The sequence below is a fragment of the Actinoplanes sp. NPDC049548 genome, assembly GCF_040676695.1.
Lineage (GTDB): Bacteria > Actinomycetota > Actinomycetes > Mycobacteriales > Micromonosporaceae > Actinoplanes.
The window spans coordinates 1-115,343 of record NZ_JBFAPM010000017.1 but is presented as its reverse complement, the minus strand read 5'-3'; the positions used below and the strand labels follow the sequence as shown (position 1 = coordinate 115,343).

91 protein-coding genes and 1 tRNA gene (1 of these 92 running past the window's edge) are annotated in these 115,343 nt (G+C 71.7%); 44 read left to right on the top strand and 48 right to left on the bottom strand.

Annotation, left to right across the window (positions count from 1 at the left end):
* A protein-coding gene (locus AB0J80_RS28375; RefSeq protein WP_364710770.1) for a diguanylate cyclase crosses the window boundary here: on the bottom strand, positions 1 to 2,333 show its start. It extends 2,545 nt beyond the left edge of the window; only the first 2,333 of its 4,878 coding nucleotides appear in the window; its start codon is at positions 2,331 to 2,333; its stop codon lies beyond the left edge, outside the window.
* Between the two features lie 104 nt (positions 2,334 to 2,437).
* Positions 2,438 to 3,805, bottom strand: a complete 1,368-nt coding sequence (locus AB0J80_RS28370; RefSeq protein ID WP_364710767.1) for a M14 family zinc carboxypeptidase — start codon at positions 3,803 to 3,805, stop codon at positions 2,438 to 2,440.
* A gap of 185 nt (positions 3,806 to 3,990) precedes the next feature.
* On the opposite strand from AB0J80_RS28370, the gene AB0J80_RS28365 reads away from it, so the two are divergent.
* A complete protein-coding gene (locus AB0J80_RS28365; protein ID WP_364710764.1) occupies positions 3,991 to 4,581 on the top strand; it encodes a hypothetical protein in 591 nt (196 codons plus the stop codon).
* Positions 4,582 to 4,635: 54 nt separating this feature from the next.
* Here the strand turns inward: AB0J80_RS28365 and AB0J80_RS28360 are convergent, their stop codons facing one another.
* Positions 4,636 to 6,087, bottom strand: coding sequence for an aromatic acid exporter family protein (locus AB0J80_RS28360; RefSeq protein WP_364710762.1), 1,452 nt, complete (start codon positions 6,085 to 6,087; stop codon positions 4,636 to 4,638).
* A gap of 112 nt (positions 6,088 to 6,199) precedes the next feature.
* Here AB0J80_RS28360 and AB0J80_RS28355 point away from each other — a divergent pair, with 112 nt between their 5' ends.
* Positions 6,200 to 7,435 (top strand): hypothetical protein, encoded by a 1,236-nt coding sequence (locus AB0J80_RS28355; RefSeq protein WP_364710759.1) that lies wholly within the window; start codon positions 6,200 to 6,202, stop codon positions 7,433 to 7,435.
* A 545-nt stretch (positions 7,436 to 7,980) separates the two neighbouring features.
* Complete coding sequence (acpA, locus tag AB0J80_RS28350) at positions 7,981 to 9,624, top strand: acid phosphatase (RefSeq protein WP_364710756.1); 1,644 nt, start codon at positions 7,981 to 7,983, stop codon at positions 9,622 to 9,624.
* Positions 9,625 to 9,650: 26 nt separating this feature from the next.
* Here acpA and AB0J80_RS28345 read toward each other — a convergent pair whose 3' ends face one another.
* Genes AB0J80_RS28345 through AB0J80_RS28335 form a run of 3 tightly spaced genes read right to left on the bottom strand, consistent with a single transcriptional unit; the run spans position 9,651 to position 11,775 of the window.
* The gene (locus tag AB0J80_RS28345; RefSeq protein ID WP_364710753.1) at positions 9,651 to 11,096 is read right to left on the bottom strand and encodes an alpha/beta hydrolase; all 1,446 of its coding nucleotides are present in this window, start codon (positions 11,094 to 11,096) and stop codon (positions 9,651 to 9,653) included.
* A gap of 26 nt (positions 11,097 to 11,122) precedes the next feature.
* Entirely contained in the window at positions 11,123 to 11,347 is a 225-nt protein-coding gene (locus AB0J80_RS28340; protein ID WP_364710751.1) for a helix-turn-helix transcriptional regulator, read from the bottom strand.
* Positions 11,347 to 11,775, bottom strand: a complete 429-nt coding sequence (locus AB0J80_RS28335) for a hypothetical protein (protein ID WP_364710749.1) — start codon at positions 11,773 to 11,775, stop codon at positions 11,347 to 11,349. Before AB0J80_RS28335 ends, AB0J80_RS28340 begins: the two co-directional genes overlap by 1 nt.
* Positions 11,776 to 11,960: 185 nt before the next feature.
* On the opposite strand from AB0J80_RS28335, the gene AB0J80_RS28330 reads away from it, so the two are divergent.
* Both AB0J80_RS28330 and AB0J80_RS28325 read left to right on the top strand, forming a co-directional pair.
* Positions 11,961 to 12,482: an SET domain-containing protein-lysine N-methyltransferase gene (locus AB0J80_RS28330; protein WP_364710747.1), complete on the top strand. Its 522-nt coding sequence runs from the start codon at positions 11,961 to 11,963 to the stop codon at positions 12,480 to 12,482.
* Positions 12,483 to 12,490: 8 nt separating this feature from the next.
* Positions 12,491 to 16,474 carry an amino acid adenylation domain-containing protein gene (locus AB0J80_RS28325; protein ID WP_364710745.1) on the top strand — a complete coding sequence of 1,328 codons (3,984 nt, stop codon included), beginning with the start codon at positions 12,491 to 12,493 and terminating at the stop codon, positions 16,472 to 16,474.
* Here the strand turns inward: AB0J80_RS28325 and AB0J80_RS28320 are convergent.
* The 4 genes from AB0J80_RS28320 to AB0J80_RS28305 all read right to left on the bottom strand — a co-directional run bounded on the left by AB0J80_RS28320 (position 16,471) and on the right by AB0J80_RS28305 (position 21,142).
* Complete coding sequence (locus AB0J80_RS28320; RefSeq protein ID WP_364710743.1) at positions 16,471 to 18,693, bottom strand: GGDEF and EAL domain-containing protein; 2,223 nt, start codon at positions 18,691 to 18,693, stop codon at positions 16,471 to 16,473. The two genes, AB0J80_RS28325 and AB0J80_RS28320, sit on opposite strands and share 4 nt — an antisense overlap.
* 83 nt (positions 18,694 to 18,776) lie before the next feature.
* Positions 18,777 to 19,178 (bottom strand): peptidase inhibitor family I36 protein, encoded by a 402-nt coding sequence (locus AB0J80_RS28315; RefSeq protein WP_364710740.1) that lies wholly within the window; start codon positions 19,176 to 19,178, stop codon positions 18,777 to 18,779.
* A gap of 143 nt (positions 19,179 to 19,321) precedes the next feature.
* A complete protein-coding gene (locus tag AB0J80_RS28310) occupies positions 19,322 to 19,825 on the bottom strand; it encodes a hypothetical protein (protein WP_364710738.1) in 504 nt (167 codons plus the stop codon).
* A gap of 126 nt (positions 19,826 to 19,951) precedes the next feature.
* Entirely contained in the window at positions 19,952 to 21,142 is a 1,191-nt protein-coding gene (locus AB0J80_RS28305; RefSeq protein WP_364710736.1) for an aldose epimerase family protein, read from the bottom strand.
* A gap of 186 nt (positions 21,143 to 21,328) precedes the next feature.
* On the opposite strand from AB0J80_RS28305, the gene AB0J80_RS28300 reads away from it, so the two are divergent.
* The 3 genes from AB0J80_RS28300 to AB0J80_RS28290 are packed head-to-tail and all read left to right on the top strand — an operon-like array spanning position 21,329 to position 23,799.
* Positions 21,329 to 21,736 (top strand): YbjQ family protein, encoded by a 408-nt coding sequence (locus tag AB0J80_RS28300; protein WP_364710735.1) that lies wholly within the window; start codon positions 21,329 to 21,331, stop codon positions 21,734 to 21,736.
* Between the two features lie 57 nt (positions 21,737 to 21,793).
* Positions 21,794 to 23,224, top strand: a complete 1,431-nt coding sequence (locus AB0J80_RS28295; RefSeq protein ID WP_364710734.1) for an FAD-dependent monooxygenase — start codon at positions 21,794 to 21,796, stop codon at positions 23,222 to 23,224.
* Positions 23,221 to 23,799, top strand: a complete 579-nt coding sequence (locus AB0J80_RS28290) for a TetR family transcriptional regulator (RefSeq protein WP_364710733.1) — start codon at positions 23,221 to 23,223, stop codon at positions 23,797 to 23,799. Before AB0J80_RS28295 ends, AB0J80_RS28290 begins: the two co-directional genes overlap by 4 nt.
* Here AB0J80_RS28290 and AB0J80_RS28285 read toward each other — a convergent pair.
* Entirely contained in the window at positions 23,786 to 24,526 is a 741-nt protein-coding gene (locus AB0J80_RS28285) for an SDR family oxidoreductase (protein ID WP_364710731.1), read from the bottom strand. The genes AB0J80_RS28290 and AB0J80_RS28285 overlap by 14 nt on opposite strands.
* A gap of 103 nt (positions 24,527 to 24,629) precedes the next feature.
* On the opposite strand from AB0J80_RS28285, the gene AB0J80_RS28280 reads away from it, so the two are divergent.
* Together AB0J80_RS28280 and AB0J80_RS28275 are read left to right on the top strand one after the other, a co-directional pair.
* The gene (locus tag AB0J80_RS28280) at positions 24,630 to 25,481 is read left to right on the top strand and encodes a helix-turn-helix transcriptional regulator (RefSeq protein WP_364710729.1); all 852 of its coding nucleotides are present in this window, start codon (positions 24,630 to 24,632) and stop codon (positions 25,479 to 25,481) included.
* Positions 25,482 to 25,526: 45 nt separating this feature from the next.
* The gene (locus AB0J80_RS28275; RefSeq protein WP_364710726.1) at positions 25,527 to 26,582 is read left to right on the top strand and encodes an LPXTG cell wall anchor domain-containing protein; all 1,056 of its coding nucleotides are present in this window, start codon (positions 25,527 to 25,529) and stop codon (positions 26,580 to 26,582) included.
* Between the two features lie 2 nt (positions 26,583 to 26,584).
* Here the strand turns inward: AB0J80_RS28275 and AB0J80_RS28270 are convergent, their stop codons facing one another.
* A complete protein-coding gene (locus AB0J80_RS28270) occupies positions 26,585 to 27,202 on the bottom strand; it encodes a hypothetical protein (RefSeq protein ID WP_364710723.1) in 618 nt (205 codons plus the stop codon).
* A 140-nt stretch (positions 27,203 to 27,342) separates the two neighbouring features.
* Here AB0J80_RS28270 and AB0J80_RS28265 point away from each other — a divergent pair, with 140 nt between their 5' ends.
* Positions 27,343 to 28,578, top strand: a complete 1,236-nt coding sequence (locus AB0J80_RS28265; protein ID WP_364710721.1) for an endonuclease — start codon at positions 27,343 to 27,345, stop codon at positions 28,576 to 28,578.
* Here the strand turns inward: AB0J80_RS28265 and AB0J80_RS28260 are convergent.
* Complete coding sequence (locus AB0J80_RS28260) at positions 28,476 to 28,910, bottom strand: MarR family transcriptional regulator (protein ID WP_364710719.1); 435 nt, start codon at positions 28,908 to 28,910, stop codon at positions 28,476 to 28,478. The genes AB0J80_RS28265 and AB0J80_RS28260 overlap by 103 nt on opposite strands.
* An 87-nt stretch (positions 28,911 to 28,997) precedes the next feature.
* Here AB0J80_RS28260 and AB0J80_RS28255 point away from each other — a divergent pair, with 87 nt between their 5' ends.
* Both AB0J80_RS28255 and AB0J80_RS28250 read left to right on the top strand, forming a co-directional pair.
* Positions 28,998 to 29,666: an NAD(P)H-dependent oxidoreductase gene (locus AB0J80_RS28255; RefSeq protein WP_364710717.1), complete on the top strand. Its 669-nt coding sequence runs from the start codon at positions 28,998 to 29,000 to the stop codon at positions 29,664 to 29,666.
* Positions 29,667 to 29,739: 73 nt separating this feature from the next.
* Positions 29,740 to 33,273: a ricin-type beta-trefoil lectin domain protein gene (locus AB0J80_RS28250; protein WP_364710714.1), complete on the top strand. Its 3,534-nt coding sequence runs from the start codon at positions 29,740 to 29,742 to the stop codon at positions 33,271 to 33,273.
* Between the two features lie 786 nt (positions 33,274 to 34,059).
* On the opposite strand, the gene AB0J80_RS28245 is transcribed toward AB0J80_RS28250, so the two are convergent.
* Together AB0J80_RS28245 and AB0J80_RS28240 are read right to left on the bottom strand one after the other, a co-directional pair.
* A complete protein-coding gene (locus tag AB0J80_RS28245) occupies positions 34,060 to 34,344 on the bottom strand; it encodes a hypothetical protein (RefSeq protein WP_364710713.1) in 285 nt (94 codons plus the stop codon).
* 464 nt (positions 34,345 to 34,808) lie between these two features.
* The gene (locus AB0J80_RS28240) at positions 34,809 to 35,954 is read right to left on the bottom strand and encodes a beta-1,3-glucanase family protein (protein ID WP_364710710.1); all 1,146 of its coding nucleotides are present in this window, start codon (positions 35,952 to 35,954) and stop codon (positions 34,809 to 34,811) included.
* A gap of 168 nt (positions 35,955 to 36,122) precedes the next feature.
* Between AB0J80_RS28240 and AB0J80_RS28235 the strand changes: the two genes are divergently transcribed.
* The gene (locus AB0J80_RS28235) at positions 36,123 to 37,766 is read left to right on the top strand and encodes a hypothetical protein (RefSeq protein WP_364710708.1); all 1,644 of its coding nucleotides are present in this window, start codon (positions 36,123 to 36,125) and stop codon (positions 37,764 to 37,766) included.
* A 22-nt stretch (positions 37,767 to 37,788) separates the two neighbouring features.
* Here AB0J80_RS28235 and AB0J80_RS28230 read toward each other — a convergent pair whose 3' ends face one another.
* From AB0J80_RS28230 to AB0J80_RS28210, 5 genes are all read right to left on the bottom strand, one after another.
* Positions 37,789 to 39,138, bottom strand: coding sequence for an AfsR/SARP family transcriptional regulator (locus AB0J80_RS28230; RefSeq protein ID WP_364710705.1), 1,350 nt, complete (start codon positions 39,136 to 39,138; stop codon positions 37,789 to 37,791).
* 63 nt (positions 39,139 to 39,201) lie between these two features.
* Positions 39,202 to 39,855: a response regulator transcription factor gene (locus AB0J80_RS28225; protein ID WP_364710702.1), complete on the bottom strand. Its 654-nt coding sequence runs from the start codon at positions 39,853 to 39,855 to the stop codon at positions 39,202 to 39,204.
* Positions 39,852 to 41,000, bottom strand: coding sequence for a histidine kinase (locus AB0J80_RS28220; RefSeq protein WP_364710700.1), 1,149 nt, complete (start codon positions 40,998 to 41,000; stop codon positions 39,852 to 39,854). Before AB0J80_RS28220 ends, AB0J80_RS28225 begins: the two co-directional genes overlap by 4 nt.
* Positions 41,001 to 43,580, bottom strand: a complete 2,580-nt coding sequence (locus tag AB0J80_RS28215; RefSeq protein WP_364710698.1) for an FtsX-like permease family protein — start codon at positions 43,578 to 43,580, stop codon at positions 41,001 to 41,003. It abuts the gene before it with no gap.
* A complete protein-coding gene (locus AB0J80_RS28210) occupies positions 43,568 to 44,341 on the bottom strand; it encodes an ABC transporter ATP-binding protein (RefSeq protein WP_364710695.1) in 774 nt (257 codons plus the stop codon). The genes AB0J80_RS28215 and AB0J80_RS28210 overlap by 13 nt, the downstream gene beginning before the upstream one ends.
* 408 nt (positions 44,342 to 44,749) lie before the next feature.
* Between AB0J80_RS28210 and AB0J80_RS28205 the strand changes: the two genes are divergently transcribed.
* Both AB0J80_RS28205 and AB0J80_RS28200 read left to right on the top strand, forming a co-directional pair.
* On the top strand, positions 44,750 to 45,088 hold the full coding sequence (locus AB0J80_RS28205; protein ID WP_364710693.1) for a hypothetical protein: 339 nt from the start codon (positions 44,750 to 44,752) through the stop codon (positions 45,086 to 45,088).
* A gap of 101 nt (positions 45,089 to 45,189) precedes the next feature.
* Positions 45,190 to 46,572: a family 43 glycosylhydrolase gene (locus AB0J80_RS28200; protein WP_364710691.1), complete on the top strand. Its 1,383-nt coding sequence runs from the start codon at positions 45,190 to 45,192 to the stop codon at positions 46,570 to 46,572.
* Positions 46,573 to 46,746: 174 nt separating this feature from the next.
* On the opposite strand, the gene AB0J80_RS28195 is transcribed toward AB0J80_RS28200, so the two are convergent.
* The 4 genes from AB0J80_RS28195 to AB0J80_RS28180 form a co-directional block, all read right to left on the bottom strand.
* Positions 46,747 to 47,331, bottom strand: a complete 585-nt coding sequence (locus AB0J80_RS28195; protein WP_364710689.1) for a hypothetical protein — start codon at positions 47,329 to 47,331, stop codon at positions 46,747 to 46,749.
* 67 nt (positions 47,332 to 47,398) lie between these two features.
* Positions 47,399 to 47,788: a hypothetical protein gene (locus AB0J80_RS28190; protein ID WP_364710686.1), complete on the bottom strand. Its 390-nt coding sequence runs from the start codon at positions 47,786 to 47,788 to the stop codon at positions 47,399 to 47,401.
* Between the two features lie 27 nt (positions 47,789 to 47,815).
* The gene (locus AB0J80_RS28185; protein WP_364710683.1) at positions 47,816 to 49,483 is read right to left on the bottom strand and encodes a sodium:solute symporter family protein; all 1,668 of its coding nucleotides are present in this window, start codon (positions 49,481 to 49,483) and stop codon (positions 47,816 to 47,818) included.
* A 265-nt stretch (positions 49,484 to 49,748) separates the two neighbouring features.
* Positions 49,749 to 50,747, bottom strand: coding sequence for a sugar-binding transcriptional regulator (locus tag AB0J80_RS28180; RefSeq protein WP_364710681.1), 999 nt, complete (start codon positions 50,745 to 50,747; stop codon positions 49,749 to 49,751).
* Positions 50,748 to 50,844: 97 nt separating this feature from the next.
* Between AB0J80_RS28180 and AB0J80_RS28175 the strand changes: the two genes are divergently transcribed.
* The 8 genes from AB0J80_RS28175 to AB0J80_RS28140 are packed head-to-tail and all read left to right on the top strand — an operon-like array spanning position 50,845 to position 59,468.
* Entirely contained in the window at positions 50,845 to 52,341 is a 1,497-nt protein-coding gene (locus AB0J80_RS28175) for an FGGY family carbohydrate kinase (protein WP_364710679.1), read from the top strand.
* The gene (locus AB0J80_RS28170) at positions 52,338 to 53,132 is read left to right on the top strand and encodes a glucose 1-dehydrogenase (RefSeq protein ID WP_364710677.1); all 795 of its coding nucleotides are present in this window, start codon (positions 52,338 to 52,340) and stop codon (positions 53,130 to 53,132) included. Before AB0J80_RS28175 ends, AB0J80_RS28170 begins: the two co-directional genes overlap by 4 nt.
* Positions 53,133 to 53,183: 51 nt before the next feature.
* The gene (locus tag AB0J80_RS28165; RefSeq protein WP_364710674.1) at positions 53,184 to 54,182 is read left to right on the top strand and encodes an ABC transporter permease; all 999 of its coding nucleotides are present in this window, start codon (positions 53,184 to 53,186) and stop codon (positions 54,180 to 54,182) included.
* Positions 54,183 to 54,226: 44 nt separating this feature from the next.
* On the top strand, positions 54,227 to 55,195 hold the full coding sequence (locus AB0J80_RS28160) for a substrate-binding domain-containing protein (protein ID WP_364710672.1): 969 nt from the start codon (positions 54,227 to 54,229) through the stop codon (positions 55,193 to 55,195).
* Positions 55,196 to 55,223: 28 nt separating this feature from the next.
* Positions 55,224 to 56,723, top strand: coding sequence for a sugar ABC transporter ATP-binding protein (locus tag AB0J80_RS28155; protein ID WP_364710670.1), 1,500 nt, complete (start codon positions 55,224 to 55,226; stop codon positions 56,721 to 56,723).
* Positions 56,724 to 56,769: 46 nt separating this feature from the next.
* Positions 56,770 to 57,537 carry an SDR family oxidoreductase gene (locus AB0J80_RS28150; protein ID WP_364710668.1) on the top strand — a complete coding sequence of 256 codons (768 nt, stop codon included), beginning with the start codon at positions 56,770 to 56,772 and terminating at the stop codon, positions 57,535 to 57,537.
* 48 nt (positions 57,538 to 57,585) lie between these two features.
* Complete coding sequence (locus tag AB0J80_RS28145) at positions 57,586 to 58,488, top strand: transketolase (RefSeq protein WP_364710665.1); 903 nt, start codon at positions 57,586 to 57,588, stop codon at positions 58,486 to 58,488.
* A gap of 11 nt (positions 58,489 to 58,499) precedes the next feature.
* Positions 58,500 to 59,468 carry a transketolase C-terminal domain-containing protein gene (locus AB0J80_RS28140; RefSeq protein WP_364710662.1) on the top strand — a complete coding sequence of 323 codons (969 nt, stop codon included), beginning with the start codon at positions 58,500 to 58,502 and terminating at the stop codon, positions 59,466 to 59,468.
* A gap of 178 nt (positions 59,469 to 59,646) precedes the next feature.
* Here the strand turns inward: AB0J80_RS28140 and AB0J80_RS28135 are convergent, their stop codons facing one another.
* From AB0J80_RS28135 to AB0J80_RS28095, 9 genes are all read right to left on the bottom strand, one after another.
* Entirely contained in the window at positions 59,647 to 59,850 is a 204-nt protein-coding gene (locus AB0J80_RS28135; RefSeq protein WP_184995226.1) for a cold-shock protein, read from the bottom strand.
* A 209-nt stretch (positions 59,851 to 60,059) separates the two neighbouring features.
* Positions 60,060 to 62,231 (bottom strand): glycoside hydrolase family 15 protein, encoded by a 2,172-nt coding sequence (locus tag AB0J80_RS28130; RefSeq protein ID WP_364710659.1) that lies wholly within the window; start codon positions 62,229 to 62,231, stop codon positions 60,060 to 60,062.
* Between the two features lie 35 nt (positions 62,232 to 62,266).
* Positions 62,267 to 63,307 (bottom strand): alcohol dehydrogenase catalytic domain-containing protein, encoded by a 1,041-nt coding sequence (locus AB0J80_RS28125; protein ID WP_364710656.1) that lies wholly within the window; start codon positions 63,305 to 63,307, stop codon positions 62,267 to 62,269.
* Positions 63,295 to 64,134, bottom strand: coding sequence for a formyltransferase family protein (locus tag AB0J80_RS28120; protein ID WP_364710653.1), 840 nt, complete (start codon positions 64,132 to 64,134; stop codon positions 63,295 to 63,297). The genes AB0J80_RS28125 and AB0J80_RS28120 overlap by 13 nt, the downstream gene beginning before the upstream one ends.
* A complete protein-coding gene (locus AB0J80_RS28115) occupies positions 64,131 to 65,108 on the bottom strand; it encodes a hypothetical protein (protein WP_364710650.1) in 978 nt (325 codons plus the stop codon). Before AB0J80_RS28115 ends, AB0J80_RS28120 begins: the two co-directional genes overlap by 4 nt.
* Positions 65,109 to 65,349: 241 nt before the next feature.
* Positions 65,350 to 65,901 (bottom strand): GNAT family protein, encoded by a 552-nt coding sequence (locus AB0J80_RS28110; protein ID WP_364710648.1) that lies wholly within the window; start codon positions 65,899 to 65,901, stop codon positions 65,350 to 65,352.
* Positions 65,902 to 66,005: 104 nt separating this feature from the next.
* Complete coding sequence (locus AB0J80_RS28105; RefSeq protein ID WP_364710645.1) at positions 66,006 to 67,877, bottom strand: RiPP maturation radical SAM C-methyltransferase; 1,872 nt, start codon at positions 67,875 to 67,877, stop codon at positions 66,006 to 66,008.
* Positions 67,878 to 67,932: 55 nt separating this feature from the next.
* Entirely contained in the window at positions 67,933 to 68,208 is a 276-nt protein-coding gene (locus AB0J80_RS28100) for a hypothetical protein (protein ID WP_364710643.1), read from the bottom strand.
* Positions 68,209 to 68,293: 85 nt separating this feature from the next.
* On the bottom strand, positions 68,294 to 71,200 hold the full coding sequence (locus tag AB0J80_RS28095; protein ID WP_364710640.1) for a BTAD domain-containing putative transcriptional regulator: 2,907 nt from the start codon (positions 71,198 to 71,200) through the stop codon (positions 68,294 to 68,296).
* 317 nt (positions 71,201 to 71,517) lie between these two features.
* Between AB0J80_RS28095 and AB0J80_RS28090 the strand changes: the two genes are divergently transcribed.
* The 6 genes from AB0J80_RS28090 (at position 71,518) to AB0J80_RS28065 (ending at position 81,309) form a co-directional block, all read left to right on the top strand.
* On the top strand, positions 71,518 to 73,785 hold the full coding sequence (locus AB0J80_RS28090; protein ID WP_364710638.1) for a histidine kinase: 2,268 nt from the start codon (positions 71,518 to 71,520) through the stop codon (positions 73,783 to 73,785).
* On the top strand, positions 73,782 to 74,489 hold the full coding sequence (locus tag AB0J80_RS28085; protein WP_364710636.1) for a response regulator transcription factor: 708 nt from the start codon (positions 73,782 to 73,784) through the stop codon (positions 74,487 to 74,489). The genes AB0J80_RS28090 and AB0J80_RS28085 overlap by 4 nt, the downstream gene beginning before the upstream one ends.
* A complete protein-coding gene (locus tag AB0J80_RS28080; protein ID WP_364710634.1) occupies positions 74,486 to 79,021 on the top strand; it encodes an alpha/beta-hydrolase family protein in 4,536 nt (1,511 codons plus the stop codon). The genes AB0J80_RS28085 and AB0J80_RS28080 overlap by 4 nt, the downstream gene beginning before the upstream one ends.
* Before the next feature lie 95 nt (positions 79,022 to 79,116).
* Entirely contained in the window at positions 79,117 to 79,407 is a 291-nt protein-coding gene (locus AB0J80_RS28075; protein ID WP_364710632.1) for a hypothetical protein, read from the top strand.
* Between the two features lie 309 nt (positions 79,408 to 79,716).
* Positions 79,717 to 80,367, top strand: coding sequence for a sigma-70 family RNA polymerase sigma factor (locus AB0J80_RS28070; protein ID WP_364710630.1), 651 nt, complete (start codon positions 79,717 to 79,719; stop codon positions 80,365 to 80,367).
* A 102-nt stretch (positions 80,368 to 80,469) separates the two neighbouring features.
* Positions 80,470 to 81,309, top strand: a complete 840-nt coding sequence (locus AB0J80_RS28065) for an SGNH/GDSL hydrolase family protein (protein ID WP_364710628.1) — start codon at positions 80,470 to 80,472, stop codon at positions 81,307 to 81,309.
* On the opposite strand, the gene AB0J80_RS28060 is transcribed toward AB0J80_RS28065, so the two are convergent.
* The 4 genes from AB0J80_RS28060 to AB0J80_RS28045 form a co-directional block, all read right to left on the bottom strand.
* Complete coding sequence (locus tag AB0J80_RS28060) at positions 81,285 to 82,895, bottom strand: phosphodiester glycosidase family protein (protein ID WP_364710626.1); 1,611 nt, start codon at positions 82,893 to 82,895, stop codon at positions 81,285 to 81,287. The genes AB0J80_RS28065 and AB0J80_RS28060 overlap by 25 nt on opposite strands.
* Positions 82,896 to 82,970: 75 nt before the next feature.
* Positions 82,971 to 84,518 (bottom strand): helicase HerA-like domain-containing protein, encoded by a 1,548-nt coding sequence (locus tag AB0J80_RS28055; protein ID WP_364710624.1) that lies wholly within the window; start codon positions 84,516 to 84,518, stop codon positions 82,971 to 82,973.
* A gap of 179 nt (positions 84,519 to 84,697) precedes the next feature.
* Positions 84,698 to 85,441: a DUF72 domain-containing protein gene (locus AB0J80_RS28050; RefSeq protein WP_364710622.1), complete on the bottom strand. Its 744-nt coding sequence runs from the start codon at positions 85,439 to 85,441 to the stop codon at positions 84,698 to 84,700.
* Positions 85,442 to 85,472: 31 nt separating this feature from the next.
* Entirely contained in the window at positions 85,473 to 86,399 is a 927-nt protein-coding gene (locus AB0J80_RS28045) for an aminoglycoside phosphotransferase family protein (protein ID WP_364710621.1), read from the bottom strand.
* 127 nt (positions 86,400 to 86,526) lie between these two features.
* Here AB0J80_RS28045 and AB0J80_RS28040 point away from each other — a divergent pair, with 127 nt between their 5' ends.
* A complete protein-coding gene (locus AB0J80_RS28040) occupies positions 86,527 to 88,614 on the top strand; it encodes a BTAD domain-containing putative transcriptional regulator (protein WP_364710619.1) in 2,088 nt (695 codons plus the stop codon).
* Here the strand turns inward: AB0J80_RS28040 and AB0J80_RS28035 are convergent.
* Together AB0J80_RS28035 and AB0J80_RS28030 are read right to left on the bottom strand one after the other, a co-directional pair.
* Positions 88,589 to 89,065 carry a calcium-binding protein gene (locus AB0J80_RS28035; RefSeq protein WP_364710617.1) on the bottom strand — a complete coding sequence of 159 codons (477 nt, stop codon included), beginning with the start codon at positions 89,063 to 89,065 and terminating at the stop codon, positions 88,589 to 88,591. The two genes, AB0J80_RS28040 and AB0J80_RS28035, sit on opposite strands and share 26 nt — an antisense overlap.
* 71 nt (positions 89,066 to 89,136) lie before the next feature.
* Complete coding sequence (locus tag AB0J80_RS28030; protein WP_364710615.1) at positions 89,137 to 89,961, bottom strand: hypothetical protein; 825 nt, start codon at positions 89,959 to 89,961, stop codon at positions 89,137 to 89,139.
* Between the two features lie 276 nt (positions 89,962 to 90,237).
* Between AB0J80_RS28030 and AB0J80_RS28025 the strand changes: the two genes are divergently transcribed.
* Positions 90,238 to 90,987 (top strand): ATP-binding protein, encoded by a 750-nt coding sequence (locus tag AB0J80_RS28025; RefSeq protein WP_364710613.1) that lies wholly within the window; start codon positions 90,238 to 90,240, stop codon positions 90,985 to 90,987.
* Here AB0J80_RS28025 and AB0J80_RS28020 read toward each other — a convergent pair.
* Entirely contained in the window at positions 90,954 to 91,490 is a 537-nt protein-coding gene (locus AB0J80_RS28020; RefSeq protein ID WP_364710611.1) for a DUF488 domain-containing protein, read from the bottom strand. The genes AB0J80_RS28025 and AB0J80_RS28020 overlap by 34 nt on opposite strands.
* Positions 91,491 to 91,634: 144 nt before the next feature.
* Here AB0J80_RS28020 and AB0J80_RS28015 point away from each other — a divergent pair, with 144 nt between their 5' ends.
* Complete coding sequence (locus tag AB0J80_RS28015) at positions 91,635 to 93,119, top strand: hypothetical protein (RefSeq protein WP_364710609.1); 1,485 nt, start codon at positions 91,635 to 91,637, stop codon at positions 93,117 to 93,119.
* Between the two features lie 110 nt (positions 93,120 to 93,229).
* Positions 93,230 to 94,555 (top strand): ABC transporter substrate-binding protein, encoded by a 1,326-nt coding sequence (locus AB0J80_RS28010; RefSeq protein WP_364710606.1) that lies wholly within the window; start codon positions 93,230 to 93,232, stop codon positions 94,553 to 94,555.
* Positions 94,556 to 94,622: 67 nt separating this feature from the next.
* On the opposite strand, the gene AB0J80_RS28005 is transcribed toward AB0J80_RS28010, so the two are convergent.
* Both AB0J80_RS28005 and AB0J80_RS28000 read right to left on the bottom strand, forming a co-directional pair.
* Positions 94,623 to 96,833, bottom strand: a complete 2,211-nt coding sequence (locus tag AB0J80_RS28005; protein ID WP_364710604.1) for a ricin-type beta-trefoil lectin domain protein — start codon at positions 96,831 to 96,833, stop codon at positions 94,623 to 94,625.
* Positions 96,834 to 97,013: 180 nt separating this feature from the next.
* Entirely contained in the window at positions 97,014 to 98,843 is a 1,830-nt protein-coding gene (locus AB0J80_RS28000) for an arabinofuranosidase catalytic domain-containing protein (protein WP_364710602.1), read from the bottom strand.
* A gap of 186 nt (positions 98,844 to 99,029) precedes the next feature.
* Here AB0J80_RS28000 and AB0J80_RS27995 point away from each other — a divergent pair, with 186 nt between their 5' ends.
* Together AB0J80_RS27995 and AB0J80_RS27990 are read left to right on the top strand one after the other, a co-directional pair.
* Positions 99,030 to 99,269, top strand: a complete 240-nt coding sequence (locus tag AB0J80_RS27995; RefSeq protein ID WP_364710601.1) for a hypothetical protein — start codon at positions 99,030 to 99,032, stop codon at positions 99,267 to 99,269.
* Positions 99,270 to 99,296: 27 nt separating this feature from the next.
* Entirely contained in the window at positions 99,297 to 100,427 is a 1,131-nt protein-coding gene (locus tag AB0J80_RS27990; RefSeq protein ID WP_364710598.1) for an SPFH domain-containing protein, read from the top strand.
* A gap of 36 nt (positions 100,428 to 100,463) precedes the next feature.
* Here the strand turns inward: AB0J80_RS27990 and AB0J80_RS27985 are convergent, their stop codons facing one another.
* On the bottom strand, positions 100,464 to 100,856 hold the full coding sequence (locus AB0J80_RS27985) for a hypothetical protein (RefSeq protein WP_364710596.1): 393 nt from the start codon (positions 100,854 to 100,856) through the stop codon (positions 100,464 to 100,466).
* 304 nt (positions 100,857 to 101,160) lie between these two features.
* On the opposite strand from AB0J80_RS27985, the gene AB0J80_RS27980 reads away from it, so the two are divergent.
* Positions 101,161 to 103,059, top strand: coding sequence for a glycoside hydrolase family 3 N-terminal domain-containing protein (locus AB0J80_RS27980; RefSeq protein ID WP_364710593.1), 1,899 nt, complete (start codon positions 101,161 to 101,163; stop codon positions 103,057 to 103,059).
* A complete protein-coding gene (locus AB0J80_RS27975; RefSeq protein WP_364710591.1) occupies positions 103,056 to 104,327 on the top strand; it encodes a ricin-type beta-trefoil lectin domain protein in 1,272 nt (423 codons plus the stop codon). The genes AB0J80_RS27980 and AB0J80_RS27975 overlap by 4 nt, the downstream gene beginning before the upstream one ends.
* A gap of 95 nt (positions 104,328 to 104,422) precedes the next feature.
* Here the strand turns inward: AB0J80_RS27975 and AB0J80_RS27970 are convergent, their stop codons facing one another.
* The 3 genes from AB0J80_RS27970 to AB0J80_RS27960 form a co-directional block, all read right to left on the bottom strand.
* On the bottom strand, positions 104,423 to 105,472 hold the full coding sequence (locus AB0J80_RS27970; protein ID WP_364710588.1) for an ABC transporter ATP-binding protein: 1,050 nt from the start codon (positions 105,470 to 105,472) through the stop codon (positions 104,423 to 104,425).
* Positions 105,469 to 106,962: an iron ABC transporter permease gene (locus AB0J80_RS27965; protein WP_364710585.1), complete on the bottom strand. Its 1,494-nt coding sequence runs from the start codon at positions 106,960 to 106,962 to the stop codon at positions 105,469 to 105,471. The genes AB0J80_RS27970 and AB0J80_RS27965 overlap by 4 nt, the downstream gene beginning before the upstream one ends.
* Before the next feature lie 65 nt (positions 106,963 to 107,027).
* The gene (locus tag AB0J80_RS27960; protein WP_364710584.1) at positions 107,028 to 108,032 is read right to left on the bottom strand and encodes an iron ABC transporter substrate-binding protein; all 1,005 of its coding nucleotides are present in this window, start codon (positions 108,030 to 108,032) and stop codon (positions 107,028 to 107,030) included.
* Between the two features lie 173 nt (positions 108,033 to 108,205).
* Here AB0J80_RS27960 and AB0J80_RS27955 point away from each other — a divergent pair, with 173 nt between their 5' ends.
* The 6 genes from AB0J80_RS27955 to AB0J80_RS27930 all read left to right on the top strand — a co-directional run bounded on the left by AB0J80_RS27955 (position 108,206) and on the right by AB0J80_RS27930 (position 114,725).
* The gene (locus tag AB0J80_RS27955; protein WP_364710582.1) at positions 108,206 to 110,764 is read left to right on the top strand and encodes an AMP-binding protein; all 2,559 of its coding nucleotides are present in this window, start codon (positions 108,206 to 108,208) and stop codon (positions 110,762 to 110,764) included.
* A complete protein-coding gene (locus tag AB0J80_RS27950; RefSeq protein WP_364710580.1) occupies positions 110,724 to 111,047 on the top strand; it encodes a hypothetical protein in 324 nt (107 codons plus the stop codon). Before AB0J80_RS27955 ends, AB0J80_RS27950 begins: the two co-directional genes overlap by 41 nt.
* Positions 111,048 to 111,104: 57 nt before the next feature.
* Positions 111,105 to 111,234, top strand: a tRNA-OTHER gene (locus AB0J80_RS27945).
* A gap of 1 nt (position 111,235) precedes the next feature.
* Positions 111,236 to 113,368 carry a hypothetical protein gene (locus AB0J80_RS27940; protein WP_364710577.1) on the top strand — a complete coding sequence of 711 codons (2,133 nt, stop codon included), beginning with the start codon at positions 111,236 to 111,238 and terminating at the stop codon, positions 113,366 to 113,368.
* Between the two features lie 233 nt (positions 113,369 to 113,601).
* Positions 113,602 to 114,066: a response regulator gene (locus tag AB0J80_RS27935; RefSeq protein WP_364710575.1), complete on the top strand. Its 465-nt coding sequence runs from the start codon at positions 113,602 to 113,604 to the stop codon at positions 114,064 to 114,066.
* A 20-nt stretch (positions 114,067 to 114,086) separates the two neighbouring features.
* Positions 114,087 to 114,725, top strand: coding sequence for a hypothetical protein (locus AB0J80_RS27930; RefSeq protein ID WP_364710574.1), 639 nt, complete (start codon positions 114,087 to 114,089; stop codon positions 114,723 to 114,725).
* A gap of 53 nt (positions 114,726 to 114,778) precedes the next feature.
* Here AB0J80_RS27930 and aroH read toward each other — a convergent pair whose 3' ends face one another.
* Together aroH and AB0J80_RS27920 are read right to left on the bottom strand one after the other, a co-directional pair.
* On the bottom strand, positions 114,779 to 115,135 hold the full coding sequence (gene aroH, locus AB0J80_RS27925) for a chorismate mutase (protein WP_364710571.1): 357 nt from the start codon (positions 115,133 to 115,135) through the stop codon (positions 114,779 to 114,781).
* 10 nt (positions 115,136 to 115,145) lie between these two features.
* A partial coding sequence (locus AB0J80_RS27920) for a hypothetical protein (protein ID WP_364710568.1) occupies positions 115,146 to 115,343 on the bottom strand: 198 nt, incomplete at its 5' end.

Genomic DNA, 115,343 nt, shown 5'->3' with positions numbered 1-115,343 from the left:
AGGAGGCTCAGGCTGTACAGCACGGCGTGCCGCTGACGGTCCAGCTCGGTCAGGACCGGGTCGTCGGCCGGCACTCCCAACTGCGCCCAGACCTGCACGGCGGTGTCCAGATACCGGCGCGCCAGCTGGTGGCTGCTGACCCGCCGCGCCGCCTGGCCGGCGCGTTCCAGCAGTACGGCCACGCGGCGCAGCTCCTCGGCGTCCTCCACCGCCTCCAGGCCGTCCACGTAGTGCTCGGCCGCCTCGGTCTCGTACCCGGGCTCGGCGGCCAGCCGGCGCGCGATCCTCAGATGCAGGCCGGTCCGGTCCTGCGGCGGGATGGTCGTGTAGGCGGCCTGGTAGACGCGGTCGTGCGGGAAACGCAACGTGTGCTGCTCGGGCTCGTCCTGCAGGCTGCCGTCGGACTCGACCACCAGCAGGCCGTCCTCGAGCGGCGCGGCGAGCCGTTCCCGGACCGCCGCAAACGGCAGGCCCGAGGCCACGGCGAGCGAGCCGAGGCGCGTCTCGCCGCCCAGGCAGGCGAGCGTCCGCACGAGCTCCCGCGCCTCGGCCGGCAGCTCGGTCAGCCGGGCGGTGAGCAGGTCGACCACGTCACCGCGGCCGAGCTGGCCGGCGAGGGCGTCGGGGTCCCACCGCCATCCGCCCTCGCCGAGCCGGAGTGCACCGCTGCGGCGCAGGCTGTTGACCAGCTCCACGGTGTCGTACGGGTTGCCACCGGTCCACCCCGCGATCGCCGCGGCCAGCTCGGCGGCGCCCGCGTCCGGCAGGCGCAGCATGTCGGCCAGCAGCCGGCTCTGGTCGGACGGCGGTAGGTTCTCCAGCTGCACCACCGGCGGCATGGCGCCCAGGCGCTCCCAGCGTTCCAGCGCCGCCGCCAGCGGGTGGGTCGGCGGCACCTCCTGCGTACGGTACGCACCGACCAGCAGCAGCCCCCGCAGGCCCGAGTCGGTCGCCAGGGTGTCGAGCACCGCGAGCGTGGTGGAGTCGGCCCACTGCAGGTCGTCCACGACGAGGACGACCGGGCGTTCCGGGGACACGACCGCCCGCAGCAGGCCCAGCAGCGCCTGACGCAGCCGCGTCGCGGCGGTGACCGGGTCCTCCTCCGGGGTCGCGGCACCGCCGCCGAGCAGCGGTTCGAACTCGGGCAGCGCCGCGGCGACGAGGGCCGTGTTGGGCCCCAGCTGATGCAGCAGTCGTTCGCGGGTCTCGCTCAGCACCTGCTGCGGTTCGGCCAGCAGCAGCCGCCCGATCCCGCTCAGCGCCTGCACCAGCCCACCGCTGCCGGCGTCGGAGCGGAACTGTTCGCACTTGCCGGCCACGTACCATCCGCCGTGGGTCGCCACCACGGTCCGCAGCTCGTTGACCAGCGCGGACTTGCCGACACCCGGTGCGCCGGCGATCACGACGGTCCGGACGTCCCCGGTCTGCGCGCCGTCGAAGGCCGTACGCAGGACGCCGACCTCAGCGTCCCGCCCCACCAGGCGGGTCGGCGCGGACAGCCGGAGCGGGAAGTCCCACTCGCCGAGCGGGAACACGGCGTCCGGGGCGGCCAGCACGCGGCCGAGGTCCCGCACCAGCCCTTCGGCGCTCTGGTAGCGGCGGTCCGGGTCCTTCTCCAGCAGGCGGTCGATGATCTGCGAGAAGGCGAGGGGTACGGCCGGGTTCCGCTCGACCAGCGGCGTGGGCCTGCACACCAGCAGGTCGTGCAGGTAGGCCAGATGGTCGTCCTGGACGAAGGGCGGCCGTCCCGCGGCGGCGTGGTAGAGCACCGCGCCGAGGGCGTACAGGTCCGCCCGGTGGTCCACGGCCAGGCCGGTGCGCCCGGTCTGTTCCGGCGCCAGGTACGCGAGGGTGCCCGCGATGCGGTCGTGGTGCACGAAGCTCAGGCGGTCGCCGGCCGCCGTGGTCGCCCATTCGAAGTCGAGCAGCACAGGCCGCTCCTGCGCGCCGAGCAGCAGGACGTTGGCCGGGCTGATGTCCTTGTGGATGACACCCCGCTGGTGCACCGCGGCGATGACCCCGGCCAGGGCGTGCGCCAGGGACAGCAAGGCGGTGGTCTCCAGCGGCCCGGCGGCCACCTTCGCGGACAGCGGTACGCCGCCGGCGTCGACCATGGCGACGATTCCGGGATATGTCTCGCCGAACAGCGCCGGTACCCCGTCGACGTCCGACAGCCGGCGCAGCATCTCGATCTCGTTGCGGACGCGGTCGTCCCGGGCGGCCCCGAGCGGCTCCTTGCACACGACCGCGCCGGCGCCGTCCGGCAGCGGCACCCGGCGGACCCGGCTGCGCTCGGTCTCGTAGATCACGTCGCCGAGGCGGGGATTCAGCACCGTACCAGCACACCAGGTTTTCGGTGGTCACGGAGCGGGTCTCGGAAGGTCGCAGAATTCCGGCGTCGATCGGCCTGCGACCGATGACGCCGGGACGCTGCGTCTCAGTGACCGGTCGGGTAGGGACGGGCCGCCGCGTTCGCCAAGGTGATGAAGGCCGGCAGGTTGAGGCTCCAGAAGGACGACATGCAGGAGTAGCGCGGGAAGAAGCCGCTGCATCCGGAGCTGTCGGGACCCACCTCGATGGTGTAGCCGGGGACGCCGCGCGTGCCGTAGATCCAGTCGTCGGTCGCCCCGGGCGCGAAGTAGTTCAGGCCGCCGTCACCGTGTACGACGTCGTAGTGGTTGGACCGGCTCATGGCCGTGGCGATCGTCCGGAGGTCGTCGTTGTTCGGCGCGAGCGAGTTGGTCCAGCCGTACGGATAGATGTCGAGCTCGGCGAAGCTGTGCAGGGTGAGGAACGTGCCGGTGGTGTCGGTGGTCGCGGGCGAGAAGTCGGCGGCGGGCTTGGTGTCGCGGTAGATGCCCGCGAGGAAGTTCTGGATGCCCTGCGTCTCCGGCTCGCTGGCCGCGCTCGTGCCCGGGTAGGTCTCGCTGCACTTGGTGCCCTGGTTGACGTCCCAGTGGTAGCTCGAGTTGCGGTTGAGGTCGACGCCCCGGCCGGTGCCGGAGCATCCGTTGTCGTGGGCGTTCTTGCGCTGGGAGACGGGCCGGGTCGAGTTCGACGAGACGATGTCGACGCCGTCCGGGTTGGCGATCGGGATGACCCACAGCTCGGTGGTGTCCATCAGGCGCGTCACGTCGGCGTTGCTGCCGTAGTTGTTCACCAGGTAGTCGATCCACATGTACGCCAGCTCGCCGGTCGCCAGCTCACGGGCGTGCATCTGGGCCATCAGGGTGAACTTCGGCTTCCCGCCGCTGCTGCCGGTCGCGCAGTCCCCCGTCCTGATCTTGGTGATGCACAGGGCCTGGAGGTCGTGGCCGCCCCTGTTCTGGGTCTTCAGCCACGACTGACCGATGGTGCGCAGGACGACGAGGTCGGGATGGGCCGTGGCGACCTGCTGGTTGTGCGCCTCGTGCCCGGCGCTGGTGTGGTAGCCGCCGTAGTACGTACCGGCCGCCGCCCGGAACGAGGCCGCCACCGGCTGGTGGAGCGGGCCGGCGTAGCGGACGGTCAGGCCCCGGTGCCGCAGACGCTGGGCGTCCGCGGCGGTCGCCAGCACCGGTACGCCGTGACTCAGCGGCCCCTCCAGCACGTCGTAACCGCGCCGGGTGAGGTCGGCGGCGAGGCCGGCAGCGGTGGTCGACGGCGACGTGACGTCGTAGTAGGCCGGTTCGGCCGGGCCCGGGGCGGCTGCGGCGGCACTGCCGGGCATCGCCGGCCCGGCGCCGAGCAGGGGTAGCAGGACGGCCGCCGCGACGGCGAGCAAGCTGCGGAGCCGCGACCGGCGCGAGAGCGGGAACCTGGTCATCCGTACCTCGATCATGCGGGCCCGGCAGCACCGTGCACCGGACGTTGGGTATCCACCCTGATCGATATGGCCGCCGTGGTCAACAGATCCCGATCGCGGATCTGGCACGACCGTCCCGTATCGCCCCGGAGATCATCACCCTCTCTTCTGCTGACGCATCCATTGTCCCGAGGAGGTCATCTTCCATGCGTTCATCCGGCAAAGGACTGCTCGGCCTCGCCGTCGCGGCCGTCGCCCTGCTCTCGGCGTTGATCGTCCCACCCACCGCCGCGTTCGCCGCGTCCGGCGACGTCGTCGCACCCATGCAGGAACGGCCACCCGCCCCCGGCACCCCCAAGCTGGGACTCCCGTCCGCCGGCGGCGCCGTAACGGGTACGCCGACCAGCCGGCTCTGCAGCGGCCACGGCGTCGAGTACGGCGACTGGGTCAACGCCGACCCTGCCACCCGCAGCATCGTCCGGGCCCAGCTGCGGGACTGCCAGCCGGTGACGACGTGTACCGGCGACATCTGCACGATCACCTATGACGCCGGCTGGTCGATGCATCTGTTCGGCGCATGCTCGCCCACCCCCTGCGACTGGGGCTGGTCGGCGGGCCGGTTCAGACTGTCCAACGGCCAGATCCCGGCCACCTACGACCAGGGATTCGCCAAGCGCTACGTGTGGGCCGCGATGTCGCAGTATCGGCCGGGTCAGCTGTGGATCGCCGTCCGGACCGACTTCACCGACCCCGCCCGCCCCGACTACGAGTCCCAGGACTGGTTCGTCCGGGCCTGACCGAGCTCGGCCGTGCACGCGGACCCGCGTGCACGGCCCCGACGGGCCTTTCGTTCAGTCGGTCTTCTGCTCCGCCTCCCCGGCGGTGGTCACCGAGTCCTCAGCGAGCATCTCCGCCGCCGTCGCGGCGGCGGCCGCGGCGGCCGCGGCGGCCTCCCGGGCCTTGGCGTCGGCGGGCTTGCGGCCGGGCGCACGAGGGTCGGGGGCGGCCAGGTTCGCCGCGGCCTCCGCCGCCGCCTCGGCGGCGACGTCCATGACCCGGCGGGCGACCTGCCGCTGCCGCTGGGCCATCCGGGGCAGCGTCTCGTCGGCGGCGACGTCGATCACGCGCCGCACCGCCTGGCGGGTTCCCTCACCGATGGGCGGTGGTCGCCACTGGGCGGAAGCAGGACGTACGGAGGACTCGATCTCGACGCGCAACCGGTCGACGGCGGCGAGCAGGGCACCGTGCTGTTGCCACGCTGCGGCGTCGGTGTGCGGATCGACCAGCAGCAGCCGCCCCAGCGCCTCCCGCCGGCGGTGCAGCTCGACGAGGTGCTCACCCACCCGGGCCCGAGCGTCGTCCACCGGTCCGATGCCGCCGGCGACCTCGGCCACGGCGCACAACGCGTCGGCGCCACTGTCCAGCACGGCGGCGAGGGCGAGACGCACGTCCGGCGCGTACGCCTGCTCGGCCTTCTCCGGAGGCAGGTAGAAGGTCCGGTCGAAGATCTCCCGGCACAGCGTGCGCAGCACGATGGAGCAGTACTCCACCCCGGTGAGTGCCGTGCGCAGGCGCGGCTGCGCGGCACGCACCTCGGCGCCGCGCGGGTTCAGCACCGCGCTCTGCTCGGCCCGGGCCAGCGACCGGTCGGCCGCCGGAACCTGCGCGGCCAGGGTGCGGGCCGCGGCCAGCCAGCGTTCGGCGGCCGTCCGCGACCATTCCCCCCTCAGATCGGTGGCAAGCCCGCGGAGGAACTCCGCCTGCCGCGAGATCACACCACCGATCGCCTCACCGGCGGTCTGCACGTGCACCGGCGGGACGATGGCGAAGTTCACGGCCACGCCGGTCGCGGCGCCGATCAGCGTCTCGTAGACCCGGCCGGCGGCGGCCCCGGGAGCGGCCGCTCCCCCGACGGCGAGGATCAGCATCGCGCTGATCGGCACCTCCAGGGTGTGCGGTCCCAGGCGCAGGAGCTGACCGAGGACGAGCGACACCGCGACCACCGCGCCGAGGCTCCACCAGGACAGGCCCACGAAGATCGCCAGGGCCATCGCGATCAGGACGCCGGCCAGCACGCTGAGGATGCGCTGAAAACCCTGGGCGACGGTCTCGTAGACGGTGAGCTGGACCACCAGGATCGCGGTCAGCGGTGCGAGTATCGGCGCGTCGGCGGTGTGCAGACCCTCGGCGATCAGATAGGACAGCACCGCGGCGAGGACCACCTTGGCGGTCCGCAGGCCGGGGATCCGGCCCCATCGGGCGACCGTGGCGGTCACCGGGCGCAGGTACGCGGGCAGCCGCATCGCTCCTCCTCGGGGGTGAGCAGTCAGCGCTACCGCTTCATTGTTCAACGGATCGCGGTGGACGTATTCACACATGTGGATTCAGCCGGCGCTTTCGGGTAGGTGTGTCCTCATGCGCGGAGGATCATTGGCCACCGGGATGATGGCCCTGGTGGCGAGCCTGTGGCCGGTCGCTGTCCCGGCCGAGGCCGCCGGGCCGCCGATGGACGACGGCACTGTCGCCTCGGCGACGGCCGCCTACCGGGCGGCGTACCCGCAGATGTCCGAGTCCGCGGCCCGGACGGCGTTCGACCAGCAGCTGCCCCGCAAGCAGGTGTACCGGGCTGCCGAGGACACGGGCGCGTTCGGCGGCAGCTGGTTCGACGCACCGAGCGGTGTCCTGCACGTGGCGGTCACCGCGGCGAGCGCGGCGCCGTCCGTCGAGCGGGTCGCGGACCGCCTCGGCGTAAGCCTGCGCGTACACCTCGTGACGCGCAGCCACGCCGCCCTGCAGCGGCAGGCCGAGGCTGTGCGTACCGGCGGCGACGCGCTGAGCCGTGCGGCCGCCGGCCACGTGGGCATCGACGTCGCGGCCAACCAGGTGGTGGTGGCGGTGCCACGGACCGCCCGGGCGTCCCTGGGCGCGGTGCCGGCCGGGGTACGGATCGTCGACGCCACGACGCGCGCGAGTGACCCGGACTCCGCCTGCACGTCGCGCCTGACCTGCGATGCGTCGCTCCGGGCGGGAACGATGCTGCGGCACTACGGCCTGCCGATCTGTTCGGCGGGCTTCACCGCGCGCACGCCGGGCAACCAGCGGTACGTCTACACCGCCGGACACTGCGACATCGGCCCCGGACGCTGGAGCACCGGCGCCCGGTGGATCGGCCCGATGACGAGCTCCGTACGCCGGGGCCCGGTCGACGCCGGGATCATCCGGGTCGACAACCCCTCCTATGCCGACGACCGAGGCGGCGAGATCTACTTCGAGAACGCCGACCACACGGTCGCACTGAATGATGCGGCACCCACGATGGCGTACCTGCAGCAGGGTGACGTGGTGTGCCTGGCCGCCAACGCCGCCCAGGTGAACGGCCCGAACCTGTGCGGCGTCATCGGCAGCGTCAGCGACCCGGCGGAGTCCGGCATGGTCAGGGTGGACGGCGTGGACGCCTGCACGGGAGACAGCGGCGGCGGCTGGTACTGGCTCGCGTCCACCACGTACCGGGTCGCGTACGGCCTGCACAGCGACAGCGAGCCCGGCTGCCACGGTGACAGCGGTGGCTCCCGTTCCTGGTTCAGCCCGATCCCGGAGGTGGCCGCCGTCTGGGGACTGACCATCGAGACCCGCATGGCGTTGACGCGATAGGCGGCGGCCGCCAACGTCGCATGAGGACCTGCCACACCAGCATCGAAAGGCAAAGGAACTCACGCGGACGATCGCGTTCCTGACGGCGGCAGTCGCAGTGATCGGGCTGGCGGCATCGCCGGCCCGCGCGTCAACCGACCACGGGGTCGACATCAGAGGGACGGCCGTGTGTGACGCAGAGGCCAAGGAATGGCAGGTCACGTGGACGGTCACCAACCGGTCCGACGTGGCGGGCACCATCGGGAACGTCCGCACCGATCCGGCGGACCGTCCGGTGGGCGGCCTGTGGGGCCGCCGCGTCCAGCCCGGCGAGACGGTCACCGGCGACCAGCGCCTGCTGTGGTGGCAGTACACCGGACATCTCACCTTCGACGTCAACTGGGATGACGAAGTCGTGACCTACAACCACAACTGGCCCATCTACATTCACAGCTACTGCGGTCCGCCCGGCTCGCGGCATTCGGCAGTGGGTGCCACGAGCGACAAGGTCCACCGGGCTGGTCACCGCGATACGTTGCGGGCAGTCGACGGCGACTGGAGTGGACATGAGACGTGTCAGCGCGGTGCTCGGTGCGATCCTTCTCGTTCTGGCGGCGGCTGTCGCCCCGGCCGAGGCCTCCCACGGCCGGGGCGGCGGCCCGCTCGGCCCCTTCACGAACCTCGTGGTCATCTACCAGGAGAACCACAGCTTCGACAACCTGTACGCGGGCTGGGGACGCGTCGGTGCCCAGTGGGTCGACGGGCGCGGCGCACCCGGGTACGCCCGCCGCAGCGCCCAGGTCCGTCAGGACGGCACCGCCTACCGATGCCTCTACCAGAACGACCCCAGCCTCGCGACGCCACCGCTCGACGCCGCCTGCGGCACCGACACGGCGAGCAACGGGTTCTCGTACGCGAGCCACTTCGCGAACCGGCCGTTCTCCATCAACGACTACCTCACCCCGGAGAGTCGAACCTGTCCCGGTGGCACCCCCGGCGGCTGCACCCGTGACCTGGTGCATCGGTTCTACCAGGAGCAGTACCAGCTCGACGGTGGGCGGATGGACCGCTACAGCACGGGCAGTGACGCGACCGGGCTCACCCAGGGCTACTACGACACCCGCCAGCTGCCCGTCTACCAGTACCTGCACGGCGCCGGAGCGCCCCACTACGTGGTCGCGGACCGCTTCTTCCAGGCGGCGTTCGGCGGGTCGTTCCTCAACCACCAGTACCTCGTGGCCGCCCAGGCTCCGCCGTGGCCGGGTGCGCCCGCCACCGCCCACTCCGTCGTCGACGCCGAGGGCTTCCCGAACCCGAACCCGCCCGCCGCCGGCACCGGCGTCCGGGCGTACCCCCTGCACAGCAGCGACCCGGCGCTGAACGACGGACCCGTCACGCAGGCCTGCCCCGGCCGTTCCGGCTTCGCGTGCGGTGACTACGCGGTGAACACCGTGCAGCCGTCCAGCCCGCCCTCCGCGGGCGGCGCGAACACGCTGCCGCTGGTCAACAACGTCGACCCGGGGGCGCCGAACTACCGTCGCACGATCGGCGACGAGCTGTCCGAGCGGAACGTCAGCTGGGCCTGGTACGCCGGCGGATGGAACGACGCGGCCGCCGGGCATCCCGGCCCGCTGTTCCAGTACCACCACCAGCCCTTCAACTACTTCGCCCGGTACGCGCCCGGGTACGTCGACCCGCGCACCGGCGAGCACCCCCGTGACCACCTCCAGGACGAGACCGCGTTCTTCGCCGCCGCCCGTCAGGGCCGGCTACCGGCGGTCAGCTTCGTCAAGCCGTACGGGGCGGAGAACGAGCATCCCGGCTACGCCAGCACCGACAACGGCGAGCGGCACCTCGTCGACCTGCTGAACGCTGTCATGAACGGTCCGCAGGCCGCCCGGACGCTGGTCGTGGTGACCTACGACGAGTTCGGCGGCCAGTGGGACCACGTCGTCCCACCCGGTCAGGGCCGGCGCGCCACGCCCGGCCCGTCCGACGAGTACGGGCCCGGCACCCGCATCCCCGCCCTGCTGATCTCCCGGTCGCTGCGCCGGTCCGGGGTCGACCACACGCCCTACGACACGACCTCGATCCTGCGGACCATCGAGCAGCAGTACGGCCTGGCGCCCCTCGACACCCGCTTCGGCCGCGACGCCCGCGTCCACGACCTGGGACCCGCGCTCCGCATCGGTGGGCTGGGGCGCCACTGAGCCCCCGCCCAGCCGATGCGTAACCGTCAACACCGCTGGTCGTGGGCGGGCAGGAGCCCGTCGGTGAGGAACACGACGGCGTGACGGTCGGCGCACGAGCCGTTACCGAGCACACCGTGGCCGCCCGCATCGACGGTGATCTGCACGGCTCCCGGGCCGAGGGCGCGACGCATGCCGCCGGTGGACGGGCTGGCCGGGTCGCGCAGGTTCTGGACGATCAGCGTGTTGCGGGGGCCGCCCGGGGTGACGCGCACGGCAGGTTCGACCGGTGGGCGGTGCCAGAACGCACACGGCCAGATGTTGGCGGGCATCCCGTCGGTGGCCGGCCACCGCCGCCGGTCGTCGCGGACCGCATCGCGGTAGCGCCGCACGTCCCGGGGCCACGTCACGTCGCCGCAGACGACGCCGTAGAGCGCGGCCGTGGCATTGTCCGCGGGAACAGCGGGATCCACGGTCTCCGGTGGAGCCGGGGGCAGGGCCGAAGGATCGAGCCACTGCCGGACGGTGGGAAGCCAATCGTCGTGGTACAGCGCGCGGAAGGTCTCGGCGCGCACCACCGCACCGGTGACCACGACGCCGTCCGCGCGAGTCACGGGTTCACGGTCGAGTCCCGCGGCCACACGGAGGTAGCGGCGGCGGACGGCGGCGGGTGTGGCGCCGAGCCCGAGGTCGGCGTGGCGGGCGGCGGCCCAGGCGGTGAGGTCGTCGAGCCGACGGTCGGCGGCTCGGCTCATGGTGCGGTACTGGTCGTACCAGACCCGGGCGGGGTCGATTGCGCTGTCGAGAACCATCCGGTCGACGCGGTTCCCGAAGAGCTGGCGATAGACGGCACCGAGGTAGGTGCCGTAGGACCATCCGAGGTAGGAGATGCGCCGCTCGCCGAGGGCGGCACGGATACGGTCCATGTCGCGGGCCGTGTTCGCCGTGGTGACGTGGGGCATCTGCGGGCCGCCATGGCGTGCGCAGGCGGCAGCGGTGGTGCGGGCGTAGGCGACGTTGCGGGCGATCGAGCCGTCGGGGCCGGGGTACGGATAAATGAGATCGTCGCTGGGAAGCGCGCTGCCGCCGCAGGTGACCGGGGTGCTGTGTCCGACGCCGCGCGGGTCGAACCCGATGAGGTCGTAGCGGTCCAGGAGCTGTGGGGGCAACTGGTGGGCGAGCGCCGCGGGCAGAAGCAGCCCGGCTTGCCCGGGGCCGCCAGGGTTGGTTATCAGCACGCCACGCCGCAGCTGCGGGTTGCCGGCGGGGAGGCGGGAGATGGTGAGGGTGGTCTGCCGGCCGTGGGGGCGGCTGTAATCCGTCGGTACCCGCAACGTCGCGCAGCGCAGCTCCGCCGGAGCCGCCGGCGACGGGCAGCTGCCCCATCGCAGGGCGGTCGACGGCGGCCCGGTGGGCCGAGCGGCGCTCGACGGGGACGCGGAGACGGGGGCGAGCAGGACGGTGGCGGTCAGAAGAGCGACAAGGGGTCGCACGAGTCTCTCCGTTCGAGGGTGCCGGATCAGTCGGTGTCGTCGAGGTAGAACAGCTCGTCGACCCGGGTGTGCAGGGCGCGAGCCAGCTTGAGGGCGAGCACGGTGGACGGGATGAACTTGCCGGTCTCGACGGTGTTGATGGTCTTGCGGGTGACCCCGACCAGCTCGGCGAGCTGCTCCTGGGTGAGGTCGTGGCGCGCCCGCTCGACCCGGATGTGGTTGCGCAGCGGATGCGCGGGTTCAGCGGCCATCAGGCATCCCGGTTCAGCCACCACCGGGTGGCTCCGTAGACGGTGAGTGCGGCGGCGACGGTCAGCTTGGCCTGCGCCACTGAGGGCACGGAGACGTGGAAGAAGAAGGGCAGCTGCACGGCGAGTGTGCCCAGCAGAGCGGCGGTGCTTGAGCGCAGGTGGGTCTCCCGGGTGCGCTCGTCCTCCACCACCGCACGCAGGCTGCGCAGACGCAGCCACGCCGCACCGGCCACCGCCAGCGCGAGCACGGCGACGCATACCGCGACGCCGTTGACGACGTCGAGCGGCAGGGGCCATGCCCCGCCCCGGATGTCCTGGACGGCACCGATGACCAGGGTCACCGCCCCGGCCGTGCCCCACAGGAACACCGCGGTGTCGAACACCCGGTGTGCGCGACGCCTCGGATCCATCACCATCGCTGCGAACATGCCCTGCCCACCCCTTCGCAAAGGAACCTTGACTACTCTTGAAGTAACCCAGAGGTTACACAGGTCGCCAAGCCCCGTCAATGGATGCCGGTGGCGTGCGTCACCTCGATCACGCTCGGATTGAACCGCCGGTGAGCTGCGCACCGTATGACGGCACACGGTTCCCTGGGCGGAAGAAGGCTTCCATGACGGTCGACAGCATCCACGCCATCACCCCCATCGCCGACGAGTTCGTCGCGGTGGTGCGCACCCACGGTGAGTACCGGCTCGTGCTGGACACCCATGTGTGTGCCGGAGCCCGGTTGTTCACCATCAGAGGCGACGTGACCCGCACGCCGACCCGGTACTCCCTGCAGGTGGGCCGGGACACCCACATCGACATGCCGGACGGCTACGACCCCGAGCAGGTCCTGGACCGCTTCTTCTGGCGCTTCACCAACCACAGCTGCGAGCCGAACGCGGTGGTACGCGGCCGCGAGTTCGTCGCCCTCCACTGCATCGAACCGTGGAGCCAGATCACGTTCAACTACAACACCACCGAGTTCGACATGGCGGAGCCCTTCGACTGCCGCTGCGGCTCGCCGCAGTGCGAGGGCGTGATCCGGGGTTACCGCTGGCTGTCCCCCGAAGCCAGGCAACGGGTCGCGCCGCTGCTCGCCGACCATCTCCGAGGCGACCGGTCGCCCGTCGACGCGGCCGAGGTCTGACAGTGTCGGTGACCGCATCGCCTCGGGCGCCCGTCGGCGAACGCCCCGCGGCGCTGCACGACTTCTTCGCTCGAGCGGCCCGCCGCTTCCCCGACGCGATAGCCGTCGACGTGCCGCCGGCGCCCGGGCGTCCGCACCGGCGCCGGCTGACCTACGCGGAGCTCGACCAGGAGTCGGCCGTGGTGGCGAGCGTCATGTGCGGCCTGACGTGGCGCGGTATCGCGATGATCCTGCTGCCGCGGACGACCGACCGGTTGTACGTCGCGCAGCTCGGCGTCCTCAAGGCCGGCTGGGCGTACGTGTGCGTGGACCCGTCCTTCCCCGACGGCCAGCTGGCGCAGATCCTGGCCGATTCGGCCGCCACCGTGCTGCTCACCGACGCGGAAGGCGCCCGCCGGGCGGCCGACGTGGGCTACCTCGGTGCGACCGTCCGGATGGACCAGCCCCTCGCGTTCGCCGGCAGCGTGCCGCCGATCGAGCCCGAGCCGGACGACCTGGCGTACCTGATCTACACCTCCGGCACCACGGGACGGCCGAAGGGGGTGATGATCCCCCACCGGGCGATCAGCAACCTGGTGGAGGGGGACATCGCCGAGTTCGGGCTCGGACCCGGCGACCGGGTGGCGCAGGGTTCGTCGCCCGCCTACGACTCCTCCGTGGAGGAGGTGTGGCTGGCGCTGTCCGCCGGCGGCACCGTCGTCGTCCTCGACGAGCAGACCGCGCGGCTGGGGCCCGATCTGGTCGGCTGGCTGCGTACCGAACGCATCACCGTGCTGTGCCCACCGCCCACCCTGCTGCGCGCGACCGGCTGCAGCGATCCGGGTCGCGAGCTTCCCGAGCTGCGCTTGCTGTACGTCGGCGGCGAGGCGCTGCCGGAGGACGTCGCCGAGCGGTGGGCCCCGGGGCGCCGCATGGTGAACGGTTACGGGCCGACCGAGTGCACGGTGACCTGCGTCCGCGAGGACATCGTGCCGGGCCGGCCGGTGGCGATCGGACGCCCGGTGCCGGGGACCGTCGCCTACGTCCTCGACGAGCAGCTGCAACCGGTGCCGCCGGGGGAAGGCGGCGAACTGTGCATGGGCGGGGCCGGGCTGGCGCTGGGCTATCGCAACCAGCCCGACGAGACCCGCGCCAAGTTCGTCGAGCACCCCACGTTCGGCCGGCTCTACCGGACCGGCGACCTGGTGTCGGCGGCGCCCGACGGCACGCTCTTCTACCACGGGCGCATCGACACCCAGGTGAAGCTGCGCGGCTACCGGGTCGAGCTGGAGGCGATCGAGGCGTGCCTGGTGCGCTGTCCCGGCGTCCGCGAGGCCGCCTGCCGGGTCGAGGGCACCGGCGCCGGCGAGGCCCTCACCGCCCACGTGGTTCCGGCCGATCCGGCGTCCCTACCCGATCCGGACGACCTGAAGGCCCGCTTGCAGGCCGCGCTGCCGGCGTACATGGTGCCGTCGTTCTTCGCCCTGGCTCACGAGCTGCCCCGGAGTGCGGGCGGCAAGCTGAGACGCGACGACCTGCCGCCGGTGGTCGCCGCCGCGGGGCCGCGGACGCCGGTGGCCGCGACCGATGCGCCGGCCGATCCCGTCCAGCGGACGATCGTGACGGCGTTGCACGAGGTGCTCGGCTCCCCCTCGGTCGACCCGGAGGCCGACTTCTTCGACGATCTCGGCGGCAGCTCGCTGCAGGCCGCCATGCTCGTGTCCGCACTGCGAAGCCATCCGGTCACCGCCGGGCTGACCGTGCGAGACGTGTACGAGTGCCGCACGGTGGCGGCGCTGGCCCGGCGTACGGGTGCGGGCGTGGCCGACCCCGCACCGGTAGCCGCACCGGTCGACCGGCCGCTGCCCCGCCGGGCGCTCGCCACCACCCTGCAGTGCGGCTGGCTGCTGATCGAGCTGATGATCGCGGCGCCGCTGGCGTACTGGGGTGTGATGGTCGCGGGGCCGTGGTTGGCCGGCCGGGTGGGGCTGGCGCTGATGCCGGTTCTGCTCGCCCTCGCCGGGGCGGTGCTGAGGCCGCTGACGGCTCCGGTGTCCGTGGCGGTGGCGGTCACCGCGAAACGCCTGCTCGTCGGGCGGTTCCGGCCGGGTCGGTGGCCGGCCTGGGGCGGCATGTACGTGCGGCTGTGGATCCTGCAGCACCTCACCCGCTTCGTTCCGTGGAACACGCTGGCCGGCACCGAGTTCCAGAACGCGGCGCTGCGCCGGCTGGGCGCCCAGATCGGCCGGCGCGTGCACATCTCCCGCGGCGTCGACGTCCACCGTGGTGGCTGGGACCTGCTGCGCATCGGTGACGACGTGAGCGTCGGGCCGGACGCCGCCCTGCGCCTGGTCGACCTGTCCGACGGCCAGGTGGTCGTCGGGCCGGTGGTTCTGGAGGACGGCGCGACCCTGGAGGTACGGGCCGGGATGGACCCTGGCAGCCGGATGCAGAGGGGCGCGGTGCTGCGCGAGCTGTCCTCGCTGCGGTCGGGCGACTCCGCCGGGCCCGCGGAGGTGTGGGACGGCGTCCCGGCCCGCCCGGTGGGCGTTGCGGCGCCGCCGCCGGCTCTGACCGACCGCGGCAGGCAGCTCTCGCCGTACTGGCACGCGGTCGCCACCGTCCTGTGCCGCTCCCTGGTGACGCTGCTGCTCGAGCTGCCGTTCATGGTGGTCGCCATCAAGCTGATCACCACGTGGGACCTCACGTACGAACGCGTCCTGGCGATCAGCGCCCACCCGCTCGCCAACCTGGGGTTCCTCGTCGGCGTGGCCGCGTTGAGCTGTTTGGCCCTGGTCGTGTCGGTGTGCCTGGAGGCCCTGGCCGTCCGCGCGCTGGGTCCCGTCCGGGAGGGAGTGATCAGCCGCTGGGGCCTGGCCTACCTGCGCGTGATGCTCAAGACGGAGCTGGTCACCTCGGCCGGCGACTGGCTCAGCGGGGGCCTGTTCTGGCCGGTGTGGCTGCGCTGGGCCGGGATGAGCGTGGGCCGCGGCTGCGAGATCAGCACGATCACCAACGTCGTGCCCGAGCTGGTCAAGATCGGAGCCGGCACGTTCTTCGCGGACGGCATCTACCTGGGCGGCCCCCGGGTCCGGTACGGCACCGTGGCCCTGGCGGAGCTCCGGCTCGGGCGCAACACGTTCCTGGGCAACCACGCCGTGGTCCCGGCCGGGCAGCGGCTGCCACCCGACATCCTCGTGGGCGTGTGCACGGTCGCCGACGCCGCGACGATCGGCCGGGGCACGTCGTGGTTCGGGCACCCGGCGTTCGAGCTGCCCCGCCGGGAGGTCGTCGAGCTCGACCGCTCGCTCACCCACGACCCGCCCCGGATCCGGGTCGTCAACCGGATGTTCTGGGAATGGCTTCGCTTCGCGCTGCCCGTCGTGCCGCTCGCCGCGCTGGTGTCCTGGCTCGCCGCCGTGCAGGCGGCGGCCGGCGGCCTCGGCCCGGAGGCGCTCGTGCTGGTCGCCCTGCCGGCGATCACCGTGGCCGTGGAGGTCGCCCTCGCCCTCCTCGTGCTCGGCCTGAAGTGGGCGCTGCTCGGCCGGGTGCGGCCGGGCGTGCACGCCCTCTGGTCATGCTGGAGCAGCCGGTGGGACTTCCTCTACGTGGCCTGGGGGTTCATCGCCGGACCGGTGTTGTCGGCGCTCGAGGGCACCACGTTGCTGCAGGGCTACCTGCGCGCCATGGGCATGCGCATCGGCCGCGGCGTCCTGCTCGGCGACGGGTTCGCGCAGGTGGTCGACCCTGACATGCTCGAGATCCAGGACGGCGCGACCGTCAACGCCATGTTCCAGGCGCACACGTTCGAGGACCGGGTCCTCAAGATCGACCGTGTCCGGGTCGGCCGGCACGCGACCCTCGCGGATGCCACGGTGCCGCTCTACGGAGCCGACATCGGCGCCGGAGCCTACGTGGCGGCGCACAGCGTGGTGATGAAGCGGGAACGCCTCCTCCCCGGCCTGCGGTACGAGGGCGTGCCCACCACGGCCGGCCCTGTCGACGCGGGTTAGCTGCCGGCGAAGGCGGGGCGGCCGCGCTGCCGCAGGTATTCGCGGAGGTCGGCGATGGGCGCGGGCCGGGCGAAGTGGTATCCCTGGGCGAGGTTGCAGTCGAGGGCCCGCAGACGCTCGGCCTGGGCCGCCGTCTCGACCGCCTCGGCGATCGTGACGAGGTCGAGGCTGTGGCTGAGCTCCACGATCGCGCGGACGAAGGCGGTCTCGCGGGGACCGCCGTCGTCGATCTGCTGGGCCGTGAAGGACCCGTCCATCTTGAGGATGTCGACCGGCAGCTCCCTGAGGTACGCCAGCGACGAGTAGCCGGTGCCGAAGTCGTCGATGGCGATGCGCACCCGGTGCTCGCGCAGTTCCTGGAGCTGTGCCGTGACCGTGGCGGCGTCCGTGACGGAGGTGACCAGGACGGTCTCGGTGATCTCGACGATCAGGGCCTCCCCGGGCACCGAGCAGCTGGTCAGCAGGGTCAGCAGGCGTGAGGCGAACAGCGGGTCCCGAAGCTGGTGGGCGGAGACGTTGACGGTGATGGGGATCCGGTGTTGCGGCCACAACTCGCGCAGGTCGGAGCACACCTGGCGGAGGACCCAGTCGCCGATGGCGGTGATGGCGCCGCTCTGTTCGGCCAGCGGGATGAAATCGGCCGGGGACACGCGGGTGCCGTCGGGGCGGGTCCAGCGCAACAGCGCCTCCGCGGCCGCCACGTCGCCCGTGGCCAGCTCGACGATCGGCTGGTAGTGCACCTCGAAGCCGCCGTTCTCGATGGCGTCGTGCATCTGGGCCACGAGCTCGGTGTTGGCCAGCCGTTCCGCATGCAGGGCGGGGTCGAAGACCGAGACCTGGTCGCCGCCACGCGTACGCGCCACCCGGAGCGCCAGGTCGGCGTCGCGCAGGGCCGCGGAGCCCTGCCGCCCGGCCGGTACGGCGACCGCCCCGATGCTGGCGGTGAAACGGCGGGCGGTCAGACCCCGCACCCGGTACGGGCGCCGCACGGCGGCCAGGATGCGGTGAGCCAGGTCGCTCCCGTCAAGGTCGTCTCCCGCGTCGGCGAACACGGCGAACTCGTCGGCGCCCAGCCGGACGACGGTGGCGTTGCTGGGCACCTCCGCGCGGATCCGGTCGCCGGTCTCCACCAGGAGGGCGTCGCCGCAATGATGGCCGAAGGTGTCGTTGAAATCCCGGAAACCGTCGAGGTCGGCGAGCAGGAGCACCCGGTCGTGGCGACTCGCCCGCTCCAGATGGTCCTGCAGCATCACCCGGCTGCCGAGGCCGGTCAGCGGGTCGAGCTGGGTGCGACGGTTGAGCAACCCGGCCAGCTGCGACAGCCGGACGATCAGGAGCACGGACATCGCGGTGCCGAGGATCTCCAGCACGATCAGCCGGGGCGACCGGCTTCCGGGCAGGGAGGAGAGACTGACGACGCTGAGCGCGCTGACACCCGCGGTCAGTGACACGTAGGTCGTCAGTCGCCGCCACGACGCCGGTGACGGGTTACCGGGCACGCTCCCCGTGCTGCGCGCCATCGAGGGGTGCAGGGCCGCGCCACCGATGAGCAGGTACGAGCCCAGCCACCCGAGCGCGGTGAGCGTGTCACGGCTCTCTCCGGCCGTCAGCAGCGCGTAGTAGGTGGTGTCGGTGACCACCAGGAGTCCGGCCGCGGCGACCATGAGCCGGTAGGCGGGCGTGCGTACCCGGGAGATCACCACCACCCTGACGCTCAGCACCAGGATCAGCAGGTCCATGCAGACGTAGCTCAGATAGCTGCCCAGGCGCAGACCGGTGAAGCGGCCGTCGAACAGCATCGGGGCGACCACCAGGGTCCACAGCACGGCGCTGCCGCCGAGCGCCACGATCCCCGCGTCCACCACACCGCTGCGCTGCTCGGCGGGGCGCACCCACCGGTACACGCTCGACGCGATCAGCACCAGCGTGGCCGCGTAGCAGGCGTCACCGAACGAGGGGAACCGGGGAACACCGGACGGGTCCATCACCAGGGCCCAGCCGACGTTCGCGAGCAGCGACATGGCGACCGCACCGGCCAGCAGCCACCAGGGCGCCGGCCAGACCGGCCGGTGCCGGCGAACCCCCGCTACCACGGCCACGACGACCGAGGCCGCTACTGCCATGTACACCCAGACCCGTACGCCCGGAGGCAGGATCGCGCCGCCGCCGAGCGCCACGGCGCCGGTGGTGAGATACCAGCGGTGGAGCCCACCGCGCACCCGGTGGGCAGAAGCTCGGTCGCGCGAGGGCACGTAGTCCCGATCGGCACGCCCGGGCAGGACATGAGTTCCTCAGACGACGATCACCAGGTCCGCACGCTGCTGACCACGTCGTTCGCGTTGACGGACACGCCGTTCTGCGGGTTGTACAGCTGCTCGTTGCTCAGGTTGCCGCCGTGGGCGTTCGGGTGCACGGTCGCGTACGCACCCTGGTATCCCGCGTGTTCCCAGATCTGGAAGTCGGCGTTCGTGTTGTTCCGGTACGAGGTGGCCGCGTCGTGGAACGGCGGGTCCAGCAGCGCCTGTTCCATGCCCACGGCGTACATGATGATGCTGCCCTGGTAATCGGCATCGGTCCACAGACAGAAGAAGCCCGACGGGCAGGCGTTCTCGTCGGCCGAGGCGACGCCGGGAACGGCGGCCACCGCCGCGGCCAGGGCGGCGATACCGGCGAGGGCGGCCATCTTCTTCCGAGCGTGTCGCATAGCGCATCTCCTTGACGAGTCGGGTGTCAGCTCCAACGCGTCGAGGATTGCGGCCGTTCAGCGGGCGGGCACCGGTGGACCTTCGGCGCACCGACGTTTCCCGATCGCACCGCCGTCACGACGGTGCGATCGGGAGGCGGCGATCAGCAGTGCTTCAGGTGCGGGCGGATGGCGGCGGGAACGACGCCGTCGCAGTACTCGGCGGTGCCGCCACCGATCGCCTTCCAGGCTCCGTCCTCGTAGTGGAAGACCACCCGGGCGTCGTCGGCCTTCTCCGGATGGGTCAGGCCGAGCGCGTAGCCCTTGTAGCAGGTGATGCTGGTCAGGGTCTCGGTGGGCATGAGAGCCTCGGCCACCTTGCTGGTCCGGAAGGCCCGCAGCAGCGTCTTCTCCGAGGCCGGGCATCCCTTGTTCGCGACCGGCTCGGCCGTGGAGGACCGCTTGCTGGTGACCGGCGCGGCGGAGGAGGGCGGGGCTTCAACGGTCGGGCTGGTGCTGGCCGGGGCGCCGCTCGCCGACGTCGTGGCCGTCGGCGCCGGTGTGGCGGAGGTGGCGGGCGCGGCCTTGGTGGCGTCGTTGCTCGAGCAGGCCCCGACGGCGAGAACGGCTGCGGCGGCGGCGAGGACGAGCGGCGTACGGGTGTTCACGTATTTCTCCTTGCACGATGACTTTGGCATCCCGACCCGTGATGCGCGGATGCCAGTCAGCATTGCCGATCGCCCGCCGCGGGAGATCACGGAAACGTGCCAACACCGCCCGCCCCGAGTTGCGACCTACCTCGTGGTGCCGAACTGGTAGACGGTGGTCGAGCGGTAGACCTGCCCCGGGCGCAGGACGGTCGACGGGAAGTTCGCGTGGTTCGGCGAGTCCGGGAAGTGCTGGGTCTCGAGCGCCAGGCCGTCGCCCTGGCGGTAGGAGCGGCCACCGGTGCCGTAGAGGGTGCCGTCCAGGAAGTTGCCGCCGTAGAACTGGATGCCCGGCTCGGTCGTGGAGACGCTCAGCGTGCGGCCGCTCGCCGGGTCGGACAGCCGTGCGGCGGATTCCAGCCTCCTGTACGTGGTGTCGCGGCGGTCGAGGACCCAGTTGTGGTCGTAGCCGCGCCCGTACCGGATCTGCGGGAAGGCGCTCCGGTTGCGGGCGCCGACCGCCGTGGGCCGGGTGAAGTCCATCGGCGTGCCGGCCACCGGGTCGATCGCGCCGGTCGGGATCAGCGTCGCGTCGACCGGTGTGTACCTGGAGGCGTGGAGCAGCAGCCGGTGGTCGTCGATCGTGCCGGTGCCCTCGCCGCCGAGGTTCCAGTACGCGTGGTTCGTGAGGTTCACGACCGTCGCCCGGTCCGTGGTGGCCTGATAGTCGATCCGGATGCCCTGGTGGCGGGTGATCGTGTACGTCACCGTGGTGCGCAGCGTGCCCGGATAGCCCTCTTCGCCGTCGCGGCTGACGTAGGTGAGCCGCAGTCCGACGCTGTCCCCGCCGGTCACCGGGGCGGCGTTCCACACCCGCTTGTCGAAGCCCGCGTTGCCGCCGTGCAGCGAGTTCGGCGGGTCGTTGATCGGCAGCTGGTAGGTCCGCCCGTCCAGGCTGAAGCGGCCGTTCGCGATCCGGTTGCCGTAGCGGCCGATCAGGGCTCCGAAGTAGGCCGGGTTCTTCGACGTCACGTACCCGTCGAGGGTGGCGAAGCCCAGGGTGACGTTGGCGGTGCGGCCGTGCCGGTCGGGCACCTCGACGGTCTGCAGGATGCCGCCGTAGGTCAGGATCCGCACCCGGAGCCTGCCGTTGGTAAGCGTGTAGCGGTCGACGGCCCGGCCGCTGACGCTGCCGAACGCCTCCTTGGTGATGGTGGGCCTGCCGCCAGCCTGTGACGACGAGGCGCCGGCGAGTCCCAGGCCCGCCCCGAGAAGCAGCACCATTCCGGCGCGTGCGAGCGCTCTGATGGCGCGGTCGGCACTGTGGATCGGCGTCATGTCTCCCTCGTTCCCTGTGTGTGCAGCGAGCGCGGTCCGGACCACGGGTACGTCGCCGACCATAAGCCGTCAGATAGATCGAAGCCAATACCGAAGTTAACGCACACATTGCGTGTTTCGCGGCTACAGACGAACACTTTGTTATCGCTAACATGACGCCCTTGTCATGATCGCTACCATCGGCGCGTGTTGATCGTGAGTTCTGACGACCTGCCCGGCTACCGGATCGACGCGGTGCTCGGGGAGGTGTTCGGCGTCACCGTGCGGGCCCAGACCTGGGGCGCCGGGATGGCCGCGGGCATCCGGGCGCTCGGCGGGGGCGAGGTGCCGGAGATGACCCAGCTGATGGTGCAGAGCCGCAACGAGGCCATGGGCCGGATGGTCTGGCAGGCCCGGCAGCGCGGCGCCAACGCCATCGTCGCGTACCGGTTCGACAACGGCGAGATCGGTCAGGCGTGGAGCGAGGTCTGCGCGTACGGCACCGCCGTCTGGGTCACTCCCCTCTCCGAGCATGCGAAGAGCCAGTACGAGGCGATGACCCGGGCCGGCGGCCTGCCGCACCAGCTGCCGACGAACCCGGCTGGACCCGGCTGAGGATCGAAGTTATGTTAGTCGCTAACAACTGTTAGTCGCTAACACCTGGAGGCGGCGATGCCGGTCCTCATCGTCGGCGCGGGGCCCACCGGCCTGGTAATCACCTGCGGCCTGTTGGAGGCGGGCGTACCGGTCCGGCTCATCGACGCCGCGCCCGGCCCGGCCACCACCTCTCGGGCGCTCGGCCTGCAGCCCCGCGGCGTCGAGGTGCTCGACCGTCTCGGCGCGCTCGCGGACCTGCCCGAACGCGGCCTGCCGATGCGCGCGGTGGTGATCCACGTCGACGGCGTGGAGATCACCCGGCTGCGGGTCGGCGGGCGGACGAAGCTGGTGACCCGGCCCGGCATGGTGATGTCGCAGGCCGAGATCGAGGGCGCGCTGCGCCGCAGGCTGGCCGAGCTCGGCGGCCGGGTCGAATGGGACACCCCCCTGACCGACCTGCCCGCGACCGGCTGGGTGGTCGGCTGCGACGGCGCGCACAGCCGGGTCCGCAAGGCCGCCGGCATCGGCTTCCCCGGCGTACCTCTGATCGAGCGGTTCATCGTCGCCGACCTGCACGCCGACCTGCCGCTGCCGCGCGACGCGGTGAGCACCTGGCTGGCGGGCGACCGGATGTTCGCCCTCTTCCCGCTGCCCGGCGGCGACCTGTGGCGGGTCCTCACCCCGGAGCCGGACGGCACCACGGAGGACAGGGACCCCGCGGCGCTGGTGACCGCCCTGTTGCCGGAGCGGACCGGCCTCCCCGCCGCCGCGATCACCCGCTTCACCTGGACGTCCCGCTTCCGCATCCACCGCCGGCTCGCCGACACCTACCGGTCGGGACGGGTGCTGCTGGCCGGCGACGCCGCGCACATCCACAGCCCGATGGGCGGCCAGGGCATGAACACCGGGATGGGTGACGCCGAGAACCTGGCGTGGAAGCTCGCGCTGGTCGAACGGGGACGTGCCGGCGAGGCGCTGCTGGACACGTACGAGGCGGAGCGCCGGCCGATCGCCGCCGAGGTGCTCGGCAACACCAGCTCGATGACCCGGGTGATGCTGGGCCGGACCCGTCCCGAGCGGCTGTTCCGCGATCATGTGGTGGTGCCGCTGATGAACCGCCCGTTCGTGCAGCGCCTCATCACCGAGGCCTCCTCGCAACTGCTCGTCTCCTACCGACGAGGACCGCTCGGGTCGGCGTACCCCCGGATCGGCCGTCGCCCCCACGACGGTGACCGGATCGCCGACCTGGCGTGCACCCGCCCCGACGGGTCGCAGACCCGGCTGCACGCCGAGCTGCAGGGCCGGTGGGCGGTGCTGACAACCGACGACCGCGCTGCCCGCGTCGCCCGGCAGCACCTGGGTGACACCGCCGTCGTCACGCTGCACTGCAAAGACCTGAACCAGACCCATCTGGTACGCCCGGACGGGCACCTCGCGTGCCGTGGCAGCGCCGACCGCCTCGACACCTGGCTCACCCGGGCCCTGACCACCGGAGCCGCGGCATGACCGGACTGCGCGAACGCAAGAAGGCGGAGACCCGGCGGCGCATCCAGCAGCACGCCTTGCATCTCTTCAGGACCAAGGGGTACGAGGCCACGACGGTCGAGGAGATCGCGGCCGCCGCCGGCGTCTCGCACATGACGTTCTTCCGGTACTTCCCGAGCAAGCACGCGGTCGTGGAGAACGACGACTACGACCCGGTGATCGCCGAGCTCATCCGGTCCCGGCCGGCCTCCGAGGACCCGCTCACCGCGATCCGTCGCGCCCTCGCCGGCGCCCTGCGAGCGATGCCGGACGCCGAACTGGCGACCGTCCTGGCCCGCGCACGGCTCATCCTCGGCGAACCGGCACTGAGAGCCCGGCAGATCGAGTCGCAGCGCACGACCCGCGAGCTGTTCGCGGCGGCGATCGCCGACCGGGGCGACGCGCCACCGGCGTTCGAGCGTCAGGTCCTGGCCGCCGCCGCGCTCAGCACGCTCGCCGTGGCGATCGACGAATGGGCGGCGCACGACGGCGCCGAGAACCTGGCCGACCTCGTCGACCGCGCCTTCGCGGCGCTGTCTGCGGTCAGGCCTGGTTGACGGGGAGCACCACCAGCCGGCTCAGGTTCACGTGTCGCGGCCGGCTCGTCACATAGGCGATGAGGTCCGCCACGTCCTCGGCCGACAGTGCGTCGATGACCTCGAACATGGCGGCCAGCTGCCGGGAGAGCGCGGCGTTGTCGAGGTGCTCGCCGAGCTCGGTGCGGGTGAGGCCGGGCTCGATCGCGGTCACCCGGACCCGCTGCGGCCCGAACTCGGTGCGCACCGACTCCGACAGCATGCTCAGGGCCGCCTTGGTGGCGCTGTAGACCGCGTAGTCGGGAAACGCCAGATGGGCGCCGATGGACGAGACGTTCACCAGGTCCGCCGGGCGCCCCTGCGCGGCCGCGCCGAGCAGCCCCGGACCGAAGGCGCGCATGACGTGCAGGGCGCCGGTGAGGTTGGTGTCGATCATGCGAGCCCACTCGTCGGTACGGCCGGCGCCGATCGGGTTGGGCAGCATGACGCCGGCCGCGTTGACCACGATGTCGGCCGGGCCGAACGCGTCGTGGACGGCCGCGGCGGCGGCATCGACGGCGGCGGGGTCGGTGACGTCGGTGATGATCGCCAGTCCCCTGCCGTCCAGCTGCCGGGCCAGCTCGGTGAGACGGTGCCCACGCCGGCCCAGCAGGGCGACGCGGGCACCGTCGGCGGCGAGACGACGGGCGGTGGCGGCTCCGATTCCGCTGGCGGCTCCGGTGACCACGGCGATGCGGGATTCACTCATGCCCCGACTGTCCGCACCGTGCGGCGCGATACCCAGGGTCACGGTTTACCGTGGGTCCGGCAGGACCAGGCTGGGGCGGACCGCATGCGGCACACTGAGGCGCATGGACATCGGCGAGTTCCTGCGCTCCCGGCGCGCCCGCGTGTCGCCGGCCCAGCTGGGACTGGTCAGCCATGGCCGGCGCCGGGTGCCCGGCCTGCGCCGCGAAGAGCTCGCCCAGGCCGCCGGGGTGAGCGTCGACTACTACGTACGGCTGGAGCAGGGCCGTGGCCGGGCGGTCTCCGACGCCGTGCTCGACGCGATCAGTCGCGTCCTGCGCCTCGACGACGCCGAACGTGAGCACCTGCGCAACCTGGCACGGCCGGCCCCGGCGTCGAAGCGTCCCGAACCCCGGCCCGTGCGCCCGGGTTTGCAACGCCTGCTGGACGCCATGACCGACGTGCCCGCCTTCGTGCTCGGCCGCCGGATGGACATCGTCGCGTGGAACGTTCTGGCCGACGCCCTCTACGGCATCTCCGAGTGGCCGGCTTCCGAGCGCAACGCCGCCCGCCACGCGTTCCTCTCCCCCACCGGCCGCGCCTTCTATCCGGACTTCGAGACCGTCGCCGCCGAGACGGTCGCCTACCTGCGCCTGGACGCCGGCCGGCACCCCGGGGACAAGCGGCTGGCCACGCTGATCGGCGAGCTGTCGATCAGGGACGAGACCTTCCGCCGGCTCTGGACCTCCCACGACGTGCGGGAGAAGACGTACGGCGCCAAGCGCATCCACCACCCCGTCGTCGGCGATCTCGACCTCACCTACGAGACGCTGCAACCTCCCGGCGAGCCCGGCCTGCTGCTCGTGACGTACACCTGCGAACCGGGCTCACCCACCCAGGACCGTCTCCGCCTGCTGGCCAGCTGGACCGCGACAGTCCCACCGACCAGCGCCGCGCCGGACCGGGTCGAAAAGTAGGAGAGTCTGCGCTACCGTCCGTCCATCTCGCACGGAGGAGCGGACATGGCGAACTGGTTCCGGCGCGGCATGGCAGCAGCGGGCGCCGCGGTGGCAGGTGTCCTGGTCCTCGCGGGCCCGGCAGCGGCCGCCCCGCCTCCGGCGCAGGTCGACGAGCGGCTGCTCCTCTACAACCACGAGGGCCAGGCGCCCGTCGCGCCCGGGGGCAGCGTCACGTTCGTCATGACGGCGGCCGGCATCCCGGAGCATGTGCCGCAGCACCGCACCGTCGTGCTGGAGCTTCCGGAGGGCGTCACCTTCCGCGCCGCCGACAACGAGCACGCCGCAGGGCCCTGCGTACCGGACGCCACCAGGCGCAAGGTCACCTGCACGACCCAGGACCCGGTCGACGAGGCGCCGGCGACCAACGCCGCCTGGTGGGTCACCACCGACTTCGCCGACGATCTGCCGCTCGGCGAGTACGTCACCGCCAAGGCCACGTTGAGCACGGAGCTCCGGGATCCGGACCCGTCCAACAATGTGTCCTCGACCGAGGTGTTCGTCACGACGAGCGGGAACATGTCCGTCACGATCAGCGCCCCGCCCGGGCCGTGGCCGGTGGGCTCGTCGTTCGACGCGACGTTCCGCGTGCACAACGACGGCCCGTACCGCTCCCCCGCGGACATGCGCACGGTGGTCGGCCCGGACAGCTTGAGCTACACAGGCTGGCCGAAAAACTGCCTTGGCGACCCCGGCGCCATGTACTGCACGACCCCGGTCGTCGAGGCCGGGGAGACGTACAGCTTCACGGTTCGGTTCAAGGTCACCGAGTTCGAGGAGGACCCGATCCTGCTGGGCCCGGAGATCTACCCGACCGCCCCCGACACGAACCCCGCCGACAACAAGGCGACGTACCGGGCGGACATCATCAAGGCGCCGACGTCCCCGTCGCCCTCGGCCACGCCGTCACCGACGCCGACCGACCACGGCGGCGCCGCCGGCGGCGAGGAGCCCACCTTGCCGATCACCGGTGCACCGGCCGGCCCGCTCGCCCTGACCGGGCTGGGCCTGCTCGTCGCGGGTGCGGGCGCCGTGGTCGTGTCGCGTCGTCGGCGCGTCTGAGGTCAGGCGACGAAGCGGGCGCCGCGACGGCGGGCGGCCAGCAGGCCCGCCACACCGGCACCGAGCACGAGCAGGCCCAGACCACCGATCCACCCGGCCGTCGGGCCGGTGACCGGCAGCCGCCTCCGGCCGCCGACGACGCGGACCTCGCTGGTGCCGGTGACCGGGCCGACCCCCTCGGCGGAGAACGTGATGGTCACCGTCCCGGTGTCGCCGGCCTCGGCGGTCTTTGCGGCTCTCACCACTACGGGCAGGTACTGCTCGATCGTCTCCCCCTCGAACGAGAGCTCCCGCGGATCGGAGCAGACGACCCGGGTCCTGGACGGCCTGACACAGTCGCCGCCGCCCTGCCCGCTCGGCGCGATCCGGACCCCGGCGACCCCGCTGAGGTCGTAGGTGACCTTCGCACCCGTCAGCTTTCTCGGGCCCGCCGTGGACCAGACGTTCGGGCCCAGCAGATCGACTGCGGTGCCGCCCACGGGCACCTCGATGTCCGGGAAGGCGACCGAGATCGGGCCGGAGTGCTGGACGCCTCCGGCTCGGGCCGGGCCCGCCACGGTGACGAGGACGCCGGCCACGGCCAGCACGGCCGTCAGGCGGCGCGCGTACGGGTGCTGCATCGCCCGGGTCTCCCTACCGACAGTGAATCAGGCTGACGCAGCGTAACCACTGTCGCCGGGGTCCCCGCGTCTGACACGCGAGCCCATATGACGAAGTCGGTATGGGGCCGAGGGCCGGTCGTTCTTCCATACTGCGTCACATGACCGGAGTCGCGTCACACCGGCGGGCCGCAGCGCTCACGATGCCGGCCCTGCTGGGACTGCTCGCCCTGGTCCTCCCGCTGTTCCGCGGCCCCGCCGGGATGCAGCCCACGGCCGCGACCACCATGACCGTCGCGCAGGCGATCAGCAGCCAGAGCGGCACCGGAACCGTCCGCGGCTACATCGTCGGGCAGCCGACCGCGTCGAGCACGGTCCTCTTCGGCGACTTCACCGCCGACACCGCCCTGGCGATCGCCGACAGCGCCGGGGAGCGCAGCACGAGCAGGATGCTGTACGTCCAGATCACCAGTGGCTACCGGGCGACGTTCGGGCTGCAGAGCAACCCGGGCCGGATCGGAGCCCTGCTCACCGTGACCGGCTCGCTCACGGCGTACTTCTCCCACCCCGGCCTCAAGTCGCCCACCGCGATGACCGGCCCCGCCGGCGACGACGCCTACTACGCGGCGGCCGCCGGCAAGTCCGGTGCAAGCCTGAAGAGCGCACTGCACGGGATCATCTCGAGCGGGGTGACCACCCTGTCCTACGACGCGGTGTGGAACGCGCTAAAGGTCACCGACCAGGACCCGGCGAACCCGTCCAACGTGATCCTGGTGTACTCGGGAACCAGCCGCTCGAAGTCCCTCAACGGCGGCGACCCGGGCGACTGGAACCGCGAGCACGTCTGGGCCAAGTCCCACGGCGACTTCGGCACCGGCAACGGCCCCGGCACGGACCTGCACCACCTGCGCCCCGAGGACGTCCACGTCAACAGCGAACGCGACAACAAGGACTTCGACGCCGGCGGCACCGCGGTCCAGGACGCCCCGGGCAACAGAACGGACGCCGACTCCTGGGAGCCCCGGGCCGCGGTCAAGGGCGACGTCGCCCGGATGATCTTCTACATGGCGGTCCGCTACGAGGGCGGCGACGGCCATCCCGACCTCGAGGTCGACGACGCCACCGGCGGCGGCACGGCACCCCGGCTCGGCCGCGTCTCAGTCTTGCTGCAGTGGAACGCGCAGGATCCGCCGGACGCCTTCGAGAAGAAGCGCAACGAGACGATCTACAGCACCTACCAGCACAACCGGAACCCGTTCATCGACCACCCGGAGTGGGCCGCGTCGGTCTTCGGTCAGGACACGTTCGCCAGGACCTTCTCCAGCGCCCTGGCGACGGTGGCGGACTCGGCGGCGGTCATGCGGGAGGTGAAGTGGCGGCGGATGCCGTCGAGGTAGACGGGGGCGGCCGCGCGCAGGCGGGTGCGGCCGGCATCGGTGATCGTCGCGAAGGCCGACCGCCGGTCATCGGGGTTCGCCTCCCGGGCGACCAGGCCGGCCGCCACCAGCTGGTCGACCACGCGGCTCACCCGGGTGCGGCTGACCACCGCCCGCTGCCCCAGCTCCCCCATGCTGAGCCGGCGGCCGGGCGCCGAGTTCAGCTCCAGCAGGACGTCGTACCAGGTCAAGGGTAGTCCACAGGTCGACTGCAGCTCCCGGTCGAGCTGCGGGACCACCGCGGCGTGGACGCGCAGCAACGCCGCCCAGGCGGCCACATCGGTGTCACTCATCACCCGACCCTACGCCACTCTTGTGCGTGCGCACGCATCGAGGGAACAATGTGCGTGCGCACGCATATGAGTTGAAGGAGACCCGCCATGAGCAAGCTGCTGCACATCTCCGCGTCGCCCCGCGGACCGCGCTCCGAATCACTCGCCATCGCCACCACGTTCCTCGACACGGTGCGCGACACGGACCCCGGCCTGGCGATCGAGGAGTACGACCTGTGGGACGGCACCCTGCCCGCGTTCGGGCCCGACGCCGCGGCCGCCAAGATGGCCGTCTTCGCCGGCGAGGAGCCGCAGGGTGCCGCCGCCCGGGCGTGGACCGCCGCCATCGAGACGTTCCGCCGCTTCGACGCCGCCGACCGCTACCTGTTCAGCGTCCCGATGTGGAACGCCGGTATCCCGTACATCCTCAAGCAGTTCATCGACGTCGTGAGCCAGCCCGGCATGGTGTTCGGGTTCGACCCCGCCACCGGCTACACCGGGCTGCTGCGCGGCAAACGGGCAGCCGTCATCTACACCAGCGCGGTGTACGGGCCGGGCCGCGGCCCCGGCTTCGGCTCCGACTTCCAGGCGCCCTACCTCGAGGACTGGCTGCGCTGGGCCGGCGTCGACGACATCCACACCGTCCACTTCCGCCCGAACCTCGCGACCGCCGACGCCGACGAGGGCCGCCGGCTGGCCCACTCCCGGGCACGGGATCTCGCGAAGACCTTCGCGACGGCTGGCCCGAAAATTTTGCACGCCACCCGGCCGGCCTAGTAAAGATTGTTTACATCGATCGACGACGGTGATTGGATGGCGCCATCACACCAGCCGGCTTGCGAGGTGGCCCATGCTTTCGCGGATTCTCCCCCTGCGGTTCCTCGCGGCAGCGGCCGGTCTCATGACGGCGGCGGCGGGTGTCGCCGTCGCTCCCGCACCCGCCGCGGCGGCCGCTGCGGCGGCGGTCACCGACGGCAACGCCCGGTTCCAGGTCCTCACGCCCACCCTGATCCGCACCGAGTACGCCGGCGACGGCAGCTTCGTCGATGCGACCACCTTCAATGTGCTGAACCGGTCCTTCACGCCGCCGGCGTACACGACCTCGGTCACCGCCGACGGCTACCGGGAGATCCGCACGAGCGCGCTGACCCTGCGGTACAGGCAGAACAGCGGCCCGTTCACCGCCGCCAACCTCAGCGTGACGATCGCATCGACCGGCGCCACCGCGCGACCGTCGTTCCCGTCCTACTGCCCGGCGTCGGCCGCCTGCGAGGGCGAGAACGCCTTGATGACCGGCAACGTGACCCCCGGGTACGACCACCGCTCCTACACCGGCACGGGATTCGCGGCAGGCTTCGAGACCACCGGCAGCGGCCTGCAGTACGACGTCGACGTGCCCAGCGCCGGCACCTGGCGGCTCGCCGTCCGCTACGCCAACGCCGTCGGCTCCGACAACCAGTCGGTGACCCGGTCGCTGACCGCCCACGTCAACGGCGGTACGGGCGCGCGGTTCAGCCTGCCGCCGACCGGCTCCTGGGACACGTGGGCGACCGCGTCGGTCACCGCGAACCTGCGCGCCGGGTCCAACGCGATCTCGATCGTCCAGGACGCCGGCGACTCGGGCCGCGTCAACATCGACAGCATCGCCGTCACACCGGCGTCGGCCACGACGTACCCGGGTCCGGTGAGTACCTTGCGCACGACCGGCTACGGCGCCGGCCCGGACAGCCAGCTGGGCGGCTGGTACCGGTCGCTCGACAACCTCCCCGACGGCCTCCCGGACGCGAGCGCGCTGCACCCCGGCGTGCTCAACCGCGGCGGCTGGTATCTGCTGGACGACACCCGGACCGCCCTGCTGAGCGCGAGCCACACGGTCGGCGACCGGCCCGGCCACGGCGCCCAGCCCTACCAGGACGGCTACTTCTTCGGGTACGGGCAGGACTACAAGCGCGCCCTGAGCGACCTCAACGCGCTGACCGGCGGCGCGAACCTGCTGCCGCAGTCCGCGTACGGGGTGTGGTACTCCCGGTTCTGGGGCTACAGCACCGCCGACTACCAGAACACCCTGCTGCTCGCCTTCCGGAACAATTTCACCCCGATCGACTGGCTGGTCGTGGACACCGACTGGAAGAAGCCGGTGCAGTGGGACGGATGGAACTGGAACACCGACCTGTTCCCCGACCCGCAGGGCTTCCTGACCTGGACCAAGGCCATGAACCTCGACGTCAGCCTCAACATCCATCCGGAGATCGACGCCTCCGACCCGAAGTTCCCGGCGGCGAACGCCTCGGCCGGTGGCCTGCCGGTGCAGAGCGACGGCAGGACCCACTACTTCGACTGGTCGAACCCGGCGCACCTGGCGACCTACCAGAATTTGCACGCACCGTTCGAGCAGCAGGGCGTACGCGCCTGGTGGCTGGACTACTGCGGTGGCTGCGGCTCGTCGATCGCCTCGAACCCGCACGTCGCACCGGACAACCTCATCAACCAGGCGTACGCCGACCACGACACCGCGCGGGGCCTGCGGGGCTTCGCCTTCAGCCGGATCGGCGGCACCGAGCACGGCACGCTCGACGCCACCAACTTCGCCGTCGGACCCTGGTCGGAACGGCGCAACACGCTGGCCTTCACCGGCGACACCTACTCCACCTGGGACACCCTCGCGTACGAGGTGAGGTTCACCGCCGGGGAGGCCGCTGCCGGGCTGTCCAACGTCACCCACGACATCGGCGGCTTCCACGGCAACCACCTCAGCGACGACATGTACGCGCGGTGGGTCCAGTTCGCCACCTTCCAGCCGGTCGACCGGTTGCACTCCGACCACGGCGACCGGCTGCCGTGGAACTACCCCGGTGCGGCTCAGGACAGCGCCCAGAAGTTCCTTCGGCTGCGCGAGGCGCTGGTGCCGTACACGTACACGATGGCCCGGCAGGCGAACCAGACCGGCCTGCCCATCGTGCGGCCCATGTACCTCGAGTATCCCGCCCAGGAGGCGGCCTACAGCGCCTCCGGCGAGTACATGTACGGCGACAGCCTGCTGGTCGCCCCGATCACCTCGCCGAACGACAGCACCGGGACCGGCTCCGCCTCCGTGTGGGTGCCGCCGGGCAGCTGGACCGACTACTTCACCGGCACCACGTACACCGGGCCCGCGACCGTCACGATCACCGCACCGCTCTCCCGCATGCCGGTGCTGGTCAAGTCCGGCGGCCTCGTGCCGGCCCGCACCGACTACGTGCACAGCCAGAAGGACCGCGTCGCCGACAAGCTCACGGTCACCGTGGGCGCCGGGGCGAACGGCTCCTTCGCGCTGTACTCCGACGCCGGCGAGGGCAACGGCTACCAGTCCGGCGCCTTCACCACCAGCCCGCTCTCCTGGGCGGACGCGTCACGTACCTTCACCATCGGCGCCACCACCGGCAGCTACCCCGGCGCCCCCGCCTCACGGGCCTACACGCTGCGAGTCACCAACAGCGGCGCGCCGTCCGCCGTCCTCGTCGACGGCGTCCAGGTCCCCGAGACCGCGTGGGCCTACAACCGCAACAGCCGCACGGTCACCGTCACCACCGCAAGCCTGCCGGCCGCGTCCGCGCACACGGTGGTGCTGAGCGGCTCGGCCACGGACAACCCCACCGCCGGGGAGACCCTCGGCGTCGGCGGGCTCTGCCTCGACGTCCGCGGCGGAGTCGCCGCCGACGGGCAGCCGCTCCAGGTCTACACCTGCAACCACAGCGCCGCGCAGCAGGTGACCTACGCCGCGGACAACACCGTACGGATGCTGGACCGCTGCCTCACCGCCGACGGCACGGGCAACCATGCTTTGGTCTCCACCGCCGCTTGCACCGGCGCAGGCGGGCAGAGCTGGACCCGCCGGGCCGACGGCACGCTGCTCAACCCGGCGTCCGGGCGTTGCCTGGACGTGCCCGACTCGAACCGCACACCGGGGGCCGTCCAACTGCAGCTCTACGACTGTCTCGGTACGGACGGCCAGCACTGGCAGCTGCCGCCCGGCCCGGTCACCGGCCCCGGCGGGCTCTGCCTCGACATCGTCGACGCGGACCCATCGTCGGTCAGCGCGGCGCAGCTCTTCACCTGCAACCGCACGGACGCTCAGCGCTGGTCGACGCCGGGTGACGGCACGGTCCGGGCGTTCGGCAAGTGCCTCGACGTCCGCAACGCCGGCACGGCCAACGGCACACCGGTCCAGCTGTTCGACTGCAACGGCAGCGGGGCGCAGCAATGGACGAGCCGCGGGGACGGCAGCTTGTTCCATCCACAGTCGGGCCGCTGCCTGGACGATCCGGGTAACAAGCAGCAGGCCGGCGACCGGCTGCAGATCTACGACTGCAGCGCCGGGGCCGCCCAGCGTTTCCGCCTCGGGTGATGGTGCGGCCGGCCCGCCGCGCATGCCACCAGTGGCCTGGTCGCCTGCCGGGGAGTGCGGGCACCAGTTGTCCGTCACCGTGCTGAGCCTGCGCGCCCCCGAAGCCCCGGCACCCTTTGGACGACGACAGGCCAGACGACAGCTCCGGTGGAGGAGGTAGCGGCTGATCACGCCGTCTGTCGGCGGCCGGCCGGCGCCTGTCCGGCTGGCCCCCCGAAAGCGCTCGGCACTCAATACACACGCTGCATCCCGGCTTGCAGGGCGTCGCCAGTCAGGTATCGGGAAAGCAACGTGTCGGCCGGTGGCCCCAGTAGCTCTGCAAGCTCCACGACCGGTCGCCCGAACGAGTCGAACGCAGCCCACACTACATCCGCAGCGGGAACCGATCTGTCCGCTCGGTGTGCCATGTGTCCCAGCGGCCACCATCGTGGTTTTCAGGACTCGAGCGCACGGCAGCGACGGCGCGAGGCGATCAGCCAGAATCATGCTACGGTGATTTCGTTGCAGTTTTGATTCCGTAGACGTTATCGGCGCCTGATGGGTCCAAACCCGGGTCAGGCGCTTTTTGATGTTTCCCTGTCCGTGCACGCGCCGCCGATCGAGACGGTCATGAACGGCGCACCGAGCACTTTCCGCACCCGATCCGAGGAGATGTGTGCGACCGGAACCGTGAAATGATTCGAGGGGCCGACGGTGTCATGGGAACCGGACCCGACGTCACCCGGAGCGCCAAGGGGCCGCAGGCCGCGAACGCTCGTCTGCTCTGACTCGTGGCGGGCCGCCGCTTCAGCGGGCCACGGCCCGGCCGGCACGATTTCGCTCGGCGGCCGTCTCCTGCACGGGAACCTGCGGCATCGGCGCCAGCTCCCGCCAAGCGGCGCCCCGACCGCGCCATGCATCCGCCACGATCGCCGCGGACCCACTGCTCGGGCACTCTTGCACCCGATAGCGCCCCGCCGGGCCGCCGATCTGCACCAGGACGTCCCATTGAAGGCCGTCGCTGCGAATATACACATCACGCCGGGATCGCGCTGTACTGCTGCCGTTCCACCAGTGCCGTTGGACGATCATCCGGCAACCGTACAGCCCTGCAGCACCGTATTCGTCCCCCGCGGGTCACAATCTGAGCCGAAGACAACGAGGATCTTGAATGACGCCGAGCTATGAGCACACCGACCTGTTCCTTACGCCGTTCGGGCCACCCGCTGCTCGAGACGACCGCGGACCGGACCCGGTCATCGAGGCGGGCGCCGCAACAATGCGCCGCCTACGCGACCCCTTCGCCGTCCAGGCGGTACGGGTAGCCAGGTCCACAGCCGCCCTTCATGCGGTCTAGGAGGCCCAGCCTTCGCCCGCGTTACGGACGAGCCGCCGGAGCGGGGCGAAGCAACGGCGCTCCCAGGTCATGATCCCTCCTGCCGGACCCGGCAGGCCGACGGCACGCTGCTCGATCCGCACCCGGGCGTTGCCTCGGACGTGCCCGTTCCGACCGCACCGGGGGCCCTGCAGGTACCGCCCGGCGGCGGTCGGTCGGGTCAGGCGAACGGCGTCAGGTTCACGGTGAACCTCGTCGGGGCGGCGTCCTGGATGAACGACGCGAAGTCCACCACGTCGTCGAAGGCGAAGCCGTAGATCCGGCCGTCCACCACGTTCTCGTGCAGGACGCGGCTGTAGTGGTTGGTCACGGCCTCCTGGTAGAAGCTCCCCGCGTCCGCGGTGGGTTGATCAGCACTGTCCAGCAGCGTAGAGCGGTTGAACGCCGCGCCGAGCACCGCCGCCACCGGCCCGGTGATGCCGTCGTTCGGGGCGGCCAGCTTGCCGTCGCAGAACAGGATGTCGCGGGTGCTCGGCCGGGCCATCGCGGCGGCGCCACGGTCGAAGACGAGGCTGTCGCCCTGCACCCGGCCGGTGAACGTTCCCGCGTTGGTGGAGATGCGCAGGTCGGTGCCGGAGTACTTGGCGTACACCTGGTCGACGTACGAGTCGTAGAAGTCGGCCGGGAACGTGCCCGCCTCGAGTCCGTGGCCCGGGGCGATGACCCGCAGGTCGTCGACGATCAACGGGGCGAACGCCGGCTCCTTCGCCATCGCGGCGAAGATGGCCGCGCGGGCGCCGGGCTTGAAGGTGCCGACGGTCTGTGTCTTCGCCCCGGTGAGGGTGATCTCGGCCGGGACGCTGAACATGTCGACGCTGGTGGTGTTGCAGAACATGCCGGCGTCGTTGAACGTGAACTCGACGACGTCGTAGAGGACCCCGAAGCTGGGGTCGCTCTCCACCCAGCCGGCCGGGTGCTGCAGCGCGGCGTTCCCGGCGCCGTCGGTGACGACCTTGAACTTCAGCTTCTCGCCGAGGGAGAAGTACACCCGGCCGGACATGTGCGGCAGCGAGATGGTGGCGGTGAGCGGCACCGACAGATCGGCGAAGCCGTCCGCGCCGTTGAGCGAGGCGGCCGCGGCCTGGAAGCCGGACTCGTTGACGAAGCCCTGCTGACCGGTGTCGAGGTTGGTGCCGACGACGTACACGTTGATGTCACCGTCGGCGAACTTGCCGGTGTTGTTGGTGACGGTCATCGGCAGCACGGTGGCGGCGTTCGCGCGCACGAGCGAGATCAGGGGAACGGCGGCGACGGTCGCGAACGCGCCGCCGAGCAGGGCTCGGCGGCTGATGGAACGACGGTGCATGGAAAACACCTCTTCGAGCGGGGGGCGGGGATGTGAAAGCGCTCTCAGGCACGGGTACGAAGCCCCGGCCGTAACCGGTTCATCACAGGCTCAAGGCTTTTTCATGCCGTTCTTCAGCGCCTCTCCAGCGCCGCCGCGACCGTGGAGGCCTGGCATGAGGAGGTTTCCATGACACTGCCGCACCGCCCGGTCGCCTCGGCCGCGGCTCTGTTGCTCGCATCCACCGCCGCCCTGACCGTCGCCGCCCCACCGGGTGCCGCAGCGGCGGACGCCGGGGTAGTCCTGCGCCCCGACGGCGACGTCGTCCGGGAATGGACAAGCGGTACGCCGGGACCGGCGTGGTCCGCGCTCGACGACGCCGTCCTGCAGCCGGCGTCCGTGTCCGCCGCCGACTACATCTACGCGAGCGGCGCCGGCCGGCGGACCGAGGTCACGCTCGCCACCACTTCCCTCTCCGGCGGTACGGCGTCGGTCACCGGCTGGTTCTACGCCAACACCGGGAGCACCACCCAGCTGAAGGCCGAGATCGTGACGGCGAGCCGGACGCTGGCGAGCACCACGGTGACCGCCGGCGGAGGGTTCACCTGGCGCTCGGTGAGCGCGGCCGGTATCGCCCAGGCCGACCTGGACGACCTGCGGCTGCGGTTCACCACCGTGGGAGGTGGGGACAGCAACGTCCGGGCCGCGTACGCCGCCGCGACCGTGACGTCGTCGTGCACCCCGGCCTGGGGATCGTTCGGCCCGGGCGCCTGGCCGCCGGCCTGCTGGCGGCCGTTCGAGGCGAGCAGCCCCTTCAACACCCGCATCCCGGCGAACCCGCGGCCCATCGGCGGCAGTTCGCAGCGCTCCGACGCGATCAGGGCGCGCATCCTCGGTGACATCTCCGCCCGTGACTACCCCGGACACATCAGCGCGGACCCGCGCGGCCTCGGCGGCGAGCCCACCTACTACTCGCAGCCCGGCGACCCGGCGTACGTGATCGACTGTCTGTCGTACGGCGGCAGCTGCACGATCGACGGCATGAGCGTGCGCATCCCGGCGCAGGCCGCTCCGGAGGGCGGCTGGTCGGCACCGGCCGGCGCGGACCGGCACCTCACCGTGGTCGACCAGAGCACCGGATGGTCGTACGACATGTGGCAGGTACGCGGCAGCGGCCTGCCCGCGCCCGGCGGCGCCCTGCAGATCTCCTTCGGTGGCCGGTCGCGCGTGGTCGGCGAGTGCTCCCCCGGCGTGCCGGCCGACGGCACCAACTGCGAGCCCAGCGGCGTCGGGCACGCCACGGCCGCGCACTTCGCCGGGCTGGCCGGCCGCGTGCGCGCCGAGGAGCTCCAGGCCGGCCGGATCGACCACGCGCTGAACATCGTGATCGACTGCGACAACGGAAGCTTCGTCTACCCGGCCCGCGGCAAGGGCCAGACCTGCGCGAACACCGTGGACGCCCCGCCGATGGGCGCGCTGCTCCAGCTCGACATGACGGCGCAGCAGATCGACGCGCTGCCGGTGCAGCCCTGGAAGAAGGTGTTCCTGCGCGCCATGGCCGAGTACGGCATGTACTTCGGCGACACCGGCTCGCAGAACCTCTTCTCCATCGAGGCCGAGTCGGGCAACCAGTACACCGCGTTCGGCCGGCCGGACCCCTGGCTCGCCTACGGGCAGGTGAACTGGGAGCCGTACACCGCCGGCGGCGAGACCTCGTACGTGGGGAAGCTCTACAACCGCCCCGGCGACCCCGATCCCACCCTCGACTGGACCTCGGCGGTGTGGAGCCACCTGCGCGTGCTCGACCCGTGCGTGGCCCAGCGAACCTGCTGAGACCCCGGCGCCGGCGGCCGGTTCAGTCGTTCAGCACGATGACGTGCAGCGGCAGGACCGACTGCCGGCGCTCGGGCATCCGGATCACAGTGAGCAGCGCCCATCGCCCGGCATGCGTCCGCAGGCACATCTCGGCGCCGGCGGACAGCCCCGCCAGCCGGACATTGCCACCGCCCTGCCGGGGCAGCCCGCGGCAGACCTCCGGCGGATCACCGCGGTTGACCGCGTGGACGGCGTTGAAGGCGTTGGTGTTGGTCAGGTCGACGCCGGAGATCTGGTCGTGCGGGGCGCCGGGGCTGGTCCTGTACAGGTCGAGGTGGTCGTAGTCCGGCGAGCGCGGGTTGTTGGTGGCATGCCAGTCGCTCGGCTTGCCGGCGGGGATGTCGAGGTCGTAGCCGATGCCCGGCCGCACGGCCACGTCGAACTCCGAGAAGATCCCGCCGGCGGGCGCTGCCTGAGGCGCCTTGCCGCGGCTCACGCTCAGTGCTACGACAACCGCGACCAACAGTACGGCCACAGCAGCCATCCGCCCCCACGAGCGCCCGCGCACCCGTTCCCGTGGCACCACGCGGTGGGTCACCGGCGACCCCGGCACGGCGGGTGACCCGCCGCCGAGCTCGAGCTCCGGGTCCTGCCGCAGGATCCGCTGCTCCAGCCGATGCAGCTCCGGCCCGGGCTCGACGCCCAGCTCCCCGACCAGGCGGGCCCGGGCGGCACGATAGACCCCGAGCGCGTCGGCCTGCCGGCGTGACCGGTAGAGGGCGAGCATCAGCTGCGCCACCGGCTCCTCCCGCCACGGGTTGGCCACCACCAGGCGCTCGAGCTCCCCCACCACCTCGGCATGCCGGCCGAGCGCCAGATCCGCGTTGATCCGCAGCTCGGTGGCCACCAGCCGGCACTCCTCCAGCCGGGCCGCCTCCCGCTCCGCATCGTCGCCGGCCACGTTGCCGTACGCGGGCCCCCGCCACCATCCGAGAGCGGCGTGCAGCAGATCCGCGGCCTTGTCGTACTCGTGGGCCTCCAGGGCCGCGCGACCCCTGCGTACCGCCTCCTCGAACCGGCGGCTGTCCGGCTGGTCCGGCGGCAGGTCCAGCACGTACCCGCCCGGCACCGAGCGCAGCACGCGCGGCTTGGCCCCGGGGCTGCGATCCGGTTCCAGCAGCCGGCGCAGCTGGGACACGTACGTCTGCAAGGTGTTCGCGGCGCTCACCGGTGGCCCGTCGGGCCATACCTCGGCGCTGAGCGCCTCCGGGGTCACCATCTGCCCACAGTGCACGACGAGGTACGCGAGCACGGTGCGCACCTTGGCGGCGGGGACGGTGTCCTGTCCTCCGTGCCGGACGGTCAGCGGTCCGAGTACGAGGATCTCCACGCCACCACCCTGCCACCGATCGCCGCTCGTCGATCCGAAGCGATGACTTTCGGACAGCCGGTATCACGGGTCCTGCGCGATGCCCGCACTGTAGGCGAGCAGGCCGGCCTGGGTGCGGTTGGCGCAGCCGAGCTTGGTCAGCATCCGGGAGACGTAGCTGCGGACGGTGGCCTCGCTGAGGAACAGCCGCCGGGCTATCTGCGCGTTGGACAGCCCCGCGCCGATGCAGGCGAGCACCTCGATCTCGCGTTCGGTCAGGTCGGCGAGCGCCGCGAGCGCGCGGTCGCGAGCAGCGGCGCGGTCGGCCGACGCCGAGACGAGCCGCTGGGTGGCCGCCGGGGACAGCACCGTGTGGCCGTCGGCGGCGACCCGGACGAGCGCCGTGAGGTCCTCCGGTGCGGTGTCCTTGAGCAGGAACCCGGCCGCGCCGGCGCGCATGGCCCGCAGCACGTACTGGTCGAGGTCGAAGGTGGTGAGGACGAGAACCTTCGGGGCGTACGGCAGCGTGACGATCTGCTCCAGCGCGGTCAGGCCGTCGACTCCCGGCATGTGCAGGTCCATGAGGACGACGTCGGGGCGGTGCCGCATGACGGACTCGACCGCCTCGGCACCGTCGTAGGCCTCGGCGATGACATCCAGGTCGCCGGCCGCGCCGAGGATGGTCCGCAGGTGGGCGCAGACCATGCGTTCGTCGTCGACGACGACGATCCGGATCATCGGGTGGCTCCCGGGTTCGCCGGGACCGCGGGCAGGTCGGCGACGACCTCGAACCCGCCGTCCGGGTCGGGGCCGGCCCGGAACTCCCCGCCGAGCAGTTCGACGCGGGTGCGCAGCCCGGCGAGGCCGGTCCCGGGGCCGTCTCGGCGGATGTCCGGGTTCGGGACGGCCCGGGTGTTGCGTACGGCCACCCGGACCCGCCCGTCGCCGTGCCGGACCTCGACGCACACGCGTGCGCCGGGGGCGTGCTTGTGCACGTTGGTCAGCGCCTCCTGGGCCACTCGGTGCGCGGCGCGGGCGATGACCGGGGAGACTGCCGCGGCCGCGCCGACGACGTGCGCCTCGACCGGCACGCCGGCCGCCCGTGAGGTCGCCACCAGGTCTGACATGTCGGGAACGACCGGCACGGCGGCCGGCGCCGTACCGATCTGGTCCTCGGCGCGCAGGACCCCCACCAGGTCGCGCAGCTCCTCGAGGGTCTGGCAACCGGCCCGGCGCAGCTCCTCGGCGATGCGGCGCACGGACTCGTCGGCGGTGCTGGTGCGCAGCGCGCCGGCCTGCAGGACCATGAGGCTGACCCGGTGGGTGATCAGATCGTGCATCTCCCCGGCGATGCGAGTGCGCTCCTCCGCCCGTGCCCGCTCGGCGAGGGTCTCCTGTTCCCTGCGGGCCTGCATGGCGAGCTCACGGGCGTGCCGGTGCCGGGCACCCACGTAGGTACCGAGCATTCCCGCCGCGACCACCATGGACGCCAGCCCGGCCACCTCGCCGACGTCCGGGAGGTAGTCCCAGGGCTGGGCGAAGGCCACGGCGAGGCCCGTGATCACCACCCAGGCCCGGCGGCGGCCGGCGACGTACGCGCCGGCCGAGTACGCCGCGACCAGCGCCGCCACCGTCGGGCTGAGCAAAGTCAGCACGCCCACCCCGGCGGCGGAGGCGAACGGCGCCAGCCGGCGCGCCGCCAGGGCGAACGCGGCGAGGGCGTGCAGCGACTGGATCAGCCCGAGCGGCCACGACGAGCGGTCGACGAGGCCGGCGACCCCGCCCTTGCCCATCTGGAGCTCGTACAGCGTCGCGACGCCGAGGGCGAGCGCGATGTCGAACGCCGCCGGTCCCCAGGCGGGCCGCCAGCCGATGGTGAGCATCTAGTCGGCCGCCACCGCGCGCAGGACGTCCAGCCGGGCCGCGCGCCGGGCCGGCAGCACGGCGGCGAGCCGGCCGACGACGACCGAGCCGAGCACCACGGCGAGGATCGTCGTCCACGGCACGGTCAACGTGTCCACCCCTTCCGCGGCGAGTACCCGTTGTGCGGCGACGCCCCAGCTGAGCCCGAGAACGAGACCGAGAGTCGCACCGTACCCGGCTATCGCGGTGGACTCGAGCCGGACCAGTCTCCGGACCTGGGCCCGGGTCGCGCCGACGGCGCGGAGCAGACCGAGCTCCCGGATGCGTTCGACGACCGACAGGGCGAGGGTGTTGACCACTCCGAGGACGGCGATGACGATCGTCAGAGCCAGCAGGCCGTAGACCAGCAGCAGCAGGCCGTTGATCTGCTCGCCGGCCAGGGCCTTGTACTCGGCCGGGCCGCGCACCCGCAGCTGGGGGTAACGGGCCACGGCGTGCCGGATCTCCTCGGCCACCACGCGCGGCTCGGCGCCCTTCTCGAGGCTCACCCGCAGCGTGTCGTCCGGGGTCCCGGGTGCCAGCCGGTCCAGCGTGCCGACGCCGACGGTGGGCCTGCTGCCGTGCCGGCTGGTGTCGCCGACCTTCTCCTTGCGCCGGCCCTGCGCCGGGTTGCGGTCCTCGGCCAGGATCGCCCCGACGGTCAGCTGCGCCGTGCGCCCGGCCGAGGTCGTCAGCGTCACCACGCTCCCGATCGTCACACCATGCTCCTTCGCGTAGTCCGAGCCCACCGCGATCCGCCCCGGCGCCAGGGCGTCGGCGGCGGCCCCCCGTTCGTAGCGCACCGGCGCCATCGCGCCGGCGTCCGGCTCGATGCCCAGCATCCAGGTGTGTTCGGTGTGACCGCCCGCGCTCACGGCGACGTCGGCGACCTTCGTCCGGGTGACCCGGGCGACGCCGGGCACCCGGCGGACGACGCCGGCGACCTCCGGGGCCAGGGGTGGATCCTCCATCGCGGTGGTGCTGACGACGTAGTCGGCGCCGAGTGTGGCGTCGATGCGCCGCTGCACCGAGGTGTCCATGGAGGACGCCAGCACCGCGACGGCACCGACCACCGCGATCCCGATCATCAACGCCGCCGCCGTGGCGCCGGTACGCCGGGGGTTGCGCAGGGTGTTGCTGCGGCTGAGCCGGCCCACGGCGCCGAACAAGCGCGGGTACGCCGCGGTGACGGCGGGGATGAGCAGGCGAGCCAGGACCGGGCCCGAGACGACGAACGCGAGCAGGCCGGTCACGACGGCGACCGTCAGCGCCACGCCGCTGCCCGCGCCGGCCGCCACCGCACTGGCGATCGCGCCCACCGCGAGCAGCAGGGCGCCGATGGCCGTACGGCGGCGGGATGTCCCTGCGGACGGCGCCCCGGCCACCCGCAGGGCGGCGACGGGTGCGATCCGCGCGGCCCGCCGGGCCGGCAGGTACGCCGACCACAGTGTCACCAGCACGCCCAGCCCGTACGCGGTGACCGGGGTGTGCGGGCGCAGCACCAGGGACATCGCGCTGGCGCCCGAACCCAAGCCGTCGACGGCAGCCATCAGGCCGAGGGCGAGCCCGCTGCCGGCCAGCAGTCCGAACGTTGCGCCGACGACACCGAGCATCAGCGCCTCGACCAGCACGGACCGGCCGACCTGGCGCCGGTCGGCGCCCAGCGCGCGCAGCAGCCCCACCTCACGGGTCCTGGCCGCGACCAGCATCGAGAACGTGTTGAAGATGAGGAACGTGCTCACCAGGAGCGCGACGCCGGCGAAGGCCACCATCACCCCGCCGAGAAAGGCCACGAGCTCGCCCAGCTCGTCGGCGGCGGCCTTGGCGGCTTCGGCCCGGGTCTGCGCCCGGAACCCGGCGCCGAGTGCGGCTTCCACCCGCTGTTCGAGCACCGGGTGGCTCACGCCGGCCGCGGCGTCGATCTCCACCGCGGTGAACACGTCCCGCGAGCCGAGCAGCCTGGCCTGCGCCGTGCCGGTGTCGAAGAAGATGAGCGTCGCGTCCGGGGTGACGCCGGGCAGCGCGGCGACGCCGGCCACGGTCACCGGGAACGACCCGCCCGCGGTCACGACCCGCAGCGGATCGCCGAGGCGGACCCGGCTCGCCGCGGCGGCGCCCGCGTCGATGACCGCCTCGCCCGGCCCGCGCGGCTCGTGGCCCGCGGTGAGCCGGACCGGGTGCCGGCCGGTCGGCAGCCAGTTCAGGCCGAGGAACGAGGGGTCGGACGTGGCACCGACCGTCGCGTCGTGCCCGTCCAGCACGACGACGCGCGGCGAGCGGATGACCCCCCGCGCGTCGGCGACACCGGGGACGGCGCGGACCTTCGCCACAGTGCCGGCCGGAACCGTGTCGCTGTCGTCGGGGTCCTCGTCCGCGGGCGGCCTGGCGGTGACGGTCACGTCCGCCGCCGTCGCCGCGGTCATCCGGTCCAGCGCGTCGGTGACGGTGTCGGTGACCATCAGCGTGCCGGTGAGGAACGCCACGGACAGCGCCACGGCCAGCACCGACATCACCAGCCGGCCGCGGTGGGCGAACAGCCCGCGCAGGGTCACCCGCCGCATGTCCGCCTCCCGGCCAGCCGTCGCATCATCGCCAGGACGTCGTCGGCGGTGGGGCGCTGCCGGCGGTCGGCGACCCGGCCGTCGGCGAGGAAGAGCACCTCGTCGGCGTACGCGGCCGCGCTCGGATCGTGCGTGACGAGCACGACGGTCTGCCCCATCCCGTCGACGCTGCGGCGCAGCAGGCCGAGCACCTCCGCACCCGCCTGCGAGTCCAGGTTGCCGGTGGGCTCGTCGGCGAACACGATGTCCGGCCTGCCGGCCAGCGCCCGGGCGCACGCCACCCGCTGCTGCTGCCCGCCGGACAGCTCGCCCGGCCGATGGGACAGCCGGTCGCCCAGTCCTACGGTGTCGATGACGGCGTCCAGCCACTCGCGGTCCAGCCGGCGCCCGGCCAGATCGGCCGGCAGGGTGATGTTCTCCAGGGCCGTCAGGGTCGGCAGCAGGTTGAACGCCTGGAACACGAACCCGATCCGGTCCCGGCGCAGGCGGGTCAGGCCCTTGTCGTCGAGCGCCGTGATGTCGACGTCGCCGAGCCACACCCGGCCGTCGCTCACCGCGTCGAGCCCGGCCAGGCAGTGCAGCAATGTCGACTTTCCTGATCCGGACGGCCCCATGACGGCGGTGAGCCGGTTGCGCGCGATCGCCACGTCGACGCCGTCGAGGGCGATCACCCGGGACTGCCCGGCGCCGTACGCCTTCGTCAGATTCTCGGCCCGGGCGGCGAACGCGCCCGCTACGCCGGTGGTGATGGGGGTTGTCATGCCGACCAGCGTGGACGCCGGAGCACCGCGGCAGACAGCGGACAACGCTGCGAGCCGGATCAACAAAAGTTGTCTCTGCGTGTCGTCCCGGAAGGTCACCCCCCGCCCTGATCATCGACGGCCGTGATTGCTATACATACGAACCCGGCCTCTGACAGCGTTGTCGTCCACGTCGGTCGCCCTCCGAAGCGGAAAGGGAAGCGCACGATGGCGCAGACGCACGCCACCGGCAGGCGACCGGGACCATCGCGCGGGCCGGGATGGCGGCGGGCCGTTCGCCACAGCGTTCTCGCCGTCGTGCTGCTGAGCCTTACCTGCGCTCTGATCGTTCACCATCGACGAGCCACGGCAACGAGGATGGTGCTCGAAGCGTCACCGCCGCCGGCAGCGGCACTGCAGGATCAGGGGGTGGAGCAATGCCGCCTCTACCGCCGGCAGGTCGAACGGAACCCGGCGCGGATGCCGGGCCCGGGGCTGGTGACCGACGACACCGCATACGAAGCGGAGCAGACGGCCTTCGCCCACAGTCGTTTCGCGGACCTGCGGCGGTCCGGAACGACGTACGCGCGCTTCAACGCCGAGATGCGACCGAACGGCCGGCGGCTCAGCCCGTACGACAAGGCTTCACCCATCGACTACCGCCGCGCTCTAGACGAGGTCGCGTGGGCGTGCCGGATGCACGGTGTCGCCTTCGGACGGCGCGCCGGCGCCCGGACCCTTGCCGGGGACCCGCGCCACCACGACTGATCACCGGCCTCCAAGAGACGACAATTTACGAACATCACTTGACAGAAAACCAAGGGAAACGGCCATGATGTAACACCTTTGTCGACCCGTGTGGAGACCCCATGACTCCGTCCCGTGCCCGGCGCGGCTCCCTGCGCCTGGCGACCGCCGTTACCGCCACCCTGGCCCTGGTCGCCGGCCTGCTCACCGCCACGGCCACGCCGTCGGCCGCCGTCGTGTCCGGGCCCGTCATCGATCAGAACTTCGCCGACCCGGACGTCATGAAGGTCGGTCGCACCTACTACGCGTACGCCACCAACAGCGACGGCCGGAACATCAAGTGGGCCACCTCCACCGACCTGGTCACCTGGACCGTGCAGCCCAGCGACGCGCTACCGGCGCTGGGCGCCTGGGCCGACCCGACGTGGTCGTTCCCGCCCGGCGGGCCCGGTGACCACGGCGTCTGGGCACCGGAGGTGTTCGCCACCGGGCCGCGGAGCTTCGTCATGTGGTACACGGCGCATGACCGGGCCTCCGGCAAGCAGTGCATCGGCGCCGCCACCGCCACCGCACCCGGCGGGCCGTTCACCCCCCGGGACACGACGCTGGTCTGCACGCCCGAGACGGGCGGCGTGATCGACGCGTCCTCGTTCGCCGAGAACGGGCGCCGGTACATGCTGTGGAAGAACGACGGCAACTGCTGCGCCCAGGACACCTGGCTGCACCTCCAGCAGGTCACCGCCGACGGGCTGCGCCGGACCGGGGCCGAGACCGAACTGGTCAAGCAGAACAAGCCGTTCGAGGGCAACCTCGTCGAGGCGCCCACGCTGTGGAAGCACGGCGGCTCATACGTGCTGTTCTACTCCGCGAACTTCTTCGGCAACGGCAGCTACATCAGCAGCTACGCGACGTCGAAGAACCTGCGAGGGCCGTACACGAAGGCGTCCGTGCCGCTGATGACCACCGACGCCTTCGCCGGCACGGTCCGCGGACCCGGTGGCCAGGACGTGGTGGTCGGGCCGGACGGCAGGGACCGCATCGTCTTCCACGGCTGGAACTCCGCCTTCACCTACCGGGCGATGTACTCGCAGCGGCTCGACTGGCAGGGCAGCCGCCCCATCGTGGAGGGTGCCAAGGTCCGCTACGAGGCCGAGGACGCGGCTTTCACCCGGGCCAACGCCCGGTACGCGGCGGGCGGCGCCAGCAACGGTGTCGTCGTCGGTGGCATCGACTTCGACGACAGCCGGGTCACCTTCACCGTCTACGTGCCCCGCGCCGGCAGCTACCGGCTCTACACCCGCTATGCCAACGGATCGGATGCGGGCGCCGCCAGCCACACCCTGTCGGTCAACGGCACCGCCGCCGGCACCGTGGACTACCCCGTCACCGGCTGGGACAACTGGCAGACCAGCGAGCGGACCGTGACCCTCGCCGCGGGGAACAACACCCTCGCGTACGGCAAGGGCGCGAACTTCGCCGAGCTCGACGCGATCGACATCGCCTGACCGGTTCCGCACGCGCAGCCGTGGGTACCGCCCGGAGTCCGGGCGGTACCCGCCGCTTGCCTGAACCTCGCGCCGGACGCCGCCGCTGAGGGTGAGGCTGGTCGTGGGCGAGGACGTGATCCCGGAGGTGTCGATGTTCCGGTAGGTGCCTTGCGGCTGCCACCGGTACGCGCATCAGTCGCCGGGAGAACCTCCGGGCGCGGCATCAGCGCGACGGCTCACCCCTGCCATGATCGCGCGGGCGGCGGCCCTGTCCACGAGAGCGAGGACTTCGTCACGGGTACGGCCGGGCTGGTCGTTCCACCGCGTCAGGTCCCGTACCCGGACCAGGCGGAGCTCCCGGGGAGCCGCCCAGCCGGCGACCCCGGCACCGCCGAGACCCCGGGACTCCTGCCAGGCGTCCCAGAGGTAGTCCAGCGCCGGGCCTGCCTGCGCGAAGTGGTCACCCGGTCCGCGAAGCCGGGCGGCGTGGACCACCGCGCCGACCAGGCAGGCGGCAGGGGCACCGCCGAAGCCGTCCGGCGGGTGGGACGACCAGGCGCCGAGGTGGACGGGCCCGGGCCGACGCGCGAACCAATGGCCCTGGACCCAGCCCTGCGCGATCACTGCGCGGGCGTCCTCCAGCACCCGGTACGCCTCGTACGGGCGGCCCTGCCACGGCCGCGCGGCCGGCTCCGGCCGCGGGAGGGCGCGGATCCGGCCCAGCAGGGATCGCCGTACACCCGGCGTGGTGAGCCGTTCGTCAATCGTCTGTGTCATCCCTGCTCCCGTACCTCATTGCCCCTCCTCCGCACGGCAGCGGCATGCATGCCGTGCCTGGGAACGGTCAGTGTCCGCTCGGCCGGCGCCGGCGCGGCGGAGGCGGCGGGTCGGTGCCGGGTTCGCCGGGGTGCTCGGGGACGGCTTCGAGGCCGTGATGGCGCAGCTGTTCGGGCAGGTCCTCTTCGGTGACTTCGTGACTGTGCAACAGCTGCGGTGGCTTGAGCAGCAGCCAGCCGACGAAGACGACTCCCATGGCGAGCATGAGCGGCCCGAGGATCAGCGCGAGGTTGAGTCCGGCGGACTTGGCGATGTCAGCATCGTCGGCGGTCAGCCCGACGCCGGTGACGATCAATCCGAAGATCAGGAACAGGGCCCCGGTGAAGGAACGGATGTCGAACAGCTTCGCCAAGAAGTCGGTGCCCTGCTCGCCCGCCTTCTCTTCCGGAGACGTCATGGCGGGAACCTCCTGTGGTCGAGCGGGTCAGAACGCGTACACGGCGGCGTAGAGCCCCGCGTTGAGGACGAGTACTCCGACCCCGAGAGCGACCGGAGATCGATACCATGCACGGGCGGCCGTGTCGGAGGCGTCGCGGATCTCCATTCCGTAGACCAGGCCGTGCAGTTCCTCGTCGGTCTTGCGCGGCTCTCGCAGCGAGGCCAGCACCATCGCGACGGCACCGGCGGTGAAGGCCGCGATCGAGCCCCACATCGTCTCGTGCAGATCACTGCGGAACTGCAACACGTCGAACTTGTAGAGCGCGTACACGACAATGGCGGTGACCGTTCCGGCCAGGATGCCCCAGAAGCCGGCGCTCCTGGTCGCCCGCCGCCAGAACATGCCGATGATGAACGCGCAGAACAGCGGGACGTTGAAAAACGAGAACAGCGTCTGCAGATAGTTGGAGATGTTGCTGAATCCGGAGGCGATCAGCGCGGTGAGAACGGCGATACCGACCCCGCCGACGGTCACCCAACGGCCCACCACGAGGTAGTAGTGGTCGGGGCGGCCCGGCCGGATGTAGTCCTGCCAGAGGTCATAGGTGAACACCGCGTTGAAGCTCGACACATTCGCGGCCATGCCGGCCATGAACGCGGCCAGCAGACCCGTCACCGCGACCCCGAGCACACCCGGCGGCAGGTACTTGTCCATCAGGGCGGGGATGGCGTCGTTGTATTCCAGGCCGCTGCCGGCGGTGCCGATCCCGGGCAGCAGAACGAGGGCCGCCATGCCCGGCAGAATGGTGATCAGGGGCACCAACGACTTGGGATAGGCGCCGATGATCGGGGTGAGCCGGGCGGAGTTGCCGTCCTTGGCGGCCATCGCGCGCTGAACCTCGGCGAAGTTCGTCGTCCAGTATCCGAACGACAGGCAGAAGGCCAGGCCGAGGATGATGCCGATCCAGTCGCCCACGGGGTTCGACCCGCCCACGCCCGTACCCGTCCACGGCTCCACGAACGCCTTGCCGTGCTCCGCGCCCAGCTTGCCGAACAGGTCGCTGAGGCCGCCGGTCTCCTTGATCGCGATGATCGTCAGTGGGACCATGCCGATGAGCACGACGAAGAACTGCATCACCTCGTTGTAGATCGCGCTGGTCAGTCCGCCGAGAAGGATGTAGGAAAGCACGAAGGCCGCGGACAGGATGATGGCGAAGATGAGCGGTATGCCGAGCAGCGCCTCCAGCACGATCGACAACGCGTAGAGGTTCACGCCGGCGATCAGCATGCTTCCCACCACGAAGGTGATCGCGTTGATCAGGTGGGCCTTCGGATCGAACCGCAACCGCAGGTACTCGGGGACGCTGCGCACCTTGGAGCCGTAGTAGAAGGGCATCATGACGATGCCCAGGAACACCATGGCGGGAATGGCGCCGATCCAGAAGTAGTGCACCATCGACGCGCCGTACTGGGCGCCGCTGGCCGACTGCCCCAGGAGCTCGACCGCGCCGATGTTGGCCGAGATGAAGCCGATCCCGGTGACCCACGCGGGCAACGACCGGCCGGAGAGGAAGAAGTCGAGCGACGACCTGACCGCGCGCTTGAGCGCGAATCCGATGCCCAGGACGAACGAGAAATAGATCACCATGAGCACCAGATCGACCGGGCTCAGGTCCAGGCTCAGGGCACCGCCGCCGTCCGCCGCGAGAAACATGTTCGGCCCCTTCCCGAACGAGCATGGGAGAGAAATGTGCAAGCTCCCCCGCGGCCACCGTCCAGGTGTCACGAAAGAGGTGCCCGGCAGCATCGGTCGTCGAGTTCACTCGCGTTGCCGTCAGCGTTGGTCACGCATACTGCCGACGAGCCGACCCCCGGCCATGGCATCGGTGCTCGTCGATTGTCAACCGCCAGTGAACGCCGGTCGACCGACGTCGTCAAGGGCCGCTGCGCCATGCGACGGTGAGCAATGTGGCGCCGGATCATGGAGCAGGCAGCGGGCGGTCCTGGAGCAGATGGCCGGCCGTTTCGAGATCGGTGACGAGCGTGTTGATCCAGCCGCCCTTGATGGCCGCGGCGATGGCGTCGAACTTCGCGCTCCCGCCGGCCACGCCGATGCGGCGGGGAACGACCTTCAGATCGTCGGGGTCGATGCCGAACACCCTGTCGTTGAACGGCGACCTGATCAGCTTGCCGTCGCGGTCGAAGAACCGGTAGCAGACATCACCCACGGCGCCGAGCTCGTGCAGCTTCTGCTGGTGCTCGGGCCCGATGGCGTTGCCGCTCTGCTGCAGCAGCGGTGACGGCTGGACGCTTCCGATGCCGACGATCGCCACCGACAGCCGCTTCCAGGCCGTGCGCACCCCGGTCACGGCGGGGTCGTCGAACAGGGCCCGGCGCACCGACGGGCTCTGCACCAGGCCGGGCGTGGGCAGAAACAGCGGTCTCGCGCCGGTGAGGGTGGCGAAGCGATCCAGCAGGCGGGTGGCGTTGACCTGCACGTGGGCGTCGCCGACACCGCCGACGAGCTGGGTCACGACCTCGACCGCCAGCCCGGTCTTCGGTCGCATGGCCTCCACCGTGGCCAGCAGCGTCGCGCTCCAGGAGGAGATGCCCACGGCGTCGCCGCTGGTCAAGGTCTCCACGAGGTACGGCGCGGCGGCCGCGCCCAGCACCTGCATGACCTCACCCGAGCGACCGGCGTCCACCACGACCGAATCGAGTAACCCGTACCTTCTCTCCAGTTCCTGCTCGATGTCCGTATAGACACCATCAGGCAACGTCACCACGGTGCGCACGATGCCGACGTCCGCCGCCTGGCGCAGCAGCCGCGACACCCGCGACTGCGAAAGATTCAGGTCGGCGGCGATCTGCGGCTGCTTGATGCCCTGCTCGTGGTACATGCGGGCGATCTTCGCGAGCAGACGGAGCTGATCGACCCCGAGGTCCGCCACGCCCGGCCGGACCGGATCCACTCCCATGATCCCAGTGTTGCATAGATATTCAACGTTTGACAGCCGATTCACCCGCGAGGGAGTGTCCCGGGTAGCTATTCAGCATCCGAATGGAGATGCAGAGATGCCATCCGAGCCCGTCGCAAGCGGTGACGTCGTTCTCGCCATCGACCAGGGAACGAGCGCCACCAAGGCGGTCGTCGTGACCGGACAAGGCGAGATCAGCCACCGCACGACCGTGCCGATCCACCAGAGCCACCCGCAGCCGGGCTGGGCCGAACAGGACCCGATCGAGATCTGGCAGTCCGTGCAGCGGGCCGTCGCCGACGTGCTCGCCGAGGCACAACCGCGCCGCGTCGTCGCCGTCGGCTTCAGCACCCAGCGCGAGTCCACACTGTTGTGGGACCGCCGCACCGGCGAACCCCTCGGCCCGGTGCTCGGCTGGCAGGACACCCGCGGCGCCCACCTGTGTGCACGGCTTCGCGGCGCCGGCCACGCCGACCGCATCCGCGACCTCACCGGACTGCCGCTGGACGCGATGTTCTCGGCGTCCAAGGCCGCGGCCCTTCTCGACCGGTACGACCCGGACCGCTCGCGCAGCGTCCAGGGCGACCTGTGCCTCGGCACCATCGACTCCTGGCTGCTGTGGAGGCTGGGCGGGCGGCACCTCATCGAGACCGGCAACGCCGCGCGCACCCAGCTTCTCGACATCTCGAGCTGCCGGTGGGATTCGTGGCTGCTCGACCTCTTCGACGTGCCGCTGCAGACGCTGCCGGAGGTGACGCCCTCCACCGGACCGTTCGGCACCTGCGGTGACCTGCACCCGAGCCTGCGGGAGGTGCCGGTCACCGGCGTCCTCGGCGACTCCCACGCCGCCCTGTTCGCGCACGCCGGGTGGACCGGCGGCCGGGTCAAGGTGACGTACGGAACCGGGTCCTCGGTCATGGGCGTCGCCACCGGTGCCGAGAAGTCCGGTGGGGTGGCCCGCACCATCGCCTGGCAGCTCGGCGAGCCGACCTACGCCCTGGAGGGCAACATCCGGTCGAGCGGCGCGACGCTCGTCTGGCTCGCGCGCCTGCTGAGCTCGACGCCCGCCGAGCTCGCCGCGGCTGCCGCGCCGGACAGCCAAGGCGTCTTCATCGTCCCGGCGTTCACCGGCCTCGGCGCTCCCTGGTGGGACGACGGGGCCCGGGCGATGCTCGCCGGGCTGACCGACAGCACGGGTCCCGCCCAGCTGGCCCGCGCGGCGCTCGAGTCCATCGCATTCCAGATCGAGGACGTCGTGGCGGCCGTCGAGCAGGCGGGCGGGCCGGTCCGGATCATCCTCGCCGACGGCGGCCCCTCGGCCAACAGCACGCTGATGCAGCTCCAGGCCGACACCTCCGGCCGGCGCGTCCGCACCTCGTCGGCGGCCGAGCTGTCGGCACTCGGCGCCGCCCACGTCGCCGGCCTCGGTGCCGGCCTGTGGTCGATCGCCGATCTCGATCGCCTCAGCCGGGCCGGCGCGGAGTACGAGCCGGCCGCGACGGAACCCGCGCGGCAGCAGCGCCTCGACGGCTGGCACGCCGCCGTCGCCGCCGCGCGCGACCTTCCCCTACGAGCCTCAAGGAGCGCAGCATGACTTCGCCTCGCCGGATGACGAACAAGGTCGTGGCCGTCACCGGAGCAGGTCGCGGCATCGGCCGCGGCATCGCCGAACGCTTCGCGCGCGAAGGTGCGGCCGTCGTCCTGGCCGACCGGGAGGAGAGTGTGCGGGAGACCGCGGCCGAGGTCGCCTCGGCGTCCGGCTCCCCGACGCTCGGGGTGACCTGCGACGTCACCCGGGAGACCGATGTCCGCGCGTTCGTCGACGCGGTCGAGGCCCGGTTCGAGCGCCTCGACGTACTGATCAACAACGCCGGCACCATCACGATCGCGCCGCTGGACGACCTGACCCTGGACGCCTGGAACCGCGTCCTCGCGGTCAACACCACCGGTGTGTTCCTGTGCACCAAGGCCGCGGTGCCGCTCATCCGCCGGACCAGCACCGCCGGGCGCATCCTCAACGCGGCCTCCGGCCAGGCACGGCAGGGCTTCATCTACACGCCGCACTACGCCGCCAGCAAGTTCGGGGTCATCGGCCTCACCCAGAGCATCGCCAAGGAGCTCGCGCCGGCGGGGATCACGGTCAACGCGTACTGCCCGGGGATCGTCGGCAGCGACATGTGGGCGTACAACGACCGCGAATGGGGGCGCCTGCTCGGCGACTACCAGCCCGGCGAGCTGATGGCGAAGTGGATCGAGGACATCCCGCTGGGCCGGGCCGGCACCAATGACGACGTCGCGAACCTGCTGCTGTTCCTCGCCTCCGACGAGGCGGGCTACATCACCGGCCAGGCCGTGAACGTCGACGGCGGGATGTTCATGAACTGACCCGCCCATCCCGTCCCGGGCACCACTCCCCTCCCCACCCCAGGAGCAACCATGAGTACGACCGTCGCGGCCGCCCCCGAGGCGCAGCCGAGCAGCTCTCAGGTCAGAGACCGCCTCCGCCGGATCGGCAGCGGGACCGGCGGACCGTTCATCGGTCTTCTCGTCCTGTGCCTCGCCCTGTTCATCGCCACCCCGTTCTTCCTGACCGTCAACAACCTGCTCAACGTCCTCGACCAGGTCACGATCCTCGGGATCCTGGCCGTCGGCATGACCCTCGTCATCGTCACCGGAGGCATCGACCTGTCGGTGGGATCGGTCCTCGCGCTGTCCACGATGATCCTCGGCTGGACCTCCCACAACGGAGGCTGGCCGCTGTGGCTCAGCATGGTCGCCGCCGTCGTCGTCGGCGGGCTGTGCGGGCTCGCCAGCGGCCTCGGCATCACCCTCACGAAGCTGCCGCCGTTCATCGCCACACTCGCCATGCTCTCGATCGCCCGCGGCCTGGCGAACGTCATCACCGACGGCCAGCAGATCGTCGGCTATCCCGACTGGTTCACCGCGCTCTCCACCCAGCGTTACTTCGGCTTCCTTACGGTCACGACGCTCGTGCTGGCGCTCCTGCTGGCCGCCGGCTGGGCGTTCCTGCGCTACCGGCCCGGTGGTCGCGCGCTCTACGCCATCGGCGGCAGCCGCGAGGTCGCCCGCCTGGCCGGCATCAAGGTCAAGTCGGCCACCACCAGCGTCTACGTCATCACCGGGCTGCTGGCCGGCCTCGCCGGGGTGGCCCTCGCGGCCCGGCTCGACTCCTCGCAGCCCAGCGCGGCCGTCGGCACCGAACTGGACGTCATCGCGGCCGTCGTCATCGGCGGCGCCAGCCTCAGCGGCGGTGTCGGGCGCATCCCCGGCACGATCGTCGGCGTCCTGATCATCGGCGTCCTGCGCAACGGGCTGAACCTGCTGTCCGTCTCGCCGTTCGTCCAGCAGGTCGTCATCGGCGTCGTCATCGCCCTCGCCGTCATGGTCGACGTCCTGCGCCGCCGCTCGGCGTGACCACCCCCGCTCCGTTCACCCCATCGCCGTCCCGGAGGGACATCATGAAACCCCGTACCGCGATCGCCTTCTCCCTCGCCGCCCTGACCACCATCTCGCTGACCGCCTGCAACCGGGGCAGCGACTCCGACGCACCCGGCGGCGGCAAGAAGATCACCATCGGGCTGGCCGTCGCGAACCTGCAGGCCGACTTCTTCAACCAGATCAAGCAGTCCGTCACGGCGGAGGCCGCCGCCAAGGGTGCCGAGGTCGTGGTCTCCGACGCCGGCGGTGACTCCGCCCGCCAGGTGAGCCAGATCCAGGACTTCATCAGCCGCCAGGTCAGCGCCATCATCTACATCCCCGCCGGAGCGACGGCGGCCGGAGTCCCGGTCAAGGCGGCGGAGCGCGCCGACATCCCGGTCATCAACGTCGACCGCAACGCCCCCGACGCCCCGGGCAAGACGTTCATCGCCACCGACAGCGTGGCCGCCGCCAAGGAGCTCGGTGACTGGGCGATCAAGCAGACCAACGGCAAGGGCAACGTCGGGATCATCCAGGGGCAGATCGGCACCACCCCGCAGGTCGACCGGGAGAAGGGCTTCCGGCAGGCGCTGGAAGCAGCGCCGGACCTGAAGATCGTCGCCGAGCAGCCGACCGACGACTGGTCGCAGGAGAAGGGCTTCGCCAACGCCCAGGACATGATCCAGGCCCACCCCGACATCACCGTCTTCTGGGGACAGGCCGACGCAATGGCCCTCGGCGCCGCCCAGGCCGCGGCGAACGCCAACATGAAACCCAAGCCGCTGGTCCTCGGCTTCGACGGTGACATGGCCGGCATCCAGGCCGTGCACGACGGCAAGATCAACGCCACCATGGTGCAGCAGACCCAGCTGATGGGCCGCCTGGCCGTCACCTCCGCCCTGGACATCATCAACGGTAAGACCGTGCCCGCCCAGCAGCTGCAGACGGCGACCTTGCTGACGGACAAGGACAAGGCCAAGGCCGAGGAATTCCTCGCGAAGCACCCGTGACCGACTCACCCGGCGAGGAGCCCCTGCCATGACTTCCACGACCATTGACGCCGCCGGGCTGGTCGTCCGCGGTGTCTCCAAACGGTTCGGTGCCACGCAAGCACTGCACAGCGTCGACCTCGACGTCCGGCCCGGCGAATGCGTGGCTCTCCTCGGCGAGAACGGAGCGGGAAAGTCCACCCTCGCCAAGATCATTGCCGGTGACATCCCGTCCGACACCGGCGAGATGTGGTGGAACGGTCAGCCGTACGCACCGTCCGCGCCGGGAGACGCGCTCGACGCCGGGATCGGGCTGATCCACCAGGAGATGCGGCTGCTGCCCGACCTGTCGATCTCGGAGAACGTGTTCGTCGGGCGGCAGCTGGTCAGCGGCGGCCGCATCGACCGCACGGAGATGGACCGGCGCGCGCAGGAACAGCTGCGGCGACTGGGGCTCGACGTCTCCCCGCGACGCCTCGTCAGCAGCCTGAGAGTCGCGGCGCAGCAACAGGTCGAGATCGCCAAGGCCCTCACCCTGAACGCGCGGCTGCTCATCCTCGACGAGCCCACCGCGGCGCTGGGCGAGGAGGAGACCGAGCACCTCTTCGCACAGGTCGACGCGCTGCGCAAGGAAGGCGTCTCCTTCATCTACGTCAGTCACCGGCTGGAGGAGATCGCCCGCATCTGCGACCGGGTCGTCGTGCTGCGCGACGGCGAGCACGTCGCCTCCCACCCGACCGCCCAGGTTCCCGTGAACCAGCTCGTCGAGGACATGGTCGGACGCAGCATCGAAAGCGTCTTCCCCGACCTGGACCCGCCGACCGACCGCGAGGTGATCGCGGTCAAGGGCCTCACCTCGGCGGAAGGGGCGTTCACCGACGTCTCGTTCACCGTGCACGAGGGCGAGATCCTGGGCATCGCCGGCATCGTCGGCGCCGGGCGTACGGAACTGGTGCGCGCCGTCGCCGGAGCCGACCCCGTGGTGTCGGGCACCGTCCACGTCAACGGCAAACAGCTGCGGCCCGGTGCCGTCCGGGACGCCATCATGGCCGGTGTCGTGCTCGTGCCCGAGGACCGCAAGGCCCAGGGTGTCGTCCTCGACCTGCCCATCGCCGACAACGTCGCGATCGCCAACCTCGACCGGATCGCCGGCCGGGGCGGGTTCATCAGCACCCGCCGCGTCCGGGACGTGGCGCTCGAAGCCTGCCGCATCATGCGCGTCAAGGGACGACCGGAGCAGCCGGCCGGAACGCTCTCCGGCGGCAACCAGCAGAAGGTCGTCATCGCGAAATGGCTCGAACGTCAGCCGAAGGTCGTCATCCTCGACGAGCCCACCCGGGGCATCGACGTCGGAGCGCGAGCCGCCATCTACGACGTCATCGTCGACCTGGCCCGGCAGGGCATGGCCGTCATCGTCGTCAGCTCCGAGCTCGACGAGGTGCTGGGGCTTTCCCACCGCGTCCTCGTCCTGGCCCGGGGCCGGCAGCGCGGCGTGCTCGACCGCGAGGACGCCAGCGACGTCGCCGTGATGCACCTCGCTGCCGGGTGACCGCTGCCCGTACCCGAATGTCCGCCCGACCGAAAGGGGCACCGCCATGACCCTTCCCAGCTTCCGCCTGGATCAGCAGACCGCCCTCGTCACCGGCGCCGCGAGCGGCATCGGCCGGGCCATCGCGGCCGGACTCGCGAGGTCCGGAGCGAACGTCGCCTGCTTCGACCTGCCCGGGCCCGGCCTCGACGAGGCCTGCAAGGAGATCGAGGCCGCCGGCGGCCGCGCCCTGCCGATCAGCGGCGACGTCACCGACGCGGCATCGCTCACCGCCGCCGTCGAGCAGACCCGGAGCACGCTCGGCCCGCTGACGCTCGCCGTCAACAGCGCCGGGATCGCCAACGCCTCCCCCGCCGAGGAGATGACCCGCGAGCAGTGGCAGCGCGTCCTCGACATCAACGTCACCGGCCTGTTCCTGTCCTGCCAGGCAGAAGGCCGGGCCATGCTGGACCACGGCCGGGGCGCGATCGTGAACATCGCCTCGATGTCCGGCACGATCGTCAACCGCGGCCTCCTGCAGGCCCACTACAACGCCTCGAAGGCCGCCGTCATCCACCTCACCCGCAGCCTGGCGATGGAGTGGTGCCGGCGCGGCGTCCGGGTGAACTCCATCAGCCCGGGTTACACGGCGACGCCGATGAACACCCGGCCCGAGGTCGCCGACCAGGTCCGCCAGTTCGAGGCCGACACCCCGCTGGGCCGGATGGCCACCGTCGACGAGATGGTCGGCCCGGCGGTGTTCCTGCTCAGCGAGGCCGCCGCCTTCTGCACCGGCGTCGACCTGCTCGTCGACGGCGGGTTCACCTGCTGGTGACAGCACCGAAGACCACTTGACCTGATCTCGACCGAAGGACGCAGACCCATGCCACTCACCGCCGAACACGCGACAATGCCGGTCTTCGGGCAGCTGCCGCCGCACAGCAGCCGGGACCGGCAGATCGCCCACATCGCCGAGGCCGCCCGCCAGATCCGCATCCAGGACCTCAAGCTCGTCCACCACGCGGGTGCCGGTCACATCGGCGGCGACTTCTCGGCCGTCGACATCCTGGCCACCCTGTACGGTGCCGTGCTCAACGTGACCCCCGAGAGCGTCGACGACCCCGACCGGGACCGGTTCATCCTGTCCAAGGGCCATGTCGCCGGCGCGCTGTACACCACGCTGGCCGCCTTCGGCTTCCTGCCGGTGGAGGAGCTCGCCACGTTCCTCAAGCCGCTGTCGAACCTGAACGGCCACCCCAACCGCACCAAGGTGAAGGGCGTGGAGGCCAACACCGGGCCGCTCGGGCACGGCCTGCCGATCGCGGTCGGTCTCGCCCTGTCCGCCCAGCTCGACGTGTCCCGCCGGCGCACCTACGTCCTCACCGGCGACGGCGAGCTCCAGGAAGGCAGCAACTGGGAGGCGATGATGGCGGCCTCCCAGTACGAGCTCGACAGGCTGACGGTCATCGTCGACCGCAACCGCCTGCAGCAGGGCGCCACGGTCCGCCAAACCAACGACCTGGACCCGCTCGACGCCAAGGCCGCAGCCTTCGGGTTCGCCGTCGTGGAGGTCAACGGGCACGACCACGGCGAGCTCTACGACGTGCTGTCGTCGGTGCCCTTCCGGCCCGGCAAGCCCACCTTCGTCATCGCCCACACGCACAAGGGCCACCCGATCTCGTACATGAGCAACAACGTCGCCTGGCACCACCGGGTGCCGTCGGCCGACGAGTTCCAGCAGGCGCTCGACGAGCTCCAGACCTTGCCGACCGCCACCCGCAACTGAGGAGAACCGTCATGCCCGCCACAGCCCCGCAGGGACCGATCAGCGACCGGCCACGGTTCGACTGCCGCAACGCCTACGTCAAGGCCCTCGCCGACCTGGCCCAGGAGGACCACCGCATCGTCGGGGTCGTCAACGACTCGGTCGGATCCAGCAAGCTCGACGCCTTCAAGAAGGCCTTCCCGGACCGCCTCATCAACGTCGGCATCGCCGAGCAGGACATGGTCGGTGTCGCGGCCGGCCTCGCCAACGGCGGCCGCATCCCGTTCGTGTCCGCCGCGTCGAGTTTCCTGACCGCCCGAGCTCTGGAGCAGATCAAAGCCGACGTCGCCTACTCCAACCGCAACGTCAAGCTCTGCGGTATGAGCCCCGGCATGGCCTACGGCGAGCTGGGCCCGACCCACCACTCCATCGAGGACATCGCCTGGCTCCGCGCCATCGACAACATGACGATCATCGTCCCGGCCGACCCGGTCGAGACCGCCGCCGCGATGCGCTGGGCCGCGGCCACCGAAGGTCCCGCCTTCATCAGGGTCAGCCGGATGAGCGTGCCCGAGATCTACCCCGAGGACTACGAGTTCGTCCCGGGCAAGGCCATCACGGTACGCGACGGCGACGACGTCACCATCATCAGCAACGGCACCGTGCTCTGGCGCGCCCTGGCGGCCGCCGAGCAGCTCGCAGCGGACGGTATCGAGGCCCGGGTGCTCTCCATGCCGACCGTGAAGCCCCTCGACGTCGACGCCGTGGTCACCGCGGCACGGGAGACGGCCGGCATCGTCACCGCCGAGGAGGCGACCGTCGCCGGCGGCCTGGGCGGCGCCGTCGCCGAGACGGTCGTCAGGCACCACCCCACCCGGGTGGACATCCTGGGCGTGCCGGAGTTCGCGCCGACGGGCTCGGCCGGCTTCCTGCTCGACCGCTACGGCATGTCCCCCGACGGCATCGCCGACAAGGCCCGGGGGCTCATGCGTCGCACGTGACCCGTCGAACGAGCCGCGGACCCGCCGGCTCCGGACCGCAAGACGGCCCGTGCCCGTCAGGCCCTCGGCGCCGTGCGACGGGCCTGCACCGATACGGCCGGCCGCCGGAGGCGGGGCCCGCCACAACGGCGAACGGCGGCCCGACCGGTTGGTCGGGCCGCCGTCGGCGAAGCATCGATCAGAGCGGGCGGATGTTCTCCGCCTGCGGGCCCTTCTGGCCCTGCGTGATGTCGAACTCGACCTTCTGGTTCTCGTCGAGGCTGCGGTAGCCGCTCGTCGCGATCGCCGAGAAGTGGGCGAAGACGTCGGCGCCGCCGTCGTCCGGGGTGATGAAACCGAAGCCCTTGTCGGCGTTGAACCACTTCACGGTGCCTGTAGTCATGTCTGCTCCCTCGCAGGCTGTCCGAGACCGCACGGTGCGGACTCTTACGCCGCCGCGTTGATCACCCGCGTCGAAACGACACGACAAACAAAAGGCGCCTGGACGGGTTCAGATACCCCATCAGGCGCCGGACTGCGTCTACGGAAATCAAAACTGCAACTCGACGACCGTAGCACACACCCGAGCGCCGTCAACGGAGCGTCATCCGTTCAGGGGCACAGACCGGTTCGGTATCGGCAGGCCACCACCCTGGGCGTGTCGATCGGGCGGCCGGCGTCGACGGCGTGGGCCAGGCGGATGAACCCGGCGTGCGTCCAGGCCAGCGGGGTCGCCGAGAACGTCGGCTCGCCGGGAACGAACGCCGGGTCGGCGCCGGCCGGCGGATTGTGGTCCCACACCTGCTCGGCCAGGAAGTGGCTGCTGTCGTCCGCCGAACGCGCCATCGTGTCGAGGTACGCCTGCGCCCCCAGTCCCCGAGCCAGCCGGTACTCCCCCCGCTCGCCGGTCAGCAGCGGCCAGCCACGGCCGATGGTCAGGCGCGAGCCGGCGGGCACGGACTCCCACTGGCTGCCGTCGCGCTTCTCGCCGTACCCGTCGAAGCTGGACCGATGCCAGAACGGGCCGTTCGCGGTGGTGTAGCGCAGCTCCCGGTCGACGACCGGGAGGGTGGACACCACGGCCCGGTCGGTGGCCGGCTTGACCCCGAGGCGCACGACGTCGAGGAAGCTGGGGTCGACCACCCGGCGCTGGTCGACCAGGGGACCACCGTCGGCGATCTGGATCTGCGCGCCGGTGTCGGCGTCGCCGTTGGCGGTGATGCGGAGGTAGTAGGGGTTGCGGGACAGGGGCCCGTTGGTCGTCACGGTGTAGTGCTCGAGATCGCGCTGCCACCGGTCCGCCGTGGCCAGGTACCGGCGGGCGCGGACGGCGTCGCTGTTGCGCAGGGCGATGTCGGCCGCGCACACCAGGCCGGCGATCTCCGCGGCGATCGTCGCGGGTGAGTATCCGGCGAGGTTCTCCCACCGCTCCTGCGGCGTGTACGGCCCGTTGGCGACGACGAAGTCAGCGGACAGCCGCACGTGGCGCCAGTCCGCGGGCCCTGCCCTCCCCAGGTGCCAGGCCAGCACGACGGGGAAGGCGACCTCGTCGAGCTGCAGGCCACCGAAGACCGCCTCGCCGTCCAGGCGGGAGTTCTGCGGGAAGGACCCGTCGGGCCGCTGCTGCACCCGCCAGAGGTAGTCGAGGGCACGCCGCGCCGCGGCCCGGTCGCCCATGGCGATCAGCGCGGTGGCGATCTGGTACAGGTCCCGTGACCACACCTCGTGGTAGACGGGGAACTGCTGCAGCTCGTTCGCCCACGCCCACGGCTTGCCCGGGGAGGCCACGAAGCCGCCGCGGTAGGTCTTGTCCTCCGAGGCCGCGAGAACCATCGCCGACACGTCGTACGTCGTGCGCCATCGGGCCGCGGCGGCCGGGATCCGCCCCAGCCCGGCGAGGTAGCGGTGCCAGCCTGCCGCGTACGCCGAGCGCGCCGAAGCGAAACCGCGCCGCAGTGCCGCGGTCGCCGTGTCGGCCGCGTCGTCCTCGCGGTTTCCCCAGCCCAGGGCGAGGGTGAGCCGCCGGCCGCCGGCGAGCCCGGTGAGGCGGGTCCTGCCGAGCTGCACGACGTTGCCGCGGGCGCCGGCCGTGTACGACCAGTCCATCCGGTGGTCGTCGCGCAGGTCGGACCAGCCGTCGCTCCGGTCGGCGTAGCCGCTGGAGGTCTTCGTGAAGCCGGTCGAGGCCAGCACCGCGTTGCTCTGCACCCCGTCGGTCGACAGCAGGCCGCCGCGGCCCGACCGCCCCTGGTCGTTGTTGCCGTTGAGCCCCAGACCGACATCGTGCAGGACGTAGACGTCGTAGGGACGGCCGGTCAGCGACTCGAACACGACGTCGACCAGCACGGCGGAGCGGGAGGGGTCGGTGACGTAGGTCTTCGTGATGCGGTACCGGCCGCTGCGGGCCGTGTTGACCTGGCGGTAGACCAGCGCGCGACGGTCCATCAGGCGCACCTGATGGACGGTGGCCGTGTCCTCCCGGTCGCTGAAGGTGGATCCGTCGGAGACGACGAACTGGGTGTCCCGGCTACCCGGCGTGTCGATCCTCGGGTGGTAGACCTCGCTCAACGTGCCGTCGTTCAGCGTGTACCAGACCTTGCTGCTCAGCGCGGGCAGGGCCGTACCGAACCCGTCCTTGTCCCCGGGCGACCAGGTCGCCGCCGCTCCCGGCTGGCCGGGAGCCGCCGTGCCGGCGGCCGCCGCGGTCGGCGTAGCCGTTGCGGCCCCGCCGGCCAGCAGCCCGGCGACGAGGACGGCGGTGGAGAGCAAGGCTGTCCGTGCCATGCGCCAACGCTAGACCCGGGCGGTCCAAGAGCACATCACCGTACGGGGTCGACGACGGTTATCCCGGCGACGGTGGCCCGGTCGAAGCCGGGCAGGAGCGCCGCCGCCTCGTCGAGTCCGACGGTGCGTCCCACCAGCCGCCGAGGCCGGAGCAGGCCCCGGTCGATGAGCGCCATCATGCCGGGATAGTCGGCCGCGGCCATCCCGTGGCTGCCCAGCAGGTCGAGCTCCCAGCCGATCACCCGCGCCATCGGCACCCGCGGGTGGCCGCCGATCGGTGGCAGCAGTCCGATCTGCACGTGGCGGCCCCGGCGGCGCAGGCTGAGGATCGCGTCGGCGCAGGTCTGCTCACTGCCCACTGCGTCGACCGCGACGTGGCTGCCACTGCCGGTGAGCTCGGCGACGACGGCCGGGATGTCGGTGCCGTCGGCCCGCAGCGTGTGCTCCGCGCCGAGCGCGGCGGCGACGGCGAGCGCCTGCGGATGGCGGTCCACCGCGACGACCCGGGCACCCAGGGCGCGAGCGATCATGACTGCGCTGAGCCCCACCCCGCCGGCGCCCACCACGGTCACCCACTCCCCTTCGGCGAGCCGGGCCCGACCGGCCAGCGCACGGTACGCCGTGGCGAAGCGGCACCCGAGACTCGCGGCGCTCACCCAGTCCACCGCCTCCGGAAGAGCAACCAGGTTGGTGTCGGCGGCGTGCAGGGCGACGTACTCGGCGAACGACCCCCAGTGGGTGAAGCCCGGCTGCTGCTGCTCGGGGCACACCTGGGCGTCCCCGGCGCGGCACCACCGGCACCGGCCGCAGCCGCACACGAACGGGACGGTCACCCGGTCGCCGACCCGCCACCGGCCGACCTCCGGCCCCACCTCGACCACCACCCCGGCCAGCTCGTGACCCGGCACATGCGGGAACACGATCTCGTCGTCATGGCCCGCCCAGGCATGCCAGTCGCTGCGGCACATCCCCGTGGCCATCACGCGGACCACGACCCCACCCGGCGGGGCCGCGGGCTCGGCGACCTCCCGGACCTCGGGCACGGTCCGGGCGGCATCGATCACTACGGCGCGCACTCCTCCATCCTGACGGCCGCGGCCACCCGCCGCGCGTCGGCCTCGGTGCTCGGCGGCAGGGGGCCAGTGCCGCTCAGGCACCGGCGAAGGAAGTACCGCAGGTCGTGGGCGGGTCCGCGGTCGCTCATGGCATAGGTACGCCCGGCCGCCGGCTGCGCGTACGACGGCAGCTCACCCCCGCGCTCCAGGATCTCCAGCCAGCCGGCGAGCCGGTGGATGGCGAGCAGGTCGGCACGGCAGTGCAGCTGCTCGGGTCGCTCGTCGCCGCGTACCTGGGGGCGGACCACCTCGATCAGCTCGCCGGCGCCGATGCCCGGGTCCGCACGGTGGATGGTCGAGCCGACCCGGTCGAAGCGGCGGTCGAAGAGGGCGAAGAAGAACGCGTGGTCGCCGCGGTAGTAGGGCAGGACGCCGGCGTGCACGTTGATGACGAGCGGACCGGCGGCGCCGAGCGTGGCCTTCGACAGCGCGGAACATCCGATGACCACCACCACGTCGACGAAGACCGCCCGCAGCGCGTCCACGACGGCCTGGTCGTTGACCGAGCGCACCCTGACGCGCCGGGGGCCGGGGTCCGCCCACAGTTCCGGGCTGTGCGCGAAATAGCGCCTGCGGTAGGCGTCCTTGCCGGTGATCGCCCGGCGGAGGCGATGGTAGAGGTGATAGATCCAGTCCCGGTAGCGGCCCTGGCGGCGCAGCGCGGCGAACCTGGCGGCCTGGGGCTCGACGACCACCAGCGCGAGGTCGAAGCGGCCGGCGAGCAGCGACTCGAGGTAGCGGTGCTGGTGGTCGTCGCCGCGGATGAGCGCCAGCCGCAGCGGTGTCACGGGGCACCGCCGGCCACCGCCGTGGAACGGCCCGCCAGCCGCTCCACGGCCGAACGCGCCCCCCATTGCGCGCTCGCGCGGTCATCCGCGACGGTGACGACGGCGCCCCGCGCCCCCCGCCGCACCGAGACCAGCCCGGGCAGATCGACCCAGGCGGCATCGGCCCGGGCCGGGGCGCCCCTCAGATCGGCGCGCCGCAGGCAGGCATGCCGGCGTGCGTGGTGCGGGGCGGGACGGTGCGGCGGTGGCAGGGCCGCCGAGACCGCGGACCGCACCGCGCCGAGGATCACGTCGTGCCCGGTCGCCAGCTCGATCACCGAGGCGATACAGCCGTCGATCCGCCCCGGCGCCAGGCTCTCGACGGACACCCGGCGGCCGTCGGCGTGCAGGACCACCTCGGCGGGACCGCGGGTCAGCCCCGCCGCGGCGAGCGCACCCCGGGCGTGGGCCCGCAGCCGGCGCGCGAACCAGCCCTGCGCGCTGCCCGGACTGTCGTAGTCGCGGCCGTGCCCGTCGGCGGTGACGTCCTCGGCGATGCCGATGATCTGGCCGTCCTGCGCCTGGACGACGTACCGGCTCAGCGGTTCGACCGCGGTCCGCCGACCGGCGACGAAGCCGGCGGACCGGGCCACCACACCCGGATCGGGATTCCGGGCGCCCAGCAGCGCCGCCACCTGAGCGGTCGTGTCCGACAGGCCGGGACCGTCGCCGATCAGGAAGGCCGGGGCGATCGCCCGGCTCCCGGCGGGCGCGAAGGCGGTCGCGATGCTGACCGGGTCCAGACCCGACGCCGGCCGCAGCGACCAGCCGTCGGCGGCCAGGCGGGCCAGACAGCGTTCGTCCGTGCTGACCGCGAGGGTGCGCAGACCCAGTGCACGGCCGGCTCGCACCGTCCGCCGTGCACAGGAGCTCGCGTCACCGGTGATCGTCCACTCTCCGGCGATGAGGCCGAGCCAGCCGATCGGCGCGCTCATGCCGCCACCGCCCCGGAGAGCAGGAAGGCCGAGTGCGGCACGGCCGTGGAGCACTGCGAGTACAGGACGAAGCCGTCGAGAACTGATCTCGGGTCCTGGTGGGTCAGTACGAGCACGGTGTCCCCCGTTGCCGCTGCCGGCACGCCCTGCGGCGTGACTTGCGGGGTTCATCGTGCGCGCCGGGGATGGAACGGGCGCTGGAACGCCGGCTGGAAGCCTCGCTGACCGGGGGCCGCCCGGGTCAGTCGCCGCCCTCGATGCGCAGGTCGGGCCGCAGGAGCCCGTACACGAGCATGTCCCGCCACTTCCCCTCGCGGAACCTCGCGCAGCGCAGCACGCCCTCCCGGCGGAAACCGACCCGTTCCAGTGCCCGCTGCTCGGCGATGTTGTCCGCGTCGGTCTGCGCCTCCAGCCGGAACGCGAGTGTGCAGTCCAGCAGATGGCGCACGATCTCCTTCTGCGCCGCGGTGCCCAGGCCACGCCCCCGGTACTCCGGCAGCAGCGCGAGGCCGATCTCGTAGCAGCCGCCGGGCGGCCCGCCGCGGTCCTTCGCCTCCCAGCTCGCGATGCCCAGCACCGTGTCGGGGCCCAGCTCCGGGTCGTCGCCGACCACCGCGAGAGCCGCCGAGTCGGCACCGACGTACCCGTCCTTCTCCCAGCGACGGCGCCGGGCCCGGGGGTCGCGGAAGCCGGCCCAGACGTAGCGCCCGCTGACGGTCGGGTCCGAGCTCAGCCGTTCGAGGAAGGACAGGTCCTGTTCGCAGAAGGGCCGCAGGGCCACGTGATCGTCCATTGTCACCTCATGGTTTCGGTCGCGCGTCTCAGCATCATCGGCCATCGCACCGGAGCGGGGAACCGCGGGAACGGTGGGATGCATCAACCGTCCCGCCAGTCAGCTCACCGCGTCGCCCCCGCCGGAAGCGCCAGGGCGAGGCCGGCGGAGCCGTCGAGAACCATCAGGCCACGCTCGGCGAAGCCGGCGAACGCCGCCCGGACGGCCTCGAGCGGCAGGCGCCCGCCGAGGCGCTCGCGCACGGCGGCGTCCCCGATCGGGCGGTCGACGCAGGCGAGATAGATCTCGGCGAGATCTCCCTCGAACGTGTAGGTGCCCTCCGCTCCGGCGTGCCGGCCGTCGTAGATCTGCAGGAAGCCGGGTGCGGAGTAGTACGTGAGCGTCGGCGGGTCGGGGCGTTCCCAGGCCGCCTGCCAGTCCTCGACGGCCGCGCGCAGGCCGGCGTACGTTTCGGCGGGCAGCGGGTCGGCGAGCTCGTACTCGAAGAAGTAGGCGAGCTTGGCGAGGTCGAAGCCGTCCGGGTAGACGTAGCGGTAGCCGCGCTCGGGCCGGCGTTCCAGGACGCCGGACTCCGGCTCGGTGAAGAGCGGGCTGAACCGCTCCAGCCAGACCCGGCCGGCGCCCACGGGGGGCCGCAGGTGCACGAGGTGCGGCACGAGCTCGGCCTGCTGCCGGTAGTCCTCGGGCGACTCGCCGGGGAAGCCCCAGAGGAGGTTCCACGAGATCGTGATGTCGTAGTACTGACCCCAGCGGAGCACGTTGACGTTCTGCCCGGCACGGACGCCCTTACGCATCAGGGCGAGCACCCGGGTGCTCAGCGACTCGATGCCGGGCTGCAGGTGGGTCACGCCGCCCTGGCGCAGCAACCTCAGCTGCTCCCGGCTCAGGTTGGCCTTGACCTCGTAGAAGATGTCGTACGTCGTGCCGGCGGCGGCGAGCCCGGGGAACAGGCCGGTCAGGTACGAGGGGTCCACGATGTTGTCCACGGCCTCGAAGCGGAAGCTGCGGTAGCGCCGCGCCTGGGCGGCCAGCTCGGCGGACACCCGGGGCGCCGACTTGGCCCGGAAGCTCATGGTCGAGCCGTTGAGACCGCAGAACGTGCAGTGGTGCTTCGCGCCCCACCAGCACCCGCGGGCCGACTCGAAGGGGATGCGGATGGTGCGGAGCCCGGCTCGCGGCTGGAGCCCCAGCGCTTCCGCCCGGTCGAAGTACTCGTCGTAGTCCGGCAGCGGCGACTCGTCCAGGCGGCCGTAAGGTGCCCGCGCGGCGGCTGCCGAAACGCCGCCGGGGGTGCGGGCGGCGACGCCGGGAACCCCTCCCGGGTCGGCGCCGGTGGCCAGGGCGTCCAGCAGCTCGGGCAGGGCCACGTCGCCCTCGCCGATCACGGCGTAGTCGATGCAGTCGACGCGGCGCACATACTCGAGTCCCATCTCGTCCTCGAAGTTGGCGCCGCCGAACACCGTCACGATGTGCGGGAAGGTGCTCTTCAGCCGCCGGGCCAGCGCGAAGGAGGCCGCGTTCTGCTGGAACGTACAGGTGAAGCCGACGACGCGGGCCTCGTCCCAGGGGAAGCCGCTCGCCAGAGCGTCGAGGTACGCCGGGACGTCCTGCTCGCGGATCCGCAGCAGCAGCTTCCGGCTGTCCTCGGCGCTCAGGCCCGGCAGGTCGAGCTCGGCCGCGACGTCGTCGAGCAGGGCGCCGTCCGGGTCCGGGGCCGCGGAGCCGAACGCGGCACGGGAGAAGAGCCAGTCGCCGATCATCAGCCCCCGGTCCTCGCTCAGTGACCGGTAGGTGTCGGCACCGATCCGGGCGGCGAGGTCGAGGTTGGCGTGCAGCGTGCGTACGTCGTAGCCGTGTCCGGACGCGACGGCCTTGAGCAGTCCCAGCTGGATCGAGGGCCGGTCGGCCATCATGAACGGCATGGAGACCAGCACCACCGGCCAGGTGGCGCGCTGCGCCGCGCTCGGACGGGCCACCGGGGCGGGTCCGAGCGGGCGCAGCGCGAGGGGTTCACGCCTCGGGGGTGTCTCCCTAGGTCTGGTCACAGATGATCGGGGCCAGGTCCATCCGGGCCGGCGTCACGGCGCCGGCGGTGAACGACTTCTCGAACTGGTCGTGGATGGCGGTCACCGTCGCGTCGGCCGCGGCTCGTGGGGGCTGACAGGGAATGACGACGGCGGGCGGCTCCGCGGCGGGCGCCGCGGAGGCGGCTACGGGCGTGCCCAGCAGGGCACCGACAGCGAGTCCTCCGATGATGGCACCCGACCCCCCGCGGGTCGTTCTCGGTGCACGGGTCTTCTCGGACATCTCTTTCCTTTCGCTGGTCGCCTCGGCACGGTCCCGGACGACGGCACCCGACCCGGTTCCTCGGCACCAGCCTAGCGACCAATTATTATCGTCGATGTCTTTTTTCGACCCGCGGCCCGTGGGCCAGCAGGTCGAGTTTGGACCGGATCGTGGCGGCTTCCGGATGGCCGAAGCCGTCGAAGATCCGCATCGCCCGCAGCCAGGCGTCCCGGGCGGCGACCTGGTCACCCGCGGCACGGTGGGTGTCGCCGAGCCGCAGCAGCGTCATCGCCACCTGGTAGCGGTCGCCGAGATCGTGCCAGAGCGCGAGCGCCTGTTCGTAACACGAGATGGCCTCGTCGTGATGGCCGAGATGGTGGTGCGCGTAGCCCAGGCTGTCCCAGGTGTCGGCGCGGCCCGGCCAGTCGCCCGAGCCCTGGTGCACGACCAGCGACTGGTGGCAGTACTCCAGCGCCTGCTCGTGGTAGCCCAGCTGGCTGTGGTACCACCCCACCCAGTTCAGCGCGTCGGCCTCCCCGGGCGGGTCACCGGCGAGCCGGAAGAGCTCCAGCGCCTTACGGGCCTGGTCGAGCGCCTGCTGGAAGTGGCACTGCCGCTCCAGCACGCGTCCGAAGTTGAGGTGGATCCGGGCCTGACCGGGCAGGTCGCCCAGCTCCGCGAAGACCTTCAGCGCCCGCCGGGCGTGGGCGCCGGCCTCGTCCAGCCGGCCGAGCTGCAGATAGGCGAGGTTGAGCAGGCGGTGCGCCTGGGCCTGGCCGCCGAGGTCACCGAGCCGCCGCGCGGCCTGCAGGGCGGCCTCCATCGTCGCGGCCCAGTCGTGCCAGTGCCCCTGGTAGTTGAGGAACGCGGTCATCGTCCACGCGAGGCCGTACGCGGTGGAGTCCCGACCGGCGCTCGTGGCCAGCGTGATCGCCGCCAGCAGGTTCGGATGCTCCGCGACGAACCAGGCCATCGCCCGCTCCGCGTCCGGGATCTCCGTCGGGGTCACCGCCGCGTCGGGCTCACCGACGTCGAGCGGCACACGGTACGGGTACAGCACCCGGTCGGCGGCATGCGCGGTGTGTAGATAGTGGTCGAACATCCGCGTCAGGGCCGTCTCGCGCTCGGTGCCCGCGCCCGGCGCCCGGGCCTGCTCGGCCGCGTACGCCCGCAGCAGGTCGTGGAACCCGAACCGGCCGGGCGTGACCTCGTCGAGCAGATGCGCGCCGCACAGGGCCGCGAGCAGCCGGCGCGCCTCGGGCACCGGCACGCCGGCGAGGCTGGCGGCCGCGGCCACCGAGATGTCCGGCCCCGGGTGCAGCCCCAGCAGCCGGAACAGCCGGGCGGCCGGCTCCGTGAGCAGGTGGTACGACCAGGACAGCACGGCCCGCGCGTCGGTGGCCTCGTCCTCGCCGACGAACGCGTCGAGCCCGCCCCGGGCCTGGCCGAGGTCGCCGGCGAGCGCGGCGAGGGAGAACCGGGGACGGGCGGCCGCCCGCGCCGCCACGATGGCCAGGGCCAGCGGCAGGCGGGCCGAGACGGCGATGAGGTCGTCCACCGCCTCGGGCTCCGCCTCGACGCGGGACGGTCCGATCCGGCCCCGCAGCATCTGCCGACCCTCGTCGGCGGTCAGGAGGTCCACCGGCACCGCGACGGCACCGGCCGCGACCAGGCCGGACAGCCGGCTGCGGCTGGTCACCAGCACGAGGCAGCCCGCCGAGCCGGGCAGCAGGGGCATCACCTGGTCGGTGTCGCGGGCGTTGTCCAGCACCACCATGACCCGCCGGCCGGCGAGGAGGCTGCGGTAGAGCGCGGCCTGCTGCTCCAAGGTGGGCGGCACCCGGCGCGCCGGCACGCCCAGGGCGTCCAGGAAGCCGCGCAGCGCCTCGCTGGGCTCCACCGCGGACAGGTTGGGGTCGAAACCCCGCAGGTCCACGTAGAGCTGTCCGTCCGGGAAGCGGCTACGGATCCGGTGTGCCCAGTGCACCGCCAACGACGTCTTGCCGACCCCGGCCGTGCCGGTGACCGCCGCGATCACCATGCCGTCGGCATCGTCCTGCACGACCAGCTCGTCCAAGCGGCGCAGCTCGGCGTCGCGGCCCACGAAATGCGGGATCGCGTACGGCAGCTGCGCGGGAACCGTCAGCGCCGGGGCGGACGCCACACCGGCGGGCTCGGAGGACAGCCGGGCGGGCGGCACGACGCCGGCCAGGGCGGGATCGTTGGCCAGGATGCGCTGGTAGAGGTCCTGCAGGTCGGCGGAGGGATCGACGCCGAGCTCCTCCTTGAGGTAGCGGGCCACCGCGTGGAACGCGGCGAGCGCCTCGCCCTGCCGTCCACTGCGGTACAGCGCCGTCATCAGGCTCCCGCGCAGGCGTTCCCGCAGCGGATACTCGGCGACCAGGCGCTGCAGCTCGGCGACGAGGTCCTGGTCGTTGCCCATGGCCAGGTCGATCTCGATGCGTTCCTCGAGCACGCTGATCCGCCGCTCGCCGAGCCGCTCCCGTTCCACGTCCAGCAGCGGGCTGGTCAGCCCGTCGAAGGCCGGACCACGCCACAGCTGCAGCGCGGCATGCACGGCCTGCGCCGCCTCCGGCAGCTCACCCGCGGCGCGGGCCGACCGCGCCCGGGCGATCTCGCGGTCGAAGACCTCCAGGTCGAGGCACCCGGGCGGCAGGGAGAACCGGTATCCCACGTCCGTCCAGGCGAGCAGCCGCGACGGTGCACCGGCGGAGCGCACCGGCTCGAACGCCCGGCGCAGCCCCGAGATGTACTTGTGCACGAGGTTCACCGCATAGGCGGGCGCGGCGTCGCCCCAGACGGCCTCGATCAGCTGCTCGCGGCGCAACGGCCGGTTGGCGTGCAGCGCGAGCACGGACAGCACGACACGCTGCTGCACCGGCCCCAGGACCAGGCAGGTGTCACCCTGCCACGCCTGCAACGGGCCCAGCACCTCGACGCGCAGCGCCGGGCCCGGCGTGTCATCCGCCGCAGTCTCGCCCGGCGTGTCCAATGCAGCCTCCCGTTGCAGAGACAGGGCCACAGTCTACGAGGGCACGGCATGCGCTCATCGATATCGGCGAATTCTGCCAGAAGCGCACGTACCGGGTCTGCCCCGAGATACGGGCCCACGAATACGAGGCGCATCGCTCACCTGAGATACGTACCGCGGTGACGGACCGCCGCATGCCCGGTCGGATCGGGACAGCGGTCCCTCCCGCCCGGGACAGCAGGCAGGGCCACAATGCGGTTATGGCACTACCAGGCGTATCTCAGGCGGATACACTGCGCGAGTCCCGGCCCGTTCCACACCGAGTCCGGGGGTTGACGATGCATCGCTGGCTCGTGCGCGCCGCCGGCATGCTGATCGCCGTCGCCGTTCCGCTCACCTGGCTGGTGCTGGTACTCCTGGCCGGCCCCTCCGACGGCACCGCGACTCGCCCTGCCACCTACCCCGCCTCGCACTGGGGCCGGGGGGTCCTCGTGACCTCGGTGTTCGCTCCGGACAGCGGCCTGGAGGCCCAGGACGTCGTGACCGCCGTGAACGGCGTACCGATCGACGAGGCGGTGTCCGGGGCGGTTCGCCGCACCGGCTGGCGGGTCGGTGACCACGTGACGTACACCGTGCAGCGCGCCGGCCGCGAGCTGCGGGTGGACGTGACCCTGACGGAGTATCCGCTGCTCGACGCCGCTCGCAAGGCCTGGCCGATCCTGGTCTTCGAGGTTCTGATGTTCGCCCTCGGGGCCTTCGTGATGCTGAGCCGGCCGGCCGACTGGGCCGCCCGCGTCCTGTTCCTGCTCGCCGTGATGGTGCCGGTGGGCTTCACCGCCTGGCCGTTCTCGATGCAGGTGAGTGACCTGATCGGCGGCCGCGGACTGTGGCCCCAGGTCCTGGGGTCGGTGGCGTGGACCCTGGTGTGGGTCCTGCTGGCGCACTTCGCGCTGTTGTTCCCCGAGCCTCCCCCGCGTCGCCGCGCCCGGTGGGCCACGGCCGGCGTCTATCTCATGCCGCTGATGCTCTATCTCGGCTATCTGGCCCTCACCGTGCCGCGTGCCGACACCACGCTGGAACGGTGGGAACGGGTGCTGTCGGTGTCCGCGCCGACGCAGCTGGTCGCGCCCCTGGTCATCCTCACGCTGATCATCTGGGCCTACCGGAGGACGTCCGAGCCTGCGGCCAAGCAACGCGTCCGGTGGGTGCTCGGCACGCTGCTGCTGGCCCTGGGCGCCTCGATCCTGCTCAACCAGCTGCCCTCCGCGCTCATCGGCCGGTCGCTGCTCTGGTGGCCCATGGAGCCCCTGCTGTTCCTCCTCGTCGCGCTGACCATCGTGGCCGGCATCCTGCGCTACCGGCTCTTCGACATCCAGGTCATCCTGAAAAGATCGCTGGTGTACGGCGGGCTCACCACCCTGCTCCTCGGCATGTACCTGCTGACAGCGGTGCTGGTGAACCGGGTCGTGCCCGAACCTCCCACGATCGTGGCGCTCGCGGTGGGCGCGACGGTGGCGCTGTGTTTCCATCCCCTGCGGGTCCGGTTGAGCCGCTCGCTGGGTCAGCTCGTCTTCGGCCAGCGGGACAACCCGTTCGAGGTGGTGTCGCGCCTGGCCGGCCTCGAGGTCGACCGCGTGCCGCAGCAGGTGCTCACCGCGCTGGTCGAGACGCTCGCCCAGGCCCTGCGGTTGCCGTTCGCGCAGATAGAGCTGCGGACTCCGGACGGTACGCTGCTCCGCCGGGTCGCCTACGGTCACCCGCAAGGAGTCCCGGTGATGGTCTCGCTCACCGGCCTGCCGGAGGTGGACGGGCGCCTGATGCTCGATCCGGGACCCGGGCGCGAGCCGTTCGGGCCGGCGGACTCGCAACTGTTGCAGGCGCTGGCGGTGCACGCCGGGGCGGTGGTCCACACCGCGCTGCTCGCGGAGGAGCTGCAGCAGGTTCGCGAGCGACTCGTCGCGGCGCGCGAGGAGGAACGCCGCCGGCTGCAGCGGGACCTGCATGACGGGGTCGGCCCCACCCTCGCGTCGGCCGCCATGCAGGCCGATGCGGCGCTCGAGATCCTCGACCGCGACCAGGGCCACGACGAGGCCCTCACGAGCGTCCGCCTCGTCGCGGAACAGACCAAGATGGCGCTCGCCGACATTCGCCGCATCGTGCATCGCCTGCGGCCGCCCGCCCTCGACCAGCTCGGTCTCGTGGACACGCTGCGGGAGCGAGCAGCCTCCTTCCGGCTGTCGAGCGACTCCACCCATCCACGGGGGTTCGAGGCCGTCGTCGTCGCGAAGGACGAGCTGCGGGGACTGCCCGCCGCGGTGGAGATGGCGGCCTTCTCGATCGTCCTCGAAGGAGTGAACAACGCGGCGCGCCATGCCGACGCCTCCCGCTGCGAGGTGTACCTCTGGCGGGACGCCGCCCTGCACGTGGAAATCCACGACAACGGCCGGGGCATCGCCGCGGGATCGGGTGCCGGTCTCGGGCTGATCTCGATGCAGGAGAGGGCCGCCGAGCTCGGCGGTGAATGCGTCATCGAAACCGAGGGCGGCCGCGGCACCCTGATCCGTGCCCGGCTCCCCCTGACGGAACGGGCGGAGGCCCCCCGATGAACGAAGACAAGACGAAGGTGCTGGTCGTGGAGGACCACCGGATGTTCTCCGACGGACTGCGCGCGTTGCTCGCCACGGATCCGGACCTGGTCGTGGTCGGTGAGGCGGTCACCGGCACCGAGGCGGTCCGCATGGCCGCCGAGCTGCTGCCGGACGTGGTGCTCATGGACCTGCACCTCCCCGAGGTGAGCGGCATCGAGAGCACCCGGCAGATCGTCCAGGTCAGTCCGCACATCGCCGTGCTGGTGCTGACGATGTTCGACGACGACGAGTCCGTGTTCGCCGCGATGCGCGCCGGGGCGCGGGGCTACCTCCTCAAGGACGCCGGACGGCAGGAGATTCTGCGCGCGGTACGGGCGGTCAGCGGCGGCGAGGCGATCTTCGGGCCCGCGGTGGCCCAGCGGGTGATCCACTACTTCCAGTCGTCCCGGGGCATGCCCGGCATGTCGGTGTTCCCCCAGCTCACCGATCGTGAGCTGGAGGTCCTGGACCTCATCGCCGCGGGCATGAACAACAACGAGATCACCCGGCGGCTGGGGCTGAGCCCCAAGACGGTCCGCAACCACGTGTCGAACATCTTCATGAAACTGCAGGTCTCGGACCGGGCACAGGCGATCGTCCGCGCCCGGGAGGCGGGCCTGGGCACAAAGCACACCCCCGGGAGCAGGGAGGCCCGGTTGAACGCGGGGGGTGACTTAGGATGACCGAGCCGGCTCCAGAATGGATCTACTCCAGCGCTCCGTACGTTCTCGCGGCCGCCGCCGCGCTCGCCGTCAGCCGCAGGTCCCTGTTACCGCGCTCGGCGTGGGGGCAGATCCTCGCCGTCGCCGGCGCCTCGAGCACCGTCGCCGGGGCCGCCGCCCTGCTGCAGTGGCTGGTGACGCCGCTGCTTCCCCGGGCCGGCCAGCCCGAGCTGATTCCGGCTCTGGTCCTGTGGGCGGGGGTGTCCACGGTGTCGTCCTGGCTTCTGATGCTGCTCAGCCGCCCCACCCGCCGCGACCGTGTCCCGAGACACGTGCGCCAACTCGCCGCGACGCTGCGGACGGTCGCGCTGCTGCTGGCCGCCGTCACCGGTGTGAACGCCGCGGTCCAGGCGTTCTGGTCGACGGTGCCACCGGTACGCCGCGACTTCGGTGACTACCCGGCGAGGGTGTACCCCTACGCCGCCTTGTTCCTCGTGGTCCTGGTGGCCGCCGTCTACCTGGGCCTCACCGTCGTACGCCAGCGGGAGTTCGCCGCCGAGCTCAACGACGATCCGAGCCAGCCCGACACCCCCGAAACCGACGACGTGCCCAAACCGCAGCTGTCGACGTTCCTGTGGAGCTTCGCGATCGGTGCGGCGGTGCTGGTCGCCTTCGTCTGGTATCCCCGGATCATCGTGGCGATCGCACGGTGGTGGGCCGACGATCCGGACCGGGGGACCCTGGGACTGCCGCTCGCCGTGGCACTGACCGTGGTCGCCTCGCTTCTCGTCGGCGCTGTGGTGCTCTCGTTGAGTGTGGGCCTGGCTCGCTGGTACCTGCGCAAGGCCGACGCCCTGTGCGATCCTCGCATCGCCATCGCGCCCTCGACATCCACCGTGTCCAGCTGGGAGTCGATGGGTGGGCTCGACTCGCTCGGTCCCGGAGGCCGGCGGTTCATCTTCAGTGTCCGCACCGCTGACGACATCGAGCACGTGACCGGAGCAGAGAAGCCGTCGTCCCCGCTCCGCCTGTACGTCGGACTCAAGCCGCGCTGGGGTCTGCGCCGGTGGACGCCGCGGGAGCAGGTGAACCGCATGATGCAGGAGATCGAACGCACCGAGGCGCTGGAGCGGGACCACCTGATTCTGGCCGCACCGACCGGCAGTGGCGGCATCAACCAGGCCGCGATCGAGACTTTCGAATACCTGACCGAGGGCGACTGCGCCACGCTGGTCCTGCGGTACGCCGCCCTTCCCTCCGTCCTCGCGCTCCTTCTCGGCCAGACCGGCCGACGGCATTACCGGGAGTTGCATCGCCGGCTGGCGATGACCCTCGCCGAGCGTCGCCGCAACGATGAGAAGGTGCCCAAGGTGTCCTTCTACGGCGAGAGCCTCGGCGCACTCGTCAGCCAGAATGCCTTTGTCCACGACGAAGCGGTGTTCGGCGCCGGCTCCCCGGAGAAGCTCGGCGTGGAGCGGGCGATCTGGGTCGGCACTCCACGGGTGAGCCGATGGCTGCAGACCCCGGACCTCGGTGCGAAGTACAAGGTCACGGTGGTCAAGAGCCAGAACGACCCGTTGGACCCGGCCGACGATGCCCGCGTCTACCTGCTCAGCCACGACAACGATCCGGTGGGCTACCTCGACGGCGGGACGCTCATCGGACCGGTCGAAGCAAAGACGAGTGTTCTCAAGCTCGATCTCCCGCTGCGCCCCTGGCTGCCGGCCGTCACGTTCTTCCAACTGGTCGCCGATACGTTCGGTGCCCTCGGCGACCGGCCGGTGCGCTTCCGCGGGTACGCGCACGACTACCGGGCGGACGTGACGCGCGTCGTCCGGACTGCGCTCGGCGCCGACAGCCGACTGACCGACGAGGTGTTCTCCAAGGTTCAGCAGGCGTTGCAGAAGAACGACGAGGAACGCGAATCCGGAGCGCGGAACGAGGAGACGACGGCGGCCGACGTCAAGACCATGGTCGCCACGGAACTGCGGATCCACGGTGTCGGCGGGGAGGCGCCCGAGCTGACGCTGAACCACGCCTCGGTCTTCCAGGTCGCCGGGGACGATCTGGCCGGGTTCTACCGGCCGGGATCCCGGGAGGCCCCGGCCACCGAGCCGGCTCTGGAGCGACGGGAGGCGTACAGCTGGGGAGCGCTGGCCGAGAACTTCTGGCAGCGCGTGCTCTGGGTCATCCTTCTACCCTTCGCGCTGGTCAACGTGGCGTCCTGGATGGCCACGCCGGACCATGCGCACCGGGTACGGCGGACGGCCGGAGCGATGGCCGCCGTGCACCGGCTCCTTGCTCTGGTCCTCTCCCTCGCCGTGATGGTCACGCTGTGGGGAGTCGGCACCTACATCGTCGGCTGGCACTGCTCGGAGACGGGGCGATGCGTCGCCGGCGACGGCCTCTTCCAGGGCGGCATACCCGTGCCCCTGACGAGCGTCAAGCTGAGCATTCCGGAGGCACCCGGATGGCGCGCTGTCACGAGTGTGGTGCCCGCGCTGCTCGCGATGCTGGTGCTCTACGCCACCGGCCGGCAGTCCCGGATGCGGTTCGAGAACTGGCCGCTGCTGACCCGGCGCGCGGTCAGCCGGCCGGCAGCCACCACGGCGACCGCACTCCACCGGCTCGCCGACCCGCACTTCTGGGCGGGCAGCGTGGCCGTCGCCCGTCTCCAGAAGGTGCACGGCGCCGCCGCGCTGGCGCTGCTGGCCGGAGTCCTCGCCTATCCGGCACACCTCGCCGGCATGCCGGGTGCGGGATGGATCGTGGTGGGTGCCGCCGGGCTGGTGACCATCTGCGTTCTCGCCGTCGTGCCGCAACGACTGGTGGGGCGACGGCAGGCGGACGAGACTTCCTCCGGGGCCCGGCCGAACGACGCGGCCGAGGTCGCCCTGCAGGGGCTGGTCACCGCGGCCGGGGCGTTGCTCGGCACCGCGGCCGTCACCGTGGGCCTGTGGTGGCGCACCGCGGCGCCGCTGACGGACTGTTCGCAGCAACCGTGCCGGTTGACCCCGTTGCCAGGGTTCGACCAGGTTTTCGGCGGGGTCTACGCCGCGCAGTTCGGCCTCCTCGCGCTGCTGCTGCTCCTGCTGCTCACCGGCGGCCGGCAGCGCCGCACCCACGACATGACCGCCGGCTACGAACCGGTGCTGTGGGGGTTCGGCCCGCTGGTCACGGCGGCCATGAGCGTCCTGCTGGGGGCGGCGCTCGGCACCGGGCTGCTGCTGTTCTCCTCTCGCGCCGCCCTCGACTGGCGGACCCGGAACACGGGCGTCGAGGTGCCTCCCGCCGTACGCATCGGGGCGGTCGCCGTCACAGCGGCCCTGGTGGTCGCCGTGCTCGCCGTCCTCCTGCTCAGGGTGGTCTCGTCCTCGCTGGCCGGGCTCTACCGTCCGGCGGTGATCGCCGAGTACGGCCGGGGCGGTCCGACCGGCGCCCCGGCCGACGTGGTGTCCACCGCTCAGGCTGCCGCCGTGGCGCGCCGGCGAACCCAGGTGGCACGCCGGTGGACCACCGGATGGATCGTCGACAACGCACCGAACGCCGCGCTCGCCGCCCTGGCCTTCGCCGTGCTGGGGCTGGTCGTGGCGGCGTCGAAGATCACCGACGACAGCGCACCCGCGACCTTCAGCATGTGGTTCGTGGCCACGCTGACGGCGACGATCATCGCCTTCACGTACGGCGCCGTGCGAGCCCGCCGCCGCAGTCCCATCGCCGTCCTCTGGGACGTCACCAGCTTCTGGCCACGGGCCGCACACCCCTTTGCCCCGCCCTGCTTCGCCGAACGCGCGGTGCCGGAGCTGGTGCACCGGATGGAATCGCTGTTGACCAGGCCGGACAGGGGCGACTTCCCCTACCACTCCGAGAATCTCGTCGTGGTGGGTTACAGCCAGGGCAGCGTGCTGACCGCAGCCGCGCTGGCCCAGCTCGACCCCCGCTTCCTGGACCGGGTGCGGCTGGTCACCTGCGGCGCACCGTTGCGCCGGCTGTACGCGCGGTTCTTCCCGGCCTACTTCAACGAACGCACGCTCGCCGCCCGCGCCGGCGAGGGCTGCCTGCAGGTGCTGTCCTCCAAGCACAGGTGGCAGAACCTCTACCGCCCGAGCGACGCCATCGGGTCCTACGTGCACAAGGAGGTGCCGCCGGGTCGCCCGTCGGTCGCCGACGACTCCGTCGACCGGCGGCTGCGCGACCCCGCGAGCTTCGTTCCCCTGCACGGAGATCTGGCGCTGCCACCGGTACGGGCGCACGGCGGCTATCTCAACGACCCGAAGCTGATCGGAACCGTGAACGACATCATCGAGAACCTGCAGCCCGCCCCGGCCCCGAAGAAGGACCATGCCCGGGCCATCGTCACCGTCGCCATGACCGTCAAGAACGACACCGGTCCCGGCAGCTCCAACGGCGGCCCGCCGACGCCCCACCTCCTGATCGGGCCGTGGCGCCGCGTCGGGCAGATCCTGCGCCTGGTGGTCGCCCGGTTCCTCGCTCCGGCCACGGGTCCGGCTCTCCGGTCCCGCCGCAACTTCCCGCGCGGGCCGGGACAGTGACCCCTGCCGGGCGGGTCGGTGCCGGGCGGACGCTGGCCGGGTCCGTGAAACAGCCGGGTCGGCGAACCCGACCCTCGCCAGGAGGGAGGCGCACCATGCTTCCTCAGACCGATCTGCTGACCGCCGCCCGGACGGAGGCGCTGTTCACCAGCGACCTGTCCGCGCACTCACGGCCGACGGACGCCGAGGTCACCGAGGCGATCCGGCGGGCGGTAGTCGCCCACGGCGGCGTCCGCGGCTGTGCCGCCGAGGTCGCCGCCGCCTTCGGCGACCACCCCGACGTCGCCGTGGCGCGCATGCGCTGGGCCAGGGAGCTCGTCCGTCACACCTACCCGCGGTCGTGCCGGGGCGGCCGTCGCATCCACCGCATGCCGGTACCCGTGTAGTCCCTTCTCCTCGAACGCCGCGCCTCCGACGATCCCGCCTCGTCGGGGGCGCGGTTGTGTGCGCACCCGCACCTCACGGCGTGCCGCCTTGTCCCGGGCGCCGCCCGCCATGTCCGCCCGGCCGCCGGACATCGGAGCGCGTCGGGTGGCCTCGCCGGCCCCGAGGACCGGGACTGAGTCACCTCCGCAGTCCCGTGTTCACCCGCCCACAAGGTCGGGGCACCGCTCCCTGCCGGGCGAGACGGGTCCCCGGCGAGATTGAGGCCTCCAGGACCAGCTCGTCGGTCCTGCCGGCGAAAGAGGCCAGCCATGACCGTCACCGTTGCACCGAGCCAGCCCGACGTCTCATCCGGCACCACTTCCTCCCGTGACCGCGGCCGCCGCCCGCTGAGGCAGCAGGACCCCCAGCAGATCGCCGCGCTGGTACGACGGGCGGCCGACGGCGACCCGGGCGCGTGGGACGCGCTCGTCGCCCGGCACAGCCGGCTGCTGTGGTCCGTCGCGCGCGGTTTTCGCCTCGGACCCGAGCAGGCCGCCGACGTCGTACAGACGACCTGGTTACGCCTGGTCGAGCACATCAGCCGGATCCGGGACCCGGAACGGATCACGGCGTGGCTCCTGCGGACGGCTCGCAACCTGGCCGTCGACGTCGTGCAGAGCGCGGGCCGCGAACTGCCGCTCGTGTCGGACCAGCACCGGGCCGACGCCCACGAGGAGCCCGAGAGGTCCGCGCTGCGCGGCGAGCGGGAGCGCATCGTGCGTCAGGCGATCGGCCGCCTGCCGCAGCGGGACCGGCGCCTGCTGAGCCTGCTGGCCGACTCGGCCCGGCCGGACTACGCCCGGATCAGCCGCATCCTCGGCATGCCGGTCGGGAGCATCGGGCCGACCCGGGCGCGCGCCCTCCGTCGGCTGCGTACCGAGCTGGAGGCCGAGGGCCTGCGGGATGCGGCGCCGATCTGACCTCGACCGCCGGTACCTCCGATGCGGTCCGGCGTCGCGTACCAGGCGGCCGGGACAACGGTCCCTTCCGCCTGGGACCACGCCGCTGCACACAATGCGCTCATGACATCCCCCATGGCACTTTTCCGGCGCGTTCGCCGGGTCGTCGCCCACGGCCTGGCCGGCACCCTGATGGTCACCGCGTGGCCGTGCACCGACGGCACGTTCCCCGACTCCATGGTCGCGCTGGGTGACTCGATCACGCGGGGCTTCAACGCCTGCGAGCAGTTCGTCGACTGCGTCGCCCGATCCTTCGGTACCGGCACGGACCCTGCCGTCCGCAGTCAGTACCTGCGGCTGCAGGAGAAGAACCCGGAGATCAAGGGCCACGCCGACAACCTCGCCGCCTCGGGCGCACGGGCCGCCGACATGCCGGCACAGGCCGCCACGGCCGCCTCGCGGGGAGCGCAGTACGTCACCCTGCTCGTCGGGGCGAACGACGCGTGCGCCCCGACCGAAGCGGCGATGACCCCGGTGGCGACGTACCGGCGGCACATCGACGACGCGCTGGCCACCCTGCGGTCCGGCCTACCCTCCGCCCGGATCGAGCTGATCAGCATCCCTGACCTCTACCGGCTCTGGTCCATCGGCCACGACGACCCGTCCGCCGTCGCGGCGTGGCGCCGGTACGACACCTGCCCGTCGATGCTCGCCGACCCCGACTCCGAAGCGCCCCCGGACCAGGCACGGCGGCAACGGGTACGCCAGCGCATCATCGACTTCAACACCGAGCTCGCCGAGGCATGCGCGAAGCAGGGACCACACTGCGTCTTCGACGGCAATGCGGTGTTCGACTACCCCCTCCAGCTCTCCCACCTGTCCACGTGGGACTACTTCCACCCGGGGCCCGCCGGGCAGGCGATGCTCGCCGACGTGTCCTACCGGGCGATGTTCGGTCGGTAGGCACCGCACACCACCAGGGCGTCGCCGACCGGCCGCTCACCGGAGGCGTCCGACGGGACGTTGATGACCGCGCCGCCGGCCACCATCGTGGTCGAGCCGCCACCGTCGAGGTTCATCGCGTCCCGCAGCCCGAGCGACCGTGCCACCGCCGCGGTCTCCGCGATCCCCAGCCCGACGCTGGACGTGCTGCGGCCGTCCGCGGTGACCAGGACGGTGCGGCCCTTGGCGTCCACGCCAACGAACGTGCGCGGGTTGCGCTTGTGCACCCAGCCGTAGGCGAAGCTGGGCTCCCCCGGGTGGATCATCCCGTCGGCGGCGGGCGTGGCGTGGACCCGGCCGTCGCGGACCAGCTCGGGGCCGCCGTTGACGATCGACACGGGCCGCGGTGTCGGAACCGGACGGCCGTCCTCGTCGACCAGCGACGCCCGGACGATCAGCCTGCGCCCACGATGGGCGGCCGCCAGCAGCGCGTCGGCCTTCGCCCCGGTGCCCTGCACGGTCCGGCCGCCGGCCGGGACGGTCGTGCCCCGGACCGGCCGGATGTCGATGACGCGTCCGCCGCGGTCCAGGACCACCTCGGCACCCGGGCCGCTCGGCGTGCTCGTGCCGTACGAGCCGTCGAACGCGATCAGCTCGTCCGGGTCGGTGCAGGTGACGTCGTGCAGCGGCAGGTCGGTCGGGGCGTCGCCCGTTCCCCCGCAGTTGCGGATCAGCCCCGGCACCCGGTTCAGCCCGTCGAGCGCAAGCCCCGCGACCTCGCCGCGCCAGCGCAACCGCTTGATCGACGTACGGCGGGCATCGTCGCGCAGCACCAGCGCCGGCCGGCCGGCAACCGGCTCACTGACCAGGCGCCCGTCGTACGCGCCGGCACCGGCCGGATCGCCGGGTGCGCCGGCCGCCGGATCGAGCACGAAGAAGCCCGCGTTGACCGCCGCATCCGCCCCCTCCAGGGCGGCCAGCCGGCTCGTGGTCTCCCGTTGTTCCAGGTCCGGCCCGTACGTGGCGTCGAGCCGGCCGTGGAACCCACGCGGATCGATGGTCAGGACGTCGACGTGCCACGGGCCGGTCGACGAGCCCACGTCGTCCGGCTCGCCGTCCCACCCGGTGTAGACGGTCGAACCGGCGAACCCGGCGGCGATGACCCGCTGGCGGAGCGCGTCGGCCTCCGGCTTCGTGGCGGTCGTGCCGACCCGTACCCGCCAGCCCAGGACACCGGAGAAGTCGGCGAGCGGCGGCGTCTCCACCTGCTCGACGCGGGGGTCGAGGCCCGCGGCGAGGAGCCTGCCCGCAGTGGCCCGGGCATCGCCCTCACTGCTGATGGCGGCCGGTGGAGCGTCCGGATCGGGTGAGCCCGCACCGGCCGGGATCGCCACCTCGACCGTCCAGACCGCACTCGGGTCGGCATGGCCCCGCACGATCCGGGTCAGCGTGACGCCGGGCTGCAGGGTCCGCGTCGTCCGGACCTCCTCGAGCCCGGCGGGGCCCAGCGGCAGGGCGCCACCGGGCGCAGCCACGGCCGGGGTCGCGACCGCCACCGGACCGGCCAGAAATACCATGATGAGGGGCAGCGGCGCGCGACGAGTCATACCTCCGTCCTAAGCCACCGCGCCCCGACCGGCAAGACGATCTTCCGCCCGGGTCGGTGCTGTCCGACGAGCCGATCAGCGGCGCCGGCGGGCGTTACCGAAGATGGAGCGGGCGATTTCCCGGCCGGCGGCCGTGGCGGCGCTGCGCAGCGCCCCGCGCACCGCCGAGTTGCCGAGCGCCTTCTCCAGGAAGGACTTCTCCGGCTTGGGCTCGCGGGCCGGCGCCGGCGCCGGGGCCTTGGGCGGTGCCGGGGCGGGTGCGGCCGGCGGCGGCACGGCGACCTTGGCCAGCAGCATCTCGTACGCGGACTCGCGATCGACGCGCGGACCGTACCGGGCGAGCAGCGGCGACGCCGTGACGATGCCGTCCGACACCGCCGCGTCGACCTGGGCCATCAGCGAGCGCGGCGGCGGCATCCGGGTCCAGGCGACCGGCGACGGCGCGCCCCGCTCGGACAGCACCGTCACGATCGCCTCACCGGTGCCCAGCTGGGTGAGTACCTCCTCCAGGTCGTACGCCGACTTCGGGAACGTCGACACGGTCGCCTTCAGCGCCTTCGCATCCTCCGGCGTGTACGTCCGCAGAGCGTGCTGCACCCGGTTCCCGAGTTGCGCGAGCACGTCACCGGGCACGTCCTTCGGCGTCTGGGTGACGAAGAAGACGCCGACGCCCTTGGAGCGGATCAGCCGCACCGTCTGCGTCACCGCCCTCAGGAAGTCCTTCGACGCGTCGCGGAACAGCAGATGCGCCTCGTCGAAGAAGAACACCAGCTTCGGCTTGTCGACGTCACCGACCTCGGGCAGGTCGTCGAACAGGTCGGCGAGGAACCACATGAGGAAGGTGGCGAACAGCTCCGGCCTGTCCTGCAGGCTGGGCAGCTCCAGAATGCTGACCACTCCCCGGCCGTCCGGCGTGGTACGCAGGAAGTCGCGGGTGTCGAACTCGGTCTCGCCGAAGAAGTCCTCGGCTCCCGCGTCGGCGAACGCGATCAGCTCGCGCAGGATCACCCCGGCGGTGGCCTTCGACAGCCCGCCGAGCGCGGCCAGCTCCTCGGCACCGGCCGGCGAGGTGAGGTGCTGGATGACCGCGCGGAGGTCGGCGAGGTCGAGCAGCGGCAGGGCGTTCTTGTCGGCGTAGTGGAAGACCAGGCCGAGCGAGGACTCCTGCACGTCGTTGAGGCCGAGCACCTTGGCCAGCAGGGTCGGGCCGAACGAGGTGATGGTGGCCCGCACCGGCACGCCGGTGCCCTTGCCGCCCAGGGCGAAGAACTCCACCGGGTACGCCGTGGGCTCCCAGGCCGTACCGACCTCCGTGGCCCGGGTGGTGACCCGGTCGCTGGGCACACCGGGCGCCGCCATCCCGGAGAGGTCGCCCTTGACGTCGGCCAGGAAGACGGGCACCCCGGCGGCCGACAGCTGCTCGGCCATCGCCTGCAGCGTCTTGGTCTTGCCGGTGCCGGTCGCGCCGGCCACCAGCCCGTGCCGGTTGACCATGGACAGCGGGATGCGCACCTTCGCGGTGGGGTCGCACGTGTCGCCGACGACGAGAGCGCCCAGCTCGAGCACCGGGCCGGTGAATGCGTAGCCGGCCCGCACCACAGCCGGGATGTCAGTTTCCGCCATGTGCCTCAACCTAGCTCCGGACTCGAGATACGCGCAGCCACGCGCCGTGTTCGCCGTCTGGCGTCCGATTGAATAGATCATTTGCCCTCTGTCGCGTAAGGCAAACGGCGAACGCCCACGACGACCGCAACATCGATGCGCTGAGAACCACATCGGTGCATGTACGCCTACCACAAGCACTACGACGGCGACGTCAACCGCTGTCGCTGACCCGGCCGCACCAGCGCGCTGAACCGCCGGGCGTCGGCAGCTCGAGGCAGATTGTTGAACATCACGTACGCCGGGCCGGCACCCACGGTGTCGGCCAGCTGTGCCAGCTCAGCATCCGTGTACACGTGGCGGGCGCCGGTGATGCCGTGCAGCCGGTAGTAGGCCATGGGAGTCAGGCTGGGGCGCACGAACGGGTCGGCGGCATGGGTCAGGTCCAGTTCCTCGCACAGCTCCCGCACCACCTCGTCCGGCCACGGGCCGCGCGGCTCCCACAACAGCCGGACGCCGGCCGGCCGGCGGGCCCGCGACATGAACTCGCGCAACCGCGAGATGCCGGGCTCGGTCGGCCGGAAGCTCGCCGGGCACTGCAGCAGGATCGCGGTCGCTTCCAGAAGCTCGGCGCAGCGCAGCGTGGTGTCCCAGGCCCGCGCGACGACGGGCGTCCACCGGAACCCGCCGACCTCGGCCCGTTCCTCGGCGGACAGCGGTGTCCGCAGCCGCCGGTACGTGGAGCTTCTCGCCTCGTGGGTGATCAACTGCCAGGCCTTGACGGTGAACTCGAAGGCCGGTGGAACACTGGCCCGCCATCGCTGCAGCGTCGCCTCGCGAGGTGGCTCGTAGAACGTCTGCTGCACCTCGAGCACCCGGAAGCGTTCCGCGTAGGACGTCAGCGCCATCCCGGCTCCGCACAGGCCCACCTTCACCGACGTCATGGGCGATGCATACCCTCTTGTCGCGGATGAATCACCGCAGGAGCAGCTCCTGCAGTTCCGGAAGCCGGCGGAACAGGATGGGGAGTCCGCGCACGCCGTTGCGCACGGACTCGTGCGACAGCGCGAGGTCGGGGCCCGTGCTCGCCTTGGCACCGGCGAGGCAACGGAGGATGTTCCACCTCGTGTGCCCCAGCCACCCGCCGACCAGGTACACGAACCAGCTGGGTCCCGGCGGCGGCAGCGCTCCCCCGGCCGCGACGTAGCCGTCGAGGACCGAGCGGAAGACGGCGGGCCGGATGTCGTCGAAGCCGGGTCCCTTCGCGAGGCTCAGCGCGGTCGAGCCGAGCTCGCTGGACACGTCGAGCCTCCCCGAGAGCTCCCAGTCGAGCACCACCGGCCGCCCCTGACGGGAGAGCAGGTTCCACGGCTGGATGTCCCTGTGCGTCAGCACGACGGGGCCCGGTCGCTCGCAGGTGTCGACGAAGTGGGCGATCGCGAGGAACGTCCCGACCTGGGAGGTGAGCTCGCCCGCCCAAGGCTGTCCGCTCGCCGTCGCCCGCTCGGCGAGCTCGGGCCAGTCCCGTGCCACCGGCTCCTCGGTGGAGACGTCGGTCCATGCGACGTCGAGCGCGTGGAGGCGCCCCAGGATCTCGCCGATCTCGTACGCGTATCCCGCCGGCACCGGGGCTTCGGGCACCTTCTCGCCCTCGATCCATCGATGGACGAGCGTGCCGTGGCCGGCCGAGATCGGCTCGGGCATCGGGATGCCGGCGTCGAAGGCCGCCCGCTCGAACCGGAACACCTCCTCCGCGCGGTAGGTCCAGCGTCGATCGAGGAGGTTCACCTCCTTCACCGCGAACGACCCTCGGTCGGTGTCGAGCCGGTACATCCGGTTGGCGTATCCGCCGTGGACGCGGACCATCGGACCGATCGGTGTGCCGAGCCGGGAGAGATCCATGCCCCGCAATCTAGGGTCGCCGGTCCGTCGGTGCACCCGCTTTCCTCTGCCGCTGGGGATGTCGGGAAACAGCCTTCGTCGACTAGCCGACTGCCGACCCGGGTACCCGACGCTACCTTCGCTCAGGGTGATCACCCAGAACGCCGCTGAGCGACTCGGCGCAGGCCAGGCGGCCGAGATCGTCGCCGAGATCCGGGCACTTCCGGTCGAGCGCTGGACCCCGGCGGTGCGGTTGGTGCTCGCCGACGCGCTGCGGATGACCGGCGACGTGGCCGGCGCTCAGCGCGCCTTCCAGCCGCTGGTCGACACGGCCGAGCGCACCGGCCGGTGGACGGCGGCGCTCGCCTGGCGCGCCAGCATGCTCTGCTATCTGCGCAGCGACTACGAGGCTGCGCTGACGATGCTGAGCCGAGCGCAGCCGGCCGGCGATCCGACCGCCGACGACGTTCACCTGTACGCGTGCCGGGCCGCGGTGCACGGCCAGCTCGGCGATGTCGCATCCGCCCGGATCAGCGCCCGGCACGCGCTCGAGGCCGCCGCCCGGGTGGGGGACGACCGCGCGCTGGCGGCGGCGCGGGTCGCGGCCTCGGTCACGGCCTCGGGGGTACGCCGCCACGAGCACCTCGCGGCCGGACTGGCCGCGGCGGAACGTGCCGGGGATCTCGTGCAACAGACTCGGATCCTGGTCAACCAGTCAGATCTGCTTCTGCGGGAGGCACGCTACGCCGAAGCGCTGACCGCTGCCGCCCGCGCGGTCCGGTCGGCGGGCGGCAGCCCGCCCGGCATACGGGTGGTCGCGCTGCACAACGCGGGCGAGGCACTCACCTGGCTCGGCCGCTATGCCGAGGCGGCCGAGCACTTCGAGCGGTCGACCCGGCTCTCCCGCGAACTCGACCTCAACCGCGCCGCCGCCGGGGTCTACGGCCTGGCCGAGGTGCACCGGCTGCTGGGCCGCCGGGAGCAGGCGCTGGCCGGGTTCGAGGAAGCGGCGGAGCTGGCCCGGTCGGGCGGCGACCGGCAGGTTCTGGTTCCCGCGTTGGCCGGCCTCGCCCGCCTCGCCGGTGACACCGCGGCGGGTGAGGAGGCGGTCCGGCTCGCGCCGCCGTCTCTCGCGTCCTGTGCGCTCGCCGGGCGAGGCTGGGCCGCGGTCGCTCAGGGCGCTCCGGCAGCCGCCCAGAAGGACGCCGCCGAGGCGGTGGCCGCCGCCCGGGCGGCGCGTCAGCCCGAGGCGCTGGCCGGCGCGCTCGAGCTGGTCGCCGCTTCCGCGGTGGACTCGGCCGTGGCACGGGCGGCGCTCGTCGAGGCGGCCGACATCTGGCATCGGGCCGGCGCCGAGCCCGCCGCCGACCGCATGCGCGTGCTGCTCGGCCGGCTGCCCGGAGCGGACGCCGAAGCGCGGATGCGCGGCCGGACCGCCGCCGGCCGCCTGGTCGCGTGGGGGCTGCCGGACGAGGTTCCGGCCACCGTCAGCATCCGGGTGCTGGGGCCGTTCGAGGTGGCGCTCGGGGCACGGGCGGTGCCGCTCACCGCGTGGCGCTCCCGCCAGGCCCGTACGCTCCTGAAGATCCTGGTCGGCCGGCGCGGACGCCCGGTGACCCGGGGCGAGCTGTCCGAGCTGCTCTGGCCGGACGACGACCCGCAACGGACCGCGCACCGGCTCTCCGTGCTGCTCCTGGCCGTGCGTACGGTCCTCGACCCGGCCAGACGCGCCCCCGCCGACCACTACCTGCGCGCCGACGCGGCGGGCCTGTCGCTCGCGCTCGAGCAGGTCTCCGTGGATGCCGAGGACCTGCTGAGCGACGTGGCCTACGCTGCCGCGCAGTCGGCCGCCGGCCATGTCGAGGCGGCCCGTGCGGCGCTGGTCCACGCGGACGCCGCCTACCGGGGCGAGGCGTTCGAGGACGAGCCGTACGAGGACTGGGCGGACGGGCTGCGCGAGCAGGTCCGGGCCGCATGGCTGACGGCGGTGCGGGAGCTCGCCAGGATCTGCCGCCGCGCCGGTGACCCGGACCAGGCGGTGATGCATCTGGTACGCCTGCTCAGCGCCGACCCGTACGACGAGGCGGCGCACCGGACCTTGGTGGAGGCGCTGACCGAGGCGGGCCGGCACGGCGAGGCCCGGCGCGCGTTCGAGCGGTGGACGCGCGCGATGCGTGCCATCGACGCACCCGCACCCGCACCGGGGCCGCTCAGCACGGGTAGCCCTGGAAGGTGACGACGTACCAGATGTTGGCCTGGTCCCCGATGTCGTCCGCGCAGGTGTCCGCGCCGGCCGCCCCGTCCAGGGTGTCAGCGCCGGTACCGCCGGCTAGCAGGTCGGCTCCGTCGCCGCCGGTGATCGTGTCGTTGCCGCCGCCGCCGGACAGCTGGTCGCGACCGTCGCCGCCGTAGACGGAGTCGTCGCAGTCACCGCCGGTGACCGTGTCCGCGCCGGGGCCGCCGTACACGATGTCCGCGCCGCCGCCCCCGTCGATGGTGTCGTTGCCGCCCTGCCCGTAGATGACGTCCGCGCCGGACGTGCCGACGAGGGTGTCGTCGCTGTCGGTGCCGTGGATGACGCTCCCGGTGCCGGCGCATCCGGTGTCGGTCGCGGCGGCCGGGCCGGCCAGGGCCAGCCCGGCGAGAAGTCCGGCTGCGAGGGCGGCGATCGGCTTGCGTACGCTCATTTCTGGTCCTCCTGGAAGCGAACGGGAGTCGAGTGCACCGAGCCTCGCAGCCGGCCATCAGCATGGCGTCATCATGGGCAGTTTGCCGGGACCTCGACCGTGCAGGCGTCGACGCCCGCCCCACCGTCGCCGTTGTCGACGCCGTTGCCGCCGATCAGGGTGTCGCCCGCCTGGTTGCCGAAGAGCCAGTCGTCGCCGTCGTTGCCGTTCACCGCGTCGACGCCGTCGTTGCCGCTCACCGTGTCCGGCCCGTCGTTGCCGTTGACCGTGTCGGTCCCGTTCCCGCCGCTCACCACGTCGGCGCCGTTGCCGCCGTTGATGACGTCGTTGCCGTCGTCGCCGTTGACCGTGTCCGGCCCGTCGCCGCCGTCGGCCGTGTCCGCCTCGTTGCCGCCGCGGACAAGGTCGGCGCCGTTGTCGCCGCCGAGCCGGTCGGGCCCGTCGTTGCCGTCGACCGTGTCGTCGCCGTCGTTGCCGTCGACCGCATCGGCGCCGTCGTTGCCGCTCACCGTGTCCGGCCCGTCGTCACCGGTGACGGTGTCGGCGCCGTTGCCGCCGGTGACGGTGTCGGCGCACGCACCTCCGGAGAGGGTGTCGTCGCCGTCCTGACCGTTGATCTCGTCGGAGCCGTCGCCGCCGAAGACCGTGTCGTCGCCCGGCCCGGCGTTGACGACGTCGTCCCCGCCGTTGCCGATGATCCAGTCATCGTCGCCGAAGCCGTTGATGACGTCGTCGCCGCTCGTGCCGATGAGCAGGTCGGGGCCGGCCGTTCCATTGAGCACCACCCCGGGCCCCGCGGGATCACACGGCCCGGCGGCGTGGGCCGGGGCCACCGAGGTGCCCAGACCGGCCAGGAGCGCCACCCCGAGAGCGGCCACCATCGTACGTTTCTGCATGTCGCGTTCCTCCTCGACGCGACCCGCCCGGAGCGGCGGGCTCGCCCGCAGAGAGTCGCGCCCGATGGTCAGCGCGGGGTCATCACGACATCAGTACGGCCGGTGCGGAGTACAGCGGGTATCGAGTTCATCGATGGCGGCATGACACAGCCGTCGGCACAGCGGCACGGATCCTGAGGCGGCGCACGGCGCACTGTCACGCTCCGGCGGTATCCCCAGGATCCTCACGCGCGCCTACGCTCTTCCGAGTCGGCCCGGGGCGGGAAGGGTGTGGTGGTGCAGGAACCGGTGCGATGCGACATGGTGGCCGGCGACACGGCCCGCGTGGTGGTACGGGGCACGGTGGGCTCCGGCCTCGCCCGGCGCATCCTCATCGCGATCGTCCGTGCGGTGATGCATGCCATGGTGGCGGTGGTCTTCGTGGACCTGGACGGCGTCACCTCGCTGGACGCCGCGGCCGCCGAGGCCCTGGCGCAGGCCGAGCGGGTGGCTCGTCGCGTCGGTGTGCACATGGACATCGTGGCCGCGGACCCGGCGATCCGGCGGGAGCTGCGCGCCGCCGGGCTCAACGACCTGCGTCCGCGCTTCGCCGCCGAAGCGGATCTGCCTCCCGCGGTTCCCGCGGCGGCTGCCGAACTGCTGGCGACGCCCTTCGACGGCGACTCCATCGCCCGGGTTCGTCAGCGGATCCGGGACTGCACGGCGGTGCACCTGGCCGACGTGTACCACCAGTACCGGTTCGTGCTGGCCGTGAGCGAGATGATGAGCAACGCGGTATGCCACGGTGGCGGTCACGGCCGGCTGCGGCTCTGGTACACCGGCGATGCGCTGCTCGCTGAGATCAGTGACCATGGGCCAGGCATCGCGGCACAGCCGGGTGACGGCGGAGGGCGCCCCGGTCCGGGAGCCGGCCGAGGCTTGTGGCTCGCCCGCGAGGTGTGCGCCGAGCTGCACGTCAGCTCGGGCCGCCTTGGCACCATCGTGCTGCTGCGTTATGTCGTCCCGCTGCCGGGAGCCGCGTCGTAGACGATGCCGTTGCCCGCAGTGAGCCGGGCACCCGCGGAGACCCGATGGTCGGACAACCCGCCGCGATGGTCGAGGTGCTGGACCGGAAGGTCCCGGACCAGCACCAGGTGGTCGGCCAGCAGCCGGCGGTGGCAGCGCCACCACAGGGACTCGCTGCACATCACCGCGGTGCAGGCGGGCCCGGCGTCGGTCACCAGCTCTGCGACCGCGTCCAGGAACTCGGGAGTACGCATGTGCGCCGCGTACGCCCGGAACGCGGGAACCTGCCACCACACGTCCGGCGAGTCGTCCGGCAGGCGCCGACGGCCACCGAGCCGCTGCTCCCACCGGTACTCGACGCCGGCGTCCGGCAGCCATCGGGCGAGCGCCTCCCGGCCGACGTGGGGGTGCGCCCGGCTGCCCGGGAAACGTCTGATGTCCACCAGCCGGCGCACCGCGGCACCGCGAAGCAGGGCGATGAGCTCCGGCTGAGCGGCGGTCCCGTGCCCGACGGTGATCAGCATAGGGGCATGGTCGCACGTCCCCTCCGTACGCCTGGGACCGCATGTTATCGACGCCCTTGAATGCATCGGAAGATCGCCGCTATGTTGGCCGCACACTCCCGGGCGGCGAACCGCCACCGCGCTTGTCCACGAAGGGTTGTCGCCATGCATGCTCGCTCGCTGGGACTGATCGGCGTGGCCACCGCCACCGCTGTCGCGCTGGTGCCGGGTCTGCCGACCGTCGCGTCCGCCGCCACCGCCGCCCGGTACACGATCACCGACCTGGGGTCGCTGGGCACCGGTGATCTGAGCGTCGCCAAGGCGGTCAACAACGCCGGCGTGGTCGTCGGATACAGCAACCCGACCGGCGCCACCGTGCACGGGTTCACGTGGAGCAACGGCGTCCTGGCGGATCTGGGTACGCTGCCCGGCGGTCAGTTCAGCTGGGCCAACGCCATCAACGACGCGGGCCGCATCGCCGGCACCGCGACGCGTCCGTCGACGGGCTACGGATACCCGGTGCGCTGGGAGGCGTCCGGCGCGATCACCGACCTCGGGGGGACGATCGACAACGCGCTCGGCGTCGGCAACGCCATCGACCCGTCCGGCCAGGTCGCCGGCGGTCAGCGGCCGGGCGGCTCCGAGGGCGGTCCGCTCGGCACGCTGTACCGGGCGGACGGCTCCCGCGTCGACCTCGGGCCCGACCTGGGCGTGGCCAACGGGATCAATGCGGTCGGTCAGGTCGTCGGTGATCCGTCCTACGTCTGGCAGGCCGGCGCCGCGCGTTTCCTGCCCGGATTCTCCGGTGACGGCTCCGGGCGGGCGACGGCCATCAACATCAACGGTACGGTGGTCGGCTCGGCCGGTGCGGGCCAGGGCGACCTCGCGGTCCGCTGGGACGGCACCGCCCCGGTCAGCCTCGGAAGCGTGGCCGGAATCCCGCACAACACCGCCAACGCCATCAACGCGGCCGGCCAGATCGTCGGCACGGCGGATCCGCTGTGCACCCCGTGCGCTGCGCCGCGGGCGTGGGTCTGGCAGGCCGGCACCCTCACGCTGCTCGACGACCTCATCCCGGCAGGGTCGGGCTGGAGCCTGCAGCAGGCCAACGGCATCAACGACCGCGGTCAGATCGTCGGCGCCGGCCTGCACGACGGGCACCTGCACGCCTACCTGCTCACCCCGGTGTACAGCGCGTCGGTGAACTTCGCTCCCGCGGGCGCCCCGGTGCCGACGGGATACCGGGCGGACACCGGTGCGGCGTACGGGCCGCGCGCCGGCGGGTTCACCTACGGGTGGAACATCGACAACAGCGTCAACACCCGCGACCGCAACGCCGGGAGCTCGCCCGACCAGCGGTACGACACGCTCAACCACCTGCAGAAGCCGGGTGGGGCCTCGCGCTGGGAGCTGGCCGTACCCAACGGCCGCTACCTGGTGCACCTGGTCGCCGGCGACCCGAGCGCCACCGACAGCACGTACTCCCTGACGGCCGAGGGTCAGCCGCTGGCGTCGGGCACGCCGACCTCGGGCCGGCACTGGGTCGAAGGGACGGCCGTGGTGGCCGTGACGGACGGCCGGCTGACCATCGCCAACGGTTCCGCAGCGGTGAACAACAAGATCTGCTACCTCGACGTCATCAGCGCCTGACCTCGCCCGACGCCGCCGGCGGAGTCCCGACCCTATGTCCAGTTCGCGTGGTTTCATAGGTTTGAGGCGGAGTCGAAGCAGCGGTCGACGGGGGCAGGGGCTGATCGGGAATGCGCGCGCTGAACGCCGGTATCCGGCTGCTCCTGGCAGCGGCACTGCTCCTGGGAACCACCGTGGGGTGCTCCGCCGGCGGGCCGGGCGACGACCATTGCGCGCCCTTCGCGGCTTACCGGGCGAAGACCGAGACGACGGTACGGATCTCGTCCGTGGTCCGGGGCGCCGAGGAGGACTCCCTGGTGAAGGCATGGGAGAAGTTCGAGGACTGCACCCGGATCGACATCCAGTACACCGGTTCGGAGCGGTTCGAGGCGGAACTGGAGCAGCAGGTGCGCGGCGGCGCCGGGCCCGACATGGCGCTGTTCCCGCAGCCCGGCCTGCTGGCCCGGCTGGCCCGGGCGGGGCTGGTGCGCCCGGCCACCGCGCAGGTGCGGGCCAACGTCGAGAAGTGGTTCCCGGCGGACTGGCAGCGCTACGGCACCGTCGACGGCACGTTGTACGCGGCGCCCTACGACGCCCACGTGAAGTCGCTCGTGTGGTACTCGCCGAAGCTCTTCCGGGAGAAGGGCTGGGCGGTCCCGGCGACCTGGGGCGAGATGCTGGCGCTCAGCGACCGGATCGCCGCGGCGGGGATCAAGCCGTGGTGCGCCGGCATCGAGTCCGGTTCGGCGACCGGCTGGCCGGCGACCGACTGGCTGGAGGACGTGCTGCTGCGCACGGCCGGCGCCCAGGTGTACGACCGGTGGATGGCGCACACCATCCCGTTCGACGACCCCCGCGTGGTGGCCGCCCTGGACCGGGTCGGCGGCATCCTGCGGAACCCGGCCTACGTCAACGGTGGGCACGGCGGCGTGCGGAGTATCGCGACGACGACGGTGCCGGAGGCCGGCCTGCCGATCATGGAACGCCACTGCGCGATGTACCGGATGTCGTCGTTCTACCAACGTGCCTGGCCCGCGACCGCCCAGCTCGCCGAGGACGGCGATGTGTGGGCCTTCTACCTTCCGCCGGTCGACCCCGCTCGGGGCCGGCCGGTGCTCGGGGCGGGCAACTTCGTCGGGGTCTTCAACGACCGGCCGGAGGTGGCCATGCTCGCGGCGTACCTGTCGACCCCGCAGTTCGCGAACACGCTCGCCGCCTCCCGGGCGGGCATCAGCGCCAACCGGGGCCTCGACCACGACGGCCTGCCCGACCCGATCTCGAAGCTGTTCGCCCAGCTGATCACGGATCCGTCCGTCACGTTCCGGTTCGACGCCTCCGACCTGATGCCCGCCCAGGTCGGCACGGGTACGTTCTGGACCGGCATGACCGACTGGATCAACGGGGCGGACACCGCGACGGTCCTCCACCGCATCGAGAAGTCGTGGCCCCGGTCCTGAACGTCACGGTGTACGCCTACGACGCTGCCGGGCCCGATCGCTCGGGCCCGGCCACCGCTGATCCCTCCTACGGGAAGTTGACCAGGTAGGAGTTGTTGCTGGACGAGTTCGCCGCCGCACCGGTGTTGTTGATGATGTGCGAAATGGTGCCGACCCCGCCGAGGGAGACGACCGCCATGCTGTGGAACTTCACCCCGGCGACCGCGGGCACCTCGAACGCCCGCGCCGAGGACACCGAGTTGTTGACGTTGAAGTAGCAGTAGCTGCCCAGTCCCCAGGCCTCGAACGTGGTGACCCCGGACGCCACCTTGATCGCCGGGTAGCCGTTCTGCGTGCCGTTCATCCAGGCGGCCTGGTTCGGCGGGTCGTACGGCATCTCGTTCTGGAAGAACACGATCCTGCCGTTGGCGCCGTTCCAGACGACTTCGTCCTTCTGGTAGTGCTCGACGAACAGACCGGTCGCCAGCACGTTGTCACCGTTGACGGTCAGGCCGTTGGCGGCGGTGTTCGTCGTCCAGCCGACTCCGCTGCCGTGGTCGGCCCGCCAGGCCCAGATGTGGTCGATGATCGTGTTGTTGGTGTTCACGACCAGGCTGTTGGTGGCCTTGCCGGCCACCATGCCACCGATCCGGAAGAACACGTCCTGCACCGTGGTCGGGTTGGCCGCGTGGGACACGCCGGACTTCGCGAGGCCGACCTTGAGCAGCGTGTCGGTGTTCGTGGTGCCGGCGTCGAAGAGCAGACCCTTGAGGCGTACGCCGTCGACGTCGGCCACGTCCATGGCGTTGACCCCGCTGTCCGGGATGATCGTCGGGTAGCCGATGCCGAGGACCACCGTGTTGGCCTTTGTGACGTGCAGCGTCTGGTTGACGTGGTAGATGCCGGGGGTGAAGAAGATGTTGCACCCGTTGGCGAGCGCGGTGTTGATCGTCGCCGCGGAGTCGCCCGGCTTGACGACGTAGAAGGTGCTCATCGGCAGCGAGGTCCCCGGGGTGCTGCCGTTCGCCCAGCTCGGCCCGGAGGCGTTGGTCCGCAGCGACGGCAGGAAGACCCGGTACTTCCCGGCCGGGTCGAGGTACAGGTACGGCACGTCGCGCGACACCGGGGTGGTCGCGAGGGTCGTGTAACGGGGCCCGGCCGCGGCAGTGCTGAAGTTCGTCGCGGGAGCGCCGTTGGTGCCGGAGAACACCATGTTCCAGACGGAGCCGCTCCAACTGCCCAGGGTGCTGTCCTTGGTGTACCACTGCTGCTGCGACGCGGACTCGGTGTTCCCGTCCACCTTGCTGTCGGAGATGTAGCCGCCGCTCGCCCAGCCGTAGCTGGCCGGGAAGAGGTTGAGGCCGCCGATCACGTGCATGCGGCGGTACGGCGCGGCCTGGGCGACGGCCCAGCGGTTGGTCCCGCCGAGGGTGTTGATCGACATGTTCTCGGCGGAGCGCCAGAAGTTCTGGGTGGCGTTGCCGGCGTCGCTGGCGTTGAACGCGTCCACGGTCACGGCGCCGTTGATCCGGACGTCGTCGGGGTTCTGGCCGACGCCGAGGATCGACGTGTTGTATCCGATGTTCGCGCCGACGCTGTACGGCGTGGTGCTCGGCTTGAAGACCAGCGCGTCGCGACGGGTGGCGAACTGCGCCGAGGCGGTGTCCTTCTGCGCGTTGAAGACGCTGTCCAGAGACGCCTGGATGGCCGCATCGGACATCGAGTGGTCGTAGATGTGCACGTTCGGCCCGAAGTCCGGCGTGTCGGAGTACGTCGGGCAGGTGCCCGTGGGCGGCGTCGTGTCGGTCCCGACCGAGAACAGCTGGGCGCCGGTGCCGTTGCAGTCGTAGATCTGCAGCCGGGTGCCGTTGGCGGTGGCCGCTCCCGGCGAGTCCATGCAGCGGCCGGACTGCGGGTTCTTGAGCGAGCCGTTGGCCTGCTGAACCCACTGCTGCGCGCCGGTGCTGTTGCACTCCCAGAGCTGCAGCTGGGTTCCGTTCGCCGTCGCGCCGCCGGCCACGTCCAGGCAGCGGCCGATGGTCGTCAGTGCGGTGCCGCTCCAGGTCCAGTGCTGGTCCGCGCTGGCGGCCTGGCAGTCCCAGAGCTGCACCGCCGTACCGTTGACTCCGGTGTCGTCGCCGCTCACATCGACGCATTTGCCACCCGGCCCCGTGATCGTGTTGCCGGCCGGGGCCGCCGAGGCGCTCTGATCGAAGCTCGCCACGCCCAGCGCGGCGATCACCACCAGTACCAGCGCCCCGAGCAATGTTCGGCCGCGCCGTCCAGAGAGACGTGTCATGTGCCGTCCTACTTCCTTCATGCCTGCCCACGGCTGCGCCGCATGGCGGGAAGGGCGGATGACTTCTGCGTGAGAGCGCTCTCACGAATAGTTACGTAAGTGTTTCGTCGATGAACCAACTGTGTCAATACCTGGCCTGGCATCCACTTCGATGCAGTTCGATGGATGCCGGGCCCTCGGTCAGCTCAGTGCAAACTTCTGCGCCGCGCCGCCGTTGCAGTCGTAGATCTGCAGCCGGGTGCCGTTGGCGGAGGCACCGCCGGGCGCATCCAGGCACCGGCCGGACTGCGGGTTACGCAGTGAACCGTCGGCCTGCTGCTGCCAGACCTGGCCGCCGACTCCGTTGCAGTCCCAGAGCTCCACCTGGGTGCCATTGGCCGTGCCGTTGCCGTTGATGTCGAGGCAGCGGCCCAGCGTACGCAGCGAGCCGTTCGCGTTGTGGAACCAGTGCTGGTCCACCGCGTACGACTGGCAGTCCCACAGCTGCACGGCCGTACCGTTGCCGCCGGTGTCGTCGGCCGCGACGTCCACGCACCTGCCGGCGGGGCCGACCGTGGCGCCGCCGCCGTTGACGGCGAACTTCTGGGCGGCGGATCCGTTGCAGTCGTAGATCTGCAGGCGGGTGCCGTTGCCGGTCGCGCCGCCCGGTGAGTCCAGGCACCGGCCGGACTGCGGGTTGCGCAGCGAGCCGTCGGCCTGCTGCACCCACTTCTGGCCGCCGACTCCGTTGCAGTCGTACAGCTCCACCTGGGTGCCGTTGGCCGTGCCGTTGCCGTTGATGTCGAGGCACCGGCCGAGCGTGCGCAGCGTGGTGTCGGCGAAGTGCGCCCAGTGCTGGTCGGAGGCGTACGACTGGCAGTCCCACAACTGCACCGCGGCGAGATTCTGGCCGGTGTCGTCGGCGGCGACGTCGACGCACTTGCCGCCCGGGCCGGCGATCGTCCCCTTCGGACCGTTCGGAACGCTGGTCTGCCCGGAGTAGCCCACGGACACGATATTGGCCTGCACCGCGTTGTCCGCGGCGTCCGTGGGGTAGCCCGAGGTCATCACACCTTCGAAGAACGTACCCATGTTGCGGTTGCTGTTGTCACCGCCCGTGCCGAGGATGATCGAGCCTTCCTGGTGCATCGGGATGTAGCCGCCGCGGTTGGGCAGGGCGCCGTTCCACCAGGTGGTCAAGCCACCGGACTGCGAGTTTCCGCCTTTGAGCGCGTACGTCGTCTGGCCGTTGTTCTTCAGAAGCGCCGTGACGAAGGTGCTGTTGTTGCCGAGGTTCGCCGTGTTGGAGCCGTTGGCGCCCTGGAACATGCCGTTCTCCAGGTCCGCCTCGACCCATGGCCCGGACCCGGTGCACGGCGGGAAGTAGCAGGTGGTCGCGATGCTGACGGCGTCCATGTGGCCGTTGCCGGTGTCGGCGACCTGCGCCTCGGCGTTGCCGTAGTCGAAGCAGCAGTCGGAGCCGACGTGGGTCCCGCTCGCCACCATGTACATGCCCTCGGGCGCACCGTTCTGCGCCACTCCGGAGCCGACGTAGTGCCGATAGCCGTGCTGGGGCGAGATCCAGATTCCGTACGCCTTGTGCCCGCCGGCCGTGACCGCGATCTCGCTCGCATCGGCGGGATAGTCCGCCGGCCCCGCCGTTCCGGCGGGTGACACGGTCAGGTCGTTGTGCCGGGCACTCTGGTCGTAGATCTTGGTGATGCCGCACGTGGTGCCGTTGCAGAAGGCGTCGTGGTCACCGGCGTTGGCGTACCCGCCGGCGGCGAGCAGTCCGACGTCGTGGGTGGCACGGTCGGAGGCACGGGTGAGCTGGTAGAGCGGTCCGGCGTACGCGGAGAACAGCGCACGCACGGTGCTGTGGGCGGCGACGCAGGGGGTGCCGGCGGCGCCGTAGATGTCACAGGGCAGGGACGTGGCGGCAGAGGCGGCGCCTGGCATGCCGAACAGCGTGCCGAGGACGAGAGCCAGCGCCGCACCGATGGCGAGGAGCCGGGAACGGTTTCTGCGCATGGGGATGCACTCCTGACGACCGTCTGCGCAGTGCCGGCATGGCAGACATTGACGATGGTCGACCTTATGAACGGGAAGTTACGCGCGCTGGTTGATACAGTCAATATCCGATTACAAATGTTGCTTTTTGTTCGATCACCTCGTCCTGGCGCTCCCCTTCTGGCATCCGAGGCGCACAATGCAGCCGTGGCGAGGCAGACCGTGGTCGGCAAGCTGGGAACCGTGAGCATCGGGATCCGCGGCGGCGACCTCCCCGGGGAGGTGCGGGTGGTGGTGGAAGGAATCGCGCACTACTACCTCGGGTACGCCGCGACGGCGCTGCCCGCGGGCACGGACGTCCTCGTCATCAACAACCGTGGCGCACGTCAGGTCGACGTGGAGCCATGGCCGTCTGCGCCCCGGACGGTCCCGCCCGAGGCTTCCTAGAAGGGCTCCAACGTGTTCGGTTACCGGGTGCCCGCCCCCAACGAAGCGCTTCTGATCAGCGGTCGGAAACAGCGCGGGGCGGACGCGTTACCGTTCAAGATCGTCACTGGGCACGGCGTCTTCGTCCCGCCCGTCATCGCCAAGGCCACCCGGCTCACCCTCGCCATGCAGGAGGCCGAGGTCGTCGAGGACTGCTACACCAAGCAGGGCCTGACCCTCGCCGTGCAGGCCGTCATCGCGTTCAAGGTCGGCGACGACCACGAGTCCATCGCCGCCGCGGCGCGCCGCTTCCAGGGTGACCAGCGGCAGATGCCCACGCTGGTCGGCCGGATCTTCAGCGGCCACCTCCGCAGCATCATCGGCAGCATGACCGTCGAGGCGATCATCCGCGAACAGCAGACCCTCGCCGACGCCATCGTCGACGCGAGCAAGACCGAGATGGCGCGGATCGGCCTGGCGGTCGACTCCCTGCAGATCAGCAGCATCGACGACAAGGGCGTCGGCTACATCCGGGCGCTTGCGGCCCCGCACCAGGCGAAAGTCAACCAGGACGCGGCGATCGCCCAGGCCGCCGCCGACCAGGCCAGCGCGATGGCGCAGCAGGAAAGCGCCAGGTTCCAAGCGGAGTACGCCCGGCAGACGGCCATCGCCCGGGCCCAGTACCAGGCGGAGATCGACCAGGCCCAGCAGACCGCCGCGCAGGCCGGCCCGCTCGCCGCGGCCCGGGCCCAGCAGGACGTGCTGGTCGAACGGTCACTCGTCGCTCAGAAGAACGCCGAGCTGCGCCAGGCCGAACTGATCGCCGAGGTGGTCCGCCCCGCCGAGGCCGAGGCCGCACGGATCCGTACGCTCGCCCAGGCCGAGGCCGACGCCACCAAACTGTCCGCCGAGGCAGCCGCGGCACAGGACCGGATCGCCCTGGACCAGATGGTCATCCAGCAGCTGCCGGAGCTGCTGCGAGCCGCCGCCCAAGGCCTGCAAGGCGCCAACGTCACCGTGCTCGACGGCGCCGAAGGACTCAACAGCGTGGTGGCGTCGCTGGCGGCACAGGGCACCGCGATGCTCGAGACGATCCGCGCGGGCCTGCGCGCCAACCCACCCGGCACCGACGTGGCGGCGCTCAACGGCAACCGGGCCGAGGCGCGCCCGAACGCCTGAAGGTGCGCCGTACGGCCCGGCAGCGTGAGCGGCTCGCTACCGCAGGATGTCGTCGATCGCCTGCCGGGCCTCCGCCTCGTACGTGGCCGCCGCGAGGTCGAACTCCGCCACCGGCAGCACGAGGGGCTCGGCCTGCGGCGGATCACCCAGTGCCCGCAGGCCCTTCAGCAGGCTCTTCGACTCACGTCCCCGAGCCAGGTAGAGCTCGCGCCCCGCCGCGGTCTGCCAGTACGCCCTCCCGTCCGTGCCGATCAGGCCCGCGGCGATGAGCCGTCCCGCGGCACCAGTGAACTCCGCCTCCTCGATGATCTGGCGCTCAAGGGCGTCGCAGTGGGCGATCACCTCGGACAGAGTCGTCGGCGAGTCGGCCGTGGCGCCTCCGATGCCGGCCAGTACCCAGGCGTCCTTGTCGATCCACGTCTGCGACATCAGCGGGTCCCTCCTCGGCGGTGATGATTCATACCCGGAATGTAAGTGGATCTCGCAAGGGGGTGCCGGGACTCCCGCATCACCCGACGACCCATGACGACGCCATCAGGTGAGACAAGATCAGGGGCTCCGGCCGGAGAAGTTGTGAGCATGGTCATGACGCCGGATCCGTTCCTCGCCTGGTCCGGCGAGCCCTCACGGCGCAAACGTGGTGAGGATCGCAGGGCATCGCCTTCTCGCGTCGCACGAACGTCATATGCGCCCAATATCGTCCGGCCTCGCGTTAGTCACTACAGACCCGAGGATGACCGTGTCGATCCGACGATTGATGGCCGCCGCCGTGTGCGGCCTGCTGTGTGCGGGCGTCGTGACGCTCGCGCCCACGCCGGCCTCAGCCGCAGATCCCCTTTACAAAGATCCGTCGCAACCCGTCGCCGCCCGCGTCGAGGACCTCATCTCGCGCATGAGCCTGGACGAGAAGATCGGGCAGATGGTCCAGGCCGAGCGGCACTACGCCAGCCCCGCCGACGTCTCCACCTTCCGCCTCGGTTCGATGCTGGCCGGTGGCGGCGAGGGACCCGCGCCGCAGTCGCCGCAGGTGTGGGCCGACCTGTACGACAGCTACCAGAGGGCGGCGCTCTCCACTCCGCTGGGCATCCCGATCATGTTCGGTATCGACGCCGTGCACGGCGCCAACCATGTGTACGGCGGCACCGTGTTCCCGCACAACGTGGGGCTCGGCGCGACGCGCGACCCGGCGCTGGTGGAGCGGATCGGGCGCGTGACCGCCACCGAGGTGGCGGCGACCGGCATCGACTGGACCTTCTCGCCCTGCCTCTGCGTGGCGCGCGACGACCACTGGGGCCGCGTCTACGAGTCCTTCGGTGAGACGCCCGCGAACCCCAGCGCGATGACCAGCCTCATCACTGGGATGCAGGGCCCGTCGCTGAACGAGCCGACGTCGATCCTGGCGACCGCCAAGCACTACGTCGCCGACGGCGGCACGGCCGGCGGCGTCGACCAGGGCGACGCCCGGATCAGCGAGGAGGAGCTGAGAGCCGTTCACCTCCCCCCGTTCCGCGAAGCGGTCCAGCGCAACGTGGCCAGCGTGATGCTGTCGTACTCGAGCTGGAACGGGCAGAAGCTGCACGCGCACCAGCATCTGATCACTGATGTCCTCAAGGGAGAGCTCGGCTTCAAGGGCATCGTGATCACGGACTGGGACGGCATCGCCCGGCTGGACGACACCTACGTCTACACCCCCGAGAAGGTCAGAACGGGCGTGAACGCCGGCATCGACGTCTTCATGGTCCCCGAGAACTATTGGTACCGGGAGTTCATCCGGTTGCTCCGCGACGAGGTGAACGCGGGCCGTGTCCCGCAGGCACGCGTCGACGACGCCGTCCGCCGCGTCCTCACGAAGAAGTTCGAGCTCGGGTTGTTCGAGCGGCCGTTCGCCGACCGGAGCCTCATGTCCACGGTGGGCAGCCCGGAGCACCGCGCCGTCGCCCGGGAGGCCGTCCAGAAGTCACAGGTGATCCTCAAGAACAACGGCATCCTGCCGCTCGGGAAGGCGCCGGGCAAGGTCTTCGTCGCGGGCAAGTCCGCTCACAACATCGGCTTCCAGAGCGGCGGCTGGACGATGCAGTGGCAGGGCGTCGACGGACCGAGCACTCCGGGAACGACCGTGCTGCAGGGCGTCCGGAACACGGTCGCGCCCGGCACCACCGTGACCTACGACCGTGAGGGTGACGGCATCGACGGTTCCTACGGGGCCGCGATCGCCGTCATCGGCGAGAAGCCGTACGCCGAGGAGTACGGCGACCGCACGGACGGCCTGCGGCTCGACGCCGAGGACCAGGCGCTGCTCGCCAAGCTCAAGGCGTCCGGCGTTCCGGTCGTCACGGTCCTGCTCTCCGGCCGCCCCCTGGACGTCACCGCCGAGCTGCCGGACATGTCGGCCCTCGTCGCCGGCTGGCTGCCCGGCACCGAAGGCCAGGGCGTCGCCGACGTGCTGTTCGGCGCGGTCCGGCCGACCGGCAAGCTGCCCGTGAGCTGGGCCCGCGACGTGGCACAGCAGCCGATCAACGACGGGGACGGCAAGACGCCGCTGTTCCCGTACGGATATGGCCTCACCTACGACCCGGTCATCCCCCTGCCGGCCGCGCCGTCGCCGAACGTCGACCCGCAGGGGCTGTCATGAAGCGCATTCTGATCGGCGCCGCAGCCGTGCTGACGACCCTGGTTCCCGCGCCGACGGCGGCCGTCGCAGCGGCACCCTCCTGCTCCGTGCAGGTCGTCGCCCACCAGGACGACGACCTGTTGTTCATGAACCCCGACATCCATCGGGACATCCGGGCCGGCATATGCGTCCGGACCGTGTACATCACCGCCGGCGACGCGGGCCGCGACGCCGGGTACTGGTCCGCGCGGGAAGCCGGGGTACGGGCGGCGTACGCGACGATGGCCGGCCGCCCGAACGAGTGGTCCGGCGCCACGCTCAGCGTCCAGGGCCGCGAGCTGCCCGTGTCCCGCCTGGCCGGGACGCAGGTCGAGCAGGTCTACCTGCGCCTGCCCGACGGCTTCGACGGCCGCGGGTCGGACCGGTACGCCGCCCAGAGCCTGCAGAAGCTCTGGGAGGGGCAGCTCGGGCGCATCACCACGGTCGACGGCACCGCCGGGTACACGCGTGCGGAGCTCATCTCCCTCCTGCACGATCTGCTCGCCCAGGCCGGTGCGGACGTCGTCCGGCTGCAGGACTTCCGCGGGGACAGCGGGCCGATCGGTGTCGACGGCGGCGACCGCGACCACCACGACCACCACGCCGCCGCGTACTTCGCGTACGCCGCACAGCGGTTGCTCACCACGCCGCACCGGACGACCGCGTACCGCGGCTACTCGATCAGCGAGCTGCCGGCCAACGTCACGGGCGCCGACCTGGACCTGAAGAAGGCGACGTTCTACGCGTACGCGGCCTTCGACGACCTGCTCGGGTGCAAGGACGACGCCTCGTGCGACGCGGACCCGACAGCAGGCGGCGGGCCGTCGGTCTACCGTCCGTGGCTGCCGCGGCAGTACGAGGTCCCCGGACCCGCCGCGGACGGCACGGTGGAGGTGCGTGCCATGAGCACCAGGTGCCTGGAGGTACGGGACTGGGTCACCACCAACGGCACCCCGGCACAGCTGCAGGACTGCGTGGGCTCGGCGAACCAACGGTGGACGTTCACCGCGGACGGTGCGTTGCGCGGGCTCGCGGAAAAGTGCCTCGACGCCGATCCGGCAAGCTCCGCCGTCCGAGTCTGGGACTGCACCGGCGCCCCCAACCAGCGGTGGACCCTCACCGGTGCCGGCGAGCTGCGCGGCCTCGACGACCGCTGCCTGGATCTGCGCGACGCGGACCTGCCGAACCGCACTCCGGCCGAGCTGCACCCGTGTACGGGCGAACCTCGTCAGAAGTGGCGCGTGGTCTGACCTCGCGCACCTTCTGACGACGGCACACGGGGTCCGCGCCGGCTTCCGGCGCGGACCTCACGCGCGGCGCGTCACGACGAGCCGGCCCGCCGAGGTCATCGCGATGGTCCTGTTCCGCAGGGGTAGGCGAGAACGTCGCCGCTCACGCTGACCTGCACCGTGCTCCCGGGTTCGGGGAGATCGGTGCCCGACAGGCGGGCGATGATGGGCACGCCTTCCGGTTGCAGGGAGAGCCGCACGGCGGCGTCATGGCCGTAGTAGCTGATCTCCTGCACCGTGGCCGTGGGCCCGCCGCCGGCGGGGTGCAGGTGAAGTTGCTCCGGGCGGATGAGCACCTCGGCCCGGCCCGTGACGCCGGACGAGCGGACGGTGAGCGTGCCCAGCGCACACGTCGCCGCGCCGTCGGCGACTTCCGCGGGCAGGAGCACAGCGTCGCCGAGGAAGCGTGCGATACGCGCGTCGCGCGGCCGCCGGTAGACGGTGACGGGCGAGTCGATCTGGGCGAGGCGTCCGTCGTGCATGATGCCGACCTGGTCGGCCAGGGACAGCGCCTCGGCCTGGTCGTGGGTGACCAGGACCGCGGTGGCCCCGGCGGCGCGCAGGGCGGTCGCGACGGCGAGCCGGGTGTCCTCCCGCAGGCCGGCGTCGAGGGCGCTGAAGGGCTCGTCGAGCAGGACGAGCTCGGGTTCCGGCGCCAGCGCCCGGGCCAGGGCGACCCGCTGCTGCTGGCCGCCGGACAGCTCGTGCGGGAACCGGCCGGCGATGTCCGCGTCGAGCCCGACGAGGTCGAGCAGTTCGCGGAGCCGGTGCGCGGAGCGCCGCCGGGGGCGGGACAGGCCGAAGGTGATGTTGGCGGCCACGTCGCGGTGCGGGAACAGGGCGCCTTCCTGCGGCACGTAGCCGATCCGCCGACGCTGCGGGGGAACCGAACGGCGGTCGGCGTAAGCGACCTGGTCGCCGAGCCTGATGGTGCCCGCGTCCGGGTCGGTGAAACCGGCGATCAGGCGCAGCAGGGTGCTCTTGCCGCAGCCGGAGGGGCCGAGCAGCGCGGTCAGGGTGCGGGCGGGCACGTGCAGGTCGATGCCGTCGAGCACCTGGGTCGTCCCGTACGCCTTGGTCAGGCCCTGCACGGTCAGCGCGGTCATGCGACGGCCGTCCTTTCCGGGTCGCGGGTGAGCAGGTAGGTGGCGGGCACGGACAACAGCACCATCACGGCGGCGTACGGAGCGGCCGAACCGTAGGCGAGCCCGTCGCTGTAGGCCCAGAACTGGGTGGCGAGTGTCTGCGTACCGGTCGGGGCGAGCAGCAGTGTGGCGGTCAGCTCGGTCACCGCCGCCACGAACACGAGCGCTGCTCCGGCGCCGAGGCCCGGGGTGATGAGGGGAAGCGTGACCCGTCGCAGGCTCGCGGCCGGTGACAGGCCGAGACTGTGCGCGACGTCGTCGAGCACCGGGGGTGCCTGGGCCAGCGCCGCCCGTACGCTGACCACGGCGCGGGGCAGGAACAGGATCGCGTAGGCGGCCACCACGAGGGGAACCGTCTGGTACAGGTCGGGAACGACCCGGATGCTGACGGTCACCAGGGCCAGGGCCACCACGATGCCCGGCAGCGCGTTGCCGAAGTAGGTGCTGCGCTCGACGAGAGTGGCCAGCCGGCCGGGACGGCGGACGTCCAGCCATGCGAGGGGCAGCGCCAGCCCGACCGTGACCAGTGCGGCGAGGGCGCCGAGCCCCAGCGAGGTGGCCGCGGCCGCTCCGAGCGGTCCGACCTCGACGTGGACCGAGGCTCCCTTGAGCAGCCAGTAGCCGAGGCTGCCCAGGGGTACGCCGAGGGCCAGCACGGTCAGCAGCCCCAGCCCCGCCAGGGCCGGCAGGGTCAGGGCACGCAGGCGAGCACGCGGGGCCGGGCGGGCGGAGCCCGAGCCGACCCGCGCGTAGCGGCCCCGGCCGCGCAGCCGCAGCTCGGCGAGCAGGAGCAGCAGGCAGCACAGGAGCAGGACGGCGGCGAGCATGGTGGCCGCGGAACCGTTGAACGAGGACTGGTACTGCTCGTAGATGGCCACGGTGAAGGTGGGGAACCGCAGCATCTGCAACGCGCCGAACTCGGCGAGCAGGTGCAGTCCGACCAGCAGGCACCCGCCGGCCGCGGCGGGGCGCAGCTGCGGCAGGACCACGGCGGCGAAGACCCGCAGCGGGCCGCGGCCCAGGGTGTATGCGGCTTCCTCGAGGGCGGGGTCGAGTCCGCGGAGCGTCGCTGCCACCGGCAGGTACACCAGCGGGAAGTAGGACAGGGTGACGATCAGCAGCGCGCCGCCGTAGCCGGTGGCGCCCGGCAGCAGCGACACCCAGGCGTAGCTGTTGACGAAGGCCGGGACCGCCAGCGGCGCCACCAGCAGCACACGCCACAGGGCTCGCCCGGGCACGGTGGTGCGTTCCACCAGCCACGCCGCCCCGATGCCGAGCACGGCGCTGGCGAGGACGCCGCCGCCGAGCAGGCGCGCGGTGTTGCCCAGCAGCTCCGCCGTGCGCGGTCGCAGCACCAGCCGGTGGATGTCCGCCCAGCCCGTGGTGGCCACGGAGAACGCGACGAAGCCCAGGGGCAGCAGCACCAGCAGCGCGACCAGGATCCCGAGCACCGGAACCGCGGCCGGGGAACGCCTCCTGCCGGGGAGCCGAGGTGCGGTGGTCGGGACGGAACCTGTCAGAGCAGACCCGCCTGTTGCATCAGCTGGACCACCTCGGGGCCGTTGAGCTTGGCCGGGTCCACCGCGGGCGGATCGAGCTCACTCATCGGCTTGAGCTTCGGGTTGGCCACCCCGTCGGCGACCGGGTACTCCATGGCCTTGCTGTCGGCGAGCACCTGCTGGCCGGTCTTGCTGGTCAGGAACGCAAGGAACTGCTGAGCCTGTGCCTTCTTGTCACTCGAGGCGAGCACACCCGACCCCGAGACACTCAGGAACGCCCCCGGGTCGGCCTTGCCGAAGAACTTCAGCTGGGCGTTGGCGCTGCCGGTGCCGCCCGCGGCCCGGTCCTTGTACCAGTAGTAGTGGTAGCTGATCCCGGCCGGAACCTCGCCGGTGTCGACCCCCTTGAGGATCGCGATGTTGTTCGTGTAGATCTTGGCGTTCCGCTTGAGCCCGTCCAGCCACTGCCGGGTGGCGTCGGTGCCCTTCAGCGCGAGCACGGCGCTGACGATGGCCTGGAAGTCCGCTCCGGAGGGCGCGATGCCGAACCGGCCCTGCCATGCCGGCTGGGCGAGGTCCATGATGGAGGCGGGCTGCTGGTCCTCGGGCAGCGCCTTGGTGTTGTAGACGAGCACCGTGGAGCGGGCGGCGTAGCCGATCCAGTTGTGGTTCGACGGGACGAAGCCCGGGGGCACCTGCGCCACGGTCTGGTCGTCGACGCGTGCGAACAGGCCCTTGGCGTCGACCAGGCCCATGGCCGGCGAGTTCTCGGTCATGAACACGTCCGCCGGCGACGCCTTGCCCTCCTGCACGATCTGGTTGGCAAGCTCCGAGTCGGCACCGGGCCGGATCTTGACCTTGATGCCGGTCTGCTGGGTGAACGTGTCCACCATCGTCGAGAGCAGCTCGCCGTGCGGCGCCCCGTACACGATCAGGGTGTCCTCGTCATCACCCGAGCCGCTTCCGCAGGCGGCCAGGGTTCCGACCAACAGCACGGCCAAGAGCCGCTTCCACCGACGCATGCTGTCCCCTCGCTCCCACCAGCCGTTCTTAGGTTAGGAATACCTTAGGCGGCCGCCTCGAGGTCCCGGGAAGTGACGCAAGTCTCCCCTGCTCAAGCCCCACGAGGGACACCCGGCGACAAACCGCCCGGGCGGGTGGACAGTTAGGTTGGCCTTACCTTACTGTCCCGGCCGTGAACTCTCCTGCCGACCCACGCCCCCTGGGGTGGGACCTGCTGGCACACGGGGACCGGCCGGCGCTGATCACGTCCCGGGCGGCGATCTCGTACGCCGAGCTGGCGCGCCGCGTGGCCAGGGCCGCCCGCCGGCTCGGCGGCGGCAGGCGCCTCGTCCTCATCGCCGGCGCGAACGAGGTGGAAGCCGTCGTGGCATACCTCGGCGCGCTCGAGGCGGGGCATCCCGTGCTCCTGGCACCGGGCGACAACCCGGCCGCGGTCGAGACGCTGGCGGCCACCTACGACCCGGATGTGGTCGTCCGGAAGGTGGGCCGCCGCTGGCGGTACGAGCAGCGTCGGCGCGGATCAGCGCACGACCTGCATCCGGAGCTGGCGTTGCTGCTGACCACGTCCGGCTCCACCGGTTCGCCGAAGCTGGTCCGGCTGTCCCACGACAGCCTGCGGGCGAACGCGGAGTCGATCGCGACGTACCTGGGCGTCCGCGCGACCGACCGGGCGGCGACGACGCTGCCCATGTCCTACTGCTACGGCCTGTCGGTGATCAACAGCCATCTGACCAGAGGCGCTGGAGTGATCCTGACCGATCTGTCCGTCGTCGACCCCTGCTTCTGGGAGTTGTTCGGCCGCGCCGAGGGCACCACGTTCGCCGGCGTGCCCTACACGTTCACGCTGCTCGACCGGGTCGGGTTCGAGACCATGCGGCTGCCGCACCTGCGGTATGTCACCCAGGCCGGGGGCCGGCTGGCGCCCGAGCGGGTACGGCGCTACGCGGAGCTGGGTCGCCGGCACGGATGGGACATGGTCGTCATGTACGGGCAGACCGAGGCGACAGCCCGGATGGCGTACCTCCCCCCGGAGCTCGCCGCCAGCCACCCGGGAGCGATCGGCGTACCGGTCCCCGGCGGTGACCTGCGGCTGGAGCCCGTCGACGGTGCCGCCGATGCGGACAGCGGCGAGCTGGTCTACACCGGACCCAACGTCATGCTCGGGTACGCCGAACGACCCGCGGACCTCGCCCTCGGCCGCACCGTGCACGAGCTGCGTACCGGGGACATCGCCCGGCACACCGCCGACGGCCTGTACGAGATCGTCGGTCGGCGCAGCCGGCTGGCGAAGGTCTTCGGGCTGCGCATCGACCTGGAGCGCGTCGAGGCACGCCTCGAAGCCGACGGCGTGACCGCGTGGTGCATCGGCGGCGACGACGAGCTGGTGGTGGCGGTCCAGGCCGACCACCACGACCCCGACCTCGACCGGCTGGTCGCCTCCCGCTGCGGGCTGCCCCCACGTTCCGTACGGCTGATCGTGGTCCCCGAGCTCCCCCGGCTGCCGTCGGGCAAGCCGGACTACCAAGCCGTCGCCGCGCTCCCCCGCACCGCGCCCCCGTCCGCAGGCTCTCCACCCGCGGACCTGCGCGCCCTCTACGGCGAGATCCTCGATCGGCCCGACGTGAGCGACGGCGACAGCTTCGTGAGTCTCGGCGGCGACTCGCTGTCGTACGTGGAGATGTCCGTACGGCTGGAGGAGGCCCTGGGCGATCTCCCGCCGGGCTGGCACACGATGCCGATCCGGGAGTTGTCGGCCAGGCCGACGCCGGCCGTGCGGCGGCAGATGATCGACACGACCGTGGTCCTGCGCGCGGTGTCGATCGTTCTCATCGTCGGCTCCCACATCTCCGTCTTCACCGTTCACGGCGGCGCGCATCTGTTGCTGGCGGTCGCCGGATTCAACTTCGCGCGTTTCCACCTCACCCCGGCCGCCCGGGGCGAGCGTGCCCGGCACATCGCCGGCACCGTGGCACGCGTCGCACTGCCGACATCGATCTTCGTCGCGGCGGTCGTGCTGCTCACCGACTACGCGTACGGCTGGAAGAACGTCCTGCTGCTCAACGAGGCGATCGGCCCTCGCACCGGCGACGAGCGCCACCTGTGGTTCATCGAGACGTACGTCTACATCCTGCTGGCGTTGATGCTGGCGATGACGGTTCCGGCGGTGGACCGGTGGGAGCGGAGGATGCCGTTCGCCGTACCGGCGGCGGTTCTCGGCCTTGCCCTCACCGTCCGGTACGGCCTGGTCCCGGTCTCGCCGTGGGACCACATGGCGACGCCGGTGCAGCTGTTCTGGCTCTTCGCGCTCGGCTGGACGGCCGGCAAGGCACGCGTCGCCTGGCAACGCTGGCTGGTCACCGCGATCGCCGCGGCCGCGGTCGTCAACTACGACAGCGAACGGCTTCAGGTAGCGGTCGTGGCGGCGGGGATCCTGCTGCTCGTCTGGGTGCCGAAGCTCCCGAGCCCGATGCTCCTTCGCCGGCCGGTCGGCGCCCTGGCCGGCGCGTCGCTGTCGATCTACCTGACGCACTGGCACGTCTACCCGGTCGTCGACGACTACTCCCCGGTCCTCGCCCTGGTCGCCTCGCTGGTCGTGGGGGTGCTCTACGGCGGCGCGGTGCAGCGCGTGACGACCATGGTGCCGCGGTTGCGCCGGCCGGTGCGAAAGCCGGCGGCCGATACGGTACGCAGTGACGACCGCCGCGCCCCAGCCGGCCGGCAAGGGCGCTGATCATGGGGTCGGACCTGTCGCCGGTCATCGCGGCAACCGCGCACTGGCTGATCACCGCCTTTCCCCCGACCGGGCGCTGGCGGCGTCAGCGGTCACCGCCCTGGACGGTGGGGAGCACACTGCCGGGCTCGCCTGCGAGTTCCGCCGCCTGACCGACCCTGACGATCTCGACCGCCGAGCCGCGGCACTGCTCCGCCACCCCGACCTCGTACAGCCGATCACCGACCTGCACCGGTCGGAGCTCCACCGCCGTCTGGAGCCGGTCACCGGCCGGACCACCTGACGCCACCGCTCGAAACTCGATGGCTCCGCCGGCCCGGGCCGTGTGATGATCGACATCGGGTCGCTAGCTCAACTGGTAGAGCATCCGGCTGAACAGCGCGTCCGCTTCCCGCCCACGCGGTCATGGGAGTGCTTCCTTCTCTTCTTATGGGATCGGAGGGTTCGGGGTTCGAGTCCCCGGCGGCCCACATGGACGAAAAGGTCATCATCCAGAAGACTCTGCGCGTGCCGGCGAGCGCCGGCGCGGCCGGTGACGGTACGCCGGTCGCGCGGCAGCTGGATGCGGCGCTGCTGGACGTCGGGTTCTCGGCGTCGCGGGCATTGCTGGACCACATCGGCGCCCTGGCACCGGAACCGGCGATGGAGCTCGCATCCACCGTCGTGTCCGCGGTGCGTGAGCTGGTCGGCGACCACGTGTCGCACAACGCCTACTTCATCGGCTTCCCGGACGACGTGCCGGACACCGTCGAGTTCTGGACGGAGCGGCTGCGCGCGGCCGTGCTCACCGGTGGCGGCCCGGTGCTCTCCGGTGCGGTCAACCTGCTCGAGCTGCCGGGCTACGGCACCTATCAGCACACGTACGAGGAGCTGCTGGCCGCCCACGACGAGCTGGTCGCCGGCACCGGAGACCGGGTGACCCTGCTCCACCTCGGCGACACCGCCGAGGTGGAGGCGCAGCGCCTCTACCTCTCGCTGGCGGGCCGCACGACGACGCTCGGCGAGGCGGACCTGGAGATTCTCAGCCGGCTGGCGGTCGCCTGCATGGACGGCGTGCAGCCGACCGGTATCCCGGTGCGGGAGAACCGCGCGGTGCTCAACGGGGTCCGGCTCGTCCTCGGCCGGCCGCTGGTCGCGGTGGACAGCACGACCGACGTGCTGCGCCTGGCCTGCCACGTCTCCGGCGGCGACGTCTCGCTCGCGACGCCCACGCGGTTCCGTGCCTTCCCGCGCCGGGAGCGGCGGGTCCTGCTGGCTGCCCTGAACCAGGTCGTTGCCGCGAGCCCGGCCAAGCTCGGGGATGTCGCCCGCTACGCGGAGCGGTGGAAGCGACTCGGGGAACGGCTACACCCTCACGAGTACGCCGAGTGGCCGCACGCCCGGGAGGTGTTCGCGGTCGCACGCGGCGAGCGGCGGGTCCCCAGCCTTGCCGGCCGCGCCGAGGAGGCGTTCCGCGCCGGCGCCGTCGGTACGGCCGCGTCGGTGCTGTCGGCCGCGCCGGGCATGCTCCTGCGCTCCGCCGACCGGTTGCTGCGGCAGGCCACGCAGCCGGAGCGCGCCGCCGTGGTCGAGGCCGTCACCGCGGCCCTCGGATCGGCATCCGGCCGGGTGCTGTGCTCGCTGCGGGAGCACATCGGCAACCGGTTGACGCCCGCATCAGCCCGCATGTATGCAAGCCGTTCGCGGAATGCGTGGATCGGGCCGGACCGGCGGTCACCGCTGCCGGCCGAGCTGGTGGCCGAACTGTCGTCGCTGCTCGACGCCGAGATCGGCAGCCGGCTGCCGCAGCCGGAGCGCCCGCTGCTGGTGGACCCGGAGGTGCTGGACGTCGCGCTGCCGCTGTCCGGCAAGGCCACCGAGGGCGGTTTCCGGGTGCTCCCGCGAGGCTCGCGAGCGTCGGTGTCCGGCGAACTGCTGCGCTTCTTCACCTACTGGCGGCAGACCAGCCGCCGCACCGACTACGACCTGTCCGTCCTGCTGCTCGACGACGACTTCCACACCGCCGGCCAGGTGTCGTGGACGAACTACCACCACGACGGCGCGGTGCACTCCGGCGACATCACCGACGCACCGGACGGCGCGACGGAGTTCATCGACGTGCCGCTGACGGTCGGCGGCCGCTACGTGGTCCCCCAGGTCAACATCTACTCCGGCGAGTCGTTCGACCAGGTCGCCGAGTCGATGTTCGGCTACCAGGCCCGCACTCTGGACCAGCGCGGCGCCCCGTTCGACGCGCGCACCGTACGAGCGCGCTCGCAGATGCGCGGCCCGGGCCGGGTCGCGCTGCCGACGGTGTTCGCCAAGACCGATCACGGCTGGCAGGCGGTGTGGCTGCACCTGCACCTCACCGGCCGTCCGTCGTTCAACCGGGTGGAGGACAACACCTTCACCACGGCCGATCGCGTACGGGCCCTGATGGAGCGGCGCTACCTCACCATCTCCTACCTCGTCGACCTCTGGCGCGAGCGGACCGACGTGAACACCTGGGACGGGCGGCTGCCGGACGAGCCGGTCACGTTCCTCGGCCTCGAAGCCCCCGAGGGTCTGCCCGAGGGTTCGGAGGCATATACCCTGGATCGACTCGGTGAGCTGATCCCCGAGTAGCCGTGACGGCCGAGGCCATGCGGGAGCTTCCTGCTATTCCGTTCGAATCGGGAACCTCCGCGCAAGCGGAGGACTGGTCATCCAGCACCCGCGCTCTCCTCGGCCCGTCACCGGCACACGTGACTCCGCGGTGCGGTCACTCCTGAGCTGCAACACGAGAACCGCTCGGCGTCCTGAGGGCCCCGCCGATGACTGCATCGACTCGTCGCCAGGCCGTACATCAGGAGGCCCTCATGTCACCGGCATCACCGCGAACCACGCTGGCTCCACGGACCCCCGAGGCCGTCCCCCTGTCCGCCGGCGGCTCCAGCACTCCCGACTACGTACCGACGATCCTCGTCGCCGACGACGACGAGGCCATCCGCGACCTCATCACCGTCAAGCTGGAGCGAGCCGACTACCGCGTCCTGACCGCCGACAACGGCGCCGCCGCCCTGCACATCGTCGAGAAGCAGCTGCCGGATGCCGTCATCCTCGACATCAGCATGCCGGACCTCGACGGGCTCGAGGTCTGCTACCGGATGCAGACCCTGCGAGCCACCGTCGACATCCCCGTCCTCATCGTCAGCTCCCGCAGCGGGCACAACGACATCAGTCTCGCCCTCACCATCGGCGCAGACGACTACCTGGTCAAACCATTCAACCCCGCAGACCTCGTACGCCGGATCCGCTGGCTCCTGCTGGCGAACGACCACTGAACCCCCGGCCGGTGGCACTGATGCGGGACATCCCGGAAGAGTGGCGGCGCGTCTACGACCTGATCGCGGTGGTGGAGACACAGATCCGCCCGGAGTACGCCACCCTTTCGCACCTGAGCACCGAGGCCGATCGACTGGTCTCTCTGCATCCGACCTCGGCAGAGGCGCGGTACCTGCGCGCACTGGCGCTCTACGACCGCTGGGACTACCACAACGGCGACGTAGACGAAGCGGCGCAAGAGATGCATGCGGTGCTCCATATGGAGCCGTACCATCAGTGGGCGTGCTGGCACGCCATCGTCCTGTCGTACACCCTGGGAGACCACGACTCGGTCCTCGAGCTGTTCGCACGGGTGAACCGTGAGTACTTCGCGAAGGACCACAAGGACTGGCGCTTCGTCAAGGCCTGGGAGTATGCGCTGTGCAGCCGGCTCCGCACAGGTCGCCTCAAGGCGTTCGAAGGCGAGCTCGACGAGCTGATCGATGCATTCGTGAAGGTTGCGGACGATCCGGATGAGGGACTCGAACGACCGAACCAGCTCTTGGCCATCTATCGGGAGCTGAGAAGCGGCGCGTTACGTGAACTGCTCGAGAGACAGCTTGCCCGCCTTGTGCCGGGCGGTTGGATCGAACCGGAAGAGCTGGCAGAAGTCTCGTAAGCGCGAGGCTCTCGGGCGGCGGCCCGGTCGAGGTCCAACGACCATCTCCTCCGCTACAGAGCGATGTCCTGCCGCAGTTGCGTGGCACCGTGCAGATAGACGTGGCGGACCAGGTGGCGGGGACGGTCGGTCTCGGCGTACGCCATCAGCCGGATCACCCGGGGCAGTGCGCCCGGGACGTCGATCTCGCCGGCACACAGCATCGGGACGTCGGCGAAGCCGATCTTACGGGCGGCCACCGCGGGGAATTCCGCGGTGAGGTCGGACGTGGTCGTGAACAGCACGCTGATCACGTCGTCGATGAGCAGGTCGTTGCGGGTCAGCACCTCGGTGACGAGCTCGGTGGTGGCTTCCAGGATCAGCTCCCGCTCGTCCGCGTCGACCTGGGTGGCACCTCGGATGGCGCGCACCGGCTGCTCCTCACTGCTCCGCTCGGACGGTGTGCGGGCACAGGCCGGCGACCGGTCCGCCGCCCGCCACCGCCACATCGAACTCGCTCTGCTTCGCGGAGCTCATCGTGTGCTGCTCGGTCTCGGAGATGATGAAGGCGGCGAGTCGGGTGATGCCTTCGTCGATCTCGGTGGGTGTGAGGTAGCTGGTGGACAGGCGGAGGGCGTG

Coding starts and splice junctions, on each gene's coding strand:
- AB0J80_RS28370 (WP_364710767.1), bottom strand. CDS start 3,805: ATGACCAGGTTCCCGCTCTCGCGCCGGTCGCGGCTCCGCAGCTTGCTC.
- AB0J80_RS28365 (WP_364710764.1), top strand. CDS start 3,991: ATGCGTTCATCCGGCAAAGGACTGCTCGGCCTCGCCGTCGCGGCCGTC.
- AB0J80_RS28360 (WP_364710762.1), bottom strand. CDS start 6,087: ATGCGGCTGCCCGCGTACCTGCGCCCGGTGACCGCCACGGTCGCCCGA.
- AB0J80_RS28355 (WP_364710759.1), top strand. CDS start 6,200: ATGCGCGGAGGATCATTGGCCACCGGGATGATGGCCCTGGTGGCGAGC.
- acpA (WP_364710756.1), top strand. CDS start 7,981: ATGAGACGTGTCAGCGCGGTGCTCGGTGCGATCCTTCTCGTTCTGGCG.
- AB0J80_RS28340 (WP_364710751.1), bottom strand. CDS start 11,347: ATGGCCGCTGAACCCGCGCATCCGCTGCGCAACCACATCCGGGTCGAG.
- AB0J80_RS28335 (WP_364710749.1), bottom strand. CDS start 11,775: ATGTTCGCAGCGATGGTGATGGATCCGAGGCGTCGCGCACACCGGGTG.
- AB0J80_RS28330 (WP_364710747.1), top strand. CDS start 11,961: ATGACGGTCGACAGCATCCACGCCATCACCCCCATCGCCGACGAGTTC.
- AB0J80_RS28315 (WP_364710740.1), bottom strand. CDS start 19,178: ATGCGACACGCTCGGAAGAAGATGGCCGCCCTCGCCGGTATCGCCGCC.
- AB0J80_RS28305 (WP_364710736.1), bottom strand. CDS start 21,142: ATGACGCCGATCCACAGTGCCGACCGCGCCATCAGAGCGCTCGCACGC.
- AB0J80_RS28295 (WP_364710734.1), top strand. CDS start 21,794: ATGCCGGTCCTCATCGTCGGCGCGGGGCCCACCGGCCTGGTAATCACC.
- AB0J80_RS28290 (WP_364710733.1), top strand. CDS start 23,221: ATGACCGGACTGCGCGAACGCAAGAAGGCGGAGACCCGGCGGCGCATC.
- AB0J80_RS28285 (WP_364710731.1), bottom strand. CDS start 24,526: ATGAGTGAATCCCGCATCGCCGTGGTCACCGGAGCCGCCAGCGGAATC.
- AB0J80_RS28280 (WP_364710729.1), top strand. CDS start 24,630: ATGGACATCGGCGAGTTCCTGCGCTCCCGGCGCGCCCGCGTGTCGCCG.
- AB0J80_RS28275 (WP_364710726.1), top strand. CDS start 25,527: ATGGCGAACTGGTTCCGGCGCGGCATGGCAGCAGCGGGCGCCGCGGTG.
- AB0J80_RS28270 (WP_364710723.1), bottom strand. CDS start 27,202: ATGCAGCACCCGTACGCGCGCCGCCTGACGGCCGTGCTGGCCGTGGCC.
- AB0J80_RS28265 (WP_364710721.1), top strand. CDS start 27,343: ATGACCGGAGTCGCGTCACACCGGCGGGCCGCAGCGCTCACGATGCCG.
- AB0J80_RS28260 (WP_364710719.1), bottom strand. CDS start 28,910: ATGAGTGACACCGATGTGGCCGCCTGGGCGGCGTTGCTGCGCGTCCAC.
- AB0J80_RS28255 (WP_364710717.1), top strand. CDS start 28,998: ATGAGCAAGCTGCTGCACATCTCCGCGTCGCCCCGCGGACCGCGCTCC.
- AB0J80_RS28250 (WP_364710714.1), top strand. CDS start 29,740: ATGCTTTCGCGGATTCTCCCCCTGCGGTTCCTCGCGGCAGCGGCCGGT.
- AB0J80_RS28245 (WP_364710713.1), bottom strand. CDS start 34,344: ATGATCGTCCAACGGCACTGGTGGAACGGCAGCAGTACAGCGCGATCC.
- AB0J80_RS28240 (WP_364710710.1), bottom strand. CDS start 35,954: ATGCACCGTCGTTCCATCAGCCGCCGAGCCCTGCTCGGCGGCGCGTTC.
- AB0J80_RS28235 (WP_364710708.1), top strand. CDS start 36,123: ATGACACTGCCGCACCGCCCGGTCGCCTCGGCCGCGGCTCTGTTGCTC.
- AB0J80_RS28225 (WP_364710702.1), bottom strand. CDS start 39,855: ATGATCCGGATCGTCGTCGTCGACGACGAACGCATGGTCTGCGCCCAC.
- AB0J80_RS28220 (WP_364710700.1), bottom strand. CDS start 41,000: ATGCTCACCATCGGCTGGCGGCCCGCCTGGGGACCGGCGGCGTTCGAC.
- AB0J80_RS28215 (WP_364710698.1), bottom strand. CDS start 43,580: ATGCGGCGGGTGACCCTGCGCGGGCTGTTCGCCCACCGCGGCCGGCTG.
- AB0J80_RS28210 (WP_364710695.1), bottom strand. CDS start 44,341: ATGACAACCCCCATCACCACCGGCGTAGCGGGCGCGTTCGCCGCCCGG.
- AB0J80_RS28200 (WP_364710691.1), top strand. CDS start 45,190: ATGACTCCGTCCCGTGCCCGGCGCGGCTCCCTGCGCCTGGCGACCGCC.
- AB0J80_RS28195 (WP_364710689.1), bottom strand. CDS start 47,331: ATGACACAGACGATTGACGAACGGCTCACCACGCCGGGTGTACGGCGA.
- AB0J80_RS28190 (WP_364710686.1), bottom strand. CDS start 47,788: ATGACGTCTCCGGAAGAGAAGGCGGGCGAGCAGGGCACCGACTTCTTG.
- AB0J80_RS28185 (WP_364710683.1), bottom strand. CDS start 49,483: ATGTTTCTCGCGGCGGACGGCGGCGGTGCCCTGAGCCTGGACCTGAGC.
- AB0J80_RS28180 (WP_364710681.1), bottom strand. CDS start 50,747: ATGGGAGTGGATCCGGTCCGGCCGGGCGTGGCGGACCTCGGGGTCGAT.
- AB0J80_RS28175 (WP_364710679.1), top strand. CDS start 50,845: ATGCCATCCGAGCCCGTCGCAAGCGGTGACGTCGTTCTCGCCATCGAC.
- AB0J80_RS28170 (WP_364710677.1), top strand. CDS start 52,338: ATGACTTCGCCTCGCCGGATGACGAACAAGGTCGTGGCCGTCACCGGA.
- AB0J80_RS28165 (WP_364710674.1), top strand. CDS start 53,184: ATGAGTACGACCGTCGCGGCCGCCCCCGAGGCGCAGCCGAGCAGCTCT.
- AB0J80_RS28160 (WP_364710672.1), top strand. CDS start 54,227: ATGAAACCCCGTACCGCGATCGCCTTCTCCCTCGCCGCCCTGACCACC.
- AB0J80_RS28155 (WP_364710670.1), top strand. CDS start 55,224: ATGACTTCCACGACCATTGACGCCGCCGGGCTGGTCGTCCGCGGTGTC.
- AB0J80_RS28150 (WP_364710668.1), top strand. CDS start 56,770: ATGACCCTTCCCAGCTTCCGCCTGGATCAGCAGACCGCCCTCGTCACC.
- AB0J80_RS28145 (WP_364710665.1), top strand. CDS start 57,586: ATGCCACTCACCGCCGAACACGCGACAATGCCGGTCTTCGGGCAGCTG.
- AB0J80_RS28140 (WP_364710662.1), top strand. CDS start 58,500: ATGCCCGCCACAGCCCCGCAGGGACCGATCAGCGACCGGCCACGGTTC.
- AB0J80_RS28135 (WP_184995226.1), bottom strand. CDS start 59,850: ATGACTACAGGCACCGTGAAGTGGTTCAACGCCGACAAGGGCTTCGGT.
- AB0J80_RS28130 (WP_364710659.1), bottom strand. CDS start 62,231: ATGGCACGGACAGCCTTGCTCTCCACCGCCGTCCTCGTCGCCGGGCTG.
- AB0J80_RS28115 (WP_364710650.1), bottom strand. CDS start 65,108: ATGAGCGCGCCGATCGGCTGGCTCGGCCTCATCGCCGGAGAGTGGACG.
- AB0J80_RS28110 (WP_364710648.1), bottom strand. CDS start 65,901: ATGGACGATCACGTGGCCCTGCGGCCCTTCTGCGAACAGGACCTGTCC.
- AB0J80_RS28100 (WP_364710643.1), bottom strand. CDS start 68,208: ATGTCCGAGAAGACCCGTGCACCGAGAACGACCCGCGGGGGGTCGGGT.
- AB0J80_RS28090 (WP_364710638.1), top strand. CDS start 71,518: ATGCATCGCTGGCTCGTGCGCGCCGCCGGCATGCTGATCGCCGTCGCC.
- AB0J80_RS28085 (WP_364710636.1), top strand. CDS start 73,782: ATGAACGAAGACAAGACGAAGGTGCTGGTCGTGGAGGACCACCGGATG.
- AB0J80_RS28080 (WP_364710634.1), top strand. CDS start 74,486: ATGACCGAGCCGGCTCCAGAATGGATCTACTCCAGCGCTCCGTACGTT.
- AB0J80_RS28075 (WP_364710632.1), top strand. CDS start 79,117: ATGCTTCCTCAGACCGATCTGCTGACCGCCGCCCGGACGGAGGCGCTG.
- AB0J80_RS28070 (WP_364710630.1), top strand. CDS start 79,717: ATGACCGTCACCGTTGCACCGAGCCAGCCCGACGTCTCATCCGGCACC.
- AB0J80_RS28065 (WP_364710628.1), top strand. CDS start 80,470: ATGACATCCCCCATGGCACTTTTCCGGCGCGTTCGCCGGGTCGTCGCC.
- AB0J80_RS28060 (WP_364710626.1), bottom strand. CDS start 82,895: ATGACTCGTCGCGCGCCGCTGCCCCTCATCATGGTATTTCTGGCCGGT.
- AB0J80_RS28055 (WP_364710624.1), bottom strand. CDS start 84,518: ATGGCGGAAACTGACATCCCGGCTGTGGTGCGGGCCGGCTACGCATTC.
- AB0J80_RS28050 (WP_364710622.1), bottom strand. CDS start 85,441: ATGACGTCGGTGAAGGTGGGCCTGTGCGGAGCCGGGATGGCGCTGACG.
- AB0J80_RS28045 (WP_364710621.1), bottom strand. CDS start 86,399: ATGGATCTCTCCCGGCTCGGCACACCGATCGGTCCGATGGTCCGCGTC.
- AB0J80_RS28035 (WP_364710617.1), bottom strand. CDS start 89,065: ATGAGCGTACGCAAGCCGATCGCCGCCCTCGCAGCCGGACTTCTCGCC.
- AB0J80_RS28030 (WP_364710615.1), bottom strand. CDS start 89,961: ATGCAGAAACGTACGATGGTGGCCGCTCTCGGGGTGGCGCTCCTGGCC.
- AB0J80_RS28020 (WP_364710611.1), bottom strand. CDS start 91,490: ATGCTGATCACCGTCGGGCACGGGACCGCCGCTCAGCCGGAGCTCATC.
- AB0J80_RS28015 (WP_364710609.1), top strand. CDS start 91,635: ATGCATGCTCGCTCGCTGGGACTGATCGGCGTGGCCACCGCCACCGCT.
- AB0J80_RS28010 (WP_364710606.1), top strand. CDS start 93,230: ATGCGCGCGCTGAACGCCGGTATCCGGCTGCTCCTGGCAGCGGCACTG.
- AB0J80_RS28005 (WP_364710604.1), bottom strand. CDS start 96,833: ATGACACGTCTCTCTGGACGGCGCGGCCGAACATTGCTCGGGGCGCTG.
- AB0J80_RS28000 (WP_364710602.1), bottom strand. CDS start 98,843: ATGCGCAGAAACCGTTCCCGGCTCCTCGCCATCGGTGCGGCGCTGGCT.
- AB0J80_RS27985 (WP_364710596.1), bottom strand. CDS start 100,856: ATGTCGCAGACGTGGATCGACAAGGACGCCTGGGTACTGGCCGGCATC.
- AB0J80_RS27980 (WP_364710593.1), top strand. CDS start 101,161: ATGACCGTGTCGATCCGACGATTGATGGCCGCCGCCGTGTGCGGCCTG.
- AB0J80_RS27975 (WP_364710591.1), top strand. CDS start 103,056: ATGAAGCGCATTCTGATCGGCGCCGCAGCCGTGCTGACGACCCTGGTT.
- AB0J80_RS27970 (WP_364710588.1), bottom strand. CDS start 105,472: ATGACCGCGCTGACCGTGCAGGGCCTGACCAAGGCGTACGGGACGACC.
- AB0J80_RS27960 (WP_364710584.1), bottom strand. CDS start 108,032: ATGCGTCGGTGGAAGCGGCTCTTGGCCGTGCTGTTGGTCGGAACCCTG.
- AB0J80_RS27940 (WP_364710577.1), top strand. CDS start 111,236: ATGGACGAAAAGGTCATCATCCAGAAGACTCTGCGCGTGCCGGCGAGC.
- AB0J80_RS27935 (WP_364710575.1), top strand. CDS start 113,602: ATGTCACCGGCATCACCGCGAACCACGCTGGCTCCACGGACCCCCGAG.
- AB0J80_RS27930 (WP_364710574.1), top strand. CDS start 114,087: ATGCGGGACATCCCGGAAGAGTGGCGGCGCGTCTACGACCTGATCGCG.